The organism is Dyella psychrodurans (assembly GCF_003363265.1).
GTDB classification, from domain to species: Bacteria; Pseudomonadota; Gammaproteobacteria; order Xanthomonadales; family Rhodanobacteraceae; genus Dyella_B; species Dyella_B psychrodurans.
In genome coordinates, this window is record NZ_QRBF01000001.1 from 451625 (window position 1) to 566967 (window position 115343).

Sequence of the window (115343 nt, forward strand, 5' to 3'; positions counted from 1 at the left end):
CATCGGTATCGCCCTTGTCGCGGGTTTGTTTACCAGACCATTAGCGGTGTTGATGGCGGTTTATACCTGTGCCACTTCTGTTCTTGGGCATCACTACTGGAGTCTCGCGGGTTCGGAACGATTCCTGGCGGAGATTGCCTTCTACAAGAACATTTGCATCGTCGGTGGTTTGCTTCTGCTCTACCTCACGGGTCCCGGCCGTTATTCGCTGGATCAGAAGCTGAGATTTCTTTGATCCGTGATGCGCTCGCCAGGCGTCGATTCATCATTCGGGCCGTGAGCCGCAATACCTCAGCATTCGCTACCGTGACTCAAACCAGACAGCCTCCGGCAAAACCGGGGCGGTTCAAGGCGGGAGGTGCCGCTCCCGCCTTGCGCGTCCAGGAAAATACACATCATCAATCCAGTAGTCGTAGAAGCCTCGACTAGAGGAGGCAGACAATTACATGCCGCCTTCAATCGAGTTGCTGAATCGATTCTCTTGCCGCACATACACCAAATTACTTTTAATCGACTTCAGGGTTTTGGGCAACTCGGATGGATCGAGCGCGGTCAACGGCACGCCGGTATCCGCAACGCCAAGTTCACGATTTCCCTTGCACAGAGCCGATGCGATGAGTACGTCGCCAGCACGGATGTTATTAATGGTCTTGAGCACTGGATTTTCGCCACAGTAAGTCCCTTTGAAAGGACGCTCATTTCCTCCAACATAGAGGACAATTCGAGTGGTGTTGGCATTAATCTCGCCATTGCCAGGCGCGCTGGTGCGCGACGCGTTTGCTTCCAGTATCGACTCGTTCGTGATCGTCGGAACCTGATTATGCAATTCGATGCGAACGGCATCGCCCTGATAGTCAGTGGGTTGTTGTGCGTGCGATACACCTACGGATGCGGCCATAGATAAAACCAGCAACCGCGCTGCTGAAACAGAAAATTTACGACGAATGGACGTTTGTGCATTTTGAGTTGACGTTGTCATGAGAATATCTCCCGGTTGTTTCGCGGCGAAGCATTTTCGTCGTGAGTGTCATCTGATGTGAGTTCAAAGCGAGTGCTTGTGAAATGAATTCAAGTCCACCGTGTTGGCGGTGTTTCTTGAACGCAGGGCTATTCTGAGCCAGCTTGATCATGACTAAAAATGCATTGTTTATAGATTTCGCATGCCTTTTATATATGTCATGCCATAAGGTGTTCTCACGACAATCTCCTCATTCGCACCATGACCGCGATCGCGCCCCGTGCTTAGGTGGAAACGTCTCTGACCCATTCCACGCCTCGTTCAAGGTGCTTCACTTGGTTTAGATGCCACCCCGCAGTCCGCCCTGGTGGTGGTAAAATCAGACACATTCGTTGCTTGGTATCCACACGGCAAGACAACCCGGGCTTTTCGGCCTAGCGCCAAGGGGTGACTGTCATGAGCAAGGAATTGAGGTGCGACACGCCGTCGCGGCGCCGCTTTCTGCAGGCGGCCGGCCTCTTTGGTTCCATTCGCTTGCTCGGTGGGAGTACCGCGCTGGGAGCCACGGCAAACTCGGTCCGGCTGCCATTCGTCAACGGCGAGCGAGAGCTCACTCGTGCCTTTCCTCAAAAGGGCGAGATGATTCTTCTGCGGACGCGGCCGCCGTTGCTGGAAACGCCATTCGATGTATTTGATCACGGTGTTTTCACGCCCAATGATCGGTTCTTCGTGCGCTGGCATCTACCTTATATTCCCACTCAGATCGATGCGGAGGCGTTTCGTCTCACGGTGCATGGGCACCTCAGCAAGCCGCTGTCACTTAGCCTGCACCAGCTCATGACCGAATTTGAGTCGGTTGAGATCGCAGCGATCAATCAGTGTTCCGGTAACTCGCGTGGATTCTTTAATCCTCGCGTTCCAGGCGGCCAGTGGGCCAACGGCGCCATGGGTTGCGCACGCTGGACTGGCGTGCGCCTGAAGGATGTGCTCGACAGGGCAGGGGTAAGTCGCGGTGCAGTACAGGTGCGCTTCAACGGATTGGACAGCGGCATTCTCGCGGCTACGCCCGATTTCCTGAAATCGCTCGACATCGATCATGCAAGGGATGGCGAGGTCATGATCGCCTACGGCATGAACGGAGAGCAGTTGCCGGTACTGAATGGATTCCCATTGCGGCTGATCGTTCCGGGCTGGTACTCCACCTACTGGGTGAAGATGCTCAATGACATCGAGGTACTGAACAAGGCCGACGATAACTATTGGATGGCCAAGGCATACCTCATACCGGACACTCCGCATGCGAGCATTACGCCAGGCCAGACGGGGTTCAAGAGTGTGCCCATCAATCGCATGGTGCCGCGCTCTTTCATCACCAATCTGCGCGACGGTGACCGTGTGCTCGTGGGGCATACCGTAGAGATCCGCGGCATCGCCTTTGGCGGCGACACCGGATTATCCAAGGTGGTCTGGTCGAGAGATGGGGGAGCGCACTGGACGGACGCCACCCTGGAAGAAGACCACGGTAAATACTGCTTCCGACGCTGGAACGCCCATTTCACGCCAACCGCGCGTGGTGAAAGCGTGCTAATGGTCAAAGCGATCAACACCCGTGGTGTTGAGCAGCCAGCCACTGCCAATTGGAATCCCGGCGGCTTCATGCGTAATGTGGCCGAATCGACCAAAATCACCATCGCCTAAGGGCATTCTCATGAAGCCTTTGCTTGTCATGCAATGCGCGGTAGCACTGGTGCTCGCGGCTTCCGGCGCGTCAATGGCACAAGAGCATCAGTCGACGCCCGTGGCGATCCATTCGGTTTCTGTTGAACTTCCGTCCAGTACGGCAACTTTTCCAGCTGGTGCGGGTTCCGACATTGCTGGTAAATGCCTAATTTGCCACTCGGCCGGCATGGTGCTCCGACAACCGGCACTCACTCAGAGTGAGTGGAAGACCGAAATCAACAGGATGCGAAACGCATATGGAGCACCGATCCTGGACTCTGAAGTGGAAGCGCTGAGCGCATACCTGACCAAGGTAAACGCGGACCAGCAACGCCAATAACGTCCAGCTTCACATGCTGCCAGCTGCCGCGGCGGCGAGGCCGATGCCCGACAAAATTCGGCTTCCAGCAATACCGTCGCCCAAGAGTGGAAACACAATTAATGCAGAGGTTGGACCTATGTCGTACGAGAAAGACATTGAATCGCGCCGTCATTTTCTCAAGGCTGCCGCTGGGACTGCCGCCGCCGTGGTTATAGGTGGCCTGCCGCGCTTCGCGCGCGCTGCGGATCTGCCGCATCTGGCGGAAACAGATCCTACCGCCAAGGCACTGGGCTACGTTGAAGATGCCAGCAAGGCCACCGATCCCAAGCGCGTGGCCGGCGATACCTGCGCCAACTGCCAGTTTTTCACCAATGGTCCAGGCGGTTTTGGTCCATGCCAGCTGTTCCCGGGCAAGGCTGTCAGCGCGAAGGGCTGGTGTGTTTCGCACGCGACCAAGAAAGCCTGATCATTCGTCTTACAACAGTCAGTGATTTTACTTGCGGTCAGGTCGATGTGTACTGCAGTTGAAGACTGCAATGCGCGTAACTAATGACGCCGAAAAATATGTTTCGCCTGCGAAAGGCGCTGACTGTTGACGCGATGCTAGCTATCGCGTTATCTGTACAGGGACACTTGCGCATAACGCGGAGGCACAGGGAGCAATTCGATGTGCGTACGTTGGCAAGGGAGCCAGCTGAGAATGGTGGCTGTGCTGGTACTGCTATCCTTTGAGTGTCACGCCCGATCGGTAATTCCAAATAATGCACATAGGAAGCTGATCGATATCGGTCAGACACTGCAGATATTGGATGGGCGTCCGTACCCGTGCGATGAGTGGGCGAACCTTCCCCTTGCTGGCCAAACGAAGCTAGATGATCGGCCTGGGCGTGACGGCCGGCAACGGTGATGACGATTTTTGGCGAGAGCGCCGTCTGGTGCTCGGCGGACGCTCGAGCATCTGTTCTACCGACCGATCGCATTCATGCCCAATCCGCTGGGTAGCGCTTCGACGCTTTTGCGGTGGCAGCCTGCGACGGCAGGTGCGTTCAGCGATTCTTTTCAGCGCAGAGCATAACCGCTCGACGCGACGCGCTCATGTACGTGGCGCAAGTTCAGGACCGTTTCGGTGACTCGTATGGGAATTTTTCCAGCACTTAAGGTAGCTGGGTTAGCGCCGATGACGACAGCAGTATGCACGCATAAGGAGCATGTCTATGGACCCTGTTCAAGTTGCAGCCACGTCAGCGGAAGGACTTTATGGCGCGTACGCAACGCGTGGATTGCGGCTCAGCAAAGCAATGTCTGTCCGAGGTATCACCAAGATAAGCGTCCTGGCAAAACAATTGAACGTTTCGGAGAGTGCGGTTAGTCGATGGCGAAACGAGGGCCCAATGACCCTCCAGAACGTTGTGGCACTTTGCGTCGAACTAAGCATGAGCGCCGATTGGCTACTTTTTGGTATCGGAGATATGGAGCTAAATACTGCCTGTGCAATTACTACTTTTACATCTGTTTCGAAGCATCTGCGTGCGCTACCTTCGCCGGTCCGTGAGAGTCTTCTGACGTTTCTCGAAACTCTCGTAAAGACGCATTGAATAAGACGTAACTAAATGCCGCAACGCTAAAACCGATTATGTCGGAATCTTGCCGTTTGGCGAAAAATGTAACGTGCTGAGTTGAGATGAAAAAACGTCACTTACGATGCGAGGTGGAATCGCACACGACGATGTGAGTGAAGTCCCGCCAACGATGCCGAAAGAGGGTGCCATTCACGCACGTGAAGCCTAGAGTATCGTCTGCGAGACCGCGGCCTCATTGAGCACGATGACAAAGAGCTGCACGGGTCATGCTAACTATGCAAGGCATTCGGACACCGACCGTAACTTTGACACTGCGGTCGTTGTCGACGAGAACGTTAGCTTGGCGTATTGGAGTAGCGTGCAGGAAAATGATCAAAAGATGGACCCAAAGCGACGTACTTGTCACTGCGCGAGAGCGTCTTGAATCTCACTGAACTTTACTGGGCTTGTGGTTCGCCTGGGGCTCAGCTGATCGGTGTCCAGCAAGTCAGGCCTTGCAATCCGCGTGAGATCCAGCTTAAACGTGGGCTTTACTTTGCCCGGATCCGAAGGTAACAAAGCGCCTGGCTTCTCGGCGGCCGCGGTGAGTCCTGCCACCGTGGCGCGGCTCGCGCCAAAAGACTCAACCTGATCTTTCATGAACTCGCGAACTTTAGCCTGCGTTTCTCTTTCCGTTTGGGTCACAGAAGCCACTGTCGTCTGATTGGCAGCGGTGGCTGCATGCGTGAAATAGCGAAAGGTAAATGTGCCGGCGCGAACTATCATTTTCGAGATGACGGTTTGCAGCGTAACCCCTGCCTTGGGTGAATACGTATCGGTCTTCGGGTCGTAATTGATGAATTCCTTCAACGCATCAATGACCGCGGTCACCCGGGCAGCGTCAAGATGATTGTGTGCTGAAGAATGGCCTGTCAGGTCGGTTAGCCACATCCCTGTTCCTGGAGATGTAGGGTGTTGCATCGTCGAAAAGCCACCAATCTCAAAACCGTCGTTGAAATTGAACCCGGACATTCGCGTTGGCATACGAATCGCGCTCAAGACTCGCATTCCGTTCTCGACGACGTCGTATGTTGCCTTATCCATATCGCCAGGAATTAAGCTCAGCACGATGTCGCGCATGAAGGAGGTGCGAACGAATTCATCCATCGCATCCCAGACCATTCGATAGGTCCTATCGAATAATTCCTTAGCCTTCTTCATATCCGATAGATCTTTCTTACTCACACGGATGGCGCGAGTAAGCCGTGAGCCGGTGTCATGTTTCTTGATGAGAATGGACTTTGTCATGTCCACCGATACACCCTTTCTTTTCGCGAGATCCCGAATTATGGCCGACATGATGTCGGTTTCTCGCCGCAGATCTTTGAGTCCCAGTGCCCTCAGGCGTTTCAATTTCATGGAAGTGCTTGCGCCTTTGCCCGTTCCGACCTTTTTGACTTTGGTCTTCGTTGATGACTTGGCACCTTTTTTTGTTTGCTTGTTCTTGTTGGGCACTGGGAACTCCTTCGTATCACTGCTGAAGCAGGCGACTAACGAACCAAAATCGCAGCGAGGCAGTATCGCGCCTTTTGGCCACTGGCTACGGGTGCTAGTGGCTTTACGGTAATGGTGATCGTGTTCATGCCAACCTGGACATAGTCACAGAAGTCTTCGGCCATATAGTCGCTGGTACGAACAATGATGTCCGTGCGATTGGCGGTGGATCCGTTTCCTTGCGTCGCATCCACCGTTTGCTGGGGCAAATCAACACCATTGATAGTTATCGCGAGCGCGATAGGGGCGTCGTCGACCTTCCAGTGTTTGAGCAACAAGGTCAGATCGCCGACAGTGTCGGTTACCTTGAAAGCCATCGTGTAGGTCGCGGAAGTTAAAGAAACGTCGGCAATCATGCCCGGAGCAAAACCCGACGCTTTACAAAGCAACGTGTTCGTCGGTGACGCCAGGAGGAGTGCCCCCTTGCCTACAGGAGGAAATTGGCTTGCGTCGCACTTGTTGAAGTTGATCCCGGCATCGTTACGGGCGGGGGTGAGAGGATTCAACGCGAGACATTCCAATTGCCACCACGTCAGCGATAGGGACATCTGGTTCGTCGCTGCACTGCCGAGAGTCGCCGAGATGGTGTAGCTGCCCGGCGCACCCAGCCTTTGATGGGAGGCAAGTGCATACTTACTGCCGACGTTGAGCGTAAGGATGTTGGCATCAACATCCGGAAGGTCTCCATTTGGAGTGAAGCTCCATTCTGCAGTGAACGTGAAATCTGTCCCAAACTGAGACAACTGAGACGGTGGAAGAACGCAGTCGTCCATCAGCATGCGGTCTATGATCGCTTGGGGCAGGTCGATGCTTCCCTTGCTGTCAAGACTGCGAAATTGCATGACGTCCCACGGGTACTCCTGGCCGCACACCCAACCCGCCTGGAGGTTCTCTTTGTCGATCTTTGAGTAGATGCCCCAGTCTTTAATGGAATAGGAATCCTGCTGTCCCATGCCATGTGTCGTCGCGGTTCCGGATGAGTTGGATGACTCTCGGGACTGCTGATCGGTGTACGCGTGCTCGTAACTCAACCCGACGGTGAACATCGGGAAGTCCATCATCACGCCACCCTGCACGTTAACCCCGAAGGAGTTCGTTTGCGCAGTGGAAGAGCCGACCGACTGTCCCATGGAGCTGGTCAACTGCTTGTCGGATGAATCGCTTCGCGATGTGGTTATGCTCGAATTGACCGTGATCGGGGAATAGTTGTGCAGTCGTAAGCCGTTTGCTTGAGCGGGGACGTCCGATACCAACGATTTCTCGAAATTGAAGATCGCTGGGTAGTTCATGTATTGCGTCAGTGAGCCGGCACCGATGTTGACCGGGTTCTGGTTGTAAATCGATGCTTTGAGCGCCGACTGAATGTGAAACACCGGCTTGGAGAGCAGGTCGATAGTCGCAATTTTTTTGGTGACAAAGAGCTTCAGCAATAGGGTGCCGTTACCCTGCAAGGACTGGTGCTGCTCGATAGCGTAAAGATCGGGAATCATTGTTCTCACCTCTCGCCTAATTAAGCTGCGGGGGGCGCGTAAGTGCCCGGGATCAGCTGGGGTGGGGCACCAAATTGCGAACCATCGGTACCTTTCGCGCCGTTGTTGCCCGCGGCGCCGTTATTGCCTTTGGAACCATCGCGGCTGCCGTGACCACCGCTACCAGCAGTACCGCCATCGCCGCGCGCCCCCGCCGGGCCTAATGCGCCGCCCTTACCGGGCTTCGCCATCGCACCCTGGTATACGAAGAAGTTGGCGCCTTGCTGATTCGAAGGGAGGTTGACGAAAAGCTGTCCGCCATTGGGCGAATTTCCGCCTTGTCCGCCATTTCCACCCAGGCCGCCATCGCCACCGTTACCGCCGTTGCCGCCGTCGGTTCCCTCGCAGCCGGAGCTGCATCCATTACCTCCGTTGCCACCTTTCTGACCCTGGCCGCCGGCACCGCCCGCACCACCGTCACCACCTTGCCCAGATTGACCGAAGATCACCAAGGGAGCTTGCGGGGAGGCAAACGATGCGACGTTGATGGAGGAGAGAATGCTCGGCAAACCATCTTGTCCCTCTTTGCCGTCATGGCCTTTGTTGCCCGGCTGACCATTAACACCATTGCCGCCACTACCGGCGCCTGTGCATATGCCAGGCGTAGGCGTGGGTGCATCGGGGCCGTTGGGTGCAGGATTTTGACTGTCGCCAGGACTTCCCGCGGAACCAGCAGAGCCGGGCGCACCCAATATTCCAATGTGATAAGGGCGAGTTCCCCCTTTCACGATCTTGAGCTGCTCGGTAACCCAGAGGGTGAACTGCGTGTTCTGGAGCACGTACGAACCGCCGTTGAACGTAAGGTTCTCGCAGGCAATGAACACTGGGGCAGTCCCGGCCGGAAAGATCGCATCTGACGTCAGCGTGATATCGGATCCGACGGTAACGGCGACCTCCATGGGAAACCGTTTGTCGAAGAAGGTCTTGCCGATCTCGGTATCTAGCGCATGCACGCCACCGGTGAGGAAATCACTGAAGTGATGCAGGCCCGCTTGATAGCAGTCCCTGCAACAGCTCTCAGCGAGATGGTGTCGAGCGTACGGGCGGTGCTCTTGGCTAATGCCATTGATTGCACCGAACAGCTCTTTGAAATGCTCAGGGGATTTGGCGACGACTTTCGTTTCGATGACATCGCCTCTCCGAATGCGGTCCAGATCGAGGTTAAGGGCCTTGGCCAGCTGCAAGATGGACATATTCACTCCATTGACGCGCGTTGGTGTGGTTGTAATGCGTAAGAAAAGCGGATCGGAGCAAACAGCTACCCACTCCGGCAACTGCCAGATGAATGTCTCTGTATGCGTGGTCCCCTTTAGCCTTCAAAGCGTCCGAATTCGGCGCTTGAGCGCGAGGAAATTTATGAGAACGAATACGGCCAACAACGTGACGTCCATCACAGCATGGATGAGTGAAGATGCACTTCACAATGTATCGCTTGCATGTGATGCCTTGCTTCCTTGCACGTGATGCAAGGTCTTTCAGAGGCGTGCAAATGAGTTGCGCCCTAAGCTAAGAAGAAGGCGTACGCAGTGCTTAGCTGCTACAGCGTTTGGGTGTTTTAGCGCGGAAAACACGCTCAATTCCAGAGGGATCTCACACGATGATGGAAAGCGTTGTTGTCACTGGCATCGGTCTTGTTTCGACGCTTGGTCATTCGCTGCCGGCGATCGCGGATGCTTTGCGAATGGGGAGGAGTGGAATCATTCGCGACGACGAGCGAATTGCGCTTGGATTTCGAAGCGCACTTACAGGCCGCATCAAGGATTTTGACCCTGCAGAGGTTCTAAGTCGCGTAGAACGGCGAAGCATGTCCGAACCTGCACTGTATGGCGCGGTAGCCGCAATACGCGCCATACAGGACGCCTCTCTTGATCGAGATCGGCTTCGGAATGCACAGAGTGGTGTAGTCATCGGCAACGATTCCGCAGCCGACGCTTCCCGCGTTACTGCCGATGCTACGCGCAGTGATGGCACCACACGTTTGCTTGGATCGGCCGCAGTCATTCATGGCATGAATTCCTCGCCATCGATGACACTTTCGGTTCTTTTTGGTACGCAGGGCGTATGTTGGACCATGTCATCCGCTTGTGCCTCGGGCGCCAATGCGATCGGCATTGGAGGCATGTTGATCGAGAGCGGTCAGCAAGACATCGTTATTGTCGGTGCGGTGCAAGAGATCAATTGGGCAGGTATGGCAGGTTTCGACGCGCTCGGTGCATTCTCGACCTGGGCGGGTGATGCAACGCTGGCCTCACGACCGTTCTCCGTGGATAGAGATGGGCTGGTGCCCAGTGGTGGCGGCGCAGTGCTTGTTCTGGAGTCGGCACGCCACGCCAAATCGCGCGGCGCGCGAATTCGTGCCATGTTGCGCGCATATGCCTTTAACTCTGACGGAAACCACATCACATCCCCAGATGGAAATGGCGCGTTCCGATGCATGAGTTCAGCGCTCACTCAATCCGGACTGTCGCCAGGTCAAATCGATTATGTGAATGCGCACGCGACAAGCACCGTCGCCGGTGATGCTCTTGAGGCGGCTGCCATTGCTTCGGTATTTGGTGAATTCCAACCAGCCGTTTCATCGACAAAAGGCGTCACTGGTCACGAATGCTGGATGTCAGGTGCCTCCGAAGTCGCTTACAGCTTGCTGATGGCAGAACACGGGTTTATCGCGGCAAATAAAAACCTTTTGGAGGCAGATCCTGCATGCGTAGGCCTTGATTTGGTCAGGGAGACGCGGTCAGTAACACCGCAAAGGTTCCTTTCAAACTCGTTTGGTTTTGGCGGCACAAATGCCTGCCTGATCTTTGAGGCGATGAATGAATAACGACATTGACGAAATCAAAATGCAGATTCTCGATCTGATTGCCGAATGCTTCGAGGTCGATCGCGCTTTGGTTGTTCCAGAAGCCAGGCTGAAGGCCGATCTAGGAATCGATAGCATTGATGGTATCGACCTGCTGGTTGCCATCGAGAAGCGGTTTGGGCTTCGGTTCAATACTGATCAGTTGTCGGATTGGAGAACGGTGAACGATGTCATGGATGCGCTGCCCAACGGCGCTAAGGCGCAACCAACGTAATTCCGCGCAGTTCAATCGGGTGGAACTCGCTTTCTAGCCAAGGCAAGTTTGGCCAGTGCCGCCAATTACCGAATGTTGGCGCGTCGCTGCACGGATTAATCGCAATAGGACGACAGACTCCTTGGGCGGAACAGGAGCTCAAGGCATCGCAGCAGCGGCGGGAGGGGACGGCCTAGTGCAATTATCCAAAACAAGCTGCGCCGCACTTACGAAACGATTCTTGCGAAGGGAAATCTATGGGACTGGCAGCGGGCACAGGCATAAAGACAAAGGCAACTGGAACGCCTAAAAAAAGCACAGCAATTGCCACCAAGAAACGGAGCATAAGCGCCATCCGAAACCTTTCGGCCAAAGCGTATGGAATCGAAATTAAGTGGCTTACTAAACATCACTTCAAACGCCCAGATTTCAGCACTGCTAAAAAACAGGCTGCCAGAATCGAAACCGTTCTGGCCACGAATGATGTGTCATATTTGAAGGCAAACCTCCAGACCGCTGATCTTGCGGCGCCCCATCGAGTCCCATATGCGCGATTGAGGGACGCCATCTTAAATGAGACAAATATAAAGTCGATTACTCGAATGGCCGATGCCTTGTTCGAGGCAAGCAAGCATTGTGAGGGTGCGTTCTCGCAAGTTGCAAAGAGCGCACTATCGATCACTAACGCCGAGCGCACCTATTACGCGAAACTCGCATCCCTGTATAAAAAGACTCGCCTTTCCGCTCAAAAGGCGCTGGCCGATCTTGTGGCAAATTGGAAATTGCCAAACATAAGTGCAATCAAAGGCAAAGCAAAACTTTTGCTCATACAAGAGCTCAATAATTTAGCCAGCAACGCCCCAGGATCGGGGCCTGACTCCAAAGTCAATGCGATAGTTAGCGATCGGATCCATCTTCACATTACAGATGCGGTGACGGAACCGCTAACCCCAAGAAGTAGCGCTGCGCGAATAGCCTTCCCAAACGATCGCGTCGCAACGACGTACAAAAAAAGCAAGATTGTTAGCGTCACGGGCGAGCTTCCTACAGACCCCATTGGGCTCGGCGCAGTTGCTGACGATGTTTCTGTCGCGGGAACCGTTTTCAGGGGGGCGCTTTTTGTTGATCAGTTTCAAAGGGTCTTTAAGCCTAAAAATCACCTCACGGCACAGACGGGAACCTTTAGTTATGACTGGGTGGAAGTGAAATAATCAGGACCAGAGTTTTGGGCTGTGGTGCGCTCAGGCGGTTCAATCGCACATCTAAGCACGGCCGATGGTGATAAGGGATTGTTATCGGGGGTAGGGGAGCAGCAGCTCCCGACCCATTGCTGCCATGGGTGCCTATCGGTGGCCGCGCTTCCCAAAGTGGTCAGCATGGCGGGAAGATGGCGACCAGGAGGGCATTTATGAAAGAAGGCGGAAGCGGCTACCCCCGTAGACAAGTCGGTGGGTTACAAGCTGAATCGGGCGATACAGCTTTCGGGAAGCATCTTGCAGGTTGCTTTGGCGTACCCGAGCCTGACTTGCGCGCCGAACGCAAGCTGGAGCGGGGGACGATTTCGCTGTCGGAATTGAAACTCGATCGTCCCATGGCGGAACCAAGCGGATCACTGGGCTGCGATGAAGCTTTTCTCGTCGATGTCCAACTCGCCAGCATTGTGGGCCACGAATACTGGTTGAACGGTCGGTCCATACCTGTAGAACCTGCTGTCGCAGGCATGACCTATATTCATGACCTGCGGCTCGACCCCAGAGCGATGGTGCGTGAATCGACGCACTCGCTCCACTTCCGCATTCCACTCGCGACGCTCAATGCATTCTCCGAACAGAACGGGACTTCGCCAATCTCGGAGTTGATCCATGGTCCAATGGTCGGCCGGGACGATCCGGTGATGCGATTTCTGTGTCAAGCGGCCTTGGTCGCACTCAGGGAACAGCACATTGCCAGTGGATTGTTGCTGGACGAAATTCTGAGTGCCGTGTGCGCACACACGCTGGGAAACTATGGAAATGCCAGCGCCGCCGCTCGTCGCTATTCGTCCGGCCTGGCCCGGTGGCAGGAGCTGCGTGCGAAGGAAATGATGGATGAGCGCATGGACATCTCCCTCGCGGAGCTGGCGCTGGAATGCAAGTTGTCCGTGACCCATTTCGCCAGAAGCTTCCGGCGATCAACCGGCGTTTCGCCTCATCAATGGTTGCTCGCCCGCCGCGTCAACAAAGCGAAGTTTTTGCTCGTTGAGTCAGACCACTCAATGGCACATATCGCCTTGGAATGCGGATTCTCCAGCCAGTCTCACTTCAACGCCGCATTCAAGCAGTGCACGAAGATGAGCCCTGGACGCTGGCGTCGCTCCTTCGCACCCTGGATCGATAGTCCCTCGGAATAATGTGACGCTTGATCCCGACAAGACGTATACGTGGGTTTTCGGTCGGTTTTTGAAATTCGAGTCCGTTTTTCGAAAGAGGCGACTATCCCACCATGCTCTATTTCCTTTGCCCTACCGGCAACTCCATCTTCATTTGGGCGAAGGAAGAATCCATTATGAAAACCAAGCAAAGAATCTCGTGGCGCTCGCTTGTCGCCACGTCCCTTATCTGTCTATCGAGCGTATCCCTGACTATGAACAGTTCGTCCGCAGAGGCCGCTTCCGCAGCACCATCGCAGGTGAAGAATGTCATTCTCGTGCACGGCGCGTGGGCGGATGGTTCAAGTTGGTCGAAGATCATTCCTCTACTCAACGCAAAAGGCATGAACGTTGTGGCCGTACAACTTCCGCTCACATCCCTGGCCGACGACGCCGCGACCGTCAAGCGAGCTATTGCCCTGGAGGATGGTCCGGTCCTTTTGGTGGGACACTCCTATGGTGGGGCTGTCATAACGGAAGCCGGCAACGATCCTAAAGTAACGGGTTTGGTCTATGTCGCCGCATTCGCTCCGGACGATGGTCAGTCTGCAGGTTCTTTGGGAGCGACCATGGCGCCCCCTCCGTTGGCCGCTGAGGTTAAGCCGGATAGCCAAGGGTTCCTCAAGCTCACTAAGGCGGGCATCTACGAGAGCTTCGCCCAAGACTTGAGTGTATCCGACAAGGCCATCTTGTATGCCGCACAGGCACCCACCAATGCAAAGTCACTGGGTGGCAACGTAACCAGCGCGGCGTGGCACAGCAAACCTTCCTGGTACATCGTTGCTTCCAAGGATCGGGCGATTCAACCGGATCTTGAAAAAAGCATGGCAACCAAGATCCATGCAACCACGTCGACCATTCCTTCCAGTCACGTTCCCATGCTTTCGCATCCCGATGCAGTGGCCGATGTGATTGAGCAAGCCGCTGGCTTGAAGTAGATCTTGACCTGGTTGCGTGAGCTGTCTGACTACGCCAGTGTAGCCAACACGCGCCGAGCTCCTCTCTACAATGCAACCCGGGACCTGAAGGGTTCCGGGTTGCGGTCTGAGAGGTCGTGTCCGAAACAAACTACTTCAGGATTGCGAAGCACTCCGCGCGGCGACGAACCGGTAGAATTGGCGGTGGCAAAACCATTGAACGCCCGTGCACCACAAGCGGATGTTGTCCAACGGACTACACACGATCGTTGGATGGCCTCTGGCGCAGCATGTGGGAACCCCAATTGACAGCCTCGCACGAACGCCTGGATGGGAAGCGCTATGCCATCGAAAAGGTATGCGGTTGGCCAGCACCACATCGACCCTGGCATGGAGGATGGGTATCGGTGCATTGGCACAGTGATCATTCCGGGGTTCGAGGACTAGCGCGCTGACAGATCGCACGTGCGACGTTATCGCCCAGATCCTCGGGAACAGGTGCGGACGCGGAGCTTGTTCATTCGCGTAACCCGACATGGGCCACCAGCGAAATCATCGGTACCTTTCCTTGGAGCTGCACCTATGACAACACGTTTGGATGGTCGCTCTTCTCACACCTTCGAAGTCACTCACACAGACGACGAGTGGCGGCAAATCCTCACCCCTGAACAGTACGATGTTCTCCGCGGCCACGCGACAGAACGGGCGGGCACCTGCGCGCTGCTCTATGAAAAGCGCAAGGGCACGTTCTTATGCGCAGGGTGTGACCAGCCGTTGTTCGTTGCAAAAACGAAGTTTGAAAGTGGAACAGGGTGGCCAAGTTTCAATGAGCCGGAACCGGGTTCGGTCGAGACCACCACGGATACCAGCCATGGCATGGTGCGCACCGAAGTTCATTGCAGTCAGTGCGGCGGCCACCTTGGGCACGTGTTTCCAGATGGTCCTCCGCCGACGGGGTTGCGCTATTGCGTCAATGGGGTCGCGATGAATTTCTTGCCGGATTCAACCCGGTAAGGCAATACGATCTGGACGATGGGTTGGAAAGAGGACTTTTGAGCTATCACGGTGGCCATGACCGACCACCACTCAGCAAGCACCAGGTCGCTATGTATTGCGTGTTCGATAAGCCGGCACGGCAAAACGCGGCGGGTGCCGATGCAGACTTTCTACAGATGTTGTCCATGGAGACCGGGAAATCTTTTGGAATCAACCACCGGCGCGATCTTTAAATAGGGGACAACAATTAAAAATACCGACTTCCAGCCGATTTTAGAGCCCTGATCCAATTTGACATAATATACATTATGCGCAATTTCGCGGACATCGCCATCATTGGCACGGCAATTGCCTTGCTACTCGCCCGATCGCACGGAACGCGCCAGTGGCCACTAAGCACAAGCGCCTAAACTGGCTCTACGACGACGAACTACAGCAGTTCACGACACCATCAGGAAGCACCGTAACGCTGCACGAGATCGCAGCGTTACTACATGGTCAAAGCGAATGTTGGCACGACTCCCAAGGTCCATGGACAGGTTGGCGCATGCGCGGAAACCGACTCATCCCACCGGGTCAGACACACCGGCAAAGCCACATGGCACCACACAACACTGCCGCGTTCGTGCGCTGGCTTACGGCTGTTCAATCAGATAACCACCGGAGCACCGTGAAGGTCGACCGGTACGGTCCATTCCTTGTGTATACGAATTCCCGCTCTTCAGAATCACGTAGCCACCCTCACACAGCTCACCCGGCAGCAAAGGCTTACGAACCTCAGCCGAACTCTCCGGCACCACACGGCGAACATACACCGGCTCAGCAGAAGCGCCAGGCACGACGCCGGAAGACGAAGGCACCGAAACGTACGGGTGCAAAAGAACCCGATACATCGGGATCGTCAGCAACGTAATCGCCGCGGCAAAAGCGTAATACACCCAATCAGGCAGACGACCACCCCGACGCCGACGATCCATGCCATACCCCTGTAAGGCTTACGTAAGCCCGTCGATCGACAGGATACGGCGCTCGACGCGGCTGCTGCAAACTCGCAAAGGAACCGCTACAAAAGCGGTTCGGCGTGGAACCATCAAGAACCTCCGCCAAGCATATGCGGTTCGTAATCAGGCCGCTTAGCGAGTTCAGGCGGCTCATATTCCTTAGCCGTCGCCCGATCCTTCCACCGCGACGAGGAATCGGGCTCCGAAGCACCACCAGACTGGGGAGCAGCCTGCACAACCGCAGGAGACGCCGACTCCGCCATCAATTGCGAACCACCCTCCCCCTTATCCTCGGGAAGCGGCCAAGGCGTAACGACGACAGCGCGATCCTTCCAGAGCAACTTCACGCCGTACACATGCACCTGGACCGTTACGCCAAGGTCACGCAACTGCGCAAACGTAAGGCGCTCGATAACGCCGCCCTGATCTTTCTGCCACTCGACGACACCGAAATCACCCAACGTGCCGCCTGTCACAACACCCGCAAGGCGTGCACGGGCCTTATTGCACAGATCAAACACATAACTAACCTCAACAGGCATGTCCTTAAGGTCGTATGCCAACTTCACGACAGGAGGCGACGGCACCTGCGACCCCGAGTGAACATCAGACTTCGGCGCAGACAACGTAGGCGCCACAGAACCATGACTCTGCGGTTTCACTAAGCCCTTGCCGTGATCGCTCAAAAGCGACATGAACATATGCACGCCGACAAAAAGCAAAGGAACGACGATCCACGCCCACTTACCCACCGATCGCCACACGGTAGAGCCACCAGCCGTATATACGGCCGTATTATCCGCACCCGCCGCGTAACCAGCGTACAGCGGAAAAATGGCCTTGTCATAAGACAAGGTCTTCGTGTCGACCAACTCAAAACGATCCGGTTCCGTCGCATGATATTGCTTCAACACGTAACGACCCGTAACACCCACAGCCGTCATCTTCTGGAAAACGTTTTTACGCTCCACACGCGCACGCACCGACGAATGCAAGCGGCGATACCACTGCGACATCAGAACGCCATCCATGCCGTTCTGACCGCACAACGCAAAGAATTGTTCTACACAAGGATCAATCGCATTACGAGACGCCACGTAGAACTCGTGAGCCTCATCGATGACAAACAGCGCGTCCTTTAGCTCGTCCGCGATACACCACGTACCATGTTCGTCCTGATCAGCAACAAACAACTTACGAACCTGACCAGTCGGTACATCGACAAGCAGATCCGCGACGCGATCCACAGGCAACCGCAGATGCTCCGCAATCGCATCACAATTCAGCCCATTAATCCGCGCAAACACCCGACGACCAGCGGCCAACGCAGGCAACACATGCGTACGCACCGCATCGTACGACTTACCAGAGCGAGGAACGCCTTCATTAAAAACAAGCATAAATCACCACTGAAAGAGAGTTGCAAACTTCCGTCCCAAACGAAACGCATACCCGGCGCCGATCAGTCCCAAACCAGTTGGAACCTGCAACTCACCCAACAAGTAAGCGACCACAGCACCCGCCTGACCAAAAACACTGGACAACGAGTAATTGCTAATCCACGAAGGCGTGCCTATCGCAGAAATCGCCGCCGATACTAGGCTCAAAATGACGCCTAAGACGTACGTCACGAGATCCTTCAAAAAAGAAATAATCGCAACGAAAACCGTTTGAATGGCGTACGCAATCCACCACGTCAACTTACTCAACCAGCCAGTACCCGGACTCGACGCAGGCCCCTGATTGGAGTTACCGAGACCAGTACCCATAGCCGTTGTACCCGAAGAACTCGTCCCACCCGTGACCATGTTTTCGCAGACCAAAGACACGCCCGTGCCCGCATCGGAAACACAAGCCTGACCGCCTGTACCCTGCTGCGTACAAACGTACACACCATTCACGCTCGAACACGTAACGCCCGGAATAACCGTCTGCGCGTAAGAAAGGCGCGGAAAAATCGCCGACAGGAAAATCAGCAGCCCGAAAAACGCAACCACCGCACTAATAGATAGCGATCCGAAACGCAGCATACGCAGCCGTCGCCAATACGATATAACCCGCCGACACCATGGCCGACTCCAACGCAGACCCACAATAGAAATCGAAGGTCAACGTGCCGTAGTACTTACTCGCAGGAAGCGTCCATGTAGGACAACTACCCGACGCGGTTACATTGAAAAATCCGGTTGTGGCTGAAACGATCGGCGCATTCTGCACCGACGACGAAAACGACGCATAGACGCTAGACGGCGTATCCGTACTCGGCGTATACAAGGAACCTATCTGACCATCCGCGTTGCCGACATCACACACGCCAGTCGTGCAACTGGTAGAGCTAGCGGACGCAGGATCAGTCGTCGTCGTATTTGTGGTCGACGTATAAGAGCCAGAACCGCCAGAACCCGTACCACCCGAACCACTTCCCGATGTGGTACCCGCTGTCGTGCTAGTACTCGACGAAGACGACGCAGGCGTGCTCGTCGTGGAAGACGTCACATTGCTAGACGAACTCGACGACGCAGGACCCTGCACGTTTGGGTTATACGTCACGCACTGCCCCGAGTTTTGATCGCAATACGTCGTGGAACCGTTCGCATTAGCCGTTTGAGAAGGTGGCTTGACTATGCCCGTATTAGGTGCGTTCGAACACGAAGCGCCGGTCTCAACTTCTGCACCAGAATTAGCACCGCCGAGCAACAACGAGAGACAACAGCCTTTATACGACGCCTGTCCACTCCCAGAGGCGTAGCTATATGTCGTGCCGTTAGCAACTGTTTGACCGGCGGTACACGTCGGCGGACCGTCATACGCACCCAACAGACTAAGGCACAAACTGTTGTTCGGATAATAAGGATCATCGCCGGTACACGCACAACCATACGTGTCACTCGCACTACAACCACCCGAGCCGGGACCGACGTATACACAATAACCAGTGCCACCGTCATTGGCATCACGCGCAGCGCAATTGGTCCAAAGCTGCGCGTTAGCAGGATCCGAGTCATGCGCTGCCGTACTAGACGCATACACGGGCGATGTCGACAACAGGGCGCCGACAAAGAACACGACAACAGCAAACAACAGCGAGCGATAGGTATTCATTCTGAAAACCCCTTTACAGCAGCCCAAGCGCACAACGCGCCCATGAACCCGAAAAAAAGATCCATCACCATGGCCTACACCTCGACCTCATCGTCAGGCGAATCATCCTCTGCATCGTCTTCCGAGCTGTCCTCGTCATCACGCATCGCAGCGCGCGCCGCCTGCCTCTGCTTGTACCGCGCAAGACGCCGCTCATAAGAACGCTTCACCCGTTCGGCAGCACGCTCGTCAGGTGACATCTCACGCCTCTCACTAAAAAAGCGAGACATACCCATCGCAGCAGCCGCGACCAAACACACGATGATCAAAACGGAAGCGCCACCAACAATGGCTTGCGTGACTGGCGACGACGAAAGCGCGCCAACAGCGTCCACCAAATTCGCCAACGAGCCATAAGCGCCCGTACAAGGACCGGACGGATTGCTTGGACCACCTAAGCCACACGGAGACGGACCCATAAACGCCCCAAGAAAAAAGGCAGGGCAGCAACCGCCACCCTGCCCGGTCCATCAACGGAAGAACGACGCCACCTTGTTGGCGGCCCACTTCGCGAAGCCGGGGCCGACCTTGATCGCAGCGGCACCAACCAGCGCCGAAATGACATCGGTCGTGTCCAGACCGGAGAACACGTTAGCCAACGCCGACAAACTGCCGGTCGTCTGCGCCATCGCGCTACCCGCCACCAGACCAAGGCCCAGCACCAGACCCACCTTCTGCACAACATTGCGAATCTTCATGTTCGCTTTCCTCTCTCTGAATCGGCCACAACGGGCCACTATTTTTTGTTGAAAAAATTCACAACAGTCCCGCAGAGATAGGCGACGAGATAAAAAAACATCACCGTCCCCCAACACCCTACGAACCACGACACGGCATCACTGGGCTGCGGCGCAGCAAACGCTGAATTCACAGCCTGAAACATGCCGTACGACTCACCATCAACCAGCACGTAACCCGCGCAATTCAAGCCCGTCGACGAAGATGTAGCCGGACCCTGATCCGTCAACGTGCCATTACTGTTCAGCGTTACGCACTCGCTCACGACGAATTCCTCCCTGCCCTACATCACGCGACTTTGGCGGCCGACGACGGCTTCACAGCGGTCGCCGCACCAACCAACGAGACGAGACGCGGCCGCGTGACCTGCAGGCGCCCATTCACGACAGAAAACGACCTGGGATCGAGCACTGCCGGGCCAGCCGGAAGCACCTCATCCGTAGAAAACTCGAACGACGTGGGCAAACCATCAACCGTGAGAGTTGCCCACTGCTTGAAGTAATGTCGAACAGTGCCGTTACCCTCGAACGTCGCCGCTTCCGGGGGACGGCCCAACACTTCAATCTGCATATCTTTACTCATGCTGCTATCTCCAATTGAGCGGGCACATCCCGCCATGCGAAAACCCGCCCAGAAGGCAGGACCGTGACATGCCACGGTGAAATCACCATCTCGCCGGTAAACCGGTCCATGTATCCACCGGGCACCTTGCGAATATCCGCTGCACCGCCGAGCGCATCGCGCACGAACAACGGAGCGCGCCAAAACCGAATGACCCTACGGCCTTCGGGCTTCAAACCACACACGCCGTGCATGCGCGCGCCTTTGGGAATCGACATCGCCTGATCAACTGTGCACTTGCTCGCATACTTCGCCATGTACGCGACCGGGCGATTAATCTGCACCTTACTCGACAGGACATGCGCGAAGCCGTGCGGCCACCAACCGCGTGCATGCGGGTTAGGAAAATAGTCCTTTGAACGAACCCAGATCATGCAGTGATAGTGCACAGCGCCACGCTTCTGCATTTCCAGCACCCACACAATGCGACAGCGACAGTCGCGACGTCGAAACCACTCACGCACGCACTTTGTGAACGCATTGATGTGATTAGGACGCCAACCACTCACATCCGCGTACGTCAACGTCACAAACAACCGACGCCACCGCTGCCACACATCACCAACATGCGCATCCGCGTCGAGCATGTGCGCCGAATTCTGCACCGCCTTCTGCAAACGACGAACGCGAGAAGCAAACACGTCAACCTCGACCACTTCACGAGCGTGCGTGTCGTTTGTTTTAGATGAGTCAAGTTTCGTAAGAGCACCGCCGCGTGCGGCTCCGCTCGCTTCGCTCGCGGAGGCGCACGCGGCGGCAAAAGCACAGGAATCCGACGCGAAAAACTTAGCGCGAGCCAAGTCCTGAAATGGGGCATCTATCGCGTTCTGCTGCGCCACGTACTCGCGAGCATTGGCAGCGCGAATCGAAGCCATAGCGCGCACAGCAGGATTCGACCATGCGCGAACGGCAAAAGGTGCGCGGCCAAGACGACGACCGAGCACGTCCGCAGGACACAAATCCATCGCAAGACCGTCAATCATCAACCACCCCAAATTCTGCGAAGCCGAAGACGGAAACATCGAGCGCGACGCCATCCTCGCTAGCGGCATCCAAGAGCATCAGCACGCACGCATCGAGAGCCCCCGACAGCGCAGGCTGCGCATCCGACACGCGCACGGACGCCTCACGAACAGCCCGCAACACGCGCCCCACATCGTCCGCACAAAGCATCACGAATCCCCCAGCGAGCGCGCGACTAACGCCGCTTCCCAACGTCGTAAATGATCCGAAACGCGCTCTCGACGCTGAACAGCAGCGAGCGCAATGGAAAGCCCAGCAACCACGCCCTCTGCGTATACCGATCCGGCATCGCGCAAAACGCGATCATCCGAAACCTTCGACAAATGACGATGCCTATCGACGACGCGGCCCTCGAAATCCGTAGCGGACTCCGACATGTGACGAACAACGCCAGTCATTGCGGCCTCGCGAAATCAACAAGGCGAAGCACAAGGCGCCACAACCCGCGCACTATGTCGCGTAGACCGAGAACAACAGCGAGCACGAGCACGCACGCAAAGACGAAACTCATACACCACCCCGACGACGACGAAACCAACGCAGCGCCACGCCGCACACAAACCAACCTGCTAAGCCCGGCCCAAAACAAACGACAGCGACCTCACCACACGCCCAAAGCACGAAGCGCTGAATGTCCGAGAACTGACACATCACCGAACGCCCTCCCCCACCAACAAATCCGCCACCCGCTCCAATTGCGCCGTACGCATGTTCGTAAAACGCTGCGCCATCCGAAAACGCGTAAGCGCCTCATCCTGCGAAGCGTGCGAACGGTGCTGCTTACGAAGCGCCACATCGATGCGCTCCTCGTCGGCAGTCATGGGCTGCGTATGCCTCATGAACGCAACCAATGCCGAACAGCAGAAAGAACCAGCGCAATCGCCACGCCGACAAGTACGCGCTGAACCAAATAACGAAGCGACCAGCCGCGCCCAGGCATCACGGCCACCTGCGCAACCAGTCTGTGCACACGCAAAAGCACGCGACACACAACACCGCGTACGCAATATCGAGATACACGCTGTTGACCAACACGACGAACGGAAGCAACGCGAGGGGAAGAAAAATCACGGCCGCACCCCCGCAACCATCGGCGCGCGACGAATCCCCTCAAGGAATGCCCTCGCCCACTGCGTATACACAGTGGACGAGGGTTCCTTCGGGGAAGCGGAGAAATAGTCAGAAACGCGAAGGCCGTGCGCGAAAGCAACGAACGACCCGGACGGGAAACCATCAGGGCGAAACTGGACCGCGAGCGGCGCTGCTACGTGCATCGGATTCCCCGTTTAGTCCAAGGCTGTTGGACTCGAGGCAAAGTAAAGTACCCTTGGACTGCACAGTCAAGGGGTCTTGGACCATGAACGCAACAAATAATTTGCTTGACAAGTACGCAGAAATATGCGCCGTGTCCTTCGACAAGGACATCGCCGCGAAGCTACGCGTATCGAAACAAGCCGTCAGCAACTGGCGGAAAGGTCACGCGCACCCCGACGCGGAAAGCGTAGAACGCATGTGCGAAGCAACGAACGAAAGCGTTGCACACTGGCTTCCACTGATCGAAGCCGACCGTGCGAGAACGCCGGAAGCGCGAAAGGTGTGGCTTCGACTTGCACAGGCGGCTGCAAGTATCGCCCTAATCATCATGGCCACAAAACACGGCCACGGCGCGGAATCCGCTCAAGCGCTTTTACTGTCACCTGTATACATTATGCGCAATTTAAGACGGTTTGAGGAGATCCAGTGCAGGACGTGCAAGCCCTTCCAATAAGGCTCGTTCCGGGCGCGTTCGGGCGAGTACTCGTATGCCCAGATGTACTCCTAATAGGAGTCGAGCCAAGTCTTCCGCGGACTGCGTCGTCGGTATCTCGCCGGTCCGTTGTCCTGCCTCCACGCAGCGACGAAAGAACGCTTCAACCTTGACAAGCACCTCCGCGATCGTCGCCTGAAAATCGGGGTCATGGGGCGCTACCTCGAGCGCGGAGTTGACCAGCAGGCACCCCTTTCGATCCTCATCCTGAATTGAGCGTTCGATGATCTCCCGGAAAAAGGCTTCGATCGCGGTCCTGGGGGGCAAACTGCTCTCAAAACGCCCTACCCGGTCGCCAAAGCTTGTTTCGACATAGTGCGCAAGCGCACGGCGAAACAGGGAGCGCTTGTCTCCAAAGGCGTTGTAGAGGCTCGCCCCAGTAATCCCCATGCTTTGCGCCAGGTCTCGAACGGAGGTGGCCTCATAGCCATACATCCAGAACTGCTGCGCCGCAGCATCGAGCACGGCCGTTTCGTCGAATTCCCGCGGGCGGGCCATAGAGCCTCTTCAATGACTTGGGTGAGCCTTGAATTGATAGGATGCTTTGCTATTCTATAGCAATTGATCTAAAACGGCCATCTGCCACCAGCATGAATATCAAAGGTAAACGCGTGCTCATCACGGGCGGGTCCAGCGGAATTGGATTCGCCCTCGCTGCGGCGTTGGGACATAAAGGCGCCCGACTCGTTATTACGGCGCGACGTGCTGACGCTATGGCGGCCGCGGTTGCCAACCTTAGGAACATGGGCGTGGAGTGCTCATCCGTTGTCGCAGATGTATCGACCGAAGCGGGCCGAGAAGCCACGGTTGCCGGAGCTATTGAGGCACTCGGTGGCATTGATGTGTTGGTCAATAACGCCGGCGGTGTCCGCGCTGGAAAACTCGAGCTCACCACGGAAGCTGAAATTCGCGCGATGATCGAGGTGGATCTCGTTGCCCCGATACTTCTGACGCGATTGGCACTCCCCCATCTGCGGGCAAACCCACCGGGGCTCATCGTCAATGTGACCTCGGGCATCGCGCTTATCGGGATGCCTTTCTATACGACGTACGCGGCCGCCAAGGCCGGCCTCGCCCGCTTTGGCGAAGCCTTGCGCCGAGAACTGACCGGAGACGGCATCCATGTCTTGACGGTTTACCCGAGCGCGACGGACACCCCCATGATGCGCACGTCGCACGCCGGTCCGGAGCTCGGCTTTACACGCGAATCGGCACACGACGTAGCGGACGCCATCGCGGCGGGCATCGACGATGACGCATGGGAAATTATTCGGGGCGGTGAAGCGCGTTCGCAGATGATCGCACTCAACCGAGACAATCCCGCGGCACTCGACGCTCGTTTCGCCGGTATCAAAGAAGCGCTTGCCGAAGCAGTGCGAGACCACACCGCATTGTGATGGAGCGTGCGACGGTGTATTCGGAAGAAGCTCGATTAAAGGCATTGTTCATCAGCAGCCTGGACGGAGATGCCGTCAGCTATCGGCTCTTTTTAAGTGACTTGACGCGCTATCTGCGCGGTTACCTGCGCAAGCGCATACCCAAGATGCGCGAAGACATTGAAGATCTGATTCAGGAAACACTGCTAGCCGTGCACCACGCGCGGCACACCTATCGACCCGAAGAGCCGCTGACCGCTTGGATTCACGCGATAGCGCGGTACAAGTTGATGGATTTCTTTCGCACGCGTGCGCGCCGCGATTCACTGAATGATCCGATCGACGATCATCAGGAAATCTTTTCGTTGTCGGACGATGAGCCCGAAAATGCGCGCCGCGACATACGCACGCTGCTTAACTACTTACCCGACAAACAGCGTCTGTCCATCCTCCATGTTAAACTGCAGGGCATGTCCATCGCTGAGACAGCTACGTTGTTGGGACTTTCCGAGTCCGCCGTGAAGGTAAACGTGCATCGCGGCATCAAAGCGCTCGCCGCGCGGATGCGGGAGGCGCTATGAGGACCGAAGACCTCGTCGAACTGCTGTCCACGGATATCGAACCGGTCAAGAAGGACGCGCTCGCGATTCTCGTGACGGGATCGCTGCTGGTCGCGCTGGCAGGAGCATTCGTGCTGATGGCAATCGCCTTCGGCATTCGGCCTGACCTCGCGAACGTTATCACCACCCCCATTTTTTGGGAAAAGCTCGCCTTCCCGTTGAGCTTAAGCGTGGGCGCGGTGATCGCCACCAGCCGACTCGGCCGACCTGGAGCCTCAGTCGGCGGTGTGGGCTTGGTCTTCCTGATCCTGCCAGTGGTCTGTGTGTGGGCGGCGGGCACCGCAGTTGTATACGGGGCGGTGCCGGCTGATCGGGCCCTTGCCGTGTTCGGACACACTTGGCGATCCTGCCCTTTCAATATTCTGTTGCTTTCCATCCCCGGTTTTATCGCCATCTTCTACGCCATGGCGCGCTTGGCACCGACGCGTTTGCGACTCGCGGGTGCCGTCTCAGGACTGCTTGCGGGAACCGTCGCGACCGTAGCGTATTGTTTTCACTGTCCTGAAATGAGCCCTGCCTTCTGGAGCATCTGGTACGTGCTCGGCGTGATGATCGTCGCCGCGACTGGCGCATTACTGGGGCCTCGGTTGTTGCGCTGGTAGCGGGCTGTTGTCCCCACCTTCCGTTCCGCACCCTTTCAGGCTTGTATCGACTCGTTCGCTAACCGGCCGTGGCCGAAAGCTCTCTCGAAGCATGGTCTGAGTCCATGCCCCCATGAATCTGAAAGACACTGACCGCCTTGACCAGTCGACCAGCATCGCCTTCCAGTGCCCCCGCGGCGCTTGCTGTGCGCTGGACAAGCGAAGCATTCTGCTGCGTCGCTTTATCGAGGTCGGCAACAACCTGACTCACGTGCGCAATGGCCTCCGATTGCTCGGACGTGGCCACCGCAATGCGCCTCACCGTAGCCGTGACGCGTTCCACGGAGTTGACGATCTGATTCATCGCGGTGCTCGCCTCTAACACCTGGTGCGCGCCCGACAAGACCGACTCACTCGAAGCTTCGATCAGCGTCTTGATCTCCTTGGCTGATTGAGCGCTTCGCAACGCCAACGAGCGAACCTCGGTGGCCACGACAGCAAAGCCCTTGCCGTGTTCTCCGGCACGCGCAGCTTCAACTGCGGCATTGAGCGCGAGGATGTTCGTCTGAAATGCAATGCCTTCGATGATGTTCACGATATCAGCGATGCGGTTGGCATTCTCCGACACAACATCCATCGTCGATGCGACTTGAGAGACTTTCTCACTGCCAAGCATCGCATCCGCTCGCGCCTCGCTTGCCAAGGCGTCAGCCTGAAGTGTATTCGATGCATTTTGACGCACTGCCGCGGCCAACTGCCCCAAGGTCGTCGATGCTTGTTGCAGCGATGTCGCTTGTTGCTGCGTGTGGCCGGATAGTTTTCGATTGTCGCTTGAAATGTGCTGGATACCGTACGTGACGTCATTCGTACCCTGCCTGATCGTGGCAACGGTTTGCACGAGATCCGACTGCATGACGTTCAGTGCCGCAAAGAGCGAGCCGATTTCATTTTTCGCGCGATTCTCAATGGTCACGCTCAAGTTTCCCTTCGCAATGCGCTGAAAGGTGTGAGTCACCTCGCGCAAAGGCCGCAGGAGTATTCGGTAGATGAGCTGCGAGTAGAGGGTCATGAGAAAAATCGAAAGCGCGGCCATGCCTGCAGCCACATGGCCATTTCGAACGGCACGCGCATCCGATTGGGCTTTCAAGGCATCGCGACGCTGCTTGGCCGCTTCGATGGCATCGCGCAACGTGGATTGAAAGGCAGAGTCCGCCTTTTCTGCGCCGCTCGTCGCGGCCACATAATCATTCAAGGAGACGTCATAAAGCGCCTCCTCGCGGGTGCCAAGGATGTCCGTGTACTTCGTATACGCATCGCTTATGCGATGAACTTCATCAGCGGCCGCATCGTCGCTGGAGACCTTGGCGCTCCAGGACTTGAAGATTTTATCGGCTTGCATACGCAGCGCCGACGCCCGACGCGTATAGTTTGTCGCCGCGATTTGGTTGCCACGCTGAAGATTGATGTAAGCGTTATCCATGCTCACGAGCGTCGTGAGCAACAAGCGCTGTATCTCGTGCAACGGTTCGATGTCGGCGGTGGACAGACGGTCCAGCTCACTTATTGTCTGAGTCGCTTCTCGCGCGTCCGCCCAGGCTTGCGCTACCGACCACCATAGCGCCAGGGAAAACAACCCAAGGAACAATAGCAACCACGCCCGTATCGTTAACTTCGCCAACATACTCCTTTCCCCTGGGTGCTTGTCGTTACAAGCACCTCCTTGATCGCGTTACTTGATGCCAAATACTTTGTCGAGCGACAACTTCCCGCCGCCCCGCCCAATGAGGTAGAGCATCAGTCCCGCCCACGACAAATGCGTCGGCCATGCATCGGGATACACGAAGACTTCGATCACGGTGGTCATCCCTAACAGCGCCAGTGCGGCACCGCGTGTAAAGAGGCCGAGCACCAGGAGTAACGGAAAGAAGTGTTCGGAGTAGGCGGCCACATGGGCGGCGATCTCCGGGCGAACAAAAGGCAGTCGATAATCCGTCTGGAACAACTCGTACGTGCCAGGCTTCAGCGTCAGAAATCCCGTGACTTTGGTTCGCCCGGACAGGAAGAAGATGGCTGCAATCGATATGCGGCATACCAAGGCCAATAGCGAGTGGCTGATGAGGCGTGAAGCAAGATCGGCACCTTGGTTCCAGACTACAAACCGTCCGCGAACACGCGGTGCGCCTGAGGTCACGGCACTTGCAATTTCCATGTCGAACTCCGGGATAGGCCTTGCGAGATAAATCACGTGCGGAGGATCCGAAGATCACTCCGCACCAGGTCCGATAGCGTTTAGTCAGGATGAGATAGGGGTCAGCGAACCGTGGCCTTTCGGGGTCTTGATCGACGCGCAGGTTCCGGCCGGCACGTTTTTCCAAGCGTTGCCCTGATAGTCCTTCGCTGCCGTGCCGGCGCAGGTCGTGCCGGCGCCCGCCTTGCAGTCGTTCTGGCCGGCCAAGGCTACGCCGTAGCACTTCTCCACCTTCTGACCACCGTCGTCGGAGGGCTGGGGCTGAGCGAAGGCGGTGGAAGCCAAAGAGGCAATGAGGATCGCAGTAGCGGAAAGCGTGATCTTGTTCATCGGACTGATTCCCTTGAGAGTAGATGTCAGTGACACAGCAGCAGTCTTCCTTCTCGTCACACTGAGTGTGAAAGGCGATATCTGCCAACCGGTTCGGGAGATAGTTCGAACAATTCGATGGCGTGGTTACAACGCCCCGGAAAGAAGAATGCACGGCTTCGTTTGCGTAGCTGCTCGTGTCAAATGTCTGACTCTCTAAAGAAGCATCGCCGTAACCTTTGTCGGCCATTGACCGAACCAAACCCAATAGACCTTCTCTTTCCTGAGCCGAAAATCCTCAGGGAAGATTCGCATTAGGTGGATGGTGGACATCGTGCGGAGATGCGCATGAAAACGCGGGACCTGGTTTCCAGACTGGCTGACGATCTGGTTCCCATTGAGCCCAATGCCGTGGCAAAACGCATTGGGCGAGCCCTCATACAAGGCCTGACAGCAAGCACCATCGTGCTTGTTGCGCTTTACGGCGTACGAGGAGATATGCCAGCCATGATGGCGACACCACTCTTCTGGCTCAAACTCATGTTTCCTCTTGCCATCATCGTGCCGGCACTCAAACTGGCAGAGCGACTTGGACAACCGGGTGTTCCAACAAAACGAGCGTGGATGACGGTCCTGCTGCCCATACTCACACTCTGGCTGGCCGCCGCGATCATCCTCTTGTTCACACCACGCGGCTATCGCCTGCAACTCATGCTGGGGTCGACGTGGCGGGTTAGCACGCTGAACATCGTGCTTCTTTCGCTACCGCCACTGGGCCTGGCCATGAAATCCATGAAGGGACTCGCCCCGCCCCATCTGGCGCTGGCAGGGGCCGGCGTCGGGTTGCTGGCTGGCGCAGAAGGCGTACTGGTATATACGCTTTACGGCGTTGAAATGTCGGTCCCCTTCTGGGGCATCTGGTACGTATTGGCGATCGGAATCACCACCGCCATCGGCGCACTCCTTGGCCCGCGACTTTTGGATTGGTAACGACCCATCGCTCAACATACCGCTTGCGATTTAAGAGACCGCGTCACGCACTTTGATTTCGGCAATGGCGCCTGCCGTCAGCAACGTGGACACGCACTGACCAAGATCCATTTCCGGTTCGCGTTCCAGTGCCCGCCGGGTAGCGGATTCGAGGTCACATTCGGCGGCACATGCGTCCAGGAACGCACAGGCACCGATCGAAAGCGGCTGCCACACGACGTTGCTAGAAGGCCTAAGGAGCAAAGCCCCCTCACCTTCCCAAACGAGATCGTCAGGAATATCCGCGCCTTCGCGATTGGCTCGCCAGATGGTGTATGCGGGTTCATCCGCGAACCAATGCCAGCGCGCGCTCGGATGCACGCGAAGCGTGGCTCGCTCCGCCTGTTGCGGCGGCCACGCTGTCAAATCGATCACCGTTACATGCCGGTCATCGGGTGCGACATGTGCCTCTACCCAAGAGTAATCGAGTCGAGCGACGTTGGGCAGATAAGATAAGGACTTTGCGGGCTCGAACGAAGCCAGAAAATCAGGAAAGTTCTGGCCATAGCGCAACAGCCGCGTCTCCGTCGGCGGTGATAGGCTGACGTATTCGGCGGCCGCGGCGCGAAACCAATCCTCGCCCACGAGGCGCACGACGGCTGGGAAGTTCGCTTCCAGCGCATCCACGCAGCCTTGGAATACGGTATTGCGGTACACCGCAAACCCCGGTTGGTCCATCAAGGCCACCACCCGGCTGTCATGAGGCACCCTACCGTAGAGGGCGTCAACAAACGCATCCTGAAACGAGGCCAATGTAGCTTTCATGCCATCGCGTCCATCGATATCCTGCGGTCCAACAAAGATTGCGCCTGCTGGCGCTCGCCGAGCAGAACATCGAACTCCGGCACCTGACCGTCGCGCTCAATCAACGTAGGACGAGGGCCGATCCGATCGATCAAGTATCGATACAGGTGCCACACGCCCTCGTTGATCGCGGCGTCATGAGAGTCGATCCATAGCGCGCCATTGGCGTCGACGCTGTGCCCCGCCAAGTGGATCTCCATGACGGCATCGGACGGGATGGCATCAAGATAGGCGATAGGATCGATCGGAAGATTGTGCGCGCTGACGAATACATTGTTGATGTCGACCAGCAGGCCACACCCCGTGCGACGGATGACCTCTCTAAAAAAGTCGCTCTCGCTCCAGTCATGCCCTGTAATGGTCAGATAATGCGTCGGATTTTCGATCGCAATCCGACGTCCCAGCGTGTCTTGGGTTCGACTGATATTGGCGGCCACCCTTAGCAATGCGTCCTGCGTACGCGGAAATGGCAACAAGTCCGGGTGGTAATGATCCCGCCATGCTGACCATGCCAGGTGCTCCGACACCAGGGCCGGTTCAACACGATCGATCAAGGCCTTCAGTCGCTGCAGATGCGTAGCATCGGGCTCCTGCTCTGCGGCGAGCGACAGCGATACCCCGTGCAGCGACAAAGGGTGGCGTCCCCGAATCATTTCAAGCCACGCAAGCCGCGGACCGCCGTCAACCATGTAATTCTCAGGGTGAACTTCAAACCACAGTTCACCCTGCTCCACCGCGTAGGCGTCTTCGTAGTGCTGGGGCTTCAAGCCAACGCCAGCTCCGAGAGCGATGTTTGTATGGCGTGGCGAGATCATGGCAATGCCTGCGATTCGATGGAGGTGTCGGTCACGGCACGATGAGTGACACCGGTCAAATTCGCATGGATGCGCTCCTTGGTTACACGCCCCCAGCGTCGCCGCGCTTCGAGGGCACCTGCTCACGGCTGTAACCTCCCGTGCCCCTCGCCGAACTTGAACACAGTGGTGGCATGAAGGATTTTACGGACGCGTCCATCACGGATCCTTGCCATGCGCCAAGGCATTCATGAGGTCGCTCGTATGACGGGTCGGACACCAAAAGATGCCCTCGGCGTTTCGTTTCATCACCGCCATGAATACTGCCGCCGGTCCCGATGCCATGAACACTGACGCCCTCGTCTCGCTCCTCGCTACGGACATTGCGCCTGTGCGTGGAGACACCGTCAAACGATACCTGACTGCATCGTCATTGCTGGCATACATCGGTGCGTCCGTATTCGCGCTGGTCGGCTATGGACTGCGGCCGGACATGGCGATCATGCTGGTTACACCCCTCTTTTGGCTCAAGCTCGCCCTGCCGCTATCGCTGGCCGTTGGCGCATACATGATGCTCGAGCGGTTGGTTCGACCTGGTCAGGCCGTCGGACGCAGATGGAGTGGCATCGCGATGCCTGTCCTGGCCGTGTGGTTGGCGGCTGTGATCGTGCTTTGGGAAGCACCTCCCACCCTTCGCGCCTCGCTGCTCATGGGCAAAACGTGGCGCACTTGTCCGTTCAACATCGCACTCTTGTCGGTGCCGTGTCTTGTCGCTGTGCTCTTCGCCGTTCGGCAACTCGCACCAACGCATCGCTCCATAGCGGGTGCTGTCGCCGGTTTGCTCGCAGGGGCCATCGGTACGCTCGCTTACTGCCTGCACTGCCCGGAAATGGGCGTGCCGTTTTGGGCCACCTGGTATCTGCTCGGGATGGCGATCCCCACCGCAATTGGTGCACTGCTTGGCAGGCATGTAGTGCGTTGGTAAACCATGCCGATGAGGTCGCGCACCTGCGCCGCGCATTCCGCAAATCCCCCGATACATACCTGTAGCAAGGGATTCGCCAAGGCGATACGCATGTCTTCGTCATCCGTGGAAGCAGTACGCCTCAGCACGCCAACAATCAATGCACACCTGATTCGCCGGCATAAAGAAGTTACAGCGCCTACGACGACATGGGTCTCGTAGACAGAGTCTGCGCGATGTGTAGAAATTTTGTGACGATGGTACACACGTCACGAAAAGCGCAATTCGTCGCCCGTCGATGTAACCAAGATGCTCTTTCCCCGAAGTAACCAGTCGTGGCAACGCATGTTGCCGCAACCATCTATGCTTACATCGAGGAACAACCATGAAAAAGGCAATCTATGGATCGGCGCTGCTCGCGCTGATGGTGGCAGGTGCCGTCCATGCACAGACCACCAATGGATGGAATAACGGCGATCTCATCGTTACCTCATCAAACGCTGCGAGCAATGAGTTGCTCGTGTACAACACGCAAGGGACGTTGATCGAGCAGTCCAAAACCGGCGGCGCCGGCGGCGTCACGGGCAATGCCGGCGGTATCGCGCAAAATCACGATCTTCTTGCCGTCGTCAACTTTGGATCGGGCAACGTTTCGATCTTCCAAAAGGGCGGTGATCGCGTCCCGTTGCAGTTGCAGAAGGTCGTACCTGCCATTACCAATCCGGTGAGCGTCGCGTTCGGCCGCAATCATCTTTACATCCTTACTGCCACCCACATCGAGTCGCATCCGATCGACCGTTACGGCGTAAGCGCCCAAGCCGACGGTGAAGCGCAGCTTGCTATTGCAGACGGTTCCGCAGCTCAAGTGGGCGTCCTCGGCGGACAGCTGATTCTTACCGAAAAGAGCAACGCCATTGAGACAGTCAATCTGACCGACCTAGGCGCCGTGTCGGGCTCCACGAAAGTGGTCGCCAACATCCCTGCCAACGTCAACACACCTTTCGGGCTTGCAACACGCGGCAATGACGCATACGTGACCATCGCACACTCCGACGAGATCAGCCTGGTGCGTAACGATGCGGTCCTGACGGTCACGGGTTCCGGTACGCAAACGGCACCCTGCTGGGTGACGCTCGACGGTCCATTCCTGTTCACGGCCAACCCGCCCAGCCACTCGGTGTCCCGTTATACGGTTTACGGCCAGAAGATCATCCAGAGTGCGGCGGTGGTGGCAACCCTCAACGGCAACCCGACCGACATCACCTACCGCGATAACCTCGCCGCCGTGGTTGATGCCAGCGGATCAGTCTCGCACGTGTCCATTTTCGACGTGGACGGGGAAGGCAACTTCAATCTGAAGAATAGCGTCACCATCAACAGCGCGGCGACCAACGGTATTGCCATCGTTCGGAACGACGACAATTTCAACTATTAGTCGCGTTCATATCGTGCTGGGGAGTGCACGCACTCCTCAGCACGCCTCCTCCCGTGCGAAGCTAGTCGTTCGACCAGACAGCGCTTCGTATTCCTCTTTGTAACTTCTCGTCCGACGGGAACGAACAGATCGAAGAGGCAATCCGGGGGAGCTATGTCCGATCTCAATTTCAGCTGCACGCAATGCGGCAAATGCTGCCATAACCTAAGACTCCCACTCACGTGCCAAGAGGCTGTCGCCTGGCTGCAGCGGGGTGGCAACGTCGAACTGCTGTGCGAGGCGGTTCCCTGGGTGGTTGAACCCGCGGCATCAGATGCCTTGGCGATGCATAAGCGTCAACGCTCCTTTCCCGCCTGGAGCGGGGAGCTTCCCATTCGTGTCATCGTCGTACTCGCAGCGACGTTCAAGGGTGCCTGCCCTCACCTTGGCAGCGACATGCGATGCGGCATCTACGACAGCAGACCGCATGTTTGTCGCATTTACCCAGCCGAAGTGAACCCCTTCCTATCCTTATCGCCCAGCCATAAACAGTGCCCGCCGGAAGCGTGGACCTCCCCTACTCCTTTTGTGCGTGACAACCAGGTTGTGGACGCGCAGACGCAGCTGCATATTTCACTGCTACGTCATGGCGACCAGCTCGATATAGCGGTCAAGGCGTGGGCCTGCGAAGCATTGGATATCCAGAGTGCGAGCCTGTCGAATGAAGGGTACATGGCTCACTGCCCTTCCTCCGAAGCGCTCCTGTCCGTATTGCAGCAAACTCCCTCCATCGCGGATGGCAGGTCGTCGCGTAGCCAATGGTCGATGGTGACGAATCAAGCCGCAACGTTTGATGCGCTATGTTTGGCCGGTGCAAAGTCCATGTACGCGAGCGCATCCGCAGACGGACCATCTCGTTACCTGGGCTTTCGTCCCGATGCCCCACTGCAGGAGCAACTGGCTTGAGCAACTTCCGACAGAGTCACAAACCCTTAACAGGAGTTCACATGCGTCCGGTACTCGTTCTTATCGCGTCCGTGCTTCTCGCCCTAAGCAGCATGACGACATCCAGGTTTGCCACGGCGGCCACCACGTTGTCGTCTCCGGCCATAGCGATGTCAAATGTGACCTTCAAAGCGAGCGATGGCGTGGAGATTTATGGCAGGTACTACCGTGCGGCCTCGCCACGCGCGCTGATTGTGCTTTTTCATCAGGCCCATTCCAGCAAAGACGAATATAAGACCATTGCCCCGCGGCTCGCGGCGGCCGGATATAGCGCACTGGCCATCGATCAACGTTCCGGCGGCAATCTTTATGGTCCCAATCAAACGGTTGAAGCACTAGGGCATTCCGCAGACTATCTGGATGCCCAGCGCGATCTCGAAGCCGCCCTCTCATTCGCTGAAACGCAGAAACTTCCCGTCATTCTCTGGGGTAGCAGTTATTCCGCGTCGCTGACCGTGGTGGTGGCTTCGGAACACGTCAATGAGATCCGCGCCCTAGCCGTTTTCTCTCCCGGCGAATATTTTGACCAATCTCCCACCATGATTCGCACCGCCGCGGCGAAAATCACCGTTCCATTCTTTGTCACTTCTTCGAAAGACGCCGAGGAGATCGCCGCGGCTAAAGCCATTCTGGCTGCCTCGCCCTCGACACTGAAGGTTCAGTATGTTCCAACCACCGGCGGCGTCCATGGATCATCCACCCTGATCAAAAGTCGCGATCCCGAGGGCGCCGAAGACAATTGGAAGGCCATCCTGGGGTTCCTTTCGCGACTTAATCTCTAAGCCGAGCAGAACATCGCGTACGTCGCACGGTAGCGGACGAGCGACGTTACTTAGCGTGCCAACGCACTGATAGCCTCTCCATACCACCCGAGCGCTATGCCTTCCGCGAGCAATCGGCTGAAGCGTCGTGTCATGACATACCTGGCCGCGCGCAGCGTCGCGGCCGGTTTCTTGGCCAGCTCATGCGCAATCTCGGCTGCCCTTGCCTTCGCTTGATCGCCGGACGCCGTCAGTTCCGCAATGGCGCCGAACGTATGGGCGTCGACCGCACTCAGTCGCTTGCTCAACATCAGATAGGAACGTGCGCGATTGATACCAAAGAGCTCCTGCCAGACCACGTGGATACCATCCCCCGGCGCCACATTGCCGTGCATGTGCGGGTCCTCAAACCACGCGTTCTCCGCCGAGATGACCACGTCAGCCAGAAAGGCGACTTCGGAGTGTAAGAGCGCCGGCCCATTGACAGCGGCCACCACTGGGATGTCAACGTCGATGAGCGACTGGATCATGCGCCGACCACGCGCAGCCACCTCCAGCCAACCTAGCGAACGGCTGAGGTCACCGAAGGTTTTGAAATCCACGTCCTTGATGAAGTAATCGCCTGCGCCCTCGATGACCAGTACGCGGCTATCTGGATCAAGACTCACTTCGACGAACGCTGCGGCGAGCTCCTCATACGCGTCCAGCGTGAGAATGAAGGCGCTGCCCTGCGTGTTAAGCGTAAGCGTAACTACACCATCGAGCGAACGACGGAGCGCAAAGGTTTTGTAGCTACGCTTGGCTCCAGCGACCATGGACATGGCTCCGTTAGGGGTGGCGGCTGCTAAGGCCGCACCTGTGATGCTTAAACCGGCGGCTGCAGCGGCCGTCACGCTCTTGCGCAACATGTCTCGCCGGCTCATCACGTTTTGATCAGTCATGTAGAAATTCCTTGCTTTGATGTGCGCGGCGATAAATGCCCGCGCCTTGAAAAGCGTCGCGTCAGGACCGATGCACAACCATCGGCCCTAACGGCGGTCTACCTGTTATTCCTGTCCGTAGGAACGAATGATTTGGTCGGCGATGCCCGAGGCATCTTCTTCGAGTGCAAAGTGTCCGGTGTCGAAGAAGTGAATCTCGGCCTTCGGCAAGTCGCGCTTGTAAGCTTCGGCGCCCGGCGGAAGGAAGATCTGGTCGTTCTTCCCCCACACGATGAGTGCTTTCGGCTGGTACTTCTTGAAGTACGCCTGCCATGTCGGATACTGATCGAGGTTAGTGTGGTAGTTGATAATCAGGGCGCGTTGAATACGCTTGCTGTCGGGGTTCTGCAGCGTCTGCAAGTCCGCTTTCCATGCATCGGGGTCAAGGTCAGCCGCGTTACGAACGCCGGTGCGATACATCAATTCGGTGAACTGCGGCTCGACAGTACTGTCTGCAAACTGTTTACCGGCAGGGGTCAACTCACCCTCAAGGCTCCGGATACCTTTGATGTTATCGGCCGAGAGGCCGTCCAGATACGCATTTGCGTTTTGAATAATGAAGCCGCGAACCCAATCCGGATGATGCACTGCCATGCGAAACCCAACGGGGCCACCGAAGTCTTGCATGTAGATGATGAAGTGTTTCAGGCTCATTTTCTGAACAAATCCTTCTGTCACCGTGGTGAGATTGGCGAACGTCGGCTCAAACACAGCCTCCGAAGGAGCATCGCTATTGCCCGAGCCGGGATAGTCCGGTGCTACGACATGGAAGTACGGCGACAGCAATGGAAGGAGGTCACGGTACATGTGCGAGGATGACGGGAAACCGTGCAGCAACAGTATCGTCGGCTTGCTCGAATCGCCTGCTTCGCGATAAAAAATCTTAATTCCGTTGACGTCGACCGTGTGATAGCGAACGGCGATCGTTGCCGTAGAAATGAGTGCATTGGGATGCGCCGCGACAGCAGGCGTTCCAGTCACGCCGAGCATCGCAGCGAGAACGGAGGTTCGTAGAAAGGCGTTCAAGCCCATGACAAAAGTGCTCTCCAAGGGTGAAAGATTCGATCAGTAGCCGACTGTGAAATGACTGCGGTTGTTCTGGCCATCACCTGCTAAGACAGGTACCGTCACATTCCCGAGCACCTTGAAAGCGATCGCTGTCCGAAGGACCAGTGTGAGTGGACGATGCACCATCGCGGTAAAGTCTCCGTTTTCGATGGCCACAAGATTAGAGACACCTCATTGTCCTTATAAGACGGCTAGTTTCAGTTTTACTAATCACTTAAAGTGAACAATAAGATGTCGACGACCTTAAGTTCCATCAATCTCAATCGCTTCGCCGTCTTCGTTGCGGTGGTAGAGGCCGGATCACTCACGAGGGCGGCCTCGCGTCTTGGCATCGCCAAAACGATGGTGAGTGCACACCTGCAGCGACTCGAGACAGAAATCGGAGCGAGCCTTCTGGTGCGTACGACGCGAAGGCTTCACCTCACCGAAGCAGGCGAAATGTTCTATGAGGCTGCCCGGATAATCGTTCGAGAAGCCGAAGAAGCCGTCAACGCGATTGGACAGAGCGCCAACAATCCACGAGGCACTTTACGGATCACCGCCCCCGTTGACTATGGAGCTACTGTGATAGCTCCGCTGGCGATAGCCATGCAGCAGCGGTATCCGGCGCTTAAGATTGATTTGCTGACAGGAGACAGACTCTTTGATCTGATCGCAGAGGGCATCGATGTCGCGATACGCCTTGGGCGTTTGGCCGATTCGACTCTGCAAGCCGTGCAATTGGGACGTGTGGAAGAGTGGCTTGTCGCGGCTCCGGGTGTTCTGCCAGCCAAGATCAAGACTACAAGTCCGAAGGACCTGACCGACTTGCCATTCATTGGCCTGTCGATACTCCCCCGCCCTACCACATGGCGATTTGAACGAGATGGACAGAGCAAACAGACCGTGACGTTTTCCGCATCTTTCACAGTCAATACGGCCCACGCTGCACGTGCGGCCGTGCTTGCCGGCGGCGGCCTGGCTGTTCTGCCAGATTTCTCGATCGCTCAAGATGTGGAAGAAGGTCGATTGGTACGGGTGTTGCCGAAATGGAAGTTGCCGGGAGGCGGCATCTTTGCCGTGTACCCCATGGCCAAGTTCAGGCCACAAAAAATTCGGGTCTTCGTGGACGCGCTTAAAGCGGAAATAGAACAATCAGGCAGAGGTGTGTCACGTGTGCGGTGACGTGACATTACATCACTGATCATGCATCGAACGTAGCAGCCGAGTGGTTACTTGTCCGATCACCCAATCGCAGCGACAAGCCCTTCGGCCACCCATGCTGCCAGGAATTCTCCCGCCGCAGAGGCGCCGTGATTATCCCCGAGAAGGTGAGCGAGATTGCCGCACAGTTCGGCGAACGATGCACCATTCGAGACGTGATTGAGCGCGCGCATTTCAAGCTCATCGATCGTTTGGAAACGGCAACGATGCCCTTCTCGCCAAACCCGAATGGCCGCCACGTCCGCGAAGTATTCGACGGCGGGAGGCACCTTTTCGGACGCCATTGCGGACCATAGCGCACCGCAATTGCTCCGCACGGCGAACACACGCAGGGTTGGCACGAAATGGATCCTGGCGTGGTCCCAGTCGATATCTTTGATCATCGTTTCGGTAGTTACCGCCATGCCGTCCGGACCATCAAACGCGCGACGCAGGGTCCAATCCAACAACGCCAATTCTCCGACTTCGGGGCTATCGGGATAGAGCGCATCCAGCGTGTCCGCAAAGTGCGCACCGTAGTCACTGATCGTCCAGCTGACGGGTGGATGGGTTTCGATGTAACGACGCACGCCATCATGAAACTGGTCATCTCCCAACCATGCCCAGGTACGCTCAAAGGTTTCACGCATGCACTCTTCCAACTGAGCGCGGTAGGCGTGATGGTAGACAGCCAACCCCGGAGTAGCGCCTGTGGGGACGTACTGATCGAGGACGTTGGGACCGTCCACCAAAAAGGAGCAAAACTGTCGCTGCATGTCCAGGAGGCTCATGCGAAACACTCCTCCGACTGACACGCTGCGGAGGCCACCGTTCGCGCGATGTTCAATTCATCGAGCAATTCGCTCAGCGGCGGGATATTGTCGTCGCGCTCAATCATGCTCGCGACCGAACCAAATCGTTCGCAGGCTGCACGGTAAACGGACCACACTGCGTTAGGGACAGGCTGATCGTGTGTATCGATGAGGCGATTCTCTCCCTGACTGTGACCGGCCAAATGCATCTGTCTCACATAGCCCTTGGGAATAGCAGAGAGGTACTGGTAGGGATTAAAGCCTTGATTGACGCCACTCACGTAAATGTTGTTGACGTCCAATAATAAATAGCACCCTGCCCGGCGACACAATTCGGCGAGAAACTCTGGCTCGCTGTAGTCGGCCTGTGAGTAGCTCAGATACGTCGAGGGGTTTTCCAGAAGAATCGGCCGCTGCAGGAAATCCTGCACCTGATTCACGTTGGCGCAGGCCACATCCATGGCCTCATTCGTGTAAGGAAGTGGGAGCAAGTCATGGGAGTTGAATCCGCCCACACCTGTCCAGCACAGGTGATCGGAGACCCAAAGCGGCTGTATGCGCTCAGCCAGGTCTTTCAACCGCCGAAGATAATCGAGCTTCAGCCCGTCGGCCGAACCAATCGACAATGACACACCGTGCATCGCGACGGGATAGTGCGCCCGTACTGCTTCCAGAATGGCGAGCGGCTTGCCTCCTTGCACCATGAAGTTCTCGGAAATTACCTCGACAAAATCGACCGAAACTTGGCCGTCAAGGAATTCCTGGTAGTGCACAGGGCGCAAACCTAGGCCGAATCCTTCGAAAGCAGGTAAGTCAAGCGTACGCATAGTGAATTCCCAGAAAAGAGAGCCCAACTGTAGGGAGCAGTCGGGCTCTGACGATCACTTCGACGGAGCGGTCAGGCTGCCACCGGCTGCGTGGCATGCGCTGGCTGTCAAGTCTTTGAATCCTTGGCCCTTGCAGGAGTTCTGGCCTTTGCAAGCGTGATCGCCCGATTTGCAATCGGATTGTCCTTTGCACGCATTGACGCCGTAGCACGGCTGCGCCTGGTCGCCCGCCGCGGGCGACGCATGGGCCGGGCTCACCTGAGCGAGGCTGGCAAAAGCGATGAAAGCCGCGGCGGCCGCGAGGCTGGTACCACTGGAGAGCTTGATCATGGGACAACTCCTACGTTGAAAGAATGGGATGCCGTGATGGCATGGGGGAGTTCGTCGTCTTTTCTGAAGAAGTTACACGGCACCCACAATCGACATGCCTGCAAGCAGGGCCGGAAGCGATCCCACCTTTTGCACACCATCGATTGCTGTGTCACGGCACTGAGCATGTACTGCATCGGCCATGGGCCATTCGTCATGTAACGACCGACAAGCGAGGCACGAACACTAACGAAGGGTTTTCTTTCTTGAGATAGGCCCGGGATATCGGCTGTGATCGCGGAGGTGACATGAAACGTCGGCGCTTTCTCCAATGGGCAGGTGGCTTGACCATCGCCGCATCGTCACCCTTGCGTGCTATCGCGCAATCCGATGACGATCCGCAGGACATTTACAACAGGCTGAAGCAATCACTCGATCTTCGTTTCGTTGTAGCAGGCGGAAACATCGATGTCGCCATTGCTGGAAATGCCTCCCCTCTCGACAAACACCGTATAGAAGTGTGGATACGCAGAAGTGCATCGGCCATCGCGGCCTATTTCGGGCGCTTCTCCGTAGCGCATTGGAGCTTGCTCGTCACACTTAACGAAGGTGACCACATCGGTCCTGCTACAACCTGGGGACATCCAACATCCATGACGCACATCGCGTTGGGGCGAAACGTCAGCGAGAGCGCCCTGCACGATGACTGGGTGATGGTGCATGAAATGACACACCTGGCACTCCCAACACTGCCGCAACGCAATGCGTGGTTTATGGAGGGCAATGCGACGTACGTTGAACCCATTGCTCGCGCGCAATGGGGACAACTCACGCCGCAAGAGGTGTGGCGATGGGCCGTCGACGATATGCCCAAGGGACAACCGCACGACGGCGACGAAGGGCTCGATCACACCCATACCTGGGGCAGGACTTACTGGGGCGGCGCCATGTACTGGCTGCTTGCCGAAATTGCCATCTATAAGAACAGTGGTGGCCGATATCGCCTTCAGGACGCACTACGGGCCATCCATAGCGAAAGTGGCGGCAACACGTCATTTTGGAGCGTGGAGCAAACCATCCTCGTCGGAGACGCCGCCGTGCAAGGCGATACTCTGAGTTCGCTTTACCGAGAACTCAAGGATCGCCCAGTGGCGATTGATCTCCATGGCGCACTCCAGCAATTGGGCATTTCGGAAGTCGATGGTGCTATTCGCTTTGACGATCGTGCGCCGCTTGCCGAACTTCGACGTTCTATTACAACGCTACAAGCTCCAACGTAACTCAGTTAAAGCTTCTCCCTACTTTCGTCTGACCGTTTGCGAAAGAGTTGTAACCCCGAGACATCGGCAAACGAAGTGACTCAGCAAACCATTACCAAATCCTTCGTAAGGAAATAGGACAACCGCATAGCTGCGATGTCTGCAAAGCCCCAGCCGTTTGCCGCGTGGACTTTAGTGCCTGCCGTGACTCATGAGCCTGAGTTGACGGTCCTGCGGGATGTTCCGGAGCCCCGGACATCCCCTTTGATGGCTGAGTCGACGTAACGATACTCCCACCGTTACGCCGGCCCAGCCGTCTTTTTTTGTTCCCATCCGTTGGGCTGTGCTCTTTCGGTGCGAGCCAACGCGAGGTGGCCTGAAACGTCACAACGGTATCTGATCACGTCCGGAGGAACCCAGTTACATAAGGACCATGCTTAAAGAGGGTTTAGTGGGCGCTTGCAAAGACGAGGCACGCATCGGGTTTGCCTGCGGCCTCCACCCATACGTGTGTGGTGCTGCGAACGAATTGTTTTGAGACGCCGATGTCTTCGTTTCGCAAGTACGGCGCATAGACCATGACGTGTGGCGGATATAAGGTCTTTGCCTCCCCCGTTTTTGGATCGAGTTGCACGAAGTCATGAGAGAGCATGTAGGCAATGCCGGGCTTTGCGGGCGGCCGCAAACGCCCTGCGCTGTACTCCGCGTCGATCATGCGGTCAACGCTAGGGCCATCGACGCCACTCACCATGATCCGTGCTCGTTCGAGGCTCGCCTGGAGGGTGGTGCGTGAACCCTCGGCGTCGTAACAGACGGGAGCGGTCACGTGAATGTCGCGTTCGACGAGACAGTTGAAACCGTTGCGACTCGCTCGAACCAAAACGAACCCGGAAGGCTCGAGTACGTAAACACCAGCGTCCACTCGCAGCTCCGGCGGTGCCGCGCTAAGTGCCATGGTGATTTCTCGATTTCGGTCAAGCTGAGGAATGCCTTCCGGGAGTGTGCTCGCCATGGCGCTCGCCGCGGACAGCAACGTCAGGATCGCGGCGAGGCGAAGTGTGTGGTGAATCATCCGGTCGTCCTTATGTGGTGTTGATAAATAAGCGTGTAAACAGCCTGATTTCGGTTCGATCACGTAGTTCGCCATGCGAAGCCAGGCCGCCACTTCAGATTCACGCCCAGCGTGCCGAGCACGATCAGCGCGACACCTGCCATCTGAACCAGGGCCAGGCGATGTCCGTACAGCAGGTAATCCAACAGCAGTGCCATCAGAGGATAGATAAACGACACGACGGCAATGGTCACCACAGGCAGCCGCGGATAAGTGGAATAGAACAGCACATACACGATCCCGCTATGGATCACGCCAAGGCCCAGCAACCACGCCCAGTGAAGCCCCATGTGGAACACGCTACTGCTGCTGAAGCCCGCGAGCATGGCAACGCCGACCCAGCACTGGATCATGACCAGGGCGAACGGACGCCCCTTGCCGACCTGACGCGACATCAACAACGACACGCCGCAGAACAGCGCTGCGAGAAACGCCAATCCGACACCGATGAGATAGTTCTGTTCCGTGTGCCGAAGCAGGCGGACAGGATCGCTGGTGCAGATCACTCCCACGAAACCAAGTACCGTCCATGCCAGGTCGGCCGGCTGTGTGCGTTCACCTTGCACGAGCGTTGCCAGAATCAGCATCACGAACGGGAAGCATTGATAAACCAGCGTGGCAACCCCGATGGACGATCGCGCCATGCCTGCAAAGAGCGCCACCCAATTGAGCACCAGCAATACCCCGCTCAATACCGCCCCGCGGAGTAGCGCGCGCTCGTGCCACAGTCCTCGCAAATAGCCCTTGGCCAGCCCCCAGCCGAGCAGAAACAGACCGCCGAACAGACAGCGATAGAACACTGCCGTAAACGCGTCTTGGTGGCTTTCATGCACGAATACGCCTACCGAGCTGATCAAACACTCGGCAAACACCAGTTGCAAGACGGCGCCGCGCGTGTCGTTGGGCCGGGATGAAGGGGGCATGGTGGGCTGTGCTTTCCAGAACGATGGGAGGCAGCGTAAGACCCACGATGCGACAGATACAGATTCAGATAGAATAAAAATAGACAAGTACAGATGGAGTACCCTCCATGCTTCTCTATGAACGCGTTGCCGCGGCACTGCGCGCGCAAATCGCTCACGGCACGCTACGCGCCGGCGAGCGCCTCCCATCGATCCGGCGCTTGGCGGAGGGACACGGCGTCAGTGTGGCCACCGCGGTTCAGACATACCTGCAACTGGAGCGCGAAGGCTTGGTAGTAGCACGGCCGCGCTCGGGTTATTTCGTGCGCGCATCGACACCGCAGTTGCCGGCCTCCCCGCCTGCAAGACGCCGTGTACCGGGCGAAGTCAACAACCCCGCACTGCTCGATGCCACGGAAATACGTGCGCGCGGCGACTTGCTTCCGCTGCATAGCGCGACGCCTGCCCTCGAGTTGCTGCCGCAAGGAGCGTTAATGGCATCGGTGTCGCGTTGCCTTCGTCGCGCGCCAGCCGTGGTGCTCGAATACGCGCCGGCACAAGGCCACTTGGCACTGCGACGCCTCATCGCCCAACGTTATGCCCAAGTAGGCGCGCCGGTATCACCGGAAGAAATCGTGATCACTGCCGGCGCGATGGAGGCGATCAACCTGGCCTTGCGTACCATCACCTCACCGGGCGACGTAGTGCTGGTGGAAACGCCGACCTACCACGGGATCCTTCAAGCAGTCGCCGCATTGCATCTGAAAGTGCTGGAAGTTCCGAATCTGCCGGGCCAAGGTATCGACGTGGCTCGCCTCGACCATCTGCTGCAGCAGAACTCCGTGCGCGCGGCAGTTTTGGTACCCAATTTCAACAATCCACTGGGTAGCCTGACGAGCGACGCCGACAAGCGAGCCTTGGTAGACAGCTGTGCCCGGCACGGTGTCGTCATCATCGAGGATGACATCTATGGTGAGCTGGCTTGGTCCGGGCAGCGCCCATCTCTGCTTCGCCGGTGGGACACTCGCGGCATGGTGATCAGCTGTGGCTCGTTTTCCAAAATGCTGGCGCCCGGTATGCGCCTCGGTTGGCTGGCGTGCAACCAATGGACCGACGCCTTGGTGCGCGCCAAATTCTTCTCCACGGTGGGAGGTACCAGCCTTACCCAGCTGGCCATGTCGGACTATCTGCAACGCCACGATCTGGAGCGACATCTTCGCCGCCTTCGCCGAACATTGGCGGATAACGGGCAGCGCATGTTCGAAGCCATCGCGCGTTACTGGCCCTCCGATACGCGCGCAAGCGAGCCACAAGGGGGCTTGTCGCTGTGGGTGCAACTGCCCGCGCGCGGCGATAGCCGTGTGTTGTCCAAGGCGGCGCTGTCGAAGGGTATCCGCACGTCGCCTGGCGTGCTGTTTTCCAGCCGAGGCGAATATGCCGATTACGTGAGGCTAAGTTGTGGCCTGGTGTGGAATGAGCGGCTGGACCGCGCCATGAAGGAACTGGGAAAATTGGCGGCCAAGCTCGACGGATCGAAGGTCATAACTCCGTAGAATATCGTCGGTCGCATGGCATATCAGCGATGGCTTCCGTGGCCAGCGCAATAGTCGACAGGCGCATTGATTCCATTTTTCGTCTTGAGTGCGGATCTTGCGCGATCGCTGACGAGCGAAGCGTTCGAATGAGTGCTATCGCCAATGAGGTGCATTAATCTTCGGGCGTCTGATCTTCTGGGCAGTGTCAACTACCGCAACAGCAACAAGTAACTCGCTGCAGCCCAGCTGAAGTTAGCCGACTGGTAACCTTGGCCAGTGAGTGGATCGTAATTTTCGTACATGGGAGCTTGCGCGGTTAACCCTATAGCGTTCAGCACGAGTCGTCGCGCCATGTCATCCGCCTGCTTCGCATAGCCGTAACGGCGAAGTGCCTCCACTCCGAAATAAGCCTGATCCAGCCACACCGGTCCACGCCAGTATCCCGTGATGGGCGAGAAGTGCGGATCGTCCTGTGCCAAAGTAGGAAAAGGCATGTAGGTTGCAAACTTGTGCGGATCGAGCATCACACTGACGACGCGAGCGGCCTCTTCCGGACTGGCGATGCTTGCCCACAGCGGTGCCCAGCCCTCCGAACCGTAGACGCGCACACGATCGTCGCGACCCAGCCGGGCATCGAAAAAGTAACCGTACTGACGGTCATACATACGCGTCTGGATAGCTTCGCGCATGGCTGCCGCTTCTTTCAGCCACTGACGAGCGTCGGTGCTCTTGCCGATCGCCTTGGCGATCGTGGCGAGATCGATTTTCTCCTTGTAGAGATAGGCATTGAGATCGACCGATTCCTGATTCATCGACCACGCACCTTCGCCATTCTTCAGCATGATCACGGTGTCGAAGCGAACAGCATTGTCCATGCCGCTTTCCCACTTCGCCGCGATGGCGGTGCCGTCGGTGGAGCCATATTCGGCCAGACCGTTGTGGTCGTGGTCGCGCGCGCCGAACCACCAGCGGTGATAACGCACCAGCCTGTCGTACATCTCGGCAAGAAAGGCTTTGTCGCCAGTAGCCCGATAGATGGCCAATGTGGCCCAGGTCGCCAAAGGTGGCTTGGTATCGCGCCAGTTGTCGTTCGCCTTGTCCAGGTAGATGCAGTCAGGGACCATGCCATCCGCAGTCTGGTAGTCGAACATCGCTCGCATCTGATCGCGCGCCAAGTCCGGCGCGAATAGCGCGAGCGCTGCAGCATGCTTCCATGAATCCCAGGCCCAGAAACCGTTGAAATCCGGATTGGAGTAGGACGGAATGACACCATCGTGATGTAGATCACCACGCGCCGCGCGCCAATTGCCGAGCAACGTGATGATCGCCTTGACCGCCACGCGCTGCGCCACGTCATCTGGCAATCCCGCCAGATGGCTCTTGGCGATCGACGCAAGGTAACCCGCCCACCGCTCGCGATTGCGCATCCATGCCGTCGCATCATCCAGCGCCTGAGACGTACCGGTATGCGGGTCGTACACCAGCACCTGATCGACGTAAAGCACTGCGGTTTGATGGGGTTCCAAGTGCAACGGTCGATTCAAATCGATCCGGTACGCCGCTCCCGCCACCGTGACGCGCCGAGCGATGACGCCGTCTCCATGCAGGGCCGTACTCAGGATCGACGGCGAATGCGCAAAGGTCTGCGCCACGGCCTCGCCACGGGCGGCAAGGCCGTTCGCCTCATCGGGCATCACCTGCCCTGCTATGGTTACGTTGATATCAAGCGCACGCGTCGCCTTGAGCTCAATGCGCGCCACCGCTTGCGATGAATTGGCGAAGAAAAGAATCTGGTCCACGCTGACACTGGGGGACGAAAAACGGCGAACCAGATAACCCGGAGCGGCGTGGCTTTCAGTGGGCATCATCATGATGTCCTGATGGGTTCCCGCTTCCCGCAGCAGCACGCGTGCGAATCGCTGCCCTACCCAGCGACCATCGCCGAGGCTATGCACGAAGGGCCCGGCGAAGCCCGTGTCGTCGTCACCCGCAGGAGGCAGGCTGTAGCCGTGCCATGCGCCGGCATCAAAAAAGATGTTAAAGCTTCGATCCGTGGGTGAGGCGGGCATCCCGTGCATGTCGAGCACGTCGAGGAAACGCGCATCCGGCACACCGGTTTGCGCTATCGAGCCTGTGCCGAAAGCCAGGAGTCCTACCGCAATGATCAGGCGTGTGAGGCGTGAATGCATGTGGTTATGGTCGGCGATGCCGATGCATGTTGCCAGCGCGACGACACCGTCGGCTCCCTTCCCCCGCGAGGGAAGGGAGCCATCCGAGGGAGGGAGCCGCGGATGGGCATGTTGCACCGCCGGTTGATCGCATCAGAACTTGTACTTGGCCTGGAAGTTGACCTCGCGCCCTTCGATGGAGCGCGCCAGAATCACGCCGCCGCCGCTGGCAAAACCAAACAGGCGCGCATTGCCTTCGGTGACGCCGATCTGGTTGGTCATGTTCGTGCCGCGCAAGGTCAACATCCAGTTCTGGCCGATGTTGGCGATGGCGCCGATGGCCAGATCGTAATAGCTGCCTAGCGGCTGCTGTTCAAGCTGGTCGCTGAAGCGGTTCCCCACATGCTCGTAGGTCAGCCAGAATTTCATGCTGCCCCAACTGGTGGGAATCTCGTACGCCGGCGTCACGCGGTACTGGACTTTCGGCTGGCGATCCAGGTCCATGCCGTTGATGCTGCTGCACTCGTTGTTGCCGTTCTGCGCCACGTAGGGGACGCAGCTGTCGTAACCGGAGTAATGGCCGTCCATGTAATCGCCGCTCAAGGACACTGTGAAATGCTTGAATGGCGTCAGGATCACCTGAGTGTTGAGGCCCTTTGTCGTGGAGCCGTACACCAGATTGATCTGTCCGGTATCGAGCGTAATCGAATAGGGCACGCCGTGGAAAAGCCGGCGATACGCACTGATATCGGCATAGATCCACGGCGACTGGTATTTGAAGCCCAGTTCCATGTTGTGGATCTTCTCCACCGGGGTGCTCGGCAACGGCTGAATGTTGTCGAACGTGGGCAGGAACACGCCATCGTTCACACGCGCGTACACGCTCATATTGTTGTTGATCGCGTAGTTGGCGCCGACGGTCCAGGAGGTCGCGCTCTTGGAATACGACGGATGCTGGAAACTGTTGATCAGGTACTCCGCATCGTTGTTGTACACCGTATACGGATTGGCATCCAGATCGCCGGACGTCGTGTTCTGGAACCAGCCGTTGATATCAACGTACTGCACGCGTGCGCCACCATCGAAACGCCAGTTGCCGATATTCCAGGTGTCCGCGGCAAAGGCTGCCGTGGTGGTGGCATGCCAACGTTCGTTGAACGCCATCCAGGATTGCGGCTGGTTGTTCCAGAACAGCCCTTGGCCGTCGGTGAGCTGATAGGTGTTGGTGCCATCGCTCAGGTTGACGACGATCGGATTCGGATTAGTCTTGGACTGCATCAACATGTTCAGGCCATCGTTCTCCGAATGGCTTTCCGAATACACCGCCGTGTAGTTCCCCAAGGTCAGCGTATTGCCATCGAACAGGTCCTTGCTGATGTGGAACTCGTTGCTCACGGACTGAATGTGCTTATGAATGTACTCAGGGTTCTGAACGGTGACGTTCTCATTCATATTGGCGGGCTTGCCGTTGGTGTATGTAGCCGTCGCCGCGAGGTTGGACGGAAGCCCAAAGGCTGCTTCCGAACTGGAGATGAAGCTCCCCAACGTCATCGGGTTTTCACCCGTGCTGAAAAATGCGGTGGTATCCATGTTTCCGCCCACCAGGATGAACTTGTCTGACAGCGACCAGCCGTTCTGGAAGTCCAGGTCAAGGTTGCCGCCCACCATGTGCACGTCGCCGCCCTGACCATTGGCCATGTCGATGTTCACGCCCGCCGGTGAGCAGCCCGGCGTAAAACACGGCGTGGTTTGCAGGAACTGGTAACGATCCGCGTTGCTGCCGAAGGTGCCCGTCAGCGGGTTGAAGCCCGGATACGGTGAAAACTTGCCCGGCGCCGGGTTGTAGATCGGCGTGTCGGTGACGAACTGGTTCTTGTCCTGCAGTTCTCGCGCATAGAACATGATCGAACCGTATTCCAGGTCGTGGCTCAGCGTCGCGGTGAGCTGGCCGCCCTTGTCGGCGGCGAATTGCGGGTCGCGCACGCCATCGGATTTGCGCCAGAAACCGCCGATGCTCCCGTACCAGCCACTGTCCTTGCCAAAGAGCGGAAAGCCGTAGAACCCATCCAGGCGCACCATGCCTTCCGATCCGTACGTCACGCCCACGTCGCCGCCGGGCGTGGAAGTCCCCTCTTTGAGGATGAAGTTCGCGATGAGGCCGGGCTGCCCGTTCCCGAAGAGCACCGATGGTCCACCCTGCACGGTCTCCACGCGATCGATGCTGTCGTCGAGGCGGAACATCGCGTCGGTGAAGTACTCCCACTGCGGGAACAAAGGCGAACCATTGAGCTGCAGCGTCACGAACGGCGCGCCGCTGTCCGAAGGAAAGCCCGCGACTTCGATATTTGCACCGGTCTGACCACCGGAAGATTCCGGATAGATACCCGGCGACATCTTCAAGAGATCGGCCGTGCTGATCGGATTGAGTTCCTTGATCTGCTCGCTGGTGGCGCTGGTGGTCGAGTAGCTGGCGTCTATCTTGCGAATGCCGCCGAAGTTGGTATTGCCGGTGACCACCACCTGGTTGAGCGTGGTGGCCTCTTGTTTCGATTCGCCGCCCTGTCCCCGGGCGGTCTTGGCTTTGTTCTGGCCCTGGTCGGCGGACGACGCGGCCGCAGGCTGTGATGTCGTGTTCTGGGCCTGTGCGGCGCCGGCCATCAACATGGCGCCGATCGCCACCGTGAGTGCGCGCCGACCGATCTGCTTGCAACTGCTCATGAAACCTCCTCCCCAAAGACGTATGACGGGTTTTCCCCGGACTCCCCGCAGTGACGGCAACGCACTGGCGTTTCCTTCTGCAGCCGCCGCCTTGCTCCTTGTTTCCGCGTCCAGGTCACCGGCTATGCCGCCGGTGGGGCGTCATCCTAACTGAAAATTTTAATTTGTACTACAATATTAAAATACTTCTGAAGTAGGAAAAGACAAACGTCGATCAGCCTGCTTGATGGGAGGTCGGGAGGAGTGGGAGCAGCAGCGCTGCAAGGCCTCTGAATGACGGTAAAAACCGCCTCTAGCGCGCTGATTTTTCTGGCGCCTAAGCGCTAAGGGATGGCCGGCTGCGGCAGGATGCGGATAGCATCGCCGTGCGTTCCGGCGCATGCGCAAACCTCACACAATACGCTTGTATGATAAGTTCCGTTGGACGCTGCACCGCAACATGCGGCGTCAAACGAGATTGCGGGCCCAGGGCACGACACGCAAGCGTTGCGAGGCCAGTCCATGAACACCTTTGCAGTGGAGAAACGTTGAAGATGAAAGCTACGGATGCCCGCAATCTGCATGGCCACGTGGTGCGCGAACTGGGCCGGCGCATCGTCACCGGCGAACTGCGCCCCGGTGATGTGCTACCGCGCGAAGAGACGCTCGCCGAGAGCATGGAAGTCAGCCGCACGGCGTTGCGCGAAGCATTGAAGGTGCTCTCCGCCAAGGGCCTGATCGAAGCGCGCCCTAAAATCGGCACGCGCGTGCGCAAGTTGGAATTCTGGAACCAGCTCGATGCGGACGTGTTGTCCTGGCGATGCGCCTCCATGCCGACGGATGACTTCGTCTCGAAACTGGTGGAGATGCGCGAAATCATCGAGCCGGCCGCAGCCGCGGCGGCGGCGCGCCGACGCACCGCCGCGCAGTTGATCAAGATCGACAACGCTTATCAGCAGATGGACGCGTCGCGCAATTCCGACGAATGGGCCGTCGCCGACCTCAGCTTTCACGATGCGGTGCTTCAAGCGACCGGCAACGAGTTGATGATCTCGCTGTTCTCGGTGGTCGAAAGCGCGCTGGGCATGTTCTTCGTGCTCTCGGCACAGACGGCCGGCGACTTCAGATATTCCCTGCCCCATCATCACAAGGTGCTGGAGGCGATCCGCCGCCAGCAGCCGGAGGTAGCGCGCAAGGCCATGCAGGCCATGATTGCCGATTCGCTGGAGAATCTGCATAAGCGGCGCAAAAGCAGTGCGAGGAAAACCGGCGAAACACGGCGCAAGTAAATTGCGCCATGCACTGACATTTACGTGGCGGTCAACACCTGATCGAGCGTATCCAGGAAATGCTCCGCATTAGCCTGGCTGAAGACGATAGGCGGCTTGATCTTCAGCACGTTGTCATCGGGTCCCTCGGTGGACAACAGCACGTGGTGCGCTTTCATCGCTTCGACTACGGCCTTGGCCCTGGTCCGGTCCGGGGTTCTGGTATCAAGGTCTTGCACGAACTCCGCACCGATAAAAAGCCCCTGCCCGCGCACATCGCCGATACGGGCATGACGTCGTTGCAGATCGCGCAAGCCGTCTAGCAAGAACGCGCCCACGCGGCGCGCATTTTCCTGCAACTGCTCCTCCTCGATCACATCGAGCACCGCCAACGCGATGGCACAGGACACCGGATTGCCGCCGAAGGTATTGAAGTACTCCATGCCCGTGACGAAACTGGCGGCGATCTCCGGTGTTGTCACCACCGCACCGATGGGATGGCCATTGCCGATGGGCTTGCCCATTGTGACGATGTCCGGCACTACACCCTGCCCTTCGAACGCCCAGAAATACTGGCCGGCACGACCAAAACCCACTTGCACTTCATCGGCCAGGCATACACCGCCGGCAGCGTGAACCGCTGCGTAAGCCTCCGGTAGATAGCCCTCCGGCAACACGTGCTGACCGCCACATCCCAGCAGCGATTCGCAATAGAAGGCGGCGGTTGCGACATCGCGTGCGCGCAGATCAGCCATCGCCGACCGCAACAGCCGGCCATACTGTCGGCCGGCTTCCAGGCTGCGGCGAAACATGCCGCGATACGTATCGGGCATCGCCACCACGCCCACGTGTGCCGCCTGGCCTTCCCCACCCTTGCTGTTGAACTTGTAGGGACTCAGTTCGATCATCGACGGCGAATGACCGTGGTAGGCATGATCCACCACGATCACGCCGCGCGCTTTGGTGTGCGCACGCGCCAGGCGCAGAGCCAGATCATTGGCCTCCGTACCGGAGTTGGTGAGGAAGACCACCGACAAGGGCTTGGGCAATGTGGCGGTCAGGCGCAAGGCGTATTCGACGATGTTGTCGTGCAGATAACGCGTGTTGGTGTTGAGCCTCGCCATCTGCGCCTGCCCGGCTTCGACGACACGAGGATGGCAGTGGCCGACGTGGCAGACGTTATTGACCATGTCCATGTAAGCCTGACCATCCTGGTCATAGAGCCACACACCTTCGCCGCGCACGATCTTCAATGGTTCCTTGTAGGAGACGCTCAGCGTCGGATTCAACCATTGCTTGCGCAGCTGGAGGATCTCGGCATTGCTCCGTTGCGGCACGCTGTCCAGCACGGGGCGAAGGGCACGGGTATCAATCATGGCTTGATTCCAGAAAAGGACGGACGATGGCATCGCGATCGACGCCCGCGAGATGTCGCAGCAAGCGGCGAACGCCTTGCTGCGACACCATGATGAAGGGATTATCCGGCGCTTCCCGATGTGCCCGCGTCGCCATCAGCACACTGTGGCACAGCCGCGCGAGGATGAAGGTCTGCAGCGCTTCGAGTTCCGTGCGCCGCAACGGACATTGCGCCACATAGCCGCGGACGATGGTGCGCGCGCACGCCACCGGATCGGCCTCGTGCTGCATGGCATACACGCAGGCAATGGCGAGGTCGGCCAGACGGAAACTGGTGCACATATCGCCGAAATCAATCACCGCGTTGACGCACGGGTCGCCGTCGTCGAGGGCCACGATCACGTTCAGATCGTTGGCATCGTTGTGCAGCACGGTGACCGGCAAATTTTCATGCCATGACGGCAAGCGTTCGCAAAATACATCGACGTGCGCTTGCACCATGGCTTGCAGCGCAGCGTCATCGATGTGCGCCATCTCATCGTGCAGGGCCGGCAGACGCATCAGGTTCCAGTCGTGCAGGCGATCAGCCGCGGGATGCTGAAAATCCTGCAGCCCGCGAGTAAGGCGACCGACCGCACCGCCCAGACTCTCGTGCAAGACGGCACGCTGTGCAGGTGCCAGGGAGCCGATCACATCGGCATACGTGCGGCCTGGCACGAAGCTCAGGATACGCACCTGACGGATCTGTCCCCCGATAGGAAAGGTCAGCAGATGCTGGCCGTTCAAGGCGCACAGCACTTGCGGCCAGCGCAGGGCGGGTTCGCGCTCGGCCAGGGTCATCATCGCCTGGTTTTCCAGGTCCAGGTCCATGCGCGACCACGACGGATTGGCCACTTTCAACACGTAATCGCCGGCATCGCTACGGATACGAAAATTCTGGTCGGCGTAGGACGGCAGCATGCTGATGTCGCCACGGATACGCCAATACCAATCGGCGAGCTGCGAGGCCTCTACTGGGGTCAGAACATCCATAAGGTCGGCACAAAAAATATTGCAGGGGAAGCTAATTGTAGTATAAGTTGACATTTGATTCAGCTGGAGGCTACCCCATGTTTCGGCCCTTGCTGGCGGCACTGATGACCGCTGCCGTCGCGACCACTGCCGCCGCCTATCCGGCCGACATGGGTGGACCGCACCCGGCTCCGTTGCGTGGTGCTGCCTTGCTGCATCAACCCGAATCCATGAGCTTCGGGGTGTTCTACTACCCCACGCAGTGGCCACAAAGCCAATGGCGACGCGATTTCGAAGGCATGCACAAGCTCGGCTTCGACTTCACGCACATGGCCGAATTCGACTGGACGTATCTGGAGCCGGAAGAAGGCCACTTCGATTTCGCCTGGCTCGATCAGGCGATCGACCTGGCCAGCAAGGCCGGCTTGCGCGTCATTCTGGGGACGCCCACGGCGGCCCCTCCCAGTTGGATGGACGAACGCTACCCGGAGGTCTACCGGGTGGACGAACACGGCCAGCGTCACGAACACGGCATCCGCGCGGAAGTCTCGCTGGCCAACCCGAAATACGAGGCATTCGTGACGCGCCTGGTGACCGCGATGGCTCGGCACTACGGCCACGATCCGCGCGTATGGGGCTGGCAGGTGGATAACGAACCCAGCACATTTCCCGATTACAGCGACAGCGCTCGCGCCGCTTTCCAGTCCTGGCTGCAAAAGAAATACGGCACGATCGACGCGATGAACACGGCGTGGGCGGGCTCGTTCTGGAGCACACGCTACGGCAGCTTCAAGCAAGTACATCTTCCCAACGCCACGCTTGCCGCCGAAGACAAGCTCAGTCCGCATGCACTGCTCGATTTCGCGCGCTTTCAGGCCGACACCACGGCGCGCTTTCTCGATGCACAGGCGGCGATCCTCAAGAAGTACGCGCGTTCCGGGCAATGGGTGACCACCAACTACACCAATGTCAGCACCGCCACCGATCCGCGGCGTAGCCATGGACTGGACTTCCCCAGCTTCACGCTTTACCCGGTCGCCGGCACGAATATCCTGGGCGGTGACAGCTATGCCATTGGCAAGCCTGCCAACCTGATGGAAGCGGCATCGTACTTCCGCTCCATCAACGGCACGTTCGGCGTGATGGAACTGCAGCCTGGCCAGGTGAACTGGGGCGAGATCAATCCGCAGCCGATGCCGGGTGCCGTCAGCATGTGGATGTGGCACGCGTTCGCTTCCGGCGCGTCTTTCATCAGCACATATCGCTATCGCCATCCGTTGCGCGGCAGTGAGATGTATCACGAAGGTATCGTCAGTACCGACGGCGTGACACTGTCGCGCACGGGGCGCGAGTTTGTCGATACCTTGCACGAGATCAAAACGCTCGAACCGAAGCTCGACAACAAGGCGACCCTGCCGTCGAAACTCGCTGCGCGCTACACCGCCTATCTGTGGAGCCAGGACGTTTTCTGGGATCTCGACATCCAGCCGCAAACCACCTTGTGGAACAGCTGGGCTTATCGCAATACCTACACACTTGCAGTGAAAAGCACCGGCGCGCCGATGGACTTCATCGCCGAAGACGATGACTTCAACCGTTACCCGTTCCTGATCGCACCCGCCTACCAGTTGGTGAGTCAGGCGTTGGCGGATAAATGGCGACGTTATGTCGAACAGGGCGGCCATCTGATCCTGACCAGCCGCACGGGCCAAAAGAATGCACTGGGCCAGTTCCATGAAGGTCCGTGGGCCGCACCGATCCTCGACCTCATCGGTGACGACGTCGAAGGCTTCGACATGCTGCCGCCTAGCGCCAACGGCGCAGTGAATGCCAACGGCAAGACGCATGCATGGCACCGCTGGGCCGACATTCTCACCCCGCGTCCCAGCACCACGGTGCTCGCCACCTATGCCGATCATTACTATGCGGGCAAGGCTGCCGCGACCACTCGCAAACTCGGAAAAGGCACCGTCACGATGATCGGCGTCTCCACCGATGACGGTGAACTCGAACGTGAGATCGTGCGCAGCGTCTACCAGCGCGCGGGCGTGGCGATCGACGATCTTCCCACCGGCGTATTTCTAGATTGGCGCGGCGGCTTCTATGTGATGGTCAACTACAACCCGCAGCCGTTTTCACCCTCTCTTCCCATCACGGCAACGATCGTGCATGGTCATACGCCATTGGTTCCAGCGCAGGCGCTCGTCTGGAAGGAAGCTTCGCCGTGATACCCCGCGCTCACGCACGTTCACATAGGGAGCATCCGCGCGCATGAATGGCGTGATCGCACTCGACTGGGGCACGACCAGCCTGCGCGCCTACTGGCTGGAAGCGGGCAACATCCGCGAATCGCGGGCGCATCCCTGGGGCATTCGCCAGCTGCCGGAAGGCGGTTTCAATGTCGCGTTGGCCGATATCACCGCAGGATGGCCCAGACTTCCCCGACTGGCCTGCGGCATGGTCGGCAGCCGCCAGGGCTGGCGGGAAGTGCCGTATCTGGAACTACCGGCCACGACCGCCCAGTTTGGCCGCAACCTTGGCAGCGTGCGCGCGGACGATGGTCTGGACGTACACATCGTGTGTGGCTTGCGCAATCCACGCGGCCCGGATGTCATGCGCGGCGAAGAAACCCAACTGATGGGTGCGCTGTCACGGCAGCCTTCGCTGGCAGCACAATCGACCTGGATGCTCCCCGGCACGCACAGCAAATGGGTGAGCGTGCGCGATGGCGCCGTGACCGACTTCTGCACGCTGATGACCGGTGAACTCTTTGCGTTGCTGCAACAGCACTCGATCCTCGCAGCGAACAACGCCGGCGCGGTTGCCGATCCGGATGCCTTCGCCCGTGGCGTTATCGCCGCACGCGAGAGTGGTGCGGCCGGCGCACTCAGCCGGTTGTTCTCCGCACGCGCACTGCTGCTGGACGGTGCGCTGCCGGCCTCCTCCGTGCCGGACTATCTCTCGGGCCTTCTGATCGGCGAGGAACTGCGCTCGGCGTTGGCCACCGGTCGCTTTGATCACGACAACCCCCTTCAGCTGATCGGCGACGCGGCGCTGTGCGCGCGTTATCGCTCCGCGGCATCGCATTTCGCGCTTGAGGTGTCCGAGTCGGTGATTGACGCAGCAGCCTACGGCCTGTGGCAAATTGCCTGCTACGCACAGCTGGTCGATGCAGGTTCTTCCGACGTGTTCAAGGGCGTACCTTCATGCTGAAACCATGGCTTGAGCCACTGCCGTTGGTGGCGATCCTGCGCGGCATCCAACCCGACGAGGCAGTAGCCGTCGGCGCGGCGCTCGCGTCATCCGGTTTCCGCGTACTGGAAGTGCCGCTCAATTCGCCGCAACCGCTGGAAAGCATTCGCCGCCTGGCGCAGTCTCTCGGCGATACATGCCTGGTTGGTGCCGGCACCGTGATGACACCTGCGCAAGTGAGTGATGTCGCTGCTGCCGGTGGTCGGCTGATCGTCATGCCTCATGCCGATGTCAGCGTGATTCACGCTGCCAAGGACGCAGGCCTCGTGTGCGTGCCGGGTGTGGCAACGCCGACCGAAGCCTTTGCCGCACTGGCCGCCGGCGCCGATGGATTGAAGCTGTTTCCCGCCGAACAGGTGCAGCCCGAAGGCCTCAAGGCCTGGCGCGCCGTACTGCCGAACGGCCTGCCCGTGCTACCGGTCGGCGGCATCACGCTCGAAAGCATGGCGCGCTGGATCAGCGCCGGTGCGCAGGGATTTGGCATCGGCTCGGCGCTGTATGCGCCCGGGCTCGATGCTGTAGAAGTTGCTCGTCGCGCTCAAGCCTTTGCACGGGCATGGGCCGACATCTCCGAAAACGCCAAGGAAAACCGTGCATGAAGATCACCCAACTCACCAGCTTCCTGGTGCCACCGCGCTGGTTGTTCCTGCGCATCGACACGGATGCCGGCATCAGCGGCTGGGGCGAGCCGGTGGTGGAAGGTCGCGCGCAAACCGTGGCGGCGGCCGTGGATGAGCTTGCCGATTATCTGATCGGCAAGGATCCGCGCCATATCGAAGACCTCTGGAACGTAATGTATCGCGGCGGCTTCTATCGCGGCGGCCCCATCTTGATGAGTGCCATCGCCGGCATCGACCAGGCGCTGTGGGATATCAAGGGCAAGCATCATGGCGTGCCGGTGCATGAACTGCTCGGCGGCCCCGTGCGCGAACGCATTCGCGTGTATTCATGGATCGGCGGCGATCGTCCTGCCGATACCGCGCAAGCTGCCAGGGCGGCCGTCGAACGTGGCTTCACCGCCGTCAAGATGAATGGCACCGAAGAGATGCATTTCGTCGACAGTCACGCCAAGGTCGATCGTGTGCTGGAAAACGTGCAGGCTGTGCGCGATGCAGTCGGGCCGCATATCGGTCTGGGCGTCGATTTCCATGGCCGCGTGCACAAGCCGATGGCCAAAGTGCTGATGCGCGAACTGATGCCTTACAAGTTGATGTTCATCGAAGAACCCATCCTCTCCGAGCATCTGGAAGCGATTCCCGAACTGGCCGCGATCGGCGCCGCGCCGATCGCTCTGGGCGAACGGTTGTATACCCGCTACGACTTCAAGCGCGTTCTTGAGACCGGTGGCGTCGACATCATACAGCCAGACCCATCGCACGCCGGCGGCATCACCGAAACCCGCAAGATCGCCGCGATGGCGGAGGCCTATGACGTGGCGTTGGCCCTGCACTGCCCGCTTGGCCCGATCGCACTGGCCGCGAACCTGCAGCTCGATGCGGTGTGCCATAACGCCTTCATCCAGGAACAGGGATTGGGCATCCACTACAACGCCAGCAACGATCTGCTCGACTATGTCACCGATCGAAAAGTGTTCGCCTACGAAAACGGTTATGTGGCCATTCCAGGCGGTGCAGGCCTGGGTATCGAGATCAACGAAGCCTACGTGGCCGAACGCGCCCAGGTCGGCCATCGCTGGCGCAATCCGCTATGGCGCCACGACGACGGCAGTGTCGCGGAATGGTAGGCATGACCGATCTTTCATCGCCTGATTGCGGAGCCCGCTGATGTCTGCGTACGCAACCTATCCAAGCCTGATCGATCGCAACGTTCTGATCACAGGCGGAGCCAGCGGCATCGGTGCGGCGTTCGTCGACCACTTCGCCCGCCAGGGCGCGCGCGTGGCGTTTCTCGATGTGGACGATGCCAGCGCCGTAACGCTGTGCGCAGCGTTGTCCCAAATGCGATATGCACCGCACTATCTGCATTGCGATATCACCGATCTGCAAGCACTTCAAAACGCCATCGACGAAGTGCGCAAAACGATTGGACCGATTGCGGTGCTGATCAACAACGCCGCCAACGACGTACGCCATGCGCTCGCCGATGTGGATGCCGCGGCATTCGAGCGCAATGTGGCGGTAAATCTGCGTCACCAGGTCTTCGCCACGCAAGCGGTGATTCCTGACATGCGCCTGCTTGGAGGCGGCTCGATCATCTGCCTGGGCTCCACCGGCTGGATGAAAAAGAACGCAGGCTATCCGCTCTATGCGATGGCCAAGGCCGCCGTGCACGGTTTCGTCAATGGCATGGCGCGCGAACTTGGCAAGGAACACATTCGCATCAACAGCCTCGTGCCGGGTTGGGCGATCACCGAGAAGCAGGCGCGCCTGTGGCTGGACGATGCCGGACGCGAAGAGATCGCGCGCTTCCAATGCCTGCCCGGCTTCCTGCTGGCCGAGGATTTGGCACGCGCAGCCTTGTTCCTCGCCGCCGACGACAGCCGCATGTGCACCGGGCAGGATTTCATCGTGGACGGCGGCTGGGTATGACGGCACCCGCCGCACTGGCGCCGATGGAAGTTCTGCTCGATGCGCAGGACACGCTGGGCGAAGGCATCGTCTGGTGCGAGCGCATCCAGGCGCTTTACTGGACCGATATCCAACGCGCCACACTGTTCCGCCTGCATCCTGCAAGCGGACAACGGATGCATTGGCCGATGCCCGAGCGACTGACCTCGTTCGCGCTGTGCGAGTCCGACGATTGGTTGCTGCTGGCGCTCGCTTCGCGCCTGGCTTTTTTCCGCATGTCGGATGGTCATCTGCATACGCTCCACGCGATCGAAGCGGACATGCCTACGCGCTGCAACGACGGCGCTTGCGACAGGCAGGGGCGCTTCGTGTTTGGCACCCTGCACGAACCGCCCGAAGGCGATAAACAACCTCTGGGCAGCTTCTGGCGTTTGCACACCGACCTGCAGCTGGAACGACTCGCGCTGCCAAACGTCGCGATCAGCAACAGCATCGCCTTCAGCCCCAAGGGCGACACGATGTATTTCTGCGATTCGCTGTCGCGTCGCATCCAGCAGTGCTCGTATGGCGACACGCTGGGCCCACCACGCGTGTTTGCGGACCTTGGCGATGTCACGGGCGAGCCGGATGGTTCCTGTGTCGATGCCGATGGTTCGCTATGGAATGCGCAGTGGGGCATGTCACGTGTCGCGCGCTACGCACCCGACGGTTCGTTGCGAGAGTGCCTGCCCGTTCCCACGCAGCAGCCCACCCGGCCCGTGTTCGGCGGTGCCGGGCTCGACACGTTGTACGTCACCAGTGCACGCATCGGACTGTCAATGCGGCAACTGCATGCCGATCGCCACGCAGGCGCCTTGTTCCACGCGACGATGCCTGTGCGTGGCCTGCCCGAGCCGCGTTTTCTTGGCATGCCGCCCTGAACATGGATCGCATCGTGATCCTTATCGTTCCCATCATCCATCGCCCTTCGCCGCTTGCAGGATCTTCCTCATGAATGCTGTTGCGACACCTTCGACCAAGCTCTCGCGCGCCACGGCCGTATTCACCTGCATCCTGGCTGCGCTGGCGGGCTTGATGTTCGGACTGGATATCGGCGTGATCTCCGGTGCAACCCAGTTCATCCAGGGCGACTTCCATGTTTCCGATCACGCCATCGAGTGGATTGTCAGCGCGATGATGTTTGGTGCGGCGATCGGCGCGCTGGGTGCATCGTGGATGTCGGCCATGCTCGGGCGCAAACGGTCCTTGATTCTTGGCGCGGCACTGTTCGTGGCCGGATCGCTGCTGTGCGGCGGCGCCTGGTCGCCGCAGGCCTTGATCACGGCACGCTTTATCCTGGGACTGGCGATCGGCATCGCCACGTTCAATGCACCGCTCTATCTGGCCGAAGTCGCTCCGGAAAACATCCGTGGCGCGATGATCTCGCTTTACCAGCTGATGATCACCATCGGCATTCTGGTGGCGTTTCTCTCCGACACCGCCTTCAGCTACAGCGGCAACTGGCGATGGATGCTCGGCATCATCGCGATTCCCGGCGCGCTGTTTCTACTGGGCGTCACGCTGCTGCCGGACAGTCCGCGCTGGCTGATGATGCGCGGCCGCACAGCGCAGGCCGCCGACGTGCTGCGCCGCCTGCGCGGCGATGAAAGCGTGGCGAAGCGCGAATTGGCCGACATTGCCGAACAACTCAAGACCCCGCAGCGCGGCTGGCACCTGTTCCAGGAAAACGCCAACTTTCGCCGTTCGGTCGGGCTTGGCATGTTGCTGCAACTGATGCAGCAGTTCACCGGCATGAACGTGGTGATGTACTACGCGCCGCGCATCTTCCAGAACATGGGTTACGACACGCACGCGCAATTGTGGTTCACCGCCATCGTGGGCCTGACCAACGTGCTCGCCACCTTTATTGCGATTGGGCTGGTCGACAAGCTCGGCCGCAAGCCCATCCTCTACATCGGCTTTACCGTGATGGCGATCGGGCTGGGCGTGGTGGGCAGCATGATGCATATCGGCATCGCCTCGCACGCCGGGCAGATGTTTACGGTGGCGATGCTGCTGACCTTCATCGTCGGCTTTGCGATGTCGGCCGGCCCGCTGATCTGGACGTTGTGCTCGGAAGTGCAACCGTTGAAAGGTCGCGATTTCGGCATCGGTTGCTCGACCGTGACAAACTGGGTCGCCAACATGATCGTGGGCGCCACCTTCCTCACTCTGCTCAACAGTGTCGGCAACGCGGCGACGTTCTGGCTCTATGCGGTGCTCAACCTGCTGTTCATCGCGCTTACGCTCTGGCTGGTACCGGAAACCAAAGGCGTGACACTCGAACAGATCGAGCGCAACCTGATGGCCGGCCTTCCCTTGCGCCGGATTGGCGATCGTTCGGCGCAGGCACGCGCCGACAGGTCCCACGGATTCAGCGCGAGGGACATTCGCCAGAAAGATGCCGTGTCCTGATCACGCAATCGTCTCACCCAGGGGAGCGTAAACGATGGCGACCATACCCGCAGCAGAACACCCCGCAACCTTGCGCCGAGTGCTCGGAACGTGGGACCTGGTGCTCTTCAACATCGCCGCCATCGTTGCGCTGCGCTGGCTGTCGGTGGCGGCGCAGGTCGGGCCCTCCAGCATGGTGCTGTGGCTGCTCGGCTTGCTCGGTTTTTTTCTACCCCTGGCCTTGGCGGTGCTCGACCTGAGTTCGCGCGTGCCCGGCGAAGGCGGTCTTTACCTTTGGTCCAAAGCGGCTTTCGGTGACTTGCACGGCTTTATCACCGGCTGGACCTACTGGATCTCCAACCTGACCTACTTTCCGTCCATGCTGCTGTTCAGCGCAGGCATCTTTTTGCATATCGGCGGTTCCCATTGGTTGTCGCATGCCAGCGACGGCCGCTACAACCTGACCTATAGCCTGCTTGTGCTGTGGGCAGCGACATCGCTCAGCATTCTCGGCTTGCAACGCGCGAAGTGGCTGCAGAACATCGGCGGAATCGCCACCTGGGCGACCGGTGCACTCATACTGATCGCCGGCGCGATCGCCCTGTATCGCTTCGGTCCGGCAACACACATCACCACCTCCAACGTGATGCCCGATTTCAAAAGGCTCGCCACGTACTCCACCTTCGCAACCATTGCACTGGCCTTCCAAGGATTGGAGCTGGGACCGATCCTCGGCGGAGAAATACGTGATCCGGATCGGCAGATCCCGCGCGCCACACTGATTTCATGCGTGGTGATTGCTGCGATCTACATCGCAGGCACGGCTTCGCTGCTGATCGCATTGCCCGCCTCGACCATCGACGTCATCGGCGGCATTCCGCAAGCACTGCAAGCCATTGGCGACCGCATCGGTCTGCACGCCTTCGGCTCCCTGACCGCCCTGCTGGTGACGCTGGGTTCGATAGGCACGGTGGCCGCGTGGGTCACGGGGACCGCACGCCTGCCCTTCGTCGTAGGCCTGGACCGCTATCTGCCCGCTGCGCTGGGCCGCTTGCATCCGCGCTACGACACGCCCCACGTGGCGCTGACCATCCAGGGTGTACTGACGTCATTGATGCTGGCGGCCGCGCTATCGGGCTCGACCATCCACGAGGCCTATATCATCCTGATCGACATGACGGTGATCATGTCGCTGCTGCCGCTGCTGTACATCATGCTGGCATTCCCCGTGCTGCGCCATCGCGCCGCAACGCAAGACAAAGGTGCCGGGCATTCGCCGATCCGCAAGATCGGTTGCTGGATCATTGGGCTCATTGGATTTGCAGTCACGCTGCTGGCCATCATCACATCCATGATTCCGCCCGATGGCGATAACCATCCAGAATTATTCCTCTTAAAGGTCGTCGGCGGCTCCGCATTGCTTATCTGCATCGGGCTCGTGTTCCACCGTTTTCGACGTCAAGCACATCCAGATGCCTTTTAAAACGAATGTGCGCCAATGCCGGATGGGGCATTACTTTCAGTTGGGCAGGTAGACAGAAAGCGCCGCTACCGGAGCGATTTGCAGCAATCGGCTCAGTCAATGGAGCGGCGGGGACACGGTGGTCTCCGTATGATACTTTGAAGCATATTATTGAGATAATTTAATATTAATCATCTCAACATTCCCTCGTAAAGTGGACTCGTCGACATCCACCGACCCACCTCACGAAGGAAAACCCATGAACGCCCTCCTCCAGCTCATTGCAAAATCCGGCCTGTTAAAGAAAGACCTTGACTACCACCTGCTCCGCGCCGCGATGGTCGTCATCTTCGCCTGGTTCGGGTACGACAAATGGTTCCAGTCCGAGATCACGGCACTGGCACCGCTGATCATGCACGGACCGCTCATCTTCTGGACGATCCCGGTCTTGGGCATTCACGGTACCGCGATCCTCCTTGGCAGCGCCGAGTGGACTTTCGGTTCGTTACTGCTGCTGGGCTTCTGGAATAAGAAGCTGGGTGCGTTGGGTGCCCTCGGCTCCATCGCCACCTTCATCTCCACCTTGACGATCCTTCCGTTCGTCCCCGATGGCTGGGATGCAGGCGCCGGCGGCTTCCCCGCGATGGCGATGAATGCGGCCTTCCTTTTGAAGGACCTTGTTCTGCTGGTGGTCTCGGTTTACCTGCTCAGGCAAGACGTGATCCGCGCGCTGACTCTGCCGCGCAAGGATTAATGCAGCCGGGTGAGTTTTAAGGCCGCACAAGAACGGGAGGCCATCAAGCCTCCCGTTTTGTTTGCAAAGCTCTGCTCATGCAAAAAGTCGTGATTACCCCAGCTGCTCCTCGATGGACCGGGTCAACGGTGTTTGCTCACCGCCCGTATGCTTGGTATTCACGGGTTCTATCAGCACAATCCAGCATTCTTGGTCGGCGACCGGATTGTGCCGTGTTCCGCGCTGCACCACGTGAAGTGTACCCGCCGGCAAATGCACCTCCTTTCCATCGGGGTATTGAATACGCAGGCTGCCGCGCACGATATAAAACAGTTCATCCTCTTCGGCATGGTCATGCCAAACAAACTCGCCGAGCAATTTAGCGACCTTGACGTAGCTGTCGTTAACTCGGGCGACCACTTTCGGCGACCAGTAATCCGTAAGCGACTCAAAGGCGAGTTGCAGGTCGACGACCCCGCCGACCGGAAGTGTTTGGGTTTTCGTAATCTGAGTTGTCATGGGAAATGCCCTCACGCGTATCCGCACATGTTGATCGTATGCATTACGTAGCTTTTTCGTGAATATGCGTCACAAGCGATCAGGTTTCACGAGAGCCGCGCTCGAACAGGGCGCGCCGCAAGGCTTCGCTGTAGGTGCGACTCACACGAAGCGGCGTTCCGTCCGAGAGCCGCAACAGCGAATCACGGTTGGTCAGCACCTGTATCTCCGCGATGCAATCGAGTCGGACGATGGTCGAACGATGAATACGCACAAACTGGGCCGGATCGAGTTGTTCCATCAGCCGGTGAACCGTTTCCCGCAGGAGATGAACTCTGCCCTGCGCATGAAGGCCCGCGTAATCGCCCATCGCTTCGATCCACATCACCTCATCGACGGCGATGACTACATCCTTCTGGCCAGACCGCACGCTGAAACGAACGGGGAACCGTGGCGTGTCCACGTCCAATGAATGAGTACCCTGCCCCACCCCACGACGCGACATCCTTACATCGCGGGCGCGTTGCAAAGCTTCTGCAAATCTATCGTCATCGATCGGTTTGAGTAGGTAGTCGATGGCGTAGACCTCAAAGGCATTGAGTGCGAACTGGCCATAGGCGCTCAGAAAAATCACAAGCGGCCGATCGGCGGGTTTCATCGCACGAATCACGTCCAGGCCGTTGGTTCCCGGCATTTGGATGTCCAGGAAAACCACATCGGGCTTGAGCGCCTGGATGCTTTTCAACGCCGCCGGGCCGTTGTCCGCCTCTCCCGCCAACTCGATGTCGGCATGTTGCGATAGACGCTTGATCACACCACGGCGTGCCAGGGGTTCATCGTCGACCACCAATACACGCATCATGGCGTCTTGGACTCCTCGGATGCGTGATTGCCATACGATGACATCAGGCGATATGGCAAATCGATAGCAACCGAGCAGCTTCCGTCTTCTTCCAGGCTCATCGTACAGCGGTGATCGTTGTCATAAAGATGACGGAGCCGTTCTCTTACGTTTTGGAGCCCAATCGCACCGCCGTCGCTTGCATCCCACGTTTTGTCCGCAAGGTGTTCGGCGACGCCCTCATTCCACACCGAGATCCGCAGGCGCTCCGCCACGACGTTCATCTCAATAAGCAGACGACCGCCCGCAGGCCGCCGCGCAATGCCGTGACGTATCGCATTCTCGACCAGTGGTTGCAGCAGAAGGTACGGCACGGCCGCGGCTAACGCCTTGGCGTCGATGTTCAATTCCACGACCAACCGCTGTCCGAGGCGTACCTTTTCAATCTCCAGGTAACGCTCGGTAAAGGAAAGCTCTTCCTCGACGGTCACTTCGTTCGACGCATGATGGGACAGCGTCGTGCGGAGAAAGTCTGCGAGCTGCGCGATCATGCGTGTGGCGTCGCGCGGGCGCTCATCGACGACCAGAGTCGAAATTGCATTCAGGGTATTGAATAAAAAATGCGGATGAACCTGATAGCGCAATGCTTTGAGTTCCGCCTCCTTCGCCAAGTTGACGGCCGCAAGCGTCTTCCTTTGTTCTTCTTGCGTCATGAGGTAATAGCCAACGCCGATATACATCGCGCAATAGGCTATGAGCAGAAACCAGATGGTTTGCATGCGTAGCAAAATTGCGCTCCACTGGAAATCGCCCTTTAGCACATGGAAAGACAGGGCGAGTTTATACAGAAGAGCGGTTGCTACCAGGGCCATCGAAAACGTCGCTATCAACAGCAGCCAAGATATGACGCGTAACGGTAAACCGTGCTGCCACACGATGCGCAAAAATGCGGTAACAGGAAGCGCGGCAAGTGAATAAAAAACGAATAACAGCCCGTCATACCGCATCAGCCCTGGCTGGTCTTTGATGACAGTCAAGGCGCCAATCACGCAAGCCAAGAGACACGGCCCCCAACCGATTAGCACCGTCAATAATGCGGGTGGACACGTGCGTCGAGGTGATCGAGACATAAATGGGGAGCTCTAGAAATAGCGTCGCGCGCCGATGCGGGCGGCATCGGAAAGCCCTTCACATTGAACGTGTCCATGTCATTGTGCAGTGAGCAACGCAGACAATCGATCGGGTGTGCCAGATATGCGCTCAAGATGGGGATATCGCAATCCTTCTCGGTAGCTGATGACAACGGTACGCGCGGCTCCTCCGACATCTGCCATCAAGGTGAGCGGCTTCGATGCGGACGACTGGACTGCAGCGATGAGTGCGCGAGTCGAAAAGGGCTCCCCATCCACTTCGGTTACTTGCGACCCTGGTGATAGACCTGCTCGAAAGGCCGGACTATCCCATCGGACGGATTGAACCCGGCCATGAGTATCAACCTGGAGGCCGATCGAATAATCGAGGTCGGCGGCGCCCTGCTCCGCCTCATCTTGAAGGAACGTTTCGGTGGGAACACCGCTATAGGTGAGCTTCCAGCCCGCACGCGCCAGGCCTGCGATTGCGTCGTCCGCACTATGGCTTTGAAGATGTCGGTTCAGAAATGCCGCCCAATCATCCGGAGCAACCTTATTCAGCGCATCACAGACATCTTGAAAGGTGTATGTCCGTGTTGATGGCTGGCCACTCTCTTTGGCATCGAAAAAGAGTCGCGCAAAGTCGTCCAGGCCATGTTCGCCACGACTCAACTCGCGCAGCCGTGCGTCAACATCCAACCACAGCAACACGCCTTCGGGGTAGTAATCCTCGCGGCGCTGCCAGTCGCGCCACGCGACATGGTGCTTTGCCATGTAGACCGCGTCGTTGGTGCTGTCTTGCAAGTCTTTCCAACGACGGCCGGTGCGGTTGGCGACGGTGGCAGCATCCAGCGCCAGCTTGTCCAGGGTCTGCCGGTGGTCGCGCAAACCGGCGCGGGCAGCCAACACACGTCCCCAGAATTCGGTTTGCCCTTCATATACCCAGAGCAGCGATCCACTGATCGGCTGGTTGAACGTGGGCGACCACAAATCGGCAGGCTCGCGCCAGCGGCCGTTCCAGGCATGGGCGAATTCGTGCGCGATCAGGTCGAGATTGTTGAGTTGTTCCGCGGCGTGGGTGAAGTACGCGGCGGGGAGATTGTTCTCTCCTTCTTCCAGATGTTCGACGCCGCCACCGCCGCCGTCGGGCGACAGTACGTCACTCAAGGTAACGATTGCGTCGTAGTGACGATACGGCGCTGTGCCGAACGTCTTCAGACTCTGGGCAATGAGCGCCTTCATGCGCTCAACTTCAGGCTGGGTGATGGCCAGGTCTTCTTTTGCGTCGGCCAGCAGATCGAGGGCAATCGGCTTGGCATTGTCCTCGTTAAGCAGAATCCGGCGCGTAAATCTTCCGGCATAAACGGGAGCGTCGATCAGTTGTTCAAGCGTGACGGGTTGAAAACCAAGTGTTCCGTCATCGATGGTTTGGAAAACCAGCGCTGTGTAGGGTGTGATCCCGCGTGGAAGCATGAGCGTCGCGGCCACGGGAATATCCCGCACGTACCAGCCAGCCGGATAAAGCAGCACGCGTTGCCAGGGGACTTCGACCATGTCCGGCCGCAACAAGTCAGCCGCAGCCGGCGCGAGGAATTGGAATTCCACCGTGATGGAAGTGGCGCCCTTCGGCACATCGACGTGGAATGCGTGCATATCCACCGGATCGCGTGTCCACTCCGACGGCTTGCCATCGATGTTCACCATCAAACCCGCCAGCTCGGCCACGGTTGCAGTCGGGGCGTGGCTGGCCGTCTCCCATTCGGGATAGAGCAAGACAGTATCGCCAGGCGTTTGAACAGGGATCGTTTCACGGACCGAAAAGATCTGATGATCGGTATCCGTGGCGTTGACGGCCAACTGGATCGTGCCATGGAACGGTCTATCTGCAGGAGTCGGTAACGCCGGCGGTGCGGGTAACGCCATCGGCCCCGATCCGACCTGCGCCACGGCAGTTCCCGCCATCATGGCGGCCAACGCCAAAGTTGTCAGGCCAACACGCAAACGCAGGTTAAGGGTTTGGTTGGCGGGCATAGCCGGAACTCCAAATACTGGCTTTTGTGGCATTTGCCTATTCTTTCAAAGTCGTGTCCCAGTATGCATCCAACCATTGATGGAAGGTGTGAGTCAGCGGACATTCGCGCCGCGTTGCTTCTCCAAAACGCTATCTATTCACCGGATTGGACGAATAGGTGATCGCCGCAATGCGCCACCCGTCCTCGCCTTTGATCAGCTGCCAGGTTTCAAATCCTTTGTTGGTTGGCTTGCCGTCGATATTGAAGACGTAATCGAAATATACCGTTGCTACGGTGCCATCGCCTTGCACGGAGACGTGCCCGTGTTCCGGGTCAATGTGCGATTTCGACTGGGAGACAAATTTCACGAAATCCTGATAGCTACCTACTTTGACTTTCTGGACACCCGGCTTGACGGCGCGCAGATGTGCATAAGCGGCGTCCGACAAAACATTCAACCAGGCACTTCCTTGAGGGATAAACAGCGCCGAAAGCCGTGCACCATCATGCGCCTCTACAGCCTGATGGTAAGCCGCCATGAGGTGTTCGACGTCGACCGTATCCTGAGCGACCTGGTCAGTCGAGGGGCTGACCGACTGCGCTGAGGCACAAAACGGCAACAGAAGAAGTGAGAAGGAAAAACCCAACCAACGATGTTGCATACGAGTACTCCAGTCACGAACAGGCATAGGCATTACATCGCCTTTTTCGTGCGTATGCGCCATAAGCGATCAGGTTTTTCGTCGAGTCGTGGATTTCATGCGACGAACTGGTTGGTTTTCCACTAACTACGGACGCAGTTTTTGCAGGGTCCTTGGGGCGCACCGTTCGAGCGGTTTACTCCCGCGGCCTTAGTTCGCGTATGCCTTTCCCTAGTCGCCGACGCAGCAGCGTGCGCAGCGTCACGCCGTCCGCATAACCCACCTGCCCCGCAATCTGATCGACGCTGTGCTTGCTGGTCTTCAGCAATTGAACGGCACGCTCGATGCGCAGATCCTGAATGTATTCGAGCGGCGTCTTGCCCAGCACGCTATCGAGACGTCGCGACAACGTGCGCTTGCTGGTACCTAGCGCGTCGGCGATCGCATCGAGCGTAAGCGTCGCATCCAGGCGTTCGCGCACCCAGCGATCGAAGCGCTCGATCAAAGGATCGGAATGTGCGAGGTGATCGGAAATCACATAACCCGACTGCGATAGCCGCGAATCGAATACGAGATATTTGGCGACGAGGGCCGCCAGTTCGGGGCTGTTGTTGCGGATCAGCCACAGCGCAAGGTCGAGATGACTGAGCGCCGCGCCTGCCGTCACCATCGTGCCGCTCGGAACGACGATGCGATGCGCATCCAGGCACACATCCGGATAGCGTTGACGGAACACGGGTGTGAGCCACCAGGTGGTCGTGGCCTCGCATCCGTCGAGCAGACCGCTTTCGGCCAGCACGAAGGTGCCGGTGCAGGCTGCCGCAAGGCGCACACCGGCAGCATGCCATCGACGCAAGACGCCGAAAGCTTCAACCACATCGTCGCGCACAAGCGTGGGCAGAAGTCGCTCGGGCACGATGTCGGCGAGCGCCGGCACGATGACCCAATCGGGGAGCGGCGCATGAGCCACTTCGCGTACAGGCACCTGCAGCCCAAGCGCCGTGTGCACCTGCGGACGTACGCCCATCACCGTGACATCAAAACCCGGCGCGGCGATGCCCGTCCATTGCGCGAGCGTGTTGGCCGTCGTCAGTGCGTCCAGCACCGTCGTCAGGCCGGTGTCGAACATTCCTTCCAGAGCAAGTATGGCAATGCGCATGGCAATATCGCTATCAAATGTGTCAATCGAGCCAATATTAGCGCGATCCGCCCGTTTGTACAGTTTCGTCCACTGCGCAGCCCACCCCAACCCTTACTGGAGAACCACGATGGTTAAATGCGGATTGTTCGTCCGGCTCGAAGCGAAGCCGGGTAAAGAGCAGGCAGTGGCGGACTTTCTTGCCGCCGGCCTGGAAATGACGAATCGGGAAGCGGCAACGCCCATCTGGTTCGCCATCAAACTGTCGCCCACGACATTTGGCGTCTTCGACGCTTTTGCGAATGAAGAGGGTCGCCAGGCACACCTGAACGGCGATATGGCCAAGGCCCTGATGGCACGTGCCAGCGACATGCTGGCCACCCCGCCATCGGTGGAACCGATCGACGTTCTGGCCATGAAGAACAAGTTGGCCTGATGTCTCTGCGCCCCGGTACGCAGCACGCGAATGCGACGTGCGGCGTACGCAGGTCGAACGCGGCCTGGATTCGCCGGCATCACCGACGCAAAGGGTCCGCGGCTCAAAAGACCCCTTTTGAGAGCCGCGACCGAACAAACATGCGTGCCGGGGCGCTTCTTTGCACGAACTCACAACCCTTGTCACTCGACATCTGCCCGACAGCAGGAACTCAAGCAATGCGCCGGGCACTTCAAAACATCTTTGGAGATTGAAATGTTCACACTACGAAACAAAATGGCTGTTGCCCTCATGCTCGCCATGGGTGTCACGATGGTCCACGCTGAAGCCGCCACCGGCGCGAAGGATATCGTCATTGTCCATGGCGCATTGACGGACGGCTCAGGCTGGCGTGCCGTCTACGACATCCTGACCAAGGATGGTTTCCATGTATCGATCGTGCAGGAGCCGCTTACCGGCCTCGCCGAGGATGTCGCTGCTACGACGCGCGTCGTCGATCAGCAAACCGGTCCTGTCGTTCTCGTCGGGCATAGCTATGGCGGCTCCGTCATCACGGAAGCCGGCGCCGACCCGAAGGTCAGCACGCTCGTCTATGTGGCTGCACTGCAACCCGATGCGGGCGAAGCGAGCGGTCAACTGATGTCGAAATTTGCCGCACCCAACAACGCCATGGCGGCAACGCCGGACAACTATTTCTACATCCCGGCGGATAAATTCCGCGCCACTTATGCGCAGGATGTCTCGGCATCCGAGGCTCAGTTCCTGGCCAGCTCGGAAGTGCAGCTCGCGCAAAAAGCGATGGGCGCGCCGCTCGCTGCGGCGGCATGGAAAACCAAGCCGAGCTACGCCATCCTGACCACCCAGGATCACGTCATCAGCCCGGACCTTCAGCGCTGGATGTATCAGCGTTCGAATTCCAAGGTCACGGAAATCGCCGCGAGCCATGCTGTCTTTATCTCGCAGCCGGCCAAGGTAGCTCACGTGATTGAGACGGCCGCAAACAGCGTGAAGTAATCGTTGCCTGCGGTATCGGGGACGTGTTCGCTATGAGGCGAACACCGATGTGACCTCCAACGACACGCCCCTGCCGCATGCACGCACCGTGATCGCCAGACCATGGCGATCACAAGCGCACTAACTCGTCGCCCGAACCCGGGGCTGTGCGAATAGCACCACGAACCCCTTACGGATGTCGCCCCCATGCTCCTACTGATCCTTGCCTACCTCGGCGGTGTACTGACCATCCTCAGTCCGTGCATCCTGCCCGTACTGCCATTCGTCTTCGCGCGGGCAGATCGTCCATTCGCGCGCAACGGCCTGCCCATGCTGTTGGGCATGGCGCTAACCTTCGCTGCTGTCGCAACGCTTGCCGCTGTTGGCGGTGGTTGGGCAGTTCACGCGAATCAATATGGCCGCTATCTCGCCCTGGCGGTGCTGGCTGTGCTTGGCCTCACGTTGGTATCCGAGCGCTTTGCCGAATGGATTAGCCGTCCATTCGTCGCGCTTGGTGCCAAGCTCACCCAGCGCAGCGGCGATGAGGATTCGGTGTTTTCGGCGGCCGGTTTGGGCGTCGCGACCGGATTGCTGTGGGCGCCGTGCGCGGGACCCATCCTGGGTCTTCTGCTTACGGGAGCGGCCCTCAAAGGTGCCAGTGCTCAAACCACTCTCTTGTTGCTTACCTACGCAGCCGGTGCTGCCACGTCACTCGCGTTGGCACTCGCTATCGGCGGGCGCGTGTTCGCACTGATGAAACGCTCGCTTGGCGCGGGCGAATGGGTTCGTCGAGTGCTGGGCGTGTTGGTGTTGGCGGGCGTCGCCACCATCGCGCTGGGCGTGGACACCGGATTGCTGACTCGCGTGTCGCTGGCCAGTACCAGTGGAATCGAGCAGAAGCTGATCGACGCTGTGCGCCCTGCTCCGTCCGCTCCCGCACAGTCCGCCGTCAAGGCCGGAGCGCCATTGCCCGTGGAAGGCGAGATGCCGTCGCTCGACGGCGCCACCGAGTGGCTCAACAGCCCTCCTCTTACAACGCAGTCATTGCGCGGCAAGGTGGTGCTGGTCGACTTCTGGACTTATTCCTGCATCAACTGCATCCGCGCGCTGCCCTATGTGCATGGTTGGGCCGACAAGTACAGGGATCACGGTCTCGTTGTCATCGGCGTGCATGCTCCCGAGTTCGCCTTCGAAAAGGACCCGGGCAACGTTACCAAGGCCGTGAAGGACATGGGCGTCACCTATCCTGTCGCGCTCGATAACGACTATGTGATTTGGAAGGCCTTCAATAACCAGTACTGGCCCGCGCATTACTTCATCGACGCGAAGGGACACATGCGTCATCACCACTTCGGCGAAGGCGACTATGAGCAAAGCGAGGATGTGATCCGCCAATTGCTCACCGAGGCCGGACAGAAAAATCTGCCGGGCGGTTACGTACAGCCGAACGCGCAGGGTGCGGAAGCCGCGGCGTCGGGCGATGCCACGACCTCACCGGAGACCTACGTGGGCTACACAAAAGCGCAGAACTTTACCGGTGGCGACATAGCCGAAAACATTTCGTTCGCCTACCACGCCCCGCAAATGCTGCAGACCAATCAGTGGACGCTCGACGGCCAATGGACCGTGGGCAGCGAATACGCACATCTGGACAGCCCCAACGGCCGCATCGTTTATCACTTCCGGGGCCGCGACCTTCATCTCGTGCTCGGTCCGGACCACGATGGAAAACCCGTGCGCTTCCGCGTCTTGATTGACGGCAAGGCTCCTGGCGCCGATCACGGTACAGACGTCGACGCAGACGGGAATGGCACCGTCACAGGACAGCGCCTCTACCAATTGGTGCGCCAGTCAAACGGCAGCGGCGACCGCACCTTTGAAATCATCTTCCTCGACCCGGGTGTCCTGGCGTATTCCTTCACTTTCGGCTGATCGTTGCGATATGTTGAAAGTCCATCACCTCTGCGACTCACAATCAGCTTGTGCTACTTGCACTGGCGTGCAATCACGCCACTTTGGGTGCAATTGCCTACGGCAAACTCGCAATAACCGCATCGCTTTTTGACAGCATTGGCGATGTCAAAGTGATCGGACTGCTTCAGGACATCTTCTCCCCATAATAAAGCCGGTAGAACCATGCCCATACCGTCTCTATCTGTTTCTGGATGCGTGGCGGCACGGAATGCACCGTGGGCGTCACGATGCGAGTGGACTGCCGGTGCGGGTACTTCATCCGATAGTGGCTGTCGCTTTCCTGTTTTCCGGTCGTGAGTTGCTCCGGATCAATCTCGAACGGCGACAGCCCCAACCACGTGTACAGATGCGACATGCACTTCACCGGCTGCGCGACGAGGTCCTCGAAGCGCACGAAGTACAACCGCTGCTTTACGGCTTCGGGCAAATCCAGCACTGCCTGCAATGAGATAAGCGGTGCGCCGATTACCCGATCTTTCGCGAACAGCGCATCCGCGCGACCGAAGCGGTCGTAGTCCGCCAGGTGATCGATAAAGTCCACCAGTATCGTGCGCTGATGCTGCGCCTCGATCGATCCGTAAATCTGCCCTAGCTCCCGCAGGCAGACGATCAATCTGGCTTCCGGCTCGACATGCAGCAGCAATTCGACCGCGTGCAGCCAGGCGCGGTTCTTGTCGATCACCACTCGGTGCGTACCGCTGTCGTGATGCCAGCCGTGCAGGAATCCACGCATGGCCGAGGCCAGATGCGCGTAGCTGGTCTCGAACGATGAGTCTAGCTGCGACAGGAAGAACTGATCGTCACTGATCATCCGCCGGATGCCAAGCAGCGTGTTGCACAACGGCGAGCTATGCCCCTCGCACTGAATCTGCGGATGCTGCGCGAGCAGCTGGCACAGCAGTGTCGAACCTGCACGCGGCAGGCCGGTAACGCCAACGAAAGTGGACGTTGCCACGTCAGAACCCCTTGCTGAGCTGCACCCACGCCCGTGTGGACGGGCGCTTGCCCGCCAGTTCTGGCGTACTACCCACCGGCTGACCCACTTGCACCTGCGCTACCCATTGATCGGGACCGCCCCAGTTGAGTCCAACGCCCACGCTGCTCAGCGTGGCGTGGTTGCTGCCGGTGTTACCGGGCCACTGCTGCGGGTTGATCCATAGTGCGCCCTGGTCGGCGAACACGCTGCCCTGCCAGGCTCCGCCGGGTATGCTCAAGTCATGGCGCAGTTCCACCGTGGCCAGATAACCCGAGGCACCGGCCAACGTACTCACTTCGTAGCCGCGTACGCTTTGCATGCCGCCAAGCAGGAGCTGTTCGGAGGAATCCAGGTTGTGGTGACTGTACTGACCAGTGAGTGCCACGTACAGGCGCGTCGTGGCCGTGATCGCCTGCAGACGGTTCACATTGGCATCCCAATGCAACTCATGCCCCTGCGTGTCGGCCGTCGCCGCATCACTGGCCCGCGCCGCGGCGTTGTCAAAGCCCAGTTGCCCGCGCGTCAGCGACAGTTGCGCTTGCGTCACGCCTCCTCCGTACCAATCATCGCGGTGATCGAACGTGCTGCTGGCCGTCCAGTCCCACGTGTGGCGGTCATCGTGCACATCGGTGCGGCCGGTGTCGTCCGCCAAATGGTGATTGTCCACTTCCAGCCGGGCACTGAGGTTCGTGGTGGGGCTGCGCACGATGGCCTGCGACAACCACGCGCTGGCTTCGGTGGCATGCCCTCGGGCATCCAAATCGGAAAGGCTATCGCCCAATTGGTAGGACAGCGCCGAGTACGCCAATCCGAACCGGGTACCTGCACCATTGAGCGCAAAGTCATAGGCGAGATGGCCATAGTGCATGTGCCCGTCGGAAGCCAAAAGCCCGACGGTGAGCTGGTCGCCAAGGCCGGCAAGGTTGTTCACGGCCACGTTGCCGCCCAGACGGATACGGCCGGTGTAGCGGTCTCCCCCATCGTCCAGCGTAAGGTTGCCAGTGACGGGCGGTAGCGCCTGGGCATCGACGTTGAGGTTGCTGGTACCAGGCGTGCTACCGGGGCCTAGCACCGCATGCGCTTGCACCCCTGGCAGGTCGTTCAACAACAACAGCTGACGATCGAGTGCCTCCTGCGTGACCCGTTGGCCGCTCTGCAGCGGGCTGAGGGTAGCGTTGAGCAAGTTCGTCTGGACACGGCTGTGGTTGACCACCTGCACCTGGTCATAGCGCGCTTCGATAACCATGAACTGCACCACGCCATCATTCAACGCCTGCGTCGGCACGACAGCGCGGGACAACGGATAACCGTGGGCGCGATAGTAGTCGGTGATGCGCTGCGCGAGGACGTTGAGCGAAGTGAGTGTCTGCGTGTGGCCTTCGCCGTCGGCGACCAGTGCGTGCAGCGTCTGGGCGTCGAAAGTGGTGCTGCCGCGAACGACGATCTGCTTTACCTCGAACGGAGTGTTGTCGGTGATGTGGGCGGTCACAGGCGACTGGATCCGTAGCCCCGGCTCACGTTGAGGTAACTGTTGCTGCGGGGGCTGCGCCTGCTGCAGCAGCTGACCGCTGGTGGGCGGGGCTTGCTGCGCGAACACGGGAGCAGCCAACAGGGCCAGGGTGAAGGGCGACAAACGCAACACGGCGGATCGGGTCACAGGCAGGCATCCGAAAGACTAGGAAGGGAAATGGTGAGTCGTTATGGCAGGCGCACACCGCCGCCGACCACGCGCACATCCGGCGTGTAGAGATCCGACGCACCGGACGAGCTGGCAGACCGGAGCGGCACCGCCGTGGTTTGCCCGTCTTGCGTAGCCATCGTCGACGCCAGCAGACCACCCGGCGATAGCACGGTGGCGGTTGGCGCCGACTGACCCAACTGCTGCTGCAGGTACGCCACGCCCGGGAACGACACGTCATTGTTGGGCGCTACGGTGAACCCCAACGCATTGCCTGCGGCCTGCACGAAGACGTAATTGCCATCGTTCGCGGTCAGACCGCCGCCGAAAATGGCGTATTCCCCTGCCTGGCTTTGCGCGGTGGCCGGGGTGGTAAAGGTCAGCGCGCCGGTGGTGGCTTTGGCCAATGTGTCACTCCCCTGGAAACCGGTGACCGTGCCGGTCAACGTAGGAATCGCTTGGCCGGCATATACCTGCACCGGTGTCGCCACGTAGGTCAGCGTGGCCGGTGTTACCGTGAGCGTACCGCTGTCGTAGGTGATGGCGTAGTTACTCGATGCGAGGCCGCTGGGCGTGAGCGTGTAGCTGCCCACGTTCAAGGCACCTTGCGAATTGCCGCCATAGGTGAGCGCACCTCCCAGCACTGCGGCGGTCTGCCCACCGACGAAACCGTTATAGGTAACGCCGTTGCCACCGCTGTACGTCTGCGCGTTGTAAGTCGTGCTGGCATTATTGGCCGTGACGGTGAGTCGAGCCGGGGTAATGATGCCGAGGGCGGCCGTGGCCGCGTTGTTGCCTAGCACGTAATCGCCTGCTCCATGGCCACTGATCGCCAGCCCGCTGACTTCCACGTTGATGCCACTGCCTGCATTGGCGGTGGTATAGACACCGGACGTGGGATCATTGAGGCTCACCGCATCGCTGCCGATCACGCCGGTCAACGTGTAGTTGCCCGACGCCAGCGTCGCCGCCGTGGTGCCGTCATAGACCTTGCTGATCGCACCGTTAAGGCTTGCCGTCAGCGTCGCCGGTGTGATGGTCGCCACCACATTCGCGTTGGTGGATGCCAATGCGTAATCGCTGGCCTGCGAACCATTGCCGCCGGTAACGCCGTTGATGCTCAGACCCGATACGGTGACGTCGGTGGCGCTGGCCACATGCGCGCTGTTGTAAGCCACACTTGTGTCGGACAGGCTGGCGCCGGTATCGCCGGAAATGAATCCGCTGTAGCTGTACGTCGGGGTAAAGCCGACCGGCGCACTGGCCGTGCCGTCATAGACCTTGGTCACGCCGCTGTTGGTCAGCGTCAGCGTCAGTGTCGCCGGTGTGATGGTTCCGGCCACCGATGTGATGGACGGCAGCGCGACGCTGTAATCCGTGCTGAGGCTGGCATACGTGCTGGAGAGAATATCCACTCCGAGGCTGCCGCTGGCGCCGATACTGCTGGCAGTGGCTGCATGACTGCTGTTGTAAGCCAACGTGATGCCGCTGATATTCAGCGACAGGCTATCGCCGCTGAGCGCACCGTTGACGCTGCCGCCGTTCAAACGGGCACCGTTCGCCGCGCTGGTGCCGTCGTAGACCTTGGTCAGCGCACCGCCGATGGTCGGCGCCGTGGCTGTCAGCACCAACGGCGAGATGCTGGCCACGCCCGCACCCGTGGAAGCCGTCGTGCTCGCCAAGCTGTAATCGCTGAATACGGAATTGTCGCTGCCGTTACCGGTGATCGACGCCAACGACAGGCCGCCTTGCGTGATCGTCGTCGCCGCGACGACGTGAGCCGAATTGAACACCGGCGTCGTCGCACTGCTCACCGCGGCGCTGTCGCCCGACACCAGGCCCGTGATGCTGTACGTCGGACTGAAGCCGCCTGGTGCAGCCGTGGTGCCATCGTAGATCTTGGTGACGTTGACGGTATTGGAAAGCGATACCGTCAAGGGTGCCGGCGTGATGGTCGCCGCCACGCTCGCGCTGCCGGATGCCAAAGTGTAATCGCTGACCTGCGAACCGTCGCTGCCGGTAATGCCGCTGAGGCTCAGACCCGATACCGTGACGGTGGTAGCGCTCGCCACGTGCGCGCTGTCGTAAGCCGCGCCGGTGTCAGTCAGGCTGGCGCCGGTGTCGCCGGAAATCAGTCCACTGTAACTGTACGTTGCGGTAAACCCAGGCGGTGCAGCGGTCGTACCGTCATAGGTCTTGGTCACGCCGCTGTTGGTCAGGTTCGCTGTCAGCGTGGCCGGTGTGATGGTTGCCGCCACACTCGCGTTGGAGGATGCCAAGGCGTAATCGCTGGCCAGCGAGCCGTTGCTTCCGACTATGCCGTTGATGCTCAGACCCGATACGGTGACATCGGTGGCGCTGGCCACGTGCGCGCTGTCGTAAGCCGCACCAGTGTTGGACAGGCTGATGCTCGTGTCGCCGGAGACCAAGCCCGTGTAGCTGTACGTTGCGGTAAACCCAGCCGGTGCAGCGGTCGTACCGTCATAGATCTTGGTCACGCCGCTATTGGTCAGTGTCGCCGTCAGCGTCGCGGGTGTGATGCTCGCCGCCACACTCGCATTGGTGGATGCCAGGGTGTAATCGCTGGCCTGCGAACCGTTGCTGCCGACAATGCCGCTGATGCTCAGACCCGATACCGTGACGTCGGTGGCGGCGACCACGTGTGCGCTGTTGTAAATCGCACTTGTGCCGGTGAGGCTGGCGCCGGTGTCGCCGGAGATCAGACCGCTATAACTGTACGTTGGTGCAAAGCCGAGCGGCGCGTTGATCGTGCCGTCATAGCTCTTGGTCACGCCGATGTTGGTCAACGTCGGTGTCAGTGTTTCCGGTGTGATGGTTCCAGCCACCGCGGCGATTGATGGCAACGCCACACTGTAGTCGGTGCTCTGACTGCCGTTCGTGCTGGAGAGAATATCCACCGCGAGACTGCCGCTGGCGCCGATACTGCTGGCAGTGGCTACATGGCTGCTGTTGTAAGCCAACGTGATGCCGGTGGTATCGAGCACCAGGCTATCGCCGCTGAGCGCACCGCTGACGCTGCCGCCGTTCAAACTGGCACCGGTCGCCGCGATGGTGCCGTCGTAGACCTTGGTCGTCGTGCCGCCGATGGTCGGTGCCGTGGCCGTCAATACCAGCGGCGAGATGCTTGCCACGCCCGCACCGGTGGCAACGGTGGTGCTCGTCAAGGTGTAATCACTGAGCACGGAATTATCGGTACCGTTACCGGTGATCGACGCCAGCGACAGGCCACCTTGCGAGATCGCCGTTGCCGAGGCGACGTGAGCCGAATTGAATGTCGGCGTCGCCGCACTGCTCACCGCGGCGCTGTCGCCCGACACCAGACCCGAGATGCTGTACGTCGGGCTGAATCCACCTGGTGCCGCCGTGGTGCCGTCGTAGGTCTTGGTGACGTTGGTGGTATTGGAAAGCGATACCGTCAAGGGTGCTGGCGTGATGGTCGCCGCCACATTCGCACTGCTGGACGCCAAGGTGTAATCGCTGGCTTGCGAACCGTCGCTGCCGGTAATACCGCTGATGCTCAGACCCGATACCGTGACGGTGGTGGCGCTAGCCACGTGTGCGCTGTCGTAAGCCACGCCGGTGTCAGCCAGGCTGGCGCCGGTGTCGCCGGAAATCAGTCCGCTGTAGCTGTAGGTCGGCGTAAAGCCGCCTGGCGCGTTCGTCGTGCCGTCATAGGTTTTGGTCACGCCGCTGTTGGTCAGTGTCGCCGTCAGCGTGGCCGGTGTGATGGTCGCCGCCACACTCGCGCTGCTGGATGCCAAGGTGTAGTCGCTGGTCAGCGAGCCGTTGCTGCCGACAATGCCGGTGATGTTCAGACCCGAAACCGTGACGTCGGTGGCGCTGGCCACATGCGTGCTGTTGTAAGCCACGCTAGTGTCGGTCAGGCTAGCGCCGGTATCGCCGGTAACCAGACCGATGTAGCTATACGTCGGGGTAAAGCCAGCCGGCGCGGCGATCGAACCATCATAGGTTTTGGTCACGCCGCTGTTGGTCAGCGTCGCCATCAGCGTCGCGGGTGTGATGCTCGCCGCCACACTCGCATTGCTGGATGCCAAGGTGTAATCGCTGGCCTGCGAACCGTTGCTGCCGGTAATGCCGCTGATGCTCAGACCCGATACCGTGAGGTCGGTGGCGCTCACCACGTGCGCGCTGTTGTACGTCGCACTGGTGTCGGTCAGGCTGGCGCCGGTATCGCCGGAAATGAATCCGCTGTAGGTATACGTCGGGATAAAGCCGGCTGGCGCATTGATCGTGCCGTCATAGGTCTTGGTTACGCCGCTGTTGGTCAGGGTCGGCGTCAGTGTCGCCGGCGTGATGGTCCCGGCCACCGACGTGATGGCCGGCGCCGACAGGCTGTAGTCCGTGCTCTGGCTGCCGTTCGTGCTGGAGAGGATATTCACTCCGAGACTGCCGATGGCGCCGATGCTGCTGGCAGTGGCTACGTGACTGCTGTTGTAGTCCAACGTGATGCCGGTGGTATCGAGCACCAGGCTATCGCCGCTGAGCGCACCGCTGACGCTGCCCCCACTCAAGCTGGCACCGGTTGCCGCGATGGTGCCGTCGTAGACCTTGGTCGTCGTGCCGCCGATGGTCGGTGCCGTGGCCGTCAATACCAGCGGCGAGATGCTTCCCACGCCCGCACCGGTGGCAGCGGTGGTGCTTGCCAAGGTGTAATCGCCGAGCACGGAACTATCGGTACCGTTACCGGTGATCGACGCCAACGACAGGCCGCCTTGCGTGATCGCCGTTGCCGAGGCGACGTGAGCCGAATTGAATGTCGGCGTCGCCGAACTACTCGCCGTGGCGCTATCACCCGACACCAGGCCTGCGAAGCTGTACGTCGGACTGAAGCCGCTTGGTGCCGCCGTGGTACCGTCGTAGGTCTTGGTCACGCTGGTGGTATTGGAAAGCGATACCGTCAACGGTGCTGGCGTGATGGTCGCCGCCACATTCGCATTGCTGGATGCCAGGGTGTAATCGCTGGCCAGCGAACCGTTGCTGCCGGTAATGCTGCTGATGCTCAGGCCCGATAGCGTGAGGTCGGTGGCGCTGACCACGTGCGCGCTGTTGTAAGCCGCACCGGTGTCGGACAGGCGGGCGCCGGTGTCGCCGGAGATCAAGCCACTGTAGCTGTAGGTCGGCGTAAAGCCGCCTGGCGCATTCGTCGTGCCGTCATAGGTCTTGGTCACGCCGCTGTTGGTCAGTGTCGCCGTCAGCGTTGCGGGTGTGATGGTCGCCGCCACGCTCGCGCTGTTGGGTGCCAAGGTGTAATCGCTGATCAGTGAACCGTTGCTGCCCGTAATGAGGAGGACGCGCAAACCCGATACGGTAATGCGAGAGGCACTGCCCGCGTGCACGCCGTTGTAGGCCACGCCGGTGTTGGTCAGGATGGCGCCGGTGTCGCCGGCGACCAAGCCGAGGTAGCTGTACGTCGGGGTAAAGCCGACCGGTGCATTGGTCGTGCCGTTATAGACCTTGGTCACGCCGCTGTTCGTCAGTCTCGGCGTCAGTATGGCGCGTGTGATGGTCGCCGCCACATTCGCACTCGTGGACGCCAAGGTGTAATCGCTCGCCAGCGAGCCGTTGCTGCCGGTAATGCCGCTGATGCTCAGACCCGATACCGTGACGTCGGCAGCGTTGACCACGTGCGCGCTGTTGTACGTCGCACTGGTGTCGGTCAGGCTGGCGCTGGTATCGCCGGAGACCAGCCCGCTGAAGCTGTACGTAGGGGTAAAGCCAACCGGTGCAGCGGTGGTGCCGTTATAGGTTTTGGTCACGCCGGTGTTGGTCAGCGTCGGCGTCAGGGTCGCCGGATCGATCGTCAGGGTCGCGCTCGACGTGCCGAAGCTCAGATCGTAACTGGTGGAATACGCCGATGAGACATTCTCGGTGTAGCTACCGGCGTGCTGCGCGGTCGTCAGCCCCAGCGTGATCGCCGAAAGATCCGGCGACGGAAGCGAATAACTCACTACTGCGCCGGCCTGATTGGTTCCGTTATACGTCACCGTCTGATTGCTCGCGCTGATGGTCAGCGGAGTAAGCAGGCTTTCGATCAAGGGCGTGGTGTTGCCAGCGTAGATGCGCCAGGTCAGACCCTGGCCGCCGGTCGTCGCGATGTTCCAGCCTGAGAAATTACTGGCTTGCTCCATCTGGGCCGTGGTCAGGCCCATCGTTCCAGTGGTGCTGCCGCTGCCGATACTGGTGAGCGACACGACGTTGTTCGAAGTATTCCAGTAACTGGACGTCACCGCGCCGCCCACGAAGTCCCCGATCAGGCCGCCAAGCACATCAGTCGAATCGGTACTCGATACGTGCCCCGTGGCATAAGTGTTGGTGATCGTGCCGGTGGTGGTGGTGGTCTGGTTGCTATCGACGCCCACCAATCCGCCGATAAAATTGCCATTGCTGTTGTTTTGGGGACTGAACGACACGCTACCTGTAGCGTAGGCGTTGGTGATCGAATCCCAGTTATTGCCTACGAGGCCACCGAGACTGTCATTGGCAGGGGTGGTGCCACCATATGAAGCGCTCACGGCTCCTGCGGCGTAGGAATTGCTGATCGAACCATAGTTGGTCCCAACTAGCCCCCCCACGACGTTCGTGTATGACGAACCGTGGACCGCTCCTGTGGCGAAAGCGTTGGTAATCGTGCCACCGGTTACCGTGTGGCCGCCCGACCCCGCATTGGCTGTCGTGTCGCCAAACCCGTCACACCCGTTACATCCGACCAGCCCGCCGATCCAGTTGCCTCCTCCTGACCCGCTGACCGATGCCGACGAATAGTCGTTGACGATGGAGCCGAAGTTCGCCCCCACTAGGCCACCGATCGCCGTACCTGTGCCGTTGGACGAAATGCTCCCGGACACGCCAACGTTTCGAACCACCCCCGACGACGCGCCGAACAGGCCGACGCCGGCAGCCAAAGCAGTCGGGCTGTAGTTGATGTCGAGCCCGCTGATCACATGGCCGAAGCCCTCGAACACCCCCGAGAACGCCGTGCCGGCGTTGCCGCCGCCGATCGGCGTGAAACCCGCGCCGCTGTTCCAGCTGCTCGTCGCGCTTGCATTGATGTTTGCACCCAGCGCGTAATGGCCGGACAGGTTGTTCTCGATCCCTTGCAGCGTGATCGTGCTGGTGTCGCCAGCTATGCCGAGACTCGTGACGATCGTGTATGGGGTGCCGTTGATGTTCAGCGCATTGCCCGTGCCGGTGAAATTCACCTGCCCAGCGAACCCACTGCCTCCCAGCCCCACATTGACGCTGGTGCCCGCAGCCGGTGTGGCACTCGACGAACCGTTCGTGCCGCCGTAGTTCAGCGCGAGACCCGCCGTACCGCTCGCGGTCATCGTCCTGTTGATATTGATGTTGTTCTGCGCATCCAGCGTCAGCGTGTTCGAGCTCCAGCTCACCGTGTCATCCACGTTCACGTTGCCGCTGCCGCTGGTACTGCCCGCGCTGGACTGGATAACGACATTGCCACCGCCCAGCTCGGTGCTGAGTGCGGCGCCCGTAATATCACCGCCAGAGGGCGCAATGGTGAAATCATTCGGGTCGATCAGCCACGTTCCGGACAGGCCCAGAAGCGCGGCCGTCGTGACCTTTGCAGTATTCGCAATCTTGACTTGCGCCGCGCTCGTTTCGATCTGGCCACCGTTTCCGCCGTTGGGGGCGCTGGCATCGAGTGTGCCCACCACGCTTACAGTGCCTGCATCCATGCCGCCCAGCAGGATGATGTGACCATTCCGGTTCTGTACGGTCTGCGCCTCGATGGTGCCGGTGTTGTTCACCGCACTGGCGAGCAGGCTGTCGCGCGCACCGGCAGTCATCCATACATTGCCGCCATTCGCTTCGATCAGCTGGCCGTTCTGCGCCAGTGCGTTGAGCGTGCTCTGGTCCACCCGCACGCTCACCAGCTTGTCGCCGCCGAAGTTGAGCGTCACGGCGCTGCCGCCGGCGAGCGCCACGCTGCCCAGCTGGGCATGAATCGCCCCCTGGTTGCTGACCTGATTGCCAAGCAGGGCTGCATAGCCGCCGCCGTTGACGTTGATCGTGCCCAGATTGGTCACGCTGCCCTTGCCGGTGCCGCTGAAGCTCAGCGAGCCGGTACCCAATGCGCTGTCGTTGACATCCAGCGTAGAGGCGACGAGCCCCCCCACGTTCACCTGCGCACCCTGACCAAACAGAACGCCGTTGGGATTGATCAGGAACACCTGACCGTTGGCGTTGAGGTGACCGAAGATCCGGCTGCCATTGATATCAGAGATGCGATTGACCGCAATGGCGCTGGCATCAGGCTGTACAAAGTCCACGGTGGACTGACTGCCGATATTGAAGGTCTGCCAGTTGAGCGAGAGGTCCTGGCTTTGCTGGGTGACGGTGAGTGTGTTGCCATGTTGCGCAAGCTGACCGGCGCCACGGGTGACCTGGCCGCCGGTGGGCAGTGCGTTCGCCGCCACGGCGGAAGTGGCCGTGGGCGCAGCGGTCGTCGCGTTAGCGCCGGGAGACGGTACCGCCGCCATCGCCAGAAGCGGCAGACTCAGGGGCACACCAGCCAGCCACGCGGCACGGCGCGTACCGCCTTCAGCACTGCGCCCTCCCTTAGTACGGCCACGGGCGAATTCGGACGCGACCTGAAGCACGCCCAGTTTGCGGTTCCAAACCAACCGGAAGATGCGATTCACTCGATTGTCCCCCATAAGGCGCCCGTGGCCGAGCGTCAATCTTCATGCGGTAATAACACGGCCGACTTCACGCACGATTGGCATAAGCCATGCGTTCCTTCGAATATCGATACCCCTAAAACTTTAAGCAGCTTCTATGCCAGCTTGCCCGTTCACCACTAGCGATAGTGCGGTGCCGCAACTCAATCAGCGAGTACTGACGCTGCTCGAAATGTCGAACATTTCAAAACCGGAGTCGGGCGCGCGCCATGCTGCACTATTTGTGACGTGGATCACAAGGGACGCATCGCCCTTCTTCTTCGATTCATGGGTGAATCGGGTGCTGCGATTCAGAGAGTACCCCGCCATCGCGACCGTTGCGCCTGGCCAATATCTCGGCGGCGATTGCCAACGCGATCTCCTGCGGGGTTTCCGAGCCGATGTCCAAGCCTGCGGGCGCGTGCAGGCGGCCTTCGGTTTCAGGGAATGCCTGGCGTGCCTGCGCAGCCCGCTGGCGTGATCCGATCATGCCGAGATAGCCCACCGACGTTTGCAGCAACACGCCGAGATAGGCCATGTCGCGTTCCAGGCGGTGTGTCATCACGACAACGGATGCCGAACTGTCGAGGAAGGGTTGTGCGCCGAGAGACGACGGCGAAGCAATCAACTGCCGTGCCCCGCTGGGCAGATCGGGGATGGTATGCGACGGGTTCACCACGATGGTTTCCCAGCCCAATTGAATCGAAAGTTCGGCCAGCGTACGAGCACCCATCCCGTCGCCGACAATGACCAGAACGTGCGGCAGTTGCAACGATTCGAGTAGAAGGTCGTAGGCGTTTCCGTTCAGTAGTACTTGCCGGTTTGCGGCCCTTGCGCCACGGTCCATGGACCTGACTTCGTCTTCGACAAGTGTTCGCAGAATGTCATCGTCGATGTTGGTCCATTGAAATCCTGCACTGAGCAGCAGGCGCTGCGGACGAGACGAAAGAGCAACGTCATTGACCGCGTACACCGTGGCCATGGAACCCGTCTGGCGGAGCGACCTCAGTCTTGCGACGGCTTCGAGGAATTCGATGTCCCCGCTGCTGCGCATGGGCTCGATGAGCACCTTCAGCTCACCGCCGCAACCGGTCTCCAGCATGACGTCGTAATTGGAATCGCGACCATACGCCACCAGCGCAGGCTGGCCGCTGTCCATGACTTGCTTGGCGCGAAGCACGATGTCTTGCTGAGGGCATCCGCCGGACAACTCGCAAACGAGGCGTCCATCGCGCATGACAAGCATGCTCGCGCCGGCCCGACGAAAGGTCGAGCCTAGCGTATGAGTAATCGTGACCAGCGCTGCATCGGCTACGTCATTCTTAAGATCAAGAGACAGCGCGGCCTGATAAAGGGACTCGAATTCCTGGGGAATATTCATGAATCAGCGCCTGAGAAAGTGGCGGCAAGGCGCTGCGATGTTCCGATGGGCGGTTCCATCATGCCGTTGGTCTCATCATCTCCGATTGGCCACTTCTGACGCACTGAGCGTGCCCTGCTGCCCACCGAAATGGCTGACGACATAGTTGGAAAGTGCGGCGATTTCTACGTCTGAATAAGCGTTCCCGAACGACGGCATGTAGATTCGCCGATTGCCCAACTGCCATTGGGAGCCGTGAAGAATGATCTGTACGGCATTCGTCGCGTGCGGGTCACGCACGGCACGCGTACCTGTCAGTGCTGCGTAATCGGTCTCACGACCTTGGCCGTTGTCGAGATGGCAGCCCGAGCACGCACCAACGAACAGTTGCTCGCCGAGACCCGCTTTGGCATTCGCGCTTGCCAGCCCAACTTCCGACGGAGCGTTAGGCGACGCGGCGATGCCATTGGACTGAGGTTTGACGCCCCGCAGATAGGTGACCAACGCCGAGACATCGGATGGCGTCAGATATTGAAGGCTGTTCGCCACGACTTCGCTCATCGGACCAGACGCCGTGCCGCGTCCAGCAGCATGCCCTTTGGAGAGGTAATCGGCGAGTTCCTGGTCGCTCCATTGGCCGACGCCATGCTCCTTGTCGGACGTGATGTTGTAAGCCTTCCAGCCTTGCTGTTCTTCCCCTGCAAGCGCCTCGTTCGCATTCATGGCAAATGCGGCATTTCTGGGTGTATGGCACTCCCCGCAGTGACCGAGCGCGGTAGCCAGATAAGCGCCGCGATTCCAGGCTTCGGGCTTCCCCTCTTCCGGCTGGAAACGCTGCTTGTTGAGGAACAGCGCATTCCATAGGCTGACCGTCCAGCGCTGGTTATAGGGAAACGAAAGATCGTTCGCACGCGCCGGTGAGTGCACCGTCGGCAAACTGAAGAGATACGCTTTGATCGCCAGGATGTCGTCGCGGCTTAGCGCCGTGTACGACGTATAGGGAAACGCCGGATACAGCGGCCGGCCATCTTTGTCGACGCCGGCATGCATGGCGCGCACGAAGTCGTCGTCGCTCCAGTCGCCGATGCCGGTGTCCTTGTCGGCGGTGATGTTGGGTGAATAGATGGTGCCGAATGGCAATTTGAACGCCACGCCCCCTGCAAAGGCAGCGCCACCCGGCACGGTGTGGCAAGCCACGCAATCCGCTGCGCGCGCGAGGTATTCGCCGCGCGCCACGGCTCCCTTGTCGGCAAAATCCGACGGAGTGCCGGCGCTTTGCGGCTGGGCCGCGTGCTCATCACCCGGATGACTCACGATGAGAAGCGCGTACGCGCTGAAAAGAATGGCCACCAACACGATGATGCCGACGAGTAAGCCAAGCGCGCGTCCGATCTTCATGAGAGTTCCCCCGCTTCGAGAGCGTCACCCACCGGCGAAGTCGCCGACAACACCTCCTTCAGCGCGTTCTTGTCCTGCACAAGCGCGGAGGTATCGATGGGCAACTGCCTGATGCGCACACCGGTAGCGGCAAAAATGGCATTGGTCAGCGCCGGCATGGCCATGACCGTGCCGGTTTCACCGATGCCACCGGGCTGCTCCTTGCTTGGGACGATGTGCACCTCGATCGGTGGCGTCTGGTTGAGGCGCAGGACGCGGTAGTCGTTGAAGTTGCGCTGCTCGACAGCCCCTTGCTTCAAGGTGATGCCGCTGTAGAGCGCCGCACTCCAGCCAAAAACCAGGCCACCCTGGATCTGTGCCTCGACCGTGTTCGGATTGATGACGGTGCCGCAATCGACGGCAGCAACAGCGCGTGTAAGTCTGATTTCACCCTGCGGCGACACTTCAACGTCGACGATTACGCAGAGGTAGCTGCCAAAGGGAGCCGCGAGAGCGATGCCTCGCCCCTGCCGCGCGGCCGACGTGCCCTGCCCCCAGCCGGCTTTCTGCGTGGCCAGGTCCAGCACGCCGCGAAAGCGCGGGTCGTCACTCAGCATCTCGCGACGATAAGCCACCGGGTCCTTGCCGGCCGCGTGCGCCAGTTCGTCCACGAAGCTCTCGACGACAAAAACGTTATGCGTTGGACCGACACCTCGCCACCAACCGACTTTCATGCCAACCGGAAAGTCGTGGCGCACCCACTCGGAACGCAAGTTGGGTATGGCGTACGGCAAGTCTGCCGCGCATTCCACCAAGTCCGGATCAAGACCATCCTTGCCCATGGCGACGGGCGCGAACGAGGCCAGTACCGATGCGCCGGTGGTGCGATCGATCCACGCCAACGGCTTGCCGTTATCGTCGAGCGTGGCCGATATGCGATCGTAATAGGCCGGGCGATAGCAGTCCTGCGCGATGTCTTCTTCGCGAGTCCAGACGATCTTGACGGGATAGTCCACCTGCTTGGCGAAAGCGACTGCCTGCCCCACCGATTCCTCGAACAGTCGGCGTCCGAACGCGCCGCCGATGTACTGGTTGTGCACGGTGATGCTTTCAGGAGGCAACCCGGTGACCTTCGCGGCCACATCGGCGCAGCGTGCGACAACCTGCGAACCCACCCAGATCTCGCAACTGTCAGGCCGAACGTGCACGAGCGTGTTGATGGGCTCCATCGGTGCATGCGCAAGCAAAGGAAGTTGGTACGTGGCCGAGATGACTTTGCCTTTGACATCATCCGGATGACCCACCTCCTTCGCCACGATGGGTTTGCCGTGCTCGGAAGCATTGGCTAAATCGGCGAACATCTGCTCCGTGGTGAAGCTTGCGTTGACGCCGGGATCCCAGTGGATGTCCAGCGCTTCCAGCCCTTGCTTGGCCGCCCAGAAATGTTCGGCAATCACCGCGACGGCGTTGTCGATCTTCACCACCTTCACGACGCCCGGAATACTGAGTGCGCGCGTGTCGTCGACAGAAGCAAGACGTCCTCCAAACGTGGGACAGGCGCGCACCGTGGCGATTTTCATACCCGGCACGCGGACGTCCATACCGAAGAGGAGTGAGCCATCCACCTTGCCGGGGGTATCCACGCGGCGCAGCGGCTTGCCGATCAGCTGGAAATCCTTGGGATCTTTCAGTGGCGCCTTCGCAGGCGGCGTCACCTTGGCTGCCGCTTCGGCAAGCTCGCCATAGCGCAGCGTGCGGCCGCTGGGCGCATGGGTGACGACACCTCGAGTCACGGTGCATTGCGAGGCGTCCACTTTCCAGCGCTGCGCCGCCGCGTTGACCAGCATGTCGCGGGCCGCTGCGCCTGCGTCGCGCAAAGATGTCCAGCAATACCGTACGGTGGTCGAACCGCCAGTCGCCTGTTCACCCAACAAGGGATTGATATACAGCTTGCGGTTCGGCGGTGCGTGCTCGACGGCGATTTGATCCAGACCGATATCCAACTCTTCGGCCAGCAACGTCGCCTGCGCCGTATAGACGCCCTGCCCCATCTCCACATTCGGCATCACCAGATGCACGCTGCCATCGCTGCCTATGCGCACGAAAGCATTCGGGGAAAACAGTGGATGGCTCTCATCGATCGGCTCACTGCTATTCATGCCCCAAATGCGGCTGGCGCCACCCAACCACATGAACGCCACCACCAATCCACCGCGTTTAAGCAATTCGCGACGGGATGGGCTCTCCAGATCGACATCATCGTGAGGTGAAGTCATGACGGTCTCTCAATCGATAGACGATGAACGCGGCGGTCGAAGGCTCAGGCAATCGTTTGCGGCAACGTGGCCTGCCCGGTGGCGGCCTGCTTGATCGCCGCGCGGATGCGTACATACGTGCCGCAGCGACACAGGTTGCCCGACATGGCGATATCGATATCCGCATCGGATGGCGTGGGCTTCTGCGCAAGCAACGCCGTGGCCGACATGATCTGTCCGGTCTGGCAATAGCCGCATTGCGCCACCTCGATGCCCAGCCACGCCTGCTGCACACGCTTGCCGATCTCGGTAGCGCCGATGCCTTCGATGGTGGTGATTTTCTTGCCCACCGCGCCGCTTGCGGGCATTACGCAAGAGCGCACCGACTGGCCGTCCAGATGCACGGTGCATGCGCCGCATTGGGCCATGCCGCAGCCGAACTTGGTTCCCGTCAGACCGATGATGTCTCGCAGCACCCACAACAAGGGCATGTCGTCGGGCGCATCGACCGAATAGGATTGGCCGTTCACGAGCAAGGACAACATGGGCACCTCCGCACTATGCCAGGGAGACATGCGGAATCTGGATCAAACCGTACCCAGGTCATATCCGCAATGAAGGTCGGTATATCAGAAGATTCGGCCAGACAATAGGATGAATCGCATGCAAGTGGATGAACTGCTTTATTGATCCGCAATCTCGCGGGTTTCGCCTGTTCCGGGGTGAGACTTCTACGCTATATACCCAGGACCATCACGCCATGATACGTCTGGAAACCTTTCACTGATGACGCCCGCCTCCTCGCCCGTTGTACTCCTGCTCGCTGCAGGCGAGGGGCGCCGTTTTGGCGGCGCAAAACAGCTGGCGGAGATCGAGGGCGAGCCCATGTGCCATCGGGTAGCCCGCCTAGTACTCGGCTTGGGATTCCCTGTTGTTGCGGTGACGGGCGCACACGCCGAAGCTGTGGAGCACGTATTGCGTGAGTTGCCACTGCATCGATTACGCCATGAGGGTTGGAGCGAAGGCATGGGAAGCTCGATCGCAGCCGGCACGCGCCATGTCATGGCAAATCACTCTCGTGCCAGCGGCATACTCATCTGCCTGAGCGACCAGCCACTCCTGAATGTCGAAGGGCTACGCGACATGGTGGCGCGTCACCGTGTCGCCCCGGACAAAGTACTGATGGCCCGACACAACGGTATACCCGGCCCACCGACTTTGCTGCCGCGCGACTGTTTTGCGGAACTCGCGATGTTGACGGGCCCGGCTGGCGCGCGATCGGTGATCGAGCGCGACATGAGCCGCGTCGAGTTTTTTGATTTTCCAGAAAACCTGGACGTTGACACGCCACAGGACCTCGATGACGTCCGTCAACACCTGTTGAACACTCCGAACCGCTAGATTATCTCGTTCGAGGCAAGGCATTGGGTCGAAATGCCAAACCATCCACTCAACGCGCAGCCCAAGTGCCGCCCAAAGCCTTGATCAATTGAATGTCCGCCGCGAACCTGCGCCGCGAGAGTTCTATTTCCGCGCGCGTCTGCGCGAGATTCACGCTTTGCGTGGACACCACTTCGAGGTAATCCGTGGCGCCATCCTGATAGCGCGTCATCGCCAGTTGCGCAGCTTTTGACGATGCATCCACCGCGCGCTGCTGTGCAATCGATTCGTCTGCGAGCACGTGCAGCGAAGCAAGATTGTCTTCCACTTCCTGGAATGCACTTAATACGGTCTGGCGATAGTCAGCCGCGGCGGCGTCCTGTCGTGCCTTGGCGACGGAAAGTTCTTCGCGGCGTTGACCGCCATCGAACAAAGTGCCCACGAGCGCGGGACCAATCGCCCAGAATCGGCTGGGCAACGTGGCCCATTGCGCGAATTTGGATGACTCGAAACCGCCGCTTGCGGAAAGCACCAGATCCGGAAAGAACGCCGAGGTCGCCTCGCCGACATCCGCATTGGCCGCTGCGACCCTGCGCTCGGCGGCGGCGATATCGGGACGACGTTCCAGCAGCGTCGAAGGCAGGCCCGGAGGAATCGCGGGCAAAGGTAACGGTTGATCGACCGGCGATACGCTGAAACTCGCAGGTGGAATGCCGATCAGCACGGCAATCGCGTGTTCACGCAGCGCGCGTGCTTCGCCCAGATCGATCAGCTGTGCCTTGGCGACTTCCAACTGCGTTTCGGCCTGCTCCAATTCCGATTCGGAGGCGATGCCACCATCGAACTGCGTCTGCACCAACGCCTTGGCTTGCGTGTAAGCATCCACAAGTTGACTCAGCAACGCAGCTTCCACATCCAGTTGACGCAGGTCGACATAGTCCAGTGCAAGCTCCGCGTGCATGCTCAGGCTGACCGAGGCGAGGTCCGCTTCGCTCGCCTGCTCGCGCGCCTTCGCGGCGTCCACTTCATGTCCGATGCGATCGAACAGGTCGGGTTCCCACGAAGCGGTTACGCCCATCGAATAATCCTGCACCGTGCGCCCGGCAAGCGAACGCCCAATCACATCTTTCGAGGTGTGGTCGATGTTGGCACTGGCGCCCGCCGTAACGAAAGGCATGTAAGACGAACGCGCCACGCCCACCATCGCCTTCGCCTGTTGCAAATCGGCCAGGCTCTTCTTGATCGTCTGGTTGCCGACGGTGACCTTCGCTTCCAACCCATCCAGGATCGGATCGTTGAACACACCCCACCACTCGCCGTGGTCGACGTCGCTCGGTTGTGCCTGCAGCCATCCTTGCGGAGGCTTGGCGGTGGCTGGCTGTTGCGCATGGCCTGCCTCCTTGTAACGTGTCGGAACATCCACCGAAGGGCGCACATAGGCGGGCCCCGGCGTGCATCCGGCCAAACTGGCGAGACTCAAACCCGCGACGAAGATGTATTCGAGCTTCGCAAACCGCTTGTACGCACTCATGGCGATACCTCCGAGCACTTCAGGCCGACGTGGCCGATTGATGCTGGATGCGAACGGCCTGCCCCGCGCTGATCGCATCGCTGGGATTGACGATGACTTCTTCGCCGCCATCGAGGCCGCTGCGGATTTCCACTCGCGTGCCGAAATCGCGCCCCAAGGTCACGGTGCGCAAACGCACCACGCCACTCGCATCGACCACGGCCACCTGCACACCCTGCGGACGGAACAAGAGTGCGTTGGCCGGTAGCGAAAAACCCGGGTTGGCATCTGTCAGCGTCAAGCTGACCTTGGCAAAGGCGCCGGGCAGCAGGGTTCCATCCGGATTGTCCATATCGACTTCGACACGCAACGTGCGATTGCGCGGATCGATGGCACCTGACGTGCGCGCCACGGTTCCCTGGAATGTGCGGCCGGGATATTGCGACAACGCAAGCTCTGCCTTCGTGCCCGGCGCGATGTAGGGCGCGTCGTCCTGCGGTACGTCCACGAAAATACGCAGCCGATCGGTTTCCGCCAATTCAAACAAGGCTGCCGGTGGGCCGCTGTTGCCGGCATCGATCAACGCACCGACGTCGACGTTGCGCAACGTGATCACACCGTCGAACGGCGCATAGACCTTCTCGTACGACTGCAGTTGCTCCAATCGCTTCACATTGGCGAGTGCTGCCGCCAGCGTGGCCTGCTTGGCCTGCATCAGGCTGACGTTCTCTTCGGCCGATTGCTTGGATACGGCGTTCTTCTGCAGCATGTCCTGCCAACGCTCCGCCGTGACCTTGGCGATTTGATAGTTGGCCGAGGCCATGGTGGCGTCCGAACGCGCCTGGTCGAGCTGCGCATCCACTTCGGGTGCTTCGATCTCGGCCAGAAGTTGTCCGCTCTTCACATGCGTGCCGATGTCCGCAGACCAGCTTTTCAGGTAACCGCTGGTGCGCGCATAAATACCGGCGCGCTGATAGGCCTGGATATCGCCGGGAAGCATGAGCATTTGCTGAGCGGAAGCGCGCGCAGGCACGACTACCGAAACAGTCGGCTTGCTCAACGCCGCCGTCTGTTTCGCGACCTTGTCGCGTGCCGCCAGACGCGGCAAGCCACCGATGGCCAGCGCCGCACACACGACGATGACGGTTGTCGATACAAGCTTTTGTGAGCGATTCATGAGAGTTGCTCCAATCAAACCAACGAATCCGGGGCAGGAAGAGCCAGCATGACGTCCGCCTTGCCTTGGCGGGCGCGCAGCCACTGATGAACCGCCGCAAAGACCACCGGTACGAACACCAGCGTCGCCACGGTGCCGAACATCAGGCCACCGATCACGGCACGCCCAAGCGGCGCGTTTTGCTCGCCGCCATCGCCGAGGCCCAGCGACATGGGCAACATGCCGATCAACATGGCGAGTGCGGTCATCAGCACAGGGCGGAAACGCGTACCGCCGGCGTCGAACGCGGCTTGCAGCGGCGTGGCGCCATCCGCCAGGCGCTCGCGCGCGAAACTCACCACCAGGATGCTGTTGGCGGTGGCGATGCCCATGCACATGATCGCGCCCGTCAACGCCGGCACACTGACCGTGGTATGCGTGATGTACAGCATCCACGTGATGCCGGCGAGCGCCCCGGGCAGACCGCTGATGATGACGAGCGGATCGATCCAGGACTGGAAGTTCACCACCATCAGCGCGTAGACCAGCATCACCGCGAACAACAGACCGAGCAGCAAGCCTTCGAACGAGGACTGCATGGTTTGAACCACGCCGCGCACGACGATGCTGGAGCCGGCCGGAAGATGTTGTTCAGCCTGCTTCACCAGCTTCTGGACGTCCGCGGCCACGGAGCCGAGATCGCGCCCTTGCACGCCGGCAAACACATCGATCACCGGCTGCACGTTGTAATGCGAGACCACCGCATCCTGCGAGGTGCGCGACAAGGTGCTCAACGAACCGAGAATGGGCGGGATACCCTGCTGGGTCGCAACGCTTCCGGTGCTGAGCGGAATATTGCTCAGCGCCTGCAGCGAATCGATGGTGTACTGGGGCGATTCCGTCATCAACGGGTAGCTCACGCCGTTCTTGGGGTTGAGCCAGAAATTGGGCGATGTTTGCGAGCTTCCGGACAATGCGATCAGCAGATCTTGCGCGATCGTGTGCTGCTGGAAGCCCGCCTCGATGGCCTTGACGCGATCAACATCGACATTGATCGATGGCGCATCGTCGGGTTGCTGGATACGCGGATCGACCAGGCCGGGCACGGTACGCAACGAGCGCAGGAGACTCTCCGCCACCTGGCGGTTGCCATGGGCGTCGTTGCCCACGACCTGCACGTCGATCGGCGCAGGCAAGCCGAAATCCAGCGTCTGGCTGATGATGTCCGCGGGGAGAAACGAGAACGTGATGCCGGGGAAATCCTGGTTGAGCCGATCACGCAACTCCCTGACGTATTGCGCCGTCGGACGATGGTTCGCCTTCAAGCTCACCAGGATGTCGGCATCGGACGTGCCCACGGGCAGCGAAGAATCGTAGGTCATATTGATCCCGCTCACCGGCAGGCCGATGTTGTCCAGCATCGTGTCCAGCTCGGACGAAGGAATGACGGTGCGAATCTTCTGCTCGACCAGATCCACCAGGCGGGCGGTCTGCTCGATGCGCGTACCGGTGCGGGCGCGCATATGGAGACGTATTTCGCCGGTGTCGGAAGTCGGGAAGAAGTCGCGGCCAAGAAATGGAATGAGCAGCAGCGACCCACCGCATACCAGCGCGAAAGCAAGTGCCACGCGTTTCGGATGCGCGATGGCTGCCTGTAATGCCTGGCTGTATTTGCCGTGGATGAACTCAAACCCGCGTTCGAAGCGTTGCTGCAAGCGGCGCGCCGCCTGAAAGCGCCCTGCTCCGCCCTCGCGATGCACCGACTCATGCTTGAGCATGTACATCGCTAACGTTGGAATCAGCGTGCGCGAGAAGAAGTACGAGGCCAGCATCGCGAACACCACTGCTTCGGCCAGCGGCACGAACAGGTAGCGCGCCACTCCCGACAGCAGGAACATCGGCAGGAACACGATGCAGATCGACAGGGTCGACACGAGCGTGGGCAACGCGATCTGCGCCGACGCATCGATAATGGCCTGCATCAGCGGCTTGCCCGACTCGCGATGGTGCGTGATCGCCTCGATGGCCACCGTGGCATCGTCCACCAGAATGCCCACGGCCAACGCCAGGCCGCCCAACGTCATGATGTTGATGGTTTGGCCGAGCGCCGACAACACGATCAACGACGTCACCACGGATAACGGAATGGTGATGGCGATGATCAGCGTGGAACGCCAGCTACCGAGGAACAGCAGGATCATCACGGCGGTAAGACCTGCGGCGATCGCGCCCTCGCGCACCACGCCCGCCACGGCGGAACTGACGAAGACCGACTGGTCGGAGACGGGCTCGATCTGCAAAGCCTTGGGCAGGCCGGCGGCGATTTTCGGCAGCAACGCCTTCACGTTGCGGATGATGTCCAGCGTGGAGGCATCGCCGCTCTTCTCCACCTGCAACAACGCCGAGCGTGTACCATTCACTCGCACGATGTTCGTTTGCGGCGCGAAGCCGTCGCGCACCGTTGCCACGTCATGCAGATAGATCACGCCACCCGGCGTCGCCTTCACCGGCATCTGATTGAGCGCGGCCACCGTCGTGGGGCTGCCATTCATGTTGACGTTGTATTCGAGCGCGCCGATCTTCGCCGTGCCGCCCGGAAGAATCAGGTTCTGCGCATTGACCGCATTGACGACATCGAGCGGCGACAGACCACGTGCCTGCATGGCCTGCGAATTGATATCGACCATGATCTGGCGCACCTTGCCGCCAAACGGCAGCGGCACCGCCGCGCCCTGCACCGTGGCAAGCTGCGTGCGAATGAAGTTGTTACCCAGATCGTAAAGCTGCTGTTCGGACAGCGAATGGCTGGACAGCGCAAGCTGCAGAATCGGTACGGTGGATGCGTTGTAGGAAATCACCAGCGGCGGCAAGGTGCCCGGCGGCAACACCCGGATGATCGATTGGGCACTCGATACCGCCTCGGCAATGGCGCGGTTGATGTCCGCGCCCTGATGGAAATACACCTTGATCACCGACGTGCCGTTGACGGTCTGCGACTCGATGTGTTCGATGTTGTCCACGTCGGAAGTCAGCGCACGCTCGAACGGCGTGGTGATCCGGTTGGTCATGTCGTCGGCGGAAAAGCCGTTGTACGTCCAGACGATGCTCAGCACCGGGATGTTGATATTGGGAAAGATGTCGGTGGGCGTGCGCCGGATCATCAGTGGGCCGATGATGGCCAGCAGCAGTGCCAGCACGATGAAGGTGTACGGTCGGCGCAAGGCCAGTTGGACGATCCACATAGCGAACCCCGTTCTTGAGGCCTGGTGATTCCAAGGACGGTTCGAAAACTATTCCCCCGCTGCTTGCCGGGTACTGACGATCACCTGACGATTTTGTAATCGCGGTGCCGGGCGCATATGGCTATGATTTCTCCCAGGCACGAAGAGAACCGCCATGCGCCTGCTTGTTGTCGAAGACGAAAAGAAAGCCGGCGAGTACCTGAAAAAAGGGCTCGAAGAGTCCGGCTTTACCGTCGATATCGCCACCAACGGCATCGACGGACTGCATAACGCGCTCGAAGAAGACTATGCGCTGGTCGTGCTCGACATCATGTTGCCGGGCATGGATGGATGGCAGGTGCTCAAGCAGCTGCGGGCAAAGCGCGACACGCCCGTGCTGTGCCTCACTGCCGTGGACGAGCTGGAAGAGCGCGTGAAGGGCCTCGAGCTGGGCGCCGACGATTACCTGGTCAAGCCGTTCGCGTTCGTCGAACTGCTGGCGCGTATCCGCACCCTGCTCCGTCGAGGCCCGCCGCGCGATATCGAACACATGCACATCGGCGACCTGGAAATCGACGCGGTACGCCGGCGCGTGCGGCGCGGCGGCCAGCGCATCGATCTTACGCCGCGCGAGTTCGCGCTATTGCAATTGCTTGCACGCCGGCGCGGCGAAGTGCTGAGCCGAACGCAAATCGCTTCTTATGTGTGGGACATGAATTTCGACAGCGACACCAATGTGGTGGAAGTGGCGATTCGGCGGCTGCGCGTGAAGATCGACGATGGCCACGATGTAAAGCTGATCCATACGGTGCGCGGCATGGGCTACGTGCTCGACCTCGAGCATGAGGAAAATTAGAACGAAGGTGACCTGACCCGAGCTCTCTTATGCGCCATTCACTCACCGCGCGACTTACCGTCACCTTCGTGGTGATCACCGTCGCCTGCTTCAGCATCGTGGGCATGCTGCTGTTCAAGGCGGTGTCCCGGCGCATCTACGTGCACGATCAGACCAACATCATGCTCGATGCGAGGCATCTGCGCAGGTTGGCCCAGGAACTGAAATCGCCCGACGATGTGGTGACGCATCAGGATCGGCTCATCACCGTTGTGCTGGGTGACGACGCCAATGGCTTGCGCGTGTTCGATCATCAAGGGCGATTGCTGATCGATCACGTGCCCATGGGATACGACATCCCCGTCAAGCCCGTCGTACCCGACGATCAGCGCATCGTTCCGGAAAGCATTCAATCCTGGAAGGATCGGAACGGCGCCGAGATACGCGGTGTCGCCACGGCGGCGACGTTGAAGAACGGCGATTCCGTCACCATCGCGGTGGCACGCTCGCTCGCCGACCGAATGGCGCTCCTTGCCAAGTACCGGAGCGATGTGGTGCTTTCCCTGTTCACCGGCTTGCTGATTGCCGTATTGCTGAGTTACCTGCTCGTACGGCGCGCGCTGCGCCCGCTGAGGGCGATGACGGAAAGCGCTCGCGCCATCCATGCTCAGCGCCTGAGCACGCGCATGCCTTTGGAGAACGCTCCCACCGAATTGCTTACTTTGGCGACATCACTAAACGAAATGCTGGCCCGACTCGAGCAAGGGTTTGCGCGCGTCTGGCAATTCACCGTGGATCTTGCACACGACTTGCGTACGCCGATTGGCAACTTGCGTGGCGCCAACGAAGTGGCCCTGAACCGTCATCGATCCGTGACGGAATACGAGACGCTACTCGGCTCCAACATCGAAGAATGCGACCGCGTCAGCCGCACCATCGAAAGCGTGCTGTTTCTGGCCCGCGCCGAAAGCCCGCAATTTGCGCTGCAACGTGTCGCGCTCGATACCGCCCAGGAACTCCACCGAATCGCCGATTATTTCGAGGGTCTTTCTTCCGAGGCGAACGTCGCCCTTCGCGTGGATGCATCCGGCAGTGTCCAGGCCGACCGCGATCTGTTCCGCCGCGCCGTCAACAATCTGCTCTCCAATGCGCTGCGCTACACACCTGCCGGCGAGACGATCCGCATGCACGCCAGCCATACCGAGCGCGGTATGGACGTGTTCGTGGAAAACCCGGGTCGCGGCATCGATCCTGAACATCTGGACAAACTGTTCGACCGGTTTTACCGGGTGGATCGTTCGCGTAGCGACTCCGCCAATTCCACGGGGCTGGGTCTGTCGATTGTCAAAAGCATCATGGAGCTGCACGGCGGCTCGGTGTCAGTGCAAAGCCAATCGAATGTCACGCGCTTCACGCTGCATTTCCCCGACAACACCCGTTCCGGGTAGCTGCACAGGAAAAAGCCCTGAAAGGGCATCATTGGACCTGCCGAGTCAGTCGCCAGCTATCTACGATCGCCCTTCGCGTCAAATATTTAACGGACGCAGGCCCGGCCGCTTTCCTGGGTCCCATCGCGAAGGCTGGTTTTGCATTCCTGAACGGCTATTTCCGTCTCCGCCGCGACGCTTTTGAAGATGCATTCGGTGCGCGTGACCCAGTTCGATTCGAAACCGTGACGTGACGCACATTCCGGGCGCGAGCGTGGCCCAGCGCATGCTTATTAGTCGGTGAGGCTTGAAGGACCTCATGTCTGAAGGGTAAGCAGAGATGGAACAGATCGTCGAATGTCTGATTGCCGGTGGGCCCCAACACGGGCTGTTGCGTCGGCAGCTCTGGGATCCGCAATATCCGGCTCCGCCCGTGGTGGCATCCGGCGACGGCACGGTATGCGCGGCCGCCGCGTGTCGCCACGCAGGTTCCGATCGTAATCGCTTCCTGCTGGTGCATCCGCGGGCAACCGGTCAGCAGATTCTCGCCATGATGATGATGCTACGCGCGCTGGCCACGAATACGGTGATCGCATTTCCCGGCCCGGGTGGCGGACCGTCCAGGATGTTGTGAAATCCGAACGCGATGGGACGGATCGGCTTGTCCTAATCGCCCAGTTCCTGAAAGGCGTGGCCGTTGGCCTCCAACCCTTTCAAGGTCGCAGGTTGTAGCTCGTTCGCCCAGACGTGCCCCTCGAGTTGCCATTGCTTCGCGTCAACGAGATCCGGTAGCCCAACGCCCTGGCGCACATAGAGACCGAGAGTCGGCCGTGCCGGATTGATGTAGAGGTCGAATGCTTGCATGGTTCACGGCTCCGTAAAGGGAAGTGATCCGACAAAACCTTACTTTCCTCCCGCTGTCAGCATCACCGCGGCCTCGGCAGTCAGCTGCAGGAAAGTAAACGTCTCCTGCACATACAAGTGAACGCTGCGTTCGGAGTGGCTCAGGTAGCCGATGGAGAAATCCCGGCCCAGGTGAAGCTCGAAATCGCCCCCTCGCGTGCTCATCACCACGCCACCCTTGATCGCCGGTGCCCAGATGATGTCGCCATCCACGAGATGTTGAATGTCCCTGACGACGGGATATCCCTCGTCGGTGGCGCCACTGATTTTCGTATACGGTTGCTCGCCCAATAAAAGCGTGTAGGGACCGTTGACGCCTGCTTCGCGCAGACGGCTCACCGCTTGCGCTATCGCGGCAGGATAGTCGCCCACCTTCGCAGGCAACGTCACCGCCTTGTTGCTGGTTCCCCGGCGAATACCCGCTATGCCGGCCGCTTCGTAACCTTCGAAGATCGCTCCGTCTTCGGCAAAGGCGATCTTGCGCGCGGCGTCCTTGAGCGGCTGAAGATCGGGATCGTTGGCGCCACGCTCCACGGAATCGACGGCGTGACGCGACAGTTCGAAGGGAACCCGCAGTTCCACGACAGCCTTGACGTCCCGCAAGACGGCTTGGACACCATCGGCCGGAGGCTTGATGTCCTGCACGTGGCCAGTACCTACCGCGGAAAACTCGAAACCTTTCGGCCCCACCACGTCCACGACCCGCCGCGCAGCCAAATGGCGTTTCAGCGTCCTCGATGCTTCCTGTTCGATCTGTGCCCATGCGCCTTCCGAAATCGGCGCAAGTTTCCGGTGAAGATTATTCATGGGGGGGTTCTCCTTTGAGCGAACCGATACCGAGCGAACCATCCGATACGCGCGGCTGAGATTCGGAAACATCCGCCTTTGCGCCGGGTTCGGCAGGCACATTGGCCAGGAAGGTGGCGGATGGCACGAAAAACAGCGAGCCGGTGACGGCCTTGCTGACGTCGAGCAGGCGATCGTAATTGCCGGGCGGGTTGCCGACGAACATGTTGTCGAGCATCCGCTCGATCCGGCTTGGCGACCGCGCATAACCGATGAAATACGTGCCGAACTCGCCCTTGGCCGCGTCGCCGAACGGCATGTTGTCGCGCAAGATCTCCAATTGCTCGCCGTTCTCGACAATGGTCGTGAGGGCGTTGTGCGCATAGGCGGGTTTTACGGCATCGTCGAGTTCGATGTCCGAAAGCTTCTTCCTGCCGACGATCCGCTCCTGCTGTTCGACAGGCAAGGCATTCCACGCCTGCAAGTCGTGAAGGTACTTCTGCGTGATCACGTAGCTTCCGCCGGCGAAGTTCGGATCTTCCTCCCCGATGATGGTCGCATCGATGGCATCCTGGTCGACCGGATTTTCCGTACCGTCGACAAAACCGAGCAAGTCGCGCTCGTCGAAATACTTGAACCCGTGAACTTCGTCGGCCGTGGAAACGGCATCGCGGATGCGCGACATGATTTCGTTCGCCAGCTCGAAGCACAGATCCATGTGCGCGGCACGGATATGAAACAGCAAGTCTCCCGGCGTGGAGACCGCGTGGTGCACGCCTCGAATCTCGCGAAAGGGATGCAAATCTGCGGGTTTCGGCTGGCCGAAAAGACGATCCCATGCATCGGAACCGAAAGCCATGACGCACGATAGACGACCACTGGGGTCGCGAAATCCCACAGCCCGCAAAAGCGATGCCAGGTCGCCGCAAAGCGTTCTTACTGACTCATCGTGCCCAGGCTCCGGTTTTAAGGTCACCACCAGAAAAATAGCGGCTCCTGTGAGCTTGGCGATAACTGGTTGCGGAATGACGGAAGGCACTATCGATTCCTCACGAGTTGGTTCTAGGGTCTGTTTGCCCGCCATCCGGCGTCATCGCTCAGTCGTGTACGGACGTACACTCCTTCACTCTTCCTTGGCTGGCGTGCAAACAGCTCCCGGCGCGGGCCACGCGAATAGTGTGAACAGGCCCTAGCAGTATGGTTCTGATGCGGCGAACTTGAAAGTCCGGCAGAAGCACGACTGAGCATGACGAACATCCCCTTCTATACGATCGGCCATTCGACACATCCGGTCGATGACTTCATCCGCATGTTGCAAGGTGAAGGCATAAGCCTGGTGGTCGATGTTCGAACCGTGCCGCGCTCGCGTACGAATCCTCAGTACAACCGTGACGTGCTGCCGCAATCGCTGGCTTCATGCCACGTCGGATATGAACACATGGCAGCGCTCGGCGGTTTGCGCGGCAAGGACCGTCATGTATCGCGCGATGTGAATGCCTACTGGCAAAACGAAAGCTTTCACAACTATGCCGACTATGCGATGAGCGAGGATTTCCGCGATGGATTCACGCGTCTATGCGAGCTCGGCCGCGACCAGCGTTGTGTCGTCATGTGTGCGGAAGCCGTGTGGTGGCGATGCCATCGACGCATCATCGCGGACTACCTGCTGGCTTCCGGAGATGAGGTGCTTCATATCATGGGGCCGGGAAAGATCGAGCCAGCCCGCATGACCCTGGCCGCACGCCGGATCGATTCGAAAACCTTGGCCTACCCCAAGGCATAGTGAATGCGGAAGCAGGCCAGCCCCCAACGAGGCCACCCCGGATGCCTCATGTGGAACGACTTGTGCATGGCTCCATGCCAGGACGAAGACAAACGACTTATCGCGGCATCTTCCATGACGCTCCAAGCCTGTCTTTTTTACACAAACAGGGCAGCCGGCCGATATCATTAGGGAGGGATTATTCAAGGGGATCTGAGCGCGCGATGTTGTGTTGTCGAGCACTCGTTCCGGAGTTCGGTCTTAGCTGATTTACTACATCAGATATTGCTTGTAAGTCACTGAATTCCAGGTATTCACTCCAGCAAGGGGATGGGGTATGAAGAACAGGACAGGGTCATCCGTGCTGTACCAGGTGGCGGTGGTATTGGGTTACCTCGCCGTCTACACCCTCATTCGTCCCGTGTCCGACGCCCATTGGGAACTGACTTCGGGTCTTCGCCTCGCCCTGCTGTTGCTCGTCCCCTACCGATATTGGGCAGCTTTGGCCGTGGGTGACGCGATGGCGTCTGCCTACCAGAGCAGCCTCTCCGTATCGCAGTTCGGGCTTGCCTGGGCCGTGGTGAACTCCGTGCCCTTTATTGCCCTGGCCATGCCGGTGGTGTGGCTGTGCAAGGAAAAACTCGCGCTTTTTCCGTCCAAGCGAGTCGTCAACTTCCAAGCGCTGCTGCTGTGCACGCTGGTGGTTCCCATCATCTGGTCGCTCGCCAACTATGCGGCGATGTCGCTGGCGAAAAATCCAGGCGTCGAGATAACGCCCATCCTGCTGGTTTATCTCTTTGTCGGTTCTTACGTCGCCCTGCTGACGACCATCCCCTGGGTCATCATCGCCAAACTCGAATTCCGTAACGGCATGTGGCTCAACCGCCTGCGCGGGTTCGTCAAAGGTTCGCTGGCCCTCGATGCCGCCGGCATCCTCATTCCCTCTCAACTGATCTTGTCGTGGCTGACCTTGCACGGCAAAGAAGACAAGCAGGTCTATTGCCTCTTCATGTTCCTGCCGGTGGCCTGGCTGACCCTGAAGCACGGCTGGCGAGCCGCTGTGATGGGCGGAACCGTCGTGGTCGCCTGCATCAACGTATTGATGAATTACGACACGCCCGACGCCATGGTCTTGCAAGTTCAGTCCATGATCGCCTTCGCCATCACCTGCCTGATCGCCATGGGTGCGCGTATCTCCGCGCTGCATCAACGCGAGGAACAGGAACACGTCGACGTCAAGCAGGCGATGCGGCTGGCCAGGCAAAGCCTCTACGTGGGCGAAATGCGCTTGCGCCAGGCTTCGGAAACGCTGGAATACGTCTGCGGGGAAATGCAGGTCACTCAAAACCGGTTGCTCAACCGCTTCCGGATGATGCTACCGGCCAACGAAAGCCAGATGTATTCCAAGCAGGCGGCCACCGCTCAGGAAAAGATGTACCAGATCGCCGATGCGATGCATCCCATCGCCTGGCGACGCCGGGGTTTGCGTGCAGCCTTGCGCGAAAACCTGGGGCGCGCACTGGATGAAGCGGGCGTCGCCTACAACTATCAAGTCAAGGGGCGCGGCTTCGGCGCGCACGCAGCGAACCTTCACACCATGATTTATCGCCTCGCTTGCGAATCGGTGGTGTACATCTGCGCGAACGTGCGTTGCTCCGATATCCGCCTGACGCTGCGCGGCATCGATATCGACGGCAATCGTCTCGTGGTGCTGCGCGTTGACGGTCAGCTGGATGCCTCCACCGACGACAGCTCCTTCTTCAGGGAAGGTCAGCGGGACCGTCTCGCGCACAAGCTTGGCGTGACAGGATTGGACCTCGTCGAACTCAGGGACCACGTGCAGCTGTTCAACGGCGAATTCCACGTTCGACCGATGGAAAAAACGTTGCGGCTGACATTCCTGCTGCAAGACGTCGCCGAAAAAGAGTGGGAGCACTTGTCGGCCCCCACTCCTATGCGGCTATGGGCCAGCTAGCCCAAGCTTAGGATCAATGTCCCCCAGAGCACTGCAGGACATTCGTGCAGGTGGCCGCAATCACTTGAGAGAAGATGCTGCCTTGCGCGGTTGTCGTGCTGCTGGTGGTACTCGTGGTCGTTCCAGTTGTCTGCGCGGACGCGGCAGAAGCAAACAAGGCGCAGAAGATTCCGGCCAAAACATAGACGTTTACGCGGTTCATAAAAGCCACCCTTTACAGTGCCGGGCACCATTGCCCGCGCCAATCTTGCAGTAAATCAATGGATTGCACTGTGATCTGCACACTCCAAATTGACTGAATTTAGGGTTTTTCGGCCTGAAATCGCTGTCGTCGGCCTGGGTTGCATGGCATGGCATGCCGCACTGCAGCGACGCGGACCTTTGGCCACGGCCGGCCCTGCTGGCGTGAATAGCTGGCGAACGCTGTAACGATGACCGCGCCGTCCACGAAAACCGAGTGGTAGTTTTCATTGGACGGGCTTGTGGGAGCGGTTATGAAGCGTCGACGCTTTCTACAGATGATGGGCGGCCTTGCAGTCGCTGCATGGTCGCCTTGGCGCGCTGTCGCCCAGAGTTACGACGATCCCGAAGACATCCATGCCCGATTGAAAGGGACGCCCGATCTGAAGCTGGTGATGGGAAACGGCGACATCTCCGTCGTGATTGCGGGCGATTCCTCTCCGCTCGACAAGCGCCGAATCGAAGTTTGGATCAGGCGAAGCGCCACCGCCGTATCGACGTACTTCGACCGTTTCCCCGTCGACCACTGGGGTTTGCTCGTTGTCCCTGAAGACGGAGGCCATGTCGGCCCCGCCACCACATGGGGATATGCAGGTTCGATCACGCGTGTCGGCGTAGGGCGCGAGGTGTCGGAGGAGTATTTGCGAAACGATTGGGTGCTGGTACATGAGATGACCCACCTGGCGCTCCCGCGAGTACCGATGCGCAGCGAGTGGTTCATGGAAGGCAACGCCACCTACGTCGAGCCCATTGCACGCGCACAGGCCGGACAGATGCCGCCACAAGAAGTCTGGCGCTGGGCCGTCGACGACATGTCCAAAGGACAGCCCCAAGCCGGCGACAAAGGGCTGGATCATACGCATACCTGGGGAAGGACATACTGGGGCGGCGCCATGTATTGGCTGCTTGCCGAACTGGCCATCTACAAAAAAAGCGATGGACGATATCGCCTGCAGGACGCACTGCGCGCGATCAACCGTGCAAGCGGCGGCAACACGGCATCCTGGAGCGTGGAACAAGCGACTCACGCAGGAGATATCGCCGTCAAGAGCGACGCGTTGACCTCGCTTTACGATGAACTTAAAGATCGCCCGGTCACCGTCGACCTCAATGGCATGCTTCAGCAACTCGGCGTTTCAGAAGTTGCGGGCGTCATTCGCTTCGATGATCGTGCTCCGCTCGCCGAACTGCGCCGCTCGATAACTTCCCCGCGCGGTCGTTCGCAGACATGACATCGAACGGCGAGTCGCTGCGTCCGACAGACGCAGCGCGTTGATGCGTAACCGACGGGTGTCCACACGCTCAAGCAGTCCCTGCCCCCGTCGCCCCCGTGCGCCACGATGAGAAATTGCCCTACTATCGGGCCATGAATACACCTGGCTCGGCGACACCGAACAACGCTCCCCGCGGCAGCGTGGCCTGCGTTGGCCTGGGTATGACCCTGGGTTCTCATCTCACGCCGCTGGCGCGCAGCTACATCGAAAAGTCGGATGTGGTGTTCGCGGGGCTTTCCGACGGCATCGTGGAGTTATGGCTCCAGCGCATGCATACGGATGTGCGCAGCCTTCAGCCCTATTACAAGGAAGGCAAGTCGCGGATGAAGACCTATCGGCAATGGGTCGAGCTGATGATGGCCGAGGTGCGTGCAGGCAAGCGCGTCTGCGGGGTGTTCTATGGGCACCCGGGCATCTTTGCGTGGTCGCCGCACAAGGTTATTGAAGTCGCGCGCGCGGAAGGCTACGAAGCGCATATGGAGCCTGGCATTTCCGCGGAGGATTGCCTTTATGCGGACCTGGGCATCGACCCGGGCCGCTTCGGCTGCCAGCATTTCGAGGCCAGCCAGCTGCTTTTTTATGAGCGCCGCATCGACCCGTCCGGGTATCTGGTGTTGTGGCAGGTCGGGCTCGTCGGCGATCGCTCGCTGGGCCGTCGCGAGACGGGACCTGCGTACCGGCAGGTGCTGGTCGACCTGCTGAGCCAGGACTACCCGCTCGACCACGAAGTGATCATCTATCGAGGGGCGACGCTGCCGATCGAAAAACCGCGCGTCCGCCGCGTGGCTTTGCGCGACCTGCCGCATGCTCCGCTGACAGCGGAGGAAACGGTGGTACTGCCTCCGGCTGTCGCCTTGAAGCTCAACGTCGCCATGCGGGAGCGGCTGGAGGCATTGGATAAGCTGGAGAGGACGAACACCGTCGTATAAAGGAAGTTCTTGGGTGCGGAACGATCCTTGCTTGTGCGGTACCGGTTGGGGAAAGCGTGTCCAATGGCATTCGGTGCCACCCTGAGGGCCAGGGAAATGTGGCCCGGATGAGATCCATCGCGTGGATAACCGCATGATATGGGCGTGCCGGCCCCATCAAACCGCACGTACGACCATCACAGGAGATAGGGGGAATCGCATGACGGACACGATCGATTTGCTGGAGGCCATCGGACAAGATGCCTCTCTGCGTCACGCATCGACCGAAGAATTGACCCATATGCTCAAACAGGCGCAGGCGTCCGAAGCGCTCACGGCCGCCGTGGCATTCGGCGACAGCACTTGGTTGTTCGAGGAATTCGGGCGCATGCAGAATGAACCGCCGCAGTCCAGCCAGACGCCCGGCCACGAAGACGAGCCCGAAGAGGAAGAGCCGCTGGAAGTTCCGGCTCCCGGCAAGGGCAAACCGTCGTCCAAGTCGTAAGCGCAGTTCGCATGTCCCGGCTGTCAAGCCGCGCCACCCCATGGCTCGCCATAGCGGCCATGGCTTGGTGCGCGCTCGTGCAGCCCGTTCACGCCACCACATCCATCACCCATCCCGCCCAGTTCCTCGATCAGGCCGAAAAACTGCGGACGGCGGATCATCCGCAGTTCGTCCGCATGCTGGAACAGATCCACCAAGAGACACCGCGGCTTAATGCAAGCGAACAGTGGCAACTGCGCTATCTCGATGCATGGGAAACCATGTACGAGGGTAATTACGCCAAGTCCGAGATCGCGTTTCGCGACGTTATCGATCACTCCGGCAACACGATCCTGGCCGCCAAGGCATCAGGGCTGCTGCTGAACAACCTGGCGCTCAACCGGCGCTACGAGGAGGGCTTTGCGTTAGCCAATCGGCTGACGTCGGACCTGCCGAGCATCAGCGATCCGAATGCGCGCTTCATACTCCTGACCAATCTGTCGCAGATGCTGGATTTCGCGGGCCAGATCGATCTGGCCATCCAGTACGCTCGCATGGCGCAAGACATCGTCCCTCGCGGCGAGAGTTTGTGCCGCCCGCTCTCCATGCAGGTCGCGGCACTTTATAACGGCAAACGCCTCACATCCTCCAGCCCGATCCTGCAACAGGCCATCGATAGCTGCTCCGCCGCGCGGGAACCGGTCTTCACCAACGTGATCTGGCTCACCTTGGGCAGCCTCTACCTGGACGAAAACCAGCCGGACAAGGCCATGGCCCTGCTCGACCGGATCGCTCCCGCCATCATTGCCAACCACTATTACCCCCACATGCTGTCCTCGCAGGTGGAGCGGGCGCAGGCGTATGCCAAGCTGGGCAATGACCAGGAGGCAAGAAAAGCCGCGCTCACAGCACTGGCCATGAGCCATCCGGGCGACATCAGCGAGTGGTTGATGACGGCCTATGACGTGCTTTATCACATCGAGAAAAAAAACGGCCATAACGCCAACGCACTGTCGTACTACGAACATTACGTCGCGCAAAGCACGGGCAATCTCAATGACATCACCGCCCGGACACTGGCCTACGAGATGGCCCAGCAACACACGCTGGTGCAGAAGCTGGAGACGGAAACGCTAAGCAAGCAGAACAACATCCTGCGCCTGGAGCAGGCATTGGATAAAAAGGCGGTCGAAACAAGCCGGCTTTACATCGTTCTGTTGCTGGTGGCACTGGTCTCCATCATCTACTGGCTGTTCCGACTCAAGCGATCGCAGCTGCGCTTCAAACAGTTGTCGTCCCTGGATGGTCTTACCGGCATCCTCAACCACCAGAACTTCATGAGCGAAGCCGATCGCGCTCTGCACGCGCTTGAAAAAAAGCAAGGCTCGGCGTGTCTGGTGTACGTCGATCTCGACTACTTCAAGCAGGTGAACGACACCCACGGTCACGCCGTCGGAGATGCCGTGCTAAGGCGCACCGTTGCCATCTGCCGACATCATTTGCGACCCACCGACTTGTTCGGCCGCCTCGGCGGCGAAGAATTCGGCATTCTCCTGCACGATTGTTCAAGCCATCAGGGCATGGCCATCGCCGATCGTATCCGTGGCGCCATCGAAGCCGCCTCGGTCGATGGCGATGGAAGTGCCGTATCGTTTTCCGCCAGCGTCGGCCTGGCATCCACGAACGTTTGCGGCTACAGCCTGCAAAAGTTGTGCAGGGAAGCCGATGCTGCGCTTTATCGAGCCAAGCGCAGCGGGCGCAACCGCGTCATCGCCAATACCGAGAACGGCGATCTCGTCGAGGCCTGAAAAGCCTGAGACGGGCTGACGCAGGGTCGCCCCGTACCGATATACGCAAAAGCCGGCGGTGGCCACTCTCGGTGGCAGAAGTCTTGCTTGCAAAACAAGGACTGCAAGGCTGCCCATGAGGGGCCGCCACATAAGGAAGCCGGGACTAGAGATGTTACTCAGGCGTACGCCAGGCATGGTTTGGCAGCTCTTGGCTCTGTTCGCATTGAGCGGCGGGCTGACGCTGTATTCCACCGCGCTCGCCCGCCTGACCCATACGCCGCCATCCCTGTGGCTGACCAACGGGGCCCTGATCGGCTGGATGATCCGAAAGCCCCTGGCGCAAACATGGCCTTTGCTGGTCGCCGGTTTTTTCGGCTACATGGTCGCCAAGGAACTGTGGGGAGACCCCCTGCTCACCACCGCGGCATGGGGGTTGAACAATGCCGTGGAGACGCTAATTGTCACTTTGGCCATTCGGCGTCAGTTTCCGGTCATTACCTCTGAAACCCCATTCCCCAGGTTGGCCCGCGTCGCCCTGATCAGCGCCGCCGTGGCCTGTGCCTTGTCGTCCCTCACAGCCATCCTGATCAAGCAGCCCTTTCCGGACATGGCGTTCTGGATGAGCTTCAACCTGGTGTTCAGGGCGCACCTGCTGGGCATGGTGATCGCGGGAAGCGCGTCTATCGTGGTGGCGATCAAGAACGACGGCGTGCAGCTGTTCCGCGGCAAACGCTCGTCGTTGCTGTGGCACCTCTTGTTGCTTACGGCACTGAGCGCCGCGGTATTCCTGGTGCGGCGCTACCCACTGCTGTTTTTGATCTATCCCCCGCTGCTGCTGCTGATCTTCCGCCATCGCTTCGCCGGCATGATCCTGGGTATTGCGATCGTCGCGCTGATTACGACCGGCGCCGCCGCACTCGACATCGGGCCGTTCGACCTCGTCCATAACGTGACGCCGGTGTTGAAGGTCGCCATGGCGCAGATTTTCATCGCCGGCTACTGCGTGGTCGCCCTGCCCGTGGCACTGACGCTGGTAGAGCAGGATCGCCTGCAAATACGACTACGCGAGAGCGAACTGCGCTATCGCATGCTGGCGGACAACAGCGGCGACCTGGTGATGCGCATACGTCCCAACGGGGATCGTCGCTACGTTTCGCCTTCAGTGAAAGAGCTGTTGGGCTGGGACGTCGAAGAATTCATGGCGCCACGTCCGGACCTGATCCACCCCGATGACCGTGAGCGCGTCGCAGAAGTCGTGGCCGCGCTGCGCCGCATAGGCGGCTCGACCACGGCGACGTATCGACTGCAGCATCGCGCCGGTCACTATCTGTGGATCGAAGCGTTCGCAAGGATGGTCGACAGTCCCGATGGCGACGGCACGACCGAGATCATCTACACCGGCAGGGATGTCACGCAGCGCGTGCACATACAGCAGGCTTTGATCGAAAGCCAGGCGCAGCTCAAGACGATTACCGACAACGTGCCGGCGGTGATTGCGCGCGTCGACATGTCCGAGCGCTACACCTACATCAATCGCCACGTCCAGCAGATATCCGGTGAATCGCCTGCGGACATTCTCGGCAAGACCGTCAAGGAAGTTCGCGGTGCTGCGCTCTACGAGCACCTCAAGGAATATCTGGATCGCGCCTATGCGGGCGAATCCGTCTGGTTCGAATATGAAGCGACCTATCTTGGAAAACTGCTCCACTTTCAAACGCACTATGTTCCGGACATGGACTCCAAAGGCAGGGTCCGCGGTCTCTATGCGCTGACGACGGAAATCACGCACATCAAGAATGTGGAGCGCGAATTGCTTCGCCTCGCGCACCAGGATGCGCTGACCGGCCTCGCGAATCGCCGCTCCTTCAACGATCAAGCTTTGCCCGTGCTGCGCAACGCATGCCAGAACCGCTCGCCTGTGCTGCTTACCCTGCTGGATGTCGACAACTTCAAAGCCATCAACGATACCCATGGCCACGCGGCCGGCGATCTCGTGCTTGCCGAAGTGGGACGTTGCCTGCAGGAGTTTGTTCTGAAAGGCGCAGTGGTCGCACGCATCGGCGGCGACGAATTCGTGGTCCTGTGCGACCACCTGCAAGATAAGGTTGCGGCCGAAGCATTCGTGCATTCGTTGTGGGAAACCTTGCACATGGCGGTGATGATGGGGCGCCATTGCATCGACGTGCACCTGAGCATGGGCGCCGTCTTCTTCCACGGATCCGCGTCGCAGGACGTTCTGATGAAGCTTGCGGACGAAGCGCTATACCACGCCAAGGAATCGGGCCGAAACACGTACCGGATGGTTTCCAAACGTCTTTTTGTCGGTGAGAAGAATGGAAACGTGTGAATTGTGTCGAGAAGGAAAAACCTTCCGGCGAGCCATCACGATGGCTTTTCAGCCCATTGTCGACCTCAGCAACCACACGACGTTCGCCCATGAAGCCCTGGTAAGAGGACGGGATGGCGCCTCGGCCAGCGATGTTCTTTCCGGCGTTGATGACGTCAATCGCTTTGCGTTCGACCAGCTTTGTCGAATGACGGCGCTTGAATGGGCCGGCCGGCTGAAGCCGCCTGCCCTGCTGTCCATCAACTTCATGCCCAACGCCGTCTACGACGCCTACAACTGCATGCTGGCGACCATCGCCACGGCGAGGCGTGTCGACTGGCCTCTCGCGCGCATCATCTTCGAAGTAAACGAGCAGGAGGCCGTGGCCGATTTCGACCGTCTCCTGGTTGTTCTGAAAGGCTATCGTGCGCAGGGCATTCTTACCGCCATCGACGATTTCGGCGCGGCCTATTCCGGCCTGAATCTTTTGGCGGATTTCCAGCCTGATTTGCTGAAGCTCGACCTGGCATTGATCAAGGGCATTTCGCTCGACCGGGCTCGTCGCGCGATCATTCGCCATACCGTGCGCATGTGCGAAGAGCTTGGCATCGGGGTTATCGCCGAAGGCGTGGAAACGGCGGACGATTCACACGCTCTGTGCGATCTCGGCATTTATCTGCAGCAAGGCTATCTCTTTGCCAGACCCGAGCTGGAGGCATTGCCCTCGCCGCACTTTTACAGCTGAGCGGTCGACTCGTTCCCGCACTCCCAGGTGTCGCTCGCATGAGAGATGGCCATCTGTCGCGCGCATGGAGACAGCGGTGCTACGCGAATAGTGCGAACAGTCCCTGAAACAAATGGGCTCCCTGCACCATCGCGCAGGGAGCCCATGTCGAACCTCGGCTTACATGCCGATGGCGGTTTCCGCCTTCACGTACGGCAGGTTGTGCGCCTGGGCCACGGGTTCGCAGGTCACCTTGCCCTCGAACACATTGAGGCCGTTGCGCAGGTGAACGTCCTGCGCCAGCGCTTTTTTCCAACCGTTGTTGGCCAGCGCGAGCGTGAACGGCAACGTCACGCTGTTGAGCGCGAAGGTCGACGTGCGCGCGACGGCGCCAGGCATGTTGGCCACGCAGTAATGCACCACGCCGTCGACGACGTAGGTGGGATCGGAGTGCGTCGTCGCGTGAGAGGTTTCCACGCAACCGCCCTGATCGATCGCCACGTCGACGATCACCGAACCCGGCTTCATCGTGCGAACCATGTCGCGCGTCACCAGCTTGGGCGCGGCCGCACCCGGCACGAGCACCGTGCCGATCAGCAGGTCGGCGCGACGGACCAGTTCCTCGATGGCCGAGCGCGTGGAAAACACCGTCGAGATGGACGTGCTGAATTGCGACGCCAGACGCTTGAGCACGTCAGCCGAACGATCGACCACCGTGACCTTCGCACCCATGCCCACGGCGATGGTTGCCGCATGCGTACCGGAAACGCCGCCGCCAAGAATGACGACTTCAGCGGCCGGCACGCCCGGCACGCCGCCGAGCAGCACGCCGCGTCCGCCCTGCGCTTTTTCCAGCGAGTGCGCGCCGACTTGCGGAGCCAGACGACCGGCCACTTCGGACATCGGCGTCAGCAGCGGCAGCGAGCCGTTGGGCGAAGTCACCGTTTCATAGGCAATGCAGATGGCGCCGGAATCGATCAGGTCCTTGGTCTGTTCCGCGTCGGGCGCGAGATGCAGGTAAGTAAAGAGAATCTGGCCCTTGCGGAGCTTCTTGCGCTCGACGGCCAGCGGCTCCTTCACCTTCACGATCATGTCGGCGTCGGCAAAGATCTGGTCCGCGCTGTCCACGATGGTGGCGCCGGCAGCGACGTAATCCGCATCGGTCAGGCCAGCGCCAGCGCCGGCATCCTTCTGCACCATCACCTGATGGCCGTTGTGCACCAGTTCCTGCACGGACGACGGGACAAGGCCCACCCGGTATTCATGATTCTTGATCTCTTTCGGCACACCGATGCGCATGGCTTGATTTCTCTCTGAAAAGGGTTGGTCGCGGGCCGGATTCCCGTACACCGCGCGAGCGGCAGTATGAGCTAGCTATTGCGCAATTTCTCGCCCATTAGAGCCACTAACTCGCCAATATTTCGCATACAATGCGAAATATCATGAAATATGCAGAATCCATGACGAACAACGATCAAGCCCTGGACGACCGCGACCGCGCCATCCTCCGATTGCTCCAGGAGGACGGCCGGCTGGCCAATATGGAACTGGCCCTGCAGATCAACCTCTCGCCGTCCGCCTGCCTGCGGCGCGTAAAGCTGCTTGAAGAGCGCGGCCTTATCTCTCGCTACGTCATGCTGCTGGATGAAAAGGTCGCGGGGCTGCCGGGGACCGCGTTCGTACTGGTCACGCTCGACCAGCAAGGCCGCGCGGCGCTCGATGCCTTCGAGGCGGCGATCCAGAAACATCCCGAAGTGACCGAGTGCTGCCTGCTCGCCGGCGCGGCCGATTACATGGTGCGCGTGGTCTATGCCGATTCCGCCGACTTCGAGCGCATTCACACGGAAATTCTCACGCAGCTCCCCGGCGTTGTGCGCGTGCAATCGACGCTTGCCTTGCGCACGGTCAAGAAGACGACTGCCCTGCCCGTCTAAGGTCTATTCAAGGCTTCTGCGTTCGCTAAAGCGTTACGTCGATACCTTGAATCAGCCGCTTCGCCAGACGCGGCTGACGCAATTGCTCCAGCCACCATTCCAGGGCACGTCCTTGGTGATCGCCGCGCCATGCCACGTAAAGCACATTGGGCTCGCGCGGTTCGGCCATGCGCTTTTCAACCAGCTCGCCGCGTTTGAGCAGCGAAGCGATGCGCTGACGCGGTAACCAACCAACGCCCAGCCCTTCGCGTTGCGAAAGAATCTTTGCGCGCATGGACGGCACCGCCAGCGTGGATTGACCACTAAGCAGACCATAACCGCGGCTTTCGACGCTGCGTGACGAATCGGCGACTGCGATCGCACGATGCGCAGTCAATTGCTCCTGCTGCAAAGGTTCCTTCGCCTTGGCGAGAGGATGCCGCGGCGACACGGCAAAAACCCACTCCATGACACCCAGCTCGAACCAGCGCAGCTTGGGCATGGCGGGCGGTTCATTCGTGGCACCGACGATCAGATCGGCACGCCCGTCACGC

100 protein-coding genes (2 of these 100 running past the window's edge) are annotated in these 115343 nt (G+C 59.3%); 49 read left to right on the plus strand and 51 right to left on the minus strand.

The genetic code is table 11. The features are described from left to right. Positions 1 to 235, plus strand: the 3' portion of a protein-coding gene (locus tag DWU99_RS02195; protein ID WP_115476353.1) for a DoxX family protein. It extends 194 nt beyond the left edge of the window; only the last 235 of its 429 coding nucleotides appear in the window; its start codon lies beyond the left edge, outside the window; its stop codon occupies positions 233 to 235. Positions 236 to 442: 207 nt separating this feature from the next. On the opposite strand, the gene DWU99_RS02200 is transcribed toward DWU99_RS02195, so the two are convergent. Beyond that, a complete protein-coding gene (locus DWU99_RS02200; RefSeq protein ID WP_147292874.1) occupies positions 443 to 979 on the minus strand; it encodes a hypothetical protein in 537 nt (178 codons plus the stop codon). Between the two features lie 435 nt (positions 980 to 1414). On the opposite strand from DWU99_RS02200, the gene DWU99_RS02205 reads away from it, so the two are divergent. From DWU99_RS02205 to DWU99_RS21420, 4 genes are all read left to right on the plus strand, one after another. Beyond that, entirely contained in the window at positions 1415 to 2656 is a 1242-nt protein-coding gene (locus tag DWU99_RS02205) for a molybdopterin-dependent oxidoreductase (protein ID WP_115476355.1), read from the plus strand. 10 nt (positions 2657 to 2666) lie between these two features. Continuing rightward, the gene (locus DWU99_RS02210; protein ID WP_115476356.1) at positions 2667 to 3017 is read left to right on the plus strand and encodes a cytochrome c; all 351 of its coding nucleotides are present in this window, start codon (positions 2667 to 2669) and stop codon (positions 3015 to 3017) included. 118 nt (positions 3018 to 3135) lie between these two features. Continuing rightward, the gene (locus tag DWU99_RS02215) at positions 3136 to 3465 is read left to right on the plus strand and encodes a high-potential iron-sulfur protein (RefSeq protein WP_115476357.1); all 330 of its coding nucleotides are present in this window, start codon (positions 3136 to 3138) and stop codon (positions 3463 to 3465) included. Positions 3466 to 4213: 748 nt separating this feature from the next. Next, positions 4214 to 4594 (plus strand): helix-turn-helix domain-containing protein, encoded by a 381-nt coding sequence (locus tag DWU99_RS21420; protein WP_158543211.1) that lies wholly within the window; start codon positions 4214 to 4216, stop codon positions 4592 to 4594. A 387-nt stretch (positions 4595 to 4981) separates the two neighbouring features. On the opposite strand, the gene DWU99_RS02225 is transcribed toward DWU99_RS21420, so the two are convergent. The 3 genes from DWU99_RS02225 to DWU99_RS02235 are packed head-to-tail and all read right to left on the minus strand — an operon-like array spanning position 4982 to position 8834. Then, positions 4982 to 6073 (minus strand): hypothetical protein, encoded by a 1092-nt coding sequence (locus DWU99_RS02225; protein ID WP_115476359.1) that lies wholly within the window; start codon positions 6071 to 6073, stop codon positions 4982 to 4984. A gap of 35 nt (positions 6074 to 6108) precedes the next feature. Continuing rightward, positions 6109 to 7602 carry a hypothetical protein gene (locus DWU99_RS02230; protein WP_115476360.1) on the minus strand — a complete coding sequence of 498 codons (1494 nt, stop codon included), beginning with the start codon at positions 7600 to 7602 and terminating at the stop codon, positions 6109 to 6111. 20 nt (positions 7603 to 7622) lie between these two features. Then, a complete protein-coding gene (locus DWU99_RS02235; protein ID WP_147292875.1) occupies positions 7623 to 8834 on the minus strand; it encodes a collagen-like protein in 1212 nt (403 codons plus the stop codon). Between the two features lie 404 nt (positions 8835 to 9238). Here DWU99_RS02235 and DWU99_RS02245 point away from each other — a divergent pair, with 404 nt between their 5' ends. The 6 genes from DWU99_RS02245 (at position 9239) to msrB (ending at position 15035) form a co-directional block, all read left to right on the plus strand. Continuing rightward, positions 9239 to 10465 carry a beta-ketoacyl-[acyl-carrier-protein] synthase family protein gene (locus DWU99_RS02245; protein ID WP_115476363.1) on the plus strand — a complete coding sequence of 409 codons (1227 nt, stop codon included), beginning with the start codon at positions 9239 to 9241 and terminating at the stop codon, positions 10463 to 10465. Further along, on the plus strand, positions 10458 to 10718 hold the full coding sequence (locus DWU99_RS02250; protein WP_115476364.1) for an acyl carrier protein: 261 nt from the start codon (positions 10458 to 10460) through the stop codon (positions 10716 to 10718). Before DWU99_RS02245 ends, DWU99_RS02250 begins: the two co-directional genes overlap by 8 nt. A gap of 236 nt (positions 10719 to 10954) precedes the next feature. Then, a complete protein-coding gene (locus DWU99_RS02255; RefSeq protein ID WP_115476365.1) occupies positions 10955 to 11908 on the plus strand; it encodes a hypothetical protein in 954 nt (317 codons plus the stop codon). A gap of 197 nt (positions 11909 to 12105) precedes the next feature. Continuing rightward, the gene (locus tag DWU99_RS02260; protein ID WP_158543212.1) at positions 12106 to 13086 is read left to right on the plus strand and encodes a helix-turn-helix domain-containing protein; all 981 of its coding nucleotides are present in this window, start codon (positions 12106 to 12108) and stop codon (positions 13084 to 13086) included. A 155-nt stretch (positions 13087 to 13241) separates the two neighbouring features. After that, positions 13242 to 14042, plus strand: a complete 801-nt coding sequence (locus DWU99_RS02265; protein WP_115477146.1) for an alpha/beta hydrolase — start codon at positions 13242 to 13244, stop codon at positions 14040 to 14042. Positions 14043 to 14603: 561 nt separating this feature from the next. Next, a complete protein-coding gene (gene msrB / locus DWU99_RS02270) occupies positions 14604 to 15035 on the plus strand; it encodes a peptide-methionine (R)-S-oxide reductase MsrB (protein ID WP_115476367.1) in 432 nt (143 codons plus the stop codon). 617 nt (positions 15036 to 15652) lie between these two features. Here msrB and DWU99_RS20760 read toward each other — a convergent pair. The 9 genes from DWU99_RS20760 to DWU99_RS20945 all read right to left on the minus strand — a co-directional run bounded on the left by DWU99_RS20760 (position 15653) and on the right by DWU99_RS20945 (position 22362). Beyond that, entirely contained in the window at positions 15653 to 15994 is a 342-nt protein-coding gene (locus DWU99_RS20760; RefSeq protein WP_147292876.1) for a hypothetical protein, read from the minus strand. Positions 15995 to 16107: 113 nt separating this feature from the next. Continuing rightward, on the minus strand, positions 16108 to 17418 hold the full coding sequence (locus tag DWU99_RS02275) for a zonular occludens toxin domain-containing protein (protein ID WP_115476368.1): 1311 nt from the start codon (positions 17416 to 17418) through the stop codon (positions 16108 to 16110). 3 nt (positions 17419 to 17421) lie between these two features. Then, a complete protein-coding gene (locus DWU99_RS02280) occupies positions 17422 to 18048 on the minus strand; it encodes a hypothetical protein (RefSeq protein ID WP_115476369.1) in 627 nt (208 codons plus the stop codon). A gap of 1146 nt (positions 18049 to 19194) precedes the next feature. Beyond that, a complete protein-coding gene (locus DWU99_RS02285) occupies positions 19195 to 19494 on the minus strand; it encodes a hypothetical protein (protein WP_115476370.1) in 300 nt (99 codons plus the stop codon). A gap of 135 nt (positions 19495 to 19629) precedes the next feature. Next, entirely contained in the window at positions 19630 to 19857 is a 228-nt protein-coding gene (locus tag DWU99_RS21145; RefSeq protein WP_233510825.1) for a hypothetical protein, read from the minus strand. A 328-nt stretch (positions 19858 to 20185) separates the two neighbouring features. After that, positions 20186 to 20467 carry a hypothetical protein gene (locus tag DWU99_RS02300; protein ID WP_158543213.1) on the minus strand — a complete coding sequence of 94 codons (282 nt, stop codon included), beginning with the start codon at positions 20465 to 20467 and terminating at the stop codon, positions 20186 to 20188. Between the two features lie 8 nt (positions 20468 to 20475). Continuing rightward, a complete protein-coding gene (locus DWU99_RS02305; protein WP_115476373.1) occupies positions 20476 to 21501 on the minus strand; it encodes a rolling circle replication-associated protein in 1026 nt (341 codons plus the stop codon). Further along, the gene (locus tag DWU99_RS02310; RefSeq protein ID WP_115476374.1) at positions 21494 to 21691 is read right to left on the minus strand and encodes a hypothetical protein; all 198 of its coding nucleotides are present in this window, start codon (positions 21689 to 21691) and stop codon (positions 21494 to 21496) included. The genes DWU99_RS02305 and DWU99_RS02310 overlap by 8 nt, the downstream gene beginning before the upstream one ends. Before the next feature lie 500 nt (positions 21692 to 22191). Beyond that, entirely contained in the window at positions 22192 to 22362 is a 171-nt protein-coding gene (locus DWU99_RS20945; RefSeq protein ID WP_158543214.1) for a hypothetical protein, read from the minus strand. 536 nt (positions 22363 to 22898) lie between these two features. Here DWU99_RS20945 and DWU99_RS20950 point away from each other — a divergent pair. Further along, positions 22899 to 23309 (plus strand): DUF3693 domain-containing protein, encoded by a 411-nt coding sequence (locus tag DWU99_RS20950; RefSeq protein WP_158543215.1) that lies wholly within the window; start codon positions 22899 to 22901, stop codon positions 23307 to 23309. Here the strand turns inward: DWU99_RS20950 and DWU99_RS02320 are convergent. Continuing rightward, complete coding sequence (locus tag DWU99_RS02320) at positions 23259 to 23846, minus strand: TetR/AcrR family transcriptional regulator (protein WP_115476376.1); 588 nt, start codon at positions 23844 to 23846, stop codon at positions 23259 to 23261. The genes DWU99_RS20950 and DWU99_RS02320 overlap by 51 nt on opposite strands. A gap of 92 nt (positions 23847 to 23938) precedes the next feature. Between DWU99_RS02320 and DWU99_RS02325 the strand changes: the two genes are divergently transcribed. The 3 genes from DWU99_RS02325 to DWU99_RS02335 are packed head-to-tail and all read left to right on the plus strand — an operon-like array spanning position 23939 to position 25946. Beyond that, positions 23939 to 24745, plus strand: coding sequence for an SDR family NAD(P)-dependent oxidoreductase (locus tag DWU99_RS02325; RefSeq protein WP_115476377.1), 807 nt, complete (start codon positions 23939 to 23941; stop codon positions 24743 to 24745). A 14-nt stretch (positions 24746 to 24759) separates the two neighbouring features. Beyond that, a complete protein-coding gene (locus DWU99_RS02330; protein WP_199535673.1) occupies positions 24760 to 25305 on the plus strand; it encodes a sigma-70 family RNA polymerase sigma factor in 546 nt (181 codons plus the stop codon). Further along, positions 25302 to 25946: a DUF1109 domain-containing protein gene (locus DWU99_RS02335; protein ID WP_115476379.1), complete on the plus strand. Its 645-nt coding sequence runs from the start codon at positions 25302 to 25304 to the stop codon at positions 25944 to 25946. Before DWU99_RS02330 ends, DWU99_RS02335 begins: the two co-directional genes overlap by 4 nt. Before the next feature lie 58 nt (positions 25947 to 26004). On the opposite strand, the gene DWU99_RS02340 is transcribed toward DWU99_RS02335, so the two are convergent. From DWU99_RS02340 to DWU99_RS02350, 3 genes are read right to left on the minus strand one after another with little or no spacing between them, the layout of a single operon-like run. Continuing rightward, the gene (locus DWU99_RS02340) at positions 26005 to 27606 is read right to left on the minus strand and encodes a methyl-accepting chemotaxis protein (RefSeq protein ID WP_115476380.1); all 1602 of its coding nucleotides are present in this window, start codon (positions 27604 to 27606) and stop codon (positions 26005 to 26007) included. A 48-nt stretch (positions 27607 to 27654) separates the two neighbouring features. Beyond that, the gene (locus DWU99_RS02345; RefSeq protein ID WP_199535674.1) at positions 27655 to 28170 is read right to left on the minus strand and encodes a DoxX family protein; all 516 of its coding nucleotides are present in this window, start codon (positions 28168 to 28170) and stop codon (positions 27655 to 27657) included. Between the two features lie 48 nt (positions 28171 to 28218). After that, on the minus strand, positions 28219 to 28503 hold the full coding sequence (locus DWU99_RS02350; protein WP_115476382.1) for a BufA1 family periplasmic bufferin-type metallophore: 285 nt from the start codon (positions 28501 to 28503) through the stop codon (positions 28219 to 28221). Positions 28504 to 28824: 321 nt separating this feature from the next. Between DWU99_RS02350 and DWU99_RS02355 the strand changes: the two genes are divergently transcribed. Continuing rightward, a complete protein-coding gene (locus DWU99_RS02355) occupies positions 28825 to 29472 on the plus strand; it encodes a DUF1109 domain-containing protein (RefSeq protein ID WP_199535675.1) in 648 nt (215 codons plus the stop codon). A gap of 30 nt (positions 29473 to 29502) precedes the next feature. On the opposite strand, the gene DWU99_RS02360 is transcribed toward DWU99_RS02355, so the two are convergent. Together DWU99_RS02360 and bufB (DWU99_RS02365) are read right to left on the minus strand one after the other, a co-directional pair. Then, positions 29503 to 30276 carry an HvfC/BufC N-terminal domain-containing protein gene (locus tag DWU99_RS02360; RefSeq protein ID WP_115476384.1) on the minus strand — a complete coding sequence of 258 codons (774 nt, stop codon included), beginning with the start codon at positions 30274 to 30276 and terminating at the stop codon, positions 29503 to 29505. Further along, entirely contained in the window at positions 30273 to 31130 is an 858-nt protein-coding gene (gene bufB, locus DWU99_RS02365) for an MNIO family bufferin maturase (protein ID WP_115476385.1), read from the minus strand. Before bufB (DWU99_RS02365) ends, DWU99_RS02360 begins: the two co-directional genes overlap by 4 nt. A gap of 322 nt (positions 31131 to 31452) precedes the next feature. On the opposite strand from bufB (DWU99_RS02365), the gene DWU99_RS02370 reads away from it, so the two are divergent. From DWU99_RS02370 to DWU99_RS02385, 4 genes are all read left to right on the plus strand, one after another. Beyond that, positions 31453 to 32094, plus strand: a complete 642-nt coding sequence (locus DWU99_RS02370) for a DUF1109 domain-containing protein (protein WP_115477148.1) — start codon at positions 31453 to 31455, stop codon at positions 32092 to 32094. A 364-nt stretch (positions 32095 to 32458) separates the two neighbouring features. Further along, positions 32459 to 33508 carry a hypothetical protein gene (locus DWU99_RS02375; protein ID WP_115476386.1) on the plus strand — a complete coding sequence of 350 codons (1050 nt, stop codon included), beginning with the start codon at positions 32459 to 32461 and terminating at the stop codon, positions 33506 to 33508. A 153-nt stretch (positions 33509 to 33661) separates the two neighbouring features. After that, on the plus strand, positions 33662 to 34453 hold the full coding sequence (locus tag DWU99_RS02380) for a YkgJ family cysteine cluster protein (RefSeq protein ID WP_115476387.1): 792 nt from the start codon (positions 33662 to 33664) through the stop codon (positions 34451 to 34453). A gap of 41 nt (positions 34454 to 34494) precedes the next feature. Further along, positions 34495 to 35274 carry an alpha/beta hydrolase gene (locus DWU99_RS02385; protein ID WP_199535678.1) on the plus strand — a complete coding sequence of 260 codons (780 nt, stop codon included), beginning with the start codon at positions 34495 to 34497 and terminating at the stop codon, positions 35272 to 35274. 50 nt (positions 35275 to 35324) lie between these two features. Here DWU99_RS02385 and DWU99_RS02390 read toward each other — a convergent pair whose 3' ends face one another. Both DWU99_RS02390 and DWU99_RS02395 read right to left on the minus strand, forming a co-directional pair. Continuing rightward, complete coding sequence (locus tag DWU99_RS02390; protein ID WP_147292877.1) at positions 35325 to 36194, minus strand: enoyl-CoA hydratase/isomerase family protein; 870 nt, start codon at positions 36192 to 36194, stop codon at positions 35325 to 35327. 105 nt (positions 36195 to 36299) lie between these two features. Continuing rightward, a complete protein-coding gene (locus DWU99_RS02395) occupies positions 36300 to 37265 on the minus strand; it encodes an alpha/beta fold hydrolase (RefSeq protein WP_199535679.1) in 966 nt (321 codons plus the stop codon). 267 nt (positions 37266 to 37532) lie between these two features. Between DWU99_RS02395 and DWU99_RS02400 the strand changes: the two genes are divergently transcribed. After that, a complete protein-coding gene (locus DWU99_RS02400; RefSeq protein WP_115476389.1) occupies positions 37533 to 38465 on the plus strand; it encodes a LysR family transcriptional regulator in 933 nt (310 codons plus the stop codon). A 59-nt stretch (positions 38466 to 38524) separates the two neighbouring features. On the opposite strand, the gene DWU99_RS02405 is transcribed toward DWU99_RS02400, so the two are convergent. The 3 genes from DWU99_RS02405 to bufA2 are packed head-to-tail and all read right to left on the minus strand — an operon-like array spanning position 38525 to position 40452. Beyond that, positions 38525 to 39274, minus strand: a complete 750-nt coding sequence (locus tag DWU99_RS02405; protein WP_115476390.1) for an HvfC/BufC family peptide modification chaperone — start codon at positions 39272 to 39274, stop codon at positions 38525 to 38527. Then, complete coding sequence (bufB, locus tag DWU99_RS02410) at positions 39271 to 40122, minus strand: MNIO family bufferin maturase (RefSeq protein ID WP_115476391.1); 852 nt, start codon at positions 40120 to 40122, stop codon at positions 39271 to 39273. The genes DWU99_RS02405 and bufB (DWU99_RS02410) overlap by 4 nt, the downstream gene beginning before the upstream one ends. Before the next feature lie 54 nt (positions 40123 to 40176). Next, complete coding sequence (bufA2, locus tag DWU99_RS02415) at positions 40177 to 40452, minus strand: BufA2 family periplasmic bufferin-type metallophore (protein ID WP_115476392.1); 276 nt, start codon at positions 40450 to 40452, stop codon at positions 40177 to 40179. A gap of 287 nt (positions 40453 to 40739) precedes the next feature. Between bufA2 and DWU99_RS02420 the strand changes: the two genes are divergently transcribed. After that, positions 40740 to 41711 carry a hypothetical protein gene (locus DWU99_RS02420; protein WP_115476393.1) on the plus strand — a complete coding sequence of 324 codons (972 nt, stop codon included), beginning with the start codon at positions 40740 to 40742 and terminating at the stop codon, positions 41709 to 41711. Between the two features lie 427 nt (positions 41712 to 42138). On the opposite strand, the gene DWU99_RS02425 is transcribed toward DWU99_RS02420, so the two are convergent. Together DWU99_RS02425 and DWU99_RS02430 are read right to left on the minus strand one after the other, a co-directional pair. Next, the gene (locus DWU99_RS02425) at positions 42139 to 42837 is read right to left on the minus strand and encodes a hypothetical protein (protein ID WP_147292878.1); all 699 of its coding nucleotides are present in this window, start codon (positions 42835 to 42837) and stop codon (positions 42139 to 42141) included. Next, entirely contained in the window at positions 42822 to 43724 is a 903-nt protein-coding gene (locus DWU99_RS02430) for a DMT family transporter (RefSeq protein WP_115476395.1), read from the minus strand. The genes DWU99_RS02425 and DWU99_RS02430 overlap by 16 nt, the downstream gene beginning before the upstream one ends. A 107-nt stretch (positions 43725 to 43831) precedes the next feature. On the opposite strand from DWU99_RS02430, the gene DWU99_RS02435 reads away from it, so the two are divergent. Next, the gene (locus tag DWU99_RS02435; RefSeq protein ID WP_115476396.1) at positions 43832 to 45256 is read left to right on the plus strand and encodes an aminotransferase-like domain-containing protein; all 1425 of its coding nucleotides are present in this window, start codon (positions 43832 to 43834) and stop codon (positions 45254 to 45256) included. A 191-nt stretch (positions 45257 to 45447) separates the two neighbouring features. Here DWU99_RS02435 and DWU99_RS02440 read toward each other — a convergent pair whose 3' ends face one another. Both DWU99_RS02440 and DWU99_RS02445 read right to left on the minus strand, forming a co-directional pair. After that, a complete protein-coding gene (locus tag DWU99_RS02440; protein WP_115476397.1) occupies positions 45448 to 47427 on the minus strand; it encodes an MGH1-like glycoside hydrolase domain-containing protein in 1980 nt (659 codons plus the stop codon). A 132-nt stretch (positions 47428 to 47559) separates the two neighbouring features. Beyond that, the gene (locus DWU99_RS02445) at positions 47560 to 50124 is read right to left on the minus strand and encodes a TonB-dependent receptor (RefSeq protein ID WP_115476398.1); all 2565 of its coding nucleotides are present in this window, start codon (positions 50122 to 50124) and stop codon (positions 47560 to 47562) included. Positions 50125 to 50657: 533 nt separating this feature from the next. Between DWU99_RS02445 and DWU99_RS02450 the strand changes: the two genes are divergently transcribed. Continuing rightward, positions 50658 to 51392, plus strand: coding sequence for a FadR/GntR family transcriptional regulator (locus tag DWU99_RS02450; protein WP_115476399.1), 735 nt, complete (start codon positions 50658 to 50660; stop codon positions 51390 to 51392). 20 nt (positions 51393 to 51412) lie between these two features. Here the strand turns inward: DWU99_RS02450 and DWU99_RS02455 are convergent, their stop codons facing one another. Beyond that, positions 51413 to 52747 (minus strand): aminotransferase class III-fold pyridoxal phosphate-dependent enzyme, encoded by a 1335-nt coding sequence (locus DWU99_RS02455; RefSeq protein WP_115476400.1) that lies wholly within the window; start codon positions 52745 to 52747, stop codon positions 51413 to 51415. Next, entirely contained in the window at positions 52740 to 53759 is a 1020-nt protein-coding gene (locus DWU99_RS02460; protein WP_158543216.1) for a phosphotransferase, read from the minus strand. The genes DWU99_RS02455 and DWU99_RS02460 overlap by 8 nt, the downstream gene beginning before the upstream one ends. A gap of 77 nt (positions 53760 to 53836) precedes the next feature. Here DWU99_RS02460 and DWU99_RS02465 point away from each other — a divergent pair, with 77 nt between their 5' ends. The 9 genes from DWU99_RS02465 to DWU99_RS02505 all read left to right on the plus strand — a co-directional run bounded on the left by DWU99_RS02465 (position 53837) and on the right by DWU99_RS02505 (position 64167). Beyond that, positions 53837 to 55966, plus strand: a complete 2130-nt coding sequence (locus DWU99_RS02465) for a beta-galactosidase (RefSeq protein ID WP_115476402.1) — start codon at positions 53837 to 53839, stop codon at positions 55964 to 55966. A gap of 43 nt (positions 55967 to 56009) precedes the next feature. After that, entirely contained in the window at positions 56010 to 56951 is a 942-nt protein-coding gene (locus DWU99_RS02470; RefSeq protein WP_115476403.1) for a 2-dehydro-3-deoxygalactonokinase, read from the plus strand. Continuing rightward, positions 56945 to 57589 (plus strand): 2-dehydro-3-deoxy-6-phosphogalactonate aldolase, encoded by a 645-nt coding sequence (locus tag DWU99_RS02475; RefSeq protein WP_115476404.1) that lies wholly within the window; start codon positions 56945 to 56947, stop codon positions 57587 to 57589. The genes DWU99_RS02470 and DWU99_RS02475 overlap by 7 nt, the downstream gene beginning before the upstream one ends. Beyond that, positions 57586 to 58734, plus strand: coding sequence for a galactonate dehydratase (dgoD, locus tag DWU99_RS02480; protein WP_115476405.1), 1149 nt, complete (start codon positions 57586 to 57588; stop codon positions 58732 to 58734). Before DWU99_RS02475 ends, dgoD begins: the two co-directional genes overlap by 4 nt. Before the next feature lie 40 nt (positions 58735 to 58774). Further along, complete coding sequence (locus DWU99_RS02485) at positions 58775 to 59539, plus strand: SDR family NAD(P)-dependent oxidoreductase (protein WP_115476406.1); 765 nt, start codon at positions 58775 to 58777, stop codon at positions 59537 to 59539. After that, positions 59536 to 60438, plus strand: coding sequence for an SMP-30/gluconolactonase/LRE family protein (locus tag DWU99_RS02490; protein ID WP_115476407.1), 903 nt, complete (start codon positions 59536 to 59538; stop codon positions 60436 to 60438). The genes DWU99_RS02485 and DWU99_RS02490 overlap by 4 nt, the downstream gene beginning before the upstream one ends. A gap of 70 nt (positions 60439 to 60508) precedes the next feature. Beyond that, complete coding sequence (locus tag DWU99_RS02495; RefSeq protein WP_115476408.1) at positions 60509 to 61972, plus strand: sugar porter family MFS transporter; 1464 nt, start codon at positions 60509 to 60511, stop codon at positions 61970 to 61972. A 34-nt stretch (positions 61973 to 62006) separates the two neighbouring features. Continuing rightward, positions 62007 to 63434 (plus strand): APC family permease, encoded by a 1428-nt coding sequence (locus tag DWU99_RS02500; protein WP_115476409.1) that lies wholly within the window; start codon positions 62007 to 62009, stop codon positions 63432 to 63434. 238 nt (positions 63435 to 63672) lie between these two features. Beyond that, a complete protein-coding gene (locus DWU99_RS02505; RefSeq protein ID WP_115476410.1) occupies positions 63673 to 64167 on the plus strand; it encodes a DUF417 family protein in 495 nt (164 codons plus the stop codon). Between the two features lie 93 nt (positions 64168 to 64260). Here DWU99_RS02505 and DWU99_RS02510 read toward each other — a convergent pair whose 3' ends face one another. The 6 genes from DWU99_RS02510 to DWU99_RS02535 form a co-directional block, all read right to left on the minus strand. After that, the gene (locus DWU99_RS02510) at positions 64261 to 64665 is read right to left on the minus strand and encodes a cupin domain-containing protein (RefSeq protein ID WP_115476411.1); all 405 of its coding nucleotides are present in this window, start codon (positions 64663 to 64665) and stop codon (positions 64261 to 64263) included. Between the two features lie 79 nt (positions 64666 to 64744). Continuing rightward, positions 64745 to 65506: a LytR/AlgR family response regulator transcription factor gene (locus DWU99_RS02515; RefSeq protein ID WP_115476412.1), complete on the minus strand. Its 762-nt coding sequence runs from the start codon at positions 65504 to 65506 to the stop codon at positions 64745 to 64747. Further along, positions 65503 to 66522, minus strand: coding sequence for a sensor histidine kinase (locus DWU99_RS02520; RefSeq protein WP_158543217.1), 1020 nt, complete (start codon positions 66520 to 66522; stop codon positions 65503 to 65505). The genes DWU99_RS02515 and DWU99_RS02520 overlap by 4 nt, the downstream gene beginning before the upstream one ends. A gap of 171 nt (positions 66523 to 66693) precedes the next feature. Beyond that, entirely contained in the window at positions 66694 to 68679 is a 1986-nt protein-coding gene (locus tag DWU99_RS02525; RefSeq protein WP_115476414.1) for a M61 family metallopeptidase, read from the minus strand. A gap of 97 nt (positions 68680 to 68776) precedes the next feature. Further along, on the minus strand, positions 68777 to 69289 hold the full coding sequence (locus DWU99_RS02530) for a nuclear transport factor 2 family protein (RefSeq protein ID WP_115476415.1): 513 nt from the start codon (positions 69287 to 69289) through the stop codon (positions 68777 to 68779). A gap of 175 nt (positions 69290 to 69464) precedes the next feature. Next, entirely contained in the window at positions 69465 to 70427 is a 963-nt protein-coding gene (locus tag DWU99_RS02535) for a GlxA family transcriptional regulator (protein ID WP_115476416.1), read from the minus strand. Positions 70428 to 70482: 55 nt separating this feature from the next. Here DWU99_RS02535 and DWU99_RS02540 point away from each other — a divergent pair, with 55 nt between their 5' ends. From DWU99_RS02540 to DWU99_RS02550, 3 genes are all read left to right on the plus strand, one after another. Beyond that, a complete protein-coding gene (locus DWU99_RS02540; protein ID WP_233510827.1) occupies positions 70483 to 70842 on the plus strand; it encodes a putative quinol monooxygenase in 360 nt (119 codons plus the stop codon). A 144-nt stretch (positions 70843 to 70986) separates the two neighbouring features. Beyond that, positions 70987 to 71856 (plus strand): alpha/beta fold hydrolase, encoded by an 870-nt coding sequence (locus DWU99_RS02545; RefSeq protein WP_233510830.1) that lies wholly within the window; start codon positions 70987 to 70989, stop codon positions 71854 to 71856. 186 nt (positions 71857 to 72042) lie between these two features. Continuing rightward, positions 72043 to 73767, plus strand: coding sequence for a cytochrome c biogenesis protein DipZ (locus tag DWU99_RS02550; protein ID WP_115476419.1), 1725 nt, complete (start codon positions 72043 to 72045; stop codon positions 73765 to 73767). Between the two features lie 166 nt (positions 73768 to 73933). Here DWU99_RS02550 and DWU99_RS02555 read toward each other — a convergent pair whose 3' ends face one another. From DWU99_RS02555 to DWU99_RS02585, 7 genes are all read right to left on the minus strand, one after another. After that, a complete protein-coding gene (locus DWU99_RS02555; protein ID WP_115476420.1) occupies positions 73934 to 74764 on the minus strand; it encodes a sulfotransferase family protein in 831 nt (276 codons plus the stop codon). A gap of 1 nt (position 74765) precedes the next feature. Then, positions 74766 to 76442: a ShlB/FhaC/HecB family hemolysin secretion/activation protein gene (locus tag DWU99_RS02560; protein WP_115476421.1), complete on the minus strand. Its 1677-nt coding sequence runs from the start codon at positions 76440 to 76442 to the stop codon at positions 74766 to 74768. Between the two features lie 41 nt (positions 76443 to 76483). Further along, on the minus strand, positions 76484 to 85165 hold the full coding sequence (locus DWU99_RS02565) for a YDG domain-containing protein (protein ID WP_158543218.1): 8682 nt from the start codon (positions 85163 to 85165) through the stop codon (positions 76484 to 76486). 304 nt (positions 85166 to 85469) lie between these two features. Next, entirely contained in the window at positions 85470 to 86564 is a 1095-nt protein-coding gene (locus DWU99_RS02570; protein WP_115476423.1) for an XdhC family protein, read from the minus strand. Positions 86565 to 86639: 75 nt separating this feature from the next. Beyond that, positions 86640 to 87941, minus strand: coding sequence for a c-type cytochrome (locus DWU99_RS02575; protein ID WP_115476424.1), 1302 nt, complete (start codon positions 87939 to 87941; stop codon positions 86640 to 86642). Then, a complete protein-coding gene (locus tag DWU99_RS02580) occupies positions 87938 to 90196 on the minus strand; it encodes a xanthine dehydrogenase family protein molybdopterin-binding subunit (protein ID WP_115476425.1) in 2259 nt (752 codons plus the stop codon). Before DWU99_RS02580 ends, DWU99_RS02575 begins: the two co-directional genes overlap by 4 nt. A gap of 44 nt (positions 90197 to 90240) precedes the next feature. Further along, on the minus strand, positions 90241 to 90720 hold the full coding sequence (locus tag DWU99_RS02585; RefSeq protein ID WP_115476426.1) for a (2Fe-2S)-binding protein: 480 nt from the start codon (positions 90718 to 90720) through the stop codon (positions 90241 to 90243). Between the two features lie 241 nt (positions 90721 to 90961). Here DWU99_RS02585 and DWU99_RS02590 point away from each other — a divergent pair, with 241 nt between their 5' ends. Next, entirely contained in the window at positions 90962 to 91576 is a 615-nt protein-coding gene (locus DWU99_RS02590) for a nucleotidyltransferase family protein (protein WP_115476427.1), read from the plus strand. 49 nt (positions 91577 to 91625) lie between these two features. Here DWU99_RS02590 and DWU99_RS02595 read toward each other — a convergent pair whose 3' ends face one another. Genes DWU99_RS02595 through DWU99_RS02605 form a run of 3 tightly spaced genes read right to left on the minus strand, consistent with a single transcriptional unit; the run spans position 91626 to position 97463 of the window. Continuing rightward, a complete protein-coding gene (locus DWU99_RS02595) occupies positions 91626 to 93086 on the minus strand; it encodes an efflux transporter outer membrane subunit (RefSeq protein WP_115476428.1) in 1461 nt (486 codons plus the stop codon). Between the two features lie 19 nt (positions 93087 to 93105). Further along, positions 93106 to 94242 carry an efflux RND transporter periplasmic adaptor subunit gene (locus tag DWU99_RS02600; protein WP_115476429.1) on the minus strand — a complete coding sequence of 379 codons (1137 nt, stop codon included), beginning with the start codon at positions 94240 to 94242 and terminating at the stop codon, positions 93106 to 93108. Positions 94243 to 94256: 14 nt separating this feature from the next. Beyond that, entirely contained in the window at positions 94257 to 97463 is a 3207-nt protein-coding gene (locus tag DWU99_RS02605; protein WP_115476430.1) for an efflux RND transporter permease subunit, read from the minus strand. A gap of 154 nt (positions 97464 to 97617) precedes the next feature. On the opposite strand from DWU99_RS02605, the gene DWU99_RS02610 reads away from it, so the two are divergent. From DWU99_RS02610 to DWU99_RS02620, 3 genes are all read left to right on the plus strand, one after another. Next, positions 97618 to 98298 carry a heavy metal response regulator transcription factor gene (locus DWU99_RS02610; protein WP_115476431.1) on the plus strand — a complete coding sequence of 227 codons (681 nt, stop codon included), beginning with the start codon at positions 97618 to 97620 and terminating at the stop codon, positions 98296 to 98298. A gap of 29 nt (positions 98299 to 98327) precedes the next feature. Continuing rightward, positions 98328 to 99725 carry a heavy metal sensor histidine kinase gene (locus DWU99_RS02615; protein WP_115476432.1) on the plus strand — a complete coding sequence of 466 codons (1398 nt, stop codon included), beginning with the start codon at positions 98328 to 98330 and terminating at the stop codon, positions 99723 to 99725. A gap of 319 nt (positions 99726 to 100044) precedes the next feature. After that, a complete protein-coding gene (locus tag DWU99_RS02620; RefSeq protein ID WP_199535680.1) occupies positions 100045 to 100338 on the plus strand; it encodes a hypothetical protein in 294 nt (97 codons plus the stop codon). Between the two features lie 32 nt (positions 100339 to 100370). Here DWU99_RS02620 and DWU99_RS02625 read toward each other — a convergent pair whose 3' ends face one another. Genes DWU99_RS02625 through DWU99_RS02635 form a run of 3 tightly spaced genes read right to left on the minus strand, consistent with a single transcriptional unit; the run spans position 100371 to position 102477 of the window. Next, entirely contained in the window at positions 100371 to 100568 is a 198-nt protein-coding gene (locus tag DWU99_RS02625; protein ID WP_115476433.1) for a hypothetical protein, read from the minus strand. Positions 100569 to 100607: 39 nt separating this feature from the next. After that, a complete protein-coding gene (locus DWU99_RS02630) occupies positions 100608 to 101414 on the minus strand; it encodes a family 1 encapsulin nanocompartment shell protein (RefSeq protein WP_115476434.1) in 807 nt (268 codons plus the stop codon). After that, the gene (locus tag DWU99_RS02635; RefSeq protein WP_233510831.1) at positions 101407 to 102477 is read right to left on the minus strand and encodes a Dyp-type peroxidase; all 1071 of its coding nucleotides are present in this window, start codon (positions 102475 to 102477) and stop codon (positions 101407 to 101409) included. The genes DWU99_RS02630 and DWU99_RS02635 overlap by 8 nt, the downstream gene beginning before the upstream one ends. Positions 102478 to 102639: 162 nt before the next feature. Here DWU99_RS02635 and DWU99_RS02640 point away from each other — a divergent pair, with 162 nt between their 5' ends. The 8 genes from DWU99_RS02640 to DWU99_RS02675 all read left to right on the plus strand — a co-directional run bounded on the left by DWU99_RS02640 (position 102640) and on the right by DWU99_RS02675 (position 112897). Next, positions 102640 to 103176, plus strand: coding sequence for a DUF488 domain-containing protein (locus DWU99_RS02640; RefSeq protein WP_115476436.1), 537 nt, complete (start codon positions 102640 to 102642; stop codon positions 103174 to 103176). A gap of 316 nt (positions 103177 to 103492) precedes the next feature. After that, the gene (locus tag DWU99_RS02645) at positions 103493 to 105130 is read left to right on the plus strand and encodes an MASE1 domain-containing protein (RefSeq protein ID WP_115476437.1); all 1638 of its coding nucleotides are present in this window, start codon (positions 103493 to 103495) and stop codon (positions 105128 to 105130) included. Positions 105131 to 105624: 494 nt separating this feature from the next. Continuing rightward, positions 105625 to 106602, plus strand: a complete 978-nt coding sequence (locus DWU99_RS02650) for a hypothetical protein (protein ID WP_115476438.1) — start codon at positions 105625 to 105627, stop codon at positions 106600 to 106602. Between the two features lie 134 nt (positions 106603 to 106736). Continuing rightward, positions 106737 to 107573: an SAM-dependent methyltransferase gene (locus tag DWU99_RS02655; protein WP_115476439.1), complete on the plus strand. Its 837-nt coding sequence runs from the start codon at positions 106737 to 106739 to the stop codon at positions 107571 to 107573. Positions 107574 to 107772: 199 nt separating this feature from the next. Next, entirely contained in the window at positions 107773 to 108057 is a 285-nt protein-coding gene (locus DWU99_RS02660; protein WP_115476440.1) for a hypothetical protein, read from the plus strand. Between the two features lie 11 nt (positions 108058 to 108068). Further along, complete coding sequence (locus DWU99_RS02665; RefSeq protein WP_115476441.1) at positions 108069 to 109844, plus strand: tetratricopeptide repeat-containing diguanylate cyclase; 1776 nt, start codon at positions 108069 to 108071, stop codon at positions 109842 to 109844. A gap of 175 nt (positions 109845 to 110019) precedes the next feature. Next, the gene (locus DWU99_RS02670; RefSeq protein WP_158543219.1) at positions 110020 to 112173 is read left to right on the plus strand and encodes a diguanylate cyclase domain-containing protein; all 2154 of its coding nucleotides are present in this window, start codon (positions 110020 to 110022) and stop codon (positions 112171 to 112173) included. Beyond that, complete coding sequence (locus DWU99_RS02675) at positions 112160 to 112897, plus strand: EAL domain-containing protein (RefSeq protein WP_115476443.1); 738 nt, start codon at positions 112160 to 112162, stop codon at positions 112895 to 112897. The genes DWU99_RS02670 and DWU99_RS02675 overlap by 14 nt, the downstream gene beginning before the upstream one ends. 159 nt (positions 112898 to 113056) lie before the next feature. Here DWU99_RS02675 and ald read toward each other — a convergent pair whose 3' ends face one another. Continuing rightward, the gene (ald, locus tag DWU99_RS02680) at positions 113057 to 114175 is read right to left on the minus strand and encodes an alanine dehydrogenase (protein WP_115476444.1); all 1119 of its coding nucleotides are present in this window, start codon (positions 114173 to 114175) and stop codon (positions 113057 to 113059) included. Between the two features lie 161 nt (positions 114176 to 114336). Here ald and DWU99_RS02685 point away from each other — a divergent pair, with 161 nt between their 5' ends. Further along, positions 114337 to 114810 (plus strand): Lrp/AsnC family transcriptional regulator, encoded by a 474-nt coding sequence (locus DWU99_RS02685; protein WP_115477151.1) that lies wholly within the window; start codon positions 114337 to 114339, stop codon positions 114808 to 114810. A 25-nt stretch (positions 114811 to 114835) separates the two neighbouring features. Here the strand turns inward: DWU99_RS02685 and DWU99_RS02690 are convergent, their stop codons facing one another. Continuing rightward, positions 114836 to 115343, minus strand: the 3' portion of a protein-coding gene (locus tag DWU99_RS02690) for a LysR family transcriptional regulator (protein ID WP_115476445.1). 410 nt of this gene lie beyond the right edge of the window; 508 of the gene's 918 nt are visible here — the last part of the coding sequence; its start codon lies off the right edge, out of view; the stop codon is at positions 114836 to 114838.

Excerpts from the sequence above, each read along its gene's own strand:
- DWU99_RS02485 (WP_115476406.1), top strand. The coding sequence starts at position 58,775 with ATGTCTGCGTACGCAACCTATCCAAGCCTGATCGATCGCAACGTTCTG.
- DWU99_RS02300 (WP_158543213.1), bottom strand. The coding sequence starts at position 20,467 with ATGCAGATTGAAGTGTTGGGCCGTCCCCCGGAAGCGGCGACGTTCGAG.
- DWU99_RS02310 (WP_115476374.1), bottom strand. The coding sequence starts at position 21,691 with ATGCTTTGTGCGGACGATGTGGGGCGCGTGTTGCGGGCTGTTCGTGAG.
- DWU99_RS02340 (WP_115476380.1), bottom strand. The coding sequence starts at position 27,606 with ATGTTGGCGAAGTTAACGATACGGGCGTGGTTGCTATTGTTCCTTGGG.
- DWU99_RS02385 (WP_199535678.1), top strand. The coding sequence starts at position 34,495 with ATGCGTCCGGTACTCGTTCTTATCGCGTCCGTGCTTCTCGCCCTAAGC.
- bufB (WP_115476391.1), bottom strand. The coding sequence starts at position 40,122 with ATGCGTACGCTTGACTTACCTGCTTTCGAAGGATTCGGCCTAGGTTTG.
- DWU99_RS02610 (WP_115476431.1), top strand. The coding sequence starts at position 97,618 with ATGCGCCTGCTTGTTGTCGAAGACGAAAAGAAAGCCGGCGAGTACCTG.
- DWU99_RS02670 (WP_158543219.1), top strand. The coding sequence starts at position 110,020 with ATGGTTTGGCAGCTCTTGGCTCTGTTCGCATTGAGCGGCGGGCTGACG.
- DWU99_RS02250 (WP_115476364.1), top strand. The coding sequence starts at position 10,458 with ATGAATAACGACATTGACGAAATCAAAATGCAGATTCTCGATCTGATT.
- DWU99_RS21420 (WP_158543211.1), top strand. The coding sequence starts at position 4,214 with ATGGACCCTGTTCAAGTTGCAGCCACGTCAGCGGAAGGACTTTATGGC.
- DWU99_RS02630 (WP_115476434.1), bottom strand. The coding sequence starts at position 101,414 with ATGAATAATCTTCACCGGAAACTTGCGCCGATTTCGGAAGGCGCATGG.
- DWU99_RS02475 (WP_115476404.1), top strand. The coding sequence starts at position 56,945 with ATGCTGAAACCATGGCTTGAGCCACTGCCGTTGGTGGCGATCCTGCGC.
- DWU99_RS02260 (WP_158543212.1), top strand. The coding sequence starts at position 12,106 with ATGAAAGAAGGCGGAAGCGGCTACCCCCGTAGACAAGTCGGTGGGTTA.
- DWU99_RS02405 (WP_115476390.1), bottom strand. The coding sequence starts at position 39,274 with ATGAGCCTCCTGGACATGCAGCGACAGTTTTGCTCCTTTTTGGTGGAC.
- DWU99_RS02275 (WP_115476368.1), bottom strand. The coding sequence starts at position 17,418 with ATGCTTGTTTTTAATGAAGGCGTTCCTCGCTCTGGTAAGTCGTACGAT.
- DWU99_RS02580 (WP_115476425.1), bottom strand. The coding sequence starts at position 90,196 with ATGACTTCACCTCACGATGATGTCGATCTGGAGAGCCCATCCCGTCGC.
- DWU99_RS02595 (WP_115476428.1), bottom strand. The coding sequence starts at position 93,086 with ATGAGTGCGTACAAGCGGTTTGCGAAGCTCGAATACATCTTCGTCGCG.
- DWU99_RS02380 (WP_115476387.1), top strand. The coding sequence starts at position 33,662 with ATGTCCGATCTCAATTTCAGCTGCACGCAATGCGGCAAATGCTGCCAT.
- DWU99_RS02600 (WP_115476429.1), bottom strand. The coding sequence starts at position 94,242 with ATGAATCGCTCACAAAAGCTTGTATCGACAACCGTCATCGTCGTGTGT.
- DWU99_RS02615 (WP_115476432.1), top strand. The coding sequence starts at position 98,328 with ATGCGCCATTCACTCACCGCGCGACTTACCGTCACCTTCGTGGTGATC.
- DWU99_RS02205 (WP_115476355.1), top strand. The coding sequence starts at position 1,415 with ATGAGCAAGGAATTGAGGTGCGACACGCCGTCGCGGCGCCGCTTTCTG.
- DWU99_RS02570 (WP_115476423.1), bottom strand. The coding sequence starts at position 86,564 with ATGAATATTCCCCAGGAATTCGAGTCCCTTTATCAGGCCGCGCTGTCT.
- DWU99_RS02395 (WP_199535679.1), bottom strand. The coding sequence starts at position 37,265 with ATGGGCTTGAACGCCTTTCTACGAACCTCCGTTCTCGCTGCGATGCTC.
- DWU99_RS20950 (WP_158543215.1), top strand. The coding sequence starts at position 22,899 with ATGAACGCAACAAATAATTTGCTTGACAAGTACGCAGAAATATGCGCC.
- dgoD (WP_115476405.1), top strand. The coding sequence starts at position 57,586 with ATGAAGATCACCCAACTCACCAGCTTCCTGGTGCCACCGCGCTGGTTG.
- DWU99_RS02530 (WP_115476415.1), bottom strand. The coding sequence starts at position 69,289 with ATGCAACATCGTTGGTTGGGTTTTTCCTTCTCACTTCTTCTGTTGCCG.
- DWU99_RS02215 (WP_115476357.1), top strand. The coding sequence starts at position 3,136 with ATGTCGTACGAGAAAGACATTGAATCGCGCCGTCATTTTCTCAAGGCT.
- DWU99_RS20945 (WP_158543214.1), bottom strand. The coding sequence starts at position 22,362 with ATGACTGCCGACGAGGAGCGCATCGATGTGGCGCTTCGTAAGCAGCAC.
- DWU99_RS02490 (WP_115476407.1), top strand. The coding sequence starts at position 59,536 with ATGACGGCACCCGCCGCACTGGCGCCGATGGAAGTTCTGCTCGATGCG.
- msrB (WP_115476367.1), top strand. The coding sequence starts at position 14,604 with ATGACAACACGTTTGGATGGTCGCTCTTCTCACACCTTCGAAGTCACT.
- DWU99_RS02525 (WP_115476414.1), bottom strand. The coding sequence starts at position 68,679 with ATGCCACAAAAGCCAGTATTTGGAGTTCCGGCTATGCCCGCCAACCAA.
- DWU99_RS02465 (WP_115476402.1), top strand. The coding sequence starts at position 53,837 with ATGTTTCGGCCCTTGCTGGCGGCACTGATGACCGCTGCCGTCGCGACC.
- DWU99_RS02335 (WP_115476379.1), top strand. The coding sequence starts at position 25,302 with ATGAGGACCGAAGACCTCGTCGAACTGCTGTCCACGGATATCGAACCG.
- DWU99_RS02585 (WP_115476426.1), bottom strand. The coding sequence starts at position 90,720 with ATGTTGTCCTTGCTCGTGAACGGCCAATCCTATTCGGTCGATGCGCCC.
- DWU99_RS02675 (WP_115476443.1), top strand. The coding sequence starts at position 112,160 with ATGGAAACGTGTGAATTGTGTCGAGAAGGAAAAACCTTCCGGCGAGCC.
- DWU99_RS02355 (WP_199535675.1), top strand. The coding sequence starts at position 28,825 with ATGCGCATGAAAACGCGGGACCTGGTTTCCAGACTGGCTGACGATCTG.
- DWU99_RS02510 (WP_115476411.1), bottom strand. The coding sequence starts at position 64,665 with ATGACAACTCAGATTACGAAAACCCAAACACTTCCGGTCGGCGGGGTC.
- DWU99_RS02325 (WP_115476377.1), top strand. The coding sequence starts at position 23,939 with ATGAATATCAAAGGTAAACGCGTGCTCATCACGGGCGGGTCCAGCGGA.
- DWU99_RS02655 (WP_115476439.1), top strand. The coding sequence starts at position 106,737 with ATGAATACACCTGGCTCGGCGACACCGAACAACGCTCCCCGCGGCAGC.
- DWU99_RS02235 (WP_147292875.1), bottom strand. The coding sequence starts at position 8,834 with ATGTCCATCTTGCAGCTGGCCAAGGCCCTTAACCTCGATCTGGACCGC.
- DWU99_RS02305 (WP_115476373.1), bottom strand. The coding sequence starts at position 21,501 with ATGATTGACGGTCTTGCGATGGATTTGTGTCCTGCGGACGTGCTCGGT.
- DWU99_RS02320 (WP_115476376.1), bottom strand. The coding sequence starts at position 23,846 with ATGGCCCGCCCGCGGGAATTCGACGAAACGGCCGTGCTCGATGCTGCG.
- DWU99_RS02370 (WP_115477148.1), top strand. The coding sequence starts at position 31,453 with ATGAACACTGACGCCCTCGTCTCGCTCCTCGCTACGGACATTGCGCCT.
- DWU99_RS02360 (WP_115476384.1), bottom strand. The coding sequence starts at position 30,276 with ATGAAAGCTACATTGGCCTCGTTTCAGGATGCGTTTGTTGACGCCCTC.
- DWU99_RS02210 (WP_115476356.1), top strand. The coding sequence starts at position 2,667 with ATGAAGCCTTTGCTTGTCATGCAATGCGCGGTAGCACTGGTGCTCGCG.
- DWU99_RS02590 (WP_115476427.1), top strand. The coding sequence starts at position 90,962 with ATGACGCCCGCCTCCTCGCCCGTTGTACTCCTGCTCGCTGCAGGCGAG.
- DWU99_RS02575 (WP_115476424.1), bottom strand. The coding sequence starts at position 87,941 with ATGAAGATCGGACGCGCGCTTGGCTTACTCGTCGGCATCATCGTGTTG.
- DWU99_RS02495 (WP_115476408.1), top strand. The coding sequence starts at position 60,509 with ATGAATGCTGTTGCGACACCTTCGACCAAGCTCTCGCGCGCCACGGCC.
- DWU99_RS02515 (WP_115476412.1), bottom strand. The coding sequence starts at position 65,506 with ATGATGCGTGTATTGGTGGTCGACGATGAACCCCTGGCACGCCGTGGT.
- DWU99_RS02265 (WP_115477146.1), top strand. The coding sequence starts at position 13,242 with ATGAAAACCAAGCAAAGAATCTCGTGGCGCTCGCTTGTCGCCACGTCC.
- DWU99_RS02625 (WP_115476433.1), bottom strand. The coding sequence starts at position 100,568 with ATGCAAGCATTCGACCTCTACATCAATCCGGCACGGCCGACTCTCGGT.
- DWU99_RS02390 (WP_147292877.1), bottom strand. The coding sequence starts at position 36,194 with ATGACTGATCAAAACGTGATGAGCCGGCGAGACATGTTGCGCAAGAGC.
- DWU99_RS02420 (WP_115476393.1), top strand. The coding sequence starts at position 40,740 with ATGAAACGTCGGCGCTTTCTCCAATGGGCAGGTGGCTTGACCATCGCC.
- DWU99_RS02470 (WP_115476403.1), top strand. The coding sequence starts at position 56,010 with ATGAATGGCGTGATCGCACTCGACTGGGGCACGACCAGCCTGCGCGCC.
- DWU99_RS02535 (WP_115476416.1), bottom strand. The coding sequence starts at position 70,427 with ATGCGCATTGCCATACTTGCTCTGGAAGGAATGTTCGACACCGGCCTG.
- DWU99_RS02645 (WP_115476437.1), top strand. The coding sequence starts at position 103,493 with ATGAAGAACAGGACAGGGTCATCCGTGCTGTACCAGGTGGCGGTGGTA.
- DWU99_RS02650 (WP_115476438.1), top strand. The coding sequence starts at position 105,625 with ATGAAGCGTCGACGCTTTCTACAGATGATGGGCGGCCTTGCAGTCGCT.
- DWU99_RS02665 (WP_115476441.1), top strand. The coding sequence starts at position 108,069 with ATGTCCCGGCTGTCAAGCCGCGCCACCCCATGGCTCGCCATAGCGGCC.
- ald (WP_115476444.1), bottom strand. The coding sequence starts at position 114,175 with ATGCGCATCGGTGTGCCGAAAGAGATCAAGAATCATGAATACCGGGTG.
- DWU99_RS02435 (WP_115476396.1), top strand. The coding sequence starts at position 43,832 with ATGCTTCTCTATGAACGCGTTGCCGCGGCACTGCGCGCGCAAATCGCT.
- DWU99_RS02245 (WP_115476363.1), top strand. The coding sequence starts at position 9,239 with ATGATGGAAAGCGTTGTTGTCACTGGCATCGGTCTTGTTTCGACGCTT.
- DWU99_RS02440 (WP_115476397.1), bottom strand. The coding sequence starts at position 47,427 with ATGCATTCACGCCTCACACGCCTGATCATTGCGGTAGGACTCCTGGCT.
- DWU99_RS02450 (WP_115476399.1), top strand. The coding sequence starts at position 50,658 with ATGAAAGCTACGGATGCCCGCAATCTGCATGGCCACGTGGTGCGCGAA.
- DWU99_RS02660 (WP_115476440.1), top strand. The coding sequence starts at position 107,773 with ATGACGGACACGATCGATTTGCTGGAGGCCATCGGACAAGATGCCTCT.
- DWU99_RS02375 (WP_115476386.1), top strand. The coding sequence starts at position 32,459 with ATGAAAAAGGCAATCTATGGATCGGCGCTGCTCGCGCTGATGGTGGCA.
- bufA2 (WP_115476392.1), bottom strand. The coding sequence starts at position 40,452 with ATGATCAAGCTCTCCAGTGGTACCAGCCTCGCGGCCGCCGCGGCTTTC.
- DWU99_RS02445 (WP_115476398.1), bottom strand. The coding sequence starts at position 50,124 with ATGAGCAGTTGCAAGCAGATCGGTCGGCGCGCACTCACGGTGGCGATC.
- DWU99_RS02400 (WP_115476389.1), top strand. The coding sequence starts at position 37,533 with ATGTCGACGACCTTAAGTTCCATCAATCTCAATCGCTTCGCCGTCTTC.
- DWU99_RS02605 (WP_115476430.1), bottom strand. The coding sequence starts at position 97,463 with ATGTGGATCGTCCAACTGGCCTTGCGCCGACCGTACACCTTCATCGTG.
- DWU99_RS02280 (WP_115476369.1), bottom strand. The coding sequence starts at position 18,048 with ATGCTGCGTTTCGGATCGCTATCTATTAGTGCGGTGGTTGCGTTTTTC.
- DWU99_RS02255 (WP_115476365.1), top strand. The coding sequence starts at position 10,955 with ATGGGACTGGCAGCGGGCACAGGCATAAAGACAAAGGCAACTGGAACG.
- DWU99_RS02460 (WP_158543216.1), bottom strand. The coding sequence starts at position 53,759 with ATGGATGTTCTGACCCCAGTAGAGGCCTCGCAGCTCGCCGATTGGTAT.
- DWU99_RS20760 (WP_147292876.1), bottom strand. The coding sequence starts at position 15,994 with ATGGATCGTCGGCGTCGGGGTGGTCGTCTGCCTGATTGGGTGTATTAC.
- DWU99_RS02350 (WP_115476382.1), bottom strand. The coding sequence starts at position 28,503 with ATGAACAAGATCACGCTTTCCGCTACTGCGATCCTCATTGCCTCTTTG.
- DWU99_RS02425 (WP_147292878.1), bottom strand. The coding sequence starts at position 42,837 with ATGGCGAACTACGTGATCGAACCGAAATCAGGCTGTTTACACGCTTAT.
- DWU99_RS02635 (WP_233510831.1), bottom strand. The coding sequence starts at position 102,477 with ATGGCGGGCAAACAGACCCTAGAACCAACTCGTGAGGAATCGATAGTG.
- DWU99_RS02200 (WP_147292874.1), bottom strand. The coding sequence starts at position 979 with ATGACAACGTCAACTCAAAATGCACAAACGTCCATTCGTCGTAAATTT.
- DWU99_RS02550 (WP_115476419.1), top strand. The coding sequence starts at position 72,043 with ATGCTCCTACTGATCCTTGCCTACCTCGGCGGTGTACTGACCATCCTC.
- DWU99_RS02685 (WP_115477151.1), top strand. The coding sequence starts at position 114,337 with ATGACGAACAACGATCAAGCCCTGGACGACCGCGACCGCGCCATCCTC.
- DWU99_RS02455 (WP_115476400.1), bottom strand. The coding sequence starts at position 52,747 with ATGATTGATACCCGTGCCCTTCGCCCCGTGCTGGACAGCGTGCCGCAA.
- DWU99_RS21145 (WP_233510825.1), bottom strand. The coding sequence starts at position 19,857 with ATGAAGATTCGCAATGTTGTGCAGAAGGTGGGTCTGGTGCTGGGCCTT.
- DWU99_RS02230 (WP_115476360.1), bottom strand. The coding sequence starts at position 7,602 with ATGATTCCCGATCTTTACGCTATCGAGCAGCACCAGTCCTTGCAGGGT.
- bufB (WP_115476385.1), bottom strand. The coding sequence starts at position 31,130 with ATGATCTCGCCACGCCATACAAACATCGCTCTCGGAGCTGGCGTTGGC.
- DWU99_RS02620 (WP_199535680.1), top strand. The coding sequence starts at position 100,045 with ATGGAACAGATCGTCGAATGTCTGATTGCCGGTGGGCCCCAACACGGG.
- DWU99_RS02500 (WP_115476409.1), top strand. The coding sequence starts at position 62,007 with ATGGCGACCATACCCGCAGCAGAACACCCCGCAACCTTGCGCCGAGTG.
- DWU99_RS02505 (WP_115476410.1), top strand. The coding sequence starts at position 63,673 with ATGAACGCCCTCCTCCAGCTCATTGCAAAATCCGGCCTGTTAAAGAAA.
- DWU99_RS02640 (WP_115476436.1), top strand. The coding sequence starts at position 102,640 with ATGACGAACATCCCCTTCTATACGATCGGCCATTCGACACATCCGGTC.
- DWU99_RS02430 (WP_115476395.1), bottom strand. The coding sequence starts at position 43,724 with ATGCCCCCTTCATCCCGGCCCAACGACACGCGCGGCGCCGTCTTGCAA.